The organism is Actinomadura rifamycini DSM 43936 (genome assembly GCF_000425065.1).
In the GTDB taxonomy this organism is placed as follows: domain Bacteria; phylum Actinomycetota; class Actinomycetes; order Streptosporangiales; family Streptosporangiaceae; genus Spirillospora; species Spirillospora rifamycini.
This window is the reverse complement of record NZ_AULB01000011.1, coordinates 1-111,582: the sequence shown is the minus strand read 5'-3', so window position 1 is coordinate 111,582 and position 111,582 is coordinate 1. Positions and strand designations below refer to the sequence as shown.

General features: G+C 73.9%; 114 protein-coding genes and 1 pseudogene (1 of these 115 only partly in view). 50 read left to right on the top strand and 65 right to left on the bottom strand.

Features of this window, described 5'->3' with window-relative positions:
• Together H505_RS0110860 and H505_RS0110855 are read left to right on the top strand one after the other, a co-directional pair.
• Positions 1-303 carry the 3' portion of an acyl-CoA dehydrogenase family protein gene (locus H505_RS0110860; protein ID WP_026401999.1) on the top strand. 1,023 nt of this gene lie to the left of the window's left edge, so only the last 303 of its 1,326 coding nucleotides appear in the window; its start codon lies off the left edge, out of view; the stop codon is at positions 301-303.
• Positions 300-1,358, top strand: coding sequence for a phosphotransferase family protein (locus tag H505_RS0110855; RefSeq protein WP_026401998.1), 1,059 nt, complete (start codon positions 300-302; stop codon positions 1,356-1,358). The genes H505_RS0110860 and H505_RS0110855 overlap by 4 nt, the downstream gene beginning before the upstream one ends.
• 45 nt (positions 1,359-1,403) lie before the next feature.
• On the opposite strand, the gene H505_RS47490 is transcribed toward H505_RS0110855, so the two are convergent.
• The 6 genes from H505_RS47490 to H505_RS0110825 form a co-directional block, all read right to left on the bottom strand.
• Positions 1,404-2,075: a TetR/AcrR family transcriptional regulator gene (locus H505_RS47490; protein WP_051300530.1), complete on the bottom strand. Its 672-nt coding sequence runs from the start codon at positions 2,073-2,075 to the stop codon at positions 1,404-1,406.
• Between the two features lie 174 nt (positions 2,076-2,249).
• Positions 2,250-2,795 (bottom strand): hypothetical protein, encoded by a 546-nt coding sequence (locus H505_RS41155; protein WP_051300529.1) that lies wholly within the window; start codon positions 2,793-2,795, stop codon positions 2,250-2,252.
• Between the two features lie 14 nt (positions 2,796-2,809).
• Positions 2,810-3,418 (bottom strand): TetR/AcrR family transcriptional regulator, encoded by a 609-nt coding sequence (locus H505_RS0110840; protein ID WP_026401997.1) that lies wholly within the window; start codon positions 3,416-3,418, stop codon positions 2,810-2,812.
• Between the two features lie 162 nt (positions 3,419-3,580).
• Positions 3,581-4,747, bottom strand: coding sequence for an acyl-CoA dehydrogenase family protein (locus H505_RS0110835; RefSeq protein ID WP_026401996.1), 1,167 nt, complete (start codon positions 4,745-4,747; stop codon positions 3,581-3,583).
• 7 nt (positions 4,748-4,754) lie between these two features.
• Positions 4,755-5,480, bottom strand: coding sequence for an enoyl-CoA hydratase-related protein (locus tag H505_RS0110830; protein WP_026401995.1), 726 nt, complete (start codon positions 5,478-5,480; stop codon positions 4,755-4,757).
• A gap of 120 nt (positions 5,481-5,600) precedes the next feature.
• Positions 5,601-5,927, bottom strand: a complete 327-nt coding sequence (locus H505_RS0110825; protein WP_026401994.1) for a hypothetical protein — start codon at positions 5,925-5,927, stop codon at positions 5,601-5,603.
• A gap of 234 nt (positions 5,928-6,161) precedes the next feature.
• On the opposite strand from H505_RS0110825, the gene H505_RS0110820 reads away from it, so the two are divergent.
• The 8 genes from H505_RS0110820 to H505_RS0110785 all read left to right on the top strand — a co-directional run bounded on the left by H505_RS0110820 (position 6,162) and on the right by H505_RS0110785 (position 13,124).
• On the top strand, positions 6,162-7,430 hold the full coding sequence (locus H505_RS0110820) for an aromatic ring-hydroxylating oxygenase subunit alpha (RefSeq protein ID WP_026401993.1): 1,269 nt from the start codon (positions 6,162-6,164) through the stop codon (positions 7,428-7,430).
• Positions 7,414-7,737 (top strand): hypothetical protein, encoded by a 324-nt coding sequence (locus H505_RS0110815; protein ID WP_026401992.1) that lies wholly within the window; start codon positions 7,414-7,416, stop codon positions 7,735-7,737. Before H505_RS0110820 ends, H505_RS0110815 begins: the two co-directional genes overlap by 17 nt.
• Position 7,738: 1 nt before the next feature.
• Positions 7,739-8,980, top strand: coding sequence for a metal-dependent hydrolase family protein (locus H505_RS0110810; protein ID WP_026401991.1), 1,242 nt, complete (start codon positions 7,739-7,741; stop codon positions 8,978-8,980).
• A complete protein-coding gene (locus H505_RS0110805; RefSeq protein ID WP_084550095.1) occupies positions 8,937-9,404 on the top strand; it encodes a nuclear transport factor 2 family protein in 468 nt (155 codons plus the stop codon). Before H505_RS0110810 ends, H505_RS0110805 begins: the two co-directional genes overlap by 44 nt.
• Positions 9,401-10,549: an acyl-CoA dehydrogenase family protein gene (locus H505_RS0110800; protein ID WP_051300528.1), complete on the top strand. Its 1,149-nt coding sequence runs from the start codon at positions 9,401-9,403 to the stop codon at positions 10,547-10,549. Before H505_RS0110805 ends, H505_RS0110800 begins: the two co-directional genes overlap by 4 nt.
• Positions 10,550-10,551: 2 nt before the next feature.
• Entirely contained in the window at positions 10,552-11,400 is an 849-nt protein-coding gene (locus H505_RS0110795) for an acyl-CoA dehydrogenase family protein (RefSeq protein ID WP_211238450.1), read from the top strand.
• A 130-nt stretch (positions 11,401-11,530) separates the two neighbouring features.
• Complete coding sequence (locus H505_RS0110790) at positions 11,531-12,205, top strand: TetR/AcrR family transcriptional regulator (protein WP_026401987.1); 675 nt, start codon at positions 11,531-11,533, stop codon at positions 12,203-12,205.
• A gap of 55 nt (positions 12,206-12,260) precedes the next feature.
• A complete protein-coding gene (locus H505_RS0110785) occupies positions 12,261-13,124 on the top strand; it encodes an acyl-CoA thioesterase (protein WP_211238449.1) in 864 nt (287 codons plus the stop codon).
• Between the two features lie 45 nt (positions 13,125-13,169).
• Here the strand turns inward: H505_RS0110785 and meaB are convergent, their stop codons facing one another.
• The 3 genes from meaB to H505_RS0110770 are packed head-to-tail and all read right to left on the bottom strand — an operon-like array spanning position 13,170 to position 16,766.
• Positions 13,170-14,165 (bottom strand): methylmalonyl Co-A mutase-associated GTPase MeaB, encoded by a 996-nt coding sequence (meaB, locus tag H505_RS41150; RefSeq protein WP_245592485.1) that lies wholly within the window; start codon positions 14,163-14,165, stop codon positions 13,170-13,172.
• Positions 14,162-15,325: a thiolase family protein gene (locus H505_RS0110775; RefSeq protein WP_026401985.1), complete on the bottom strand. Its 1,164-nt coding sequence runs from the start codon at positions 15,323-15,325 to the stop codon at positions 14,162-14,164. The genes meaB and H505_RS0110775 overlap by 4 nt, the downstream gene beginning before the upstream one ends.
• A complete protein-coding gene (locus tag H505_RS0110770) occupies positions 15,318-16,766 on the bottom strand; it encodes a class I adenylate-forming enzyme family protein (protein WP_026401984.1) in 1,449 nt (482 codons plus the stop codon). Before H505_RS0110770 ends, H505_RS0110775 begins: the two co-directional genes overlap by 8 nt.
• 53 nt (positions 16,767-16,819) lie before the next feature.
• Here H505_RS0110770 and H505_RS0110765 point away from each other — a divergent pair, with 53 nt between their 5' ends.
• The gene (locus tag H505_RS0110765; protein ID WP_026401983.1) at positions 16,820-17,581 is read left to right on the top strand and encodes an SDR family NAD(P)-dependent oxidoreductase; all 762 of its coding nucleotides are present in this window, start codon (positions 16,820-16,822) and stop codon (positions 17,579-17,581) included.
• A 53-nt stretch (positions 17,582-17,634) separates the two neighbouring features.
• Here H505_RS0110765 and H505_RS0110760 read toward each other — a convergent pair whose 3' ends face one another.
• The 12 genes from H505_RS0110760 to H505_RS0110705 form a co-directional block, all read right to left on the bottom strand.
• Entirely contained in the window at positions 17,635-18,402 is a 768-nt protein-coding gene (locus H505_RS0110760) for an enoyl-CoA hydratase/isomerase family protein (protein WP_026401982.1), read from the bottom strand.
• Positions 18,403-18,442: 40 nt separating this feature from the next.
• On the bottom strand, positions 18,443-19,549 hold the full coding sequence (locus H505_RS0110755) for an acyl-CoA dehydrogenase family protein (protein WP_026401981.1): 1,107 nt from the start codon (positions 19,547-19,549) through the stop codon (positions 18,443-18,445).
• Positions 19,536-20,489 carry an acyl-CoA dehydrogenase family protein gene (locus H505_RS0110750; RefSeq protein ID WP_026402140.1) on the bottom strand — a complete coding sequence of 318 codons (954 nt, stop codon included), beginning with the start codon at positions 20,487-20,489 and terminating at the stop codon, positions 19,536-19,538. The genes H505_RS0110755 and H505_RS0110750 overlap by 14 nt, the downstream gene beginning before the upstream one ends.
• Complete coding sequence (locus H505_RS0110745) at positions 20,467-21,939, bottom strand: class I adenylate-forming enzyme family protein (protein ID WP_211238448.1); 1,473 nt, start codon at positions 21,937-21,939, stop codon at positions 20,467-20,469. Before H505_RS0110745 ends, H505_RS0110750 begins: the two co-directional genes overlap by 23 nt.
• 26 nt (positions 21,940-21,965) lie before the next feature.
• Entirely contained in the window at positions 21,966-23,027 is a 1,062-nt protein-coding gene (locus tag H505_RS0110740) for a CaiB/BaiF CoA transferase family protein (RefSeq protein ID WP_026401979.1), read from the bottom strand.
• On the bottom strand, positions 23,024-23,980 hold the full coding sequence (locus H505_RS0110735) for an LLM class F420-dependent oxidoreductase (protein WP_026401978.1): 957 nt from the start codon (positions 23,978-23,980) through the stop codon (positions 23,024-23,026). The genes H505_RS0110740 and H505_RS0110735 overlap by 4 nt, the downstream gene beginning before the upstream one ends.
• Positions 23,981-24,037: 57 nt before the next feature.
• On the bottom strand, positions 24,038-24,433 hold the full coding sequence (locus H505_RS0110730) for a cobalamin-dependent protein (RefSeq protein ID WP_026401977.1): 396 nt from the start codon (positions 24,431-24,433) through the stop codon (positions 24,038-24,040).
• On the bottom strand, positions 24,433-26,010 hold the full coding sequence (locus tag H505_RS0110725) for a methylmalonyl-CoA mutase family protein (RefSeq protein WP_026401976.1): 1,578 nt from the start codon (positions 26,008-26,010) through the stop codon (positions 24,433-24,435). The genes H505_RS0110730 and H505_RS0110725 overlap by 1 nt, the downstream gene beginning before the upstream one ends.
• A gap of 326 nt (positions 26,011-26,336) precedes the next feature.
• Entirely contained in the window at positions 26,337-28,727 is a 2,391-nt protein-coding gene (locus H505_RS41145) for a sensor histidine kinase (RefSeq protein ID WP_034517528.1), read from the bottom strand.
• The gene (locus tag H505_RS0110715; RefSeq protein ID WP_026401975.1) at positions 28,724-30,151 is read right to left on the bottom strand and encodes a FadD3 family acyl-CoA ligase; all 1,428 of its coding nucleotides are present in this window, start codon (positions 30,149-30,151) and stop codon (positions 28,724-28,726) included. Before H505_RS0110715 ends, H505_RS41145 begins: the two co-directional genes overlap by 4 nt.
• A gap of 2 nt (positions 30,152-30,153) precedes the next feature.
• Positions 30,154-31,338 (bottom strand): amidohydrolase family protein, encoded by a 1,185-nt coding sequence (locus H505_RS0110710; RefSeq protein ID WP_026401974.1) that lies wholly within the window; start codon positions 31,336-31,338, stop codon positions 30,154-30,156.
• 40 nt (positions 31,339-31,378) lie between these two features.
• Positions 31,379-32,992 carry an AMP-binding protein gene (locus H505_RS0110705; RefSeq protein WP_084550094.1) on the bottom strand — a complete coding sequence of 538 codons (1,614 nt, stop codon included), beginning with the start codon at positions 32,990-32,992 and terminating at the stop codon, positions 31,379-31,381.
• A 66-nt stretch (positions 32,993-33,058) separates the two neighbouring features.
• Here H505_RS0110705 and H505_RS0110700 point away from each other — a divergent pair, with 66 nt between their 5' ends.
• The 3 genes from H505_RS0110700 to H505_RS48840 are packed head-to-tail and all read left to right on the top strand — an operon-like array spanning position 33,059 to position 35,819.
• Positions 33,059-34,129 (top strand): ferredoxin--NADP reductase, encoded by a 1,071-nt coding sequence (locus tag H505_RS0110700; RefSeq protein ID WP_026401972.1) that lies wholly within the window; start codon positions 33,059-33,061, stop codon positions 34,127-34,129.
• A gap of 30 nt (positions 34,130-34,159) precedes the next feature.
• Entirely contained in the window at positions 34,160-34,876 is a 717-nt protein-coding gene (locus H505_RS0110695) for an enoyl-CoA hydratase/isomerase family protein (protein ID WP_026401971.1), read from the top strand.
• Positions 34,866-35,819 carry an alpha/beta hydrolase fold domain-containing protein gene (locus H505_RS48840; protein ID WP_245592484.1) on the top strand — a complete coding sequence of 318 codons (954 nt, stop codon included), beginning with the start codon at positions 34,866-34,868 and terminating at the stop codon, positions 35,817-35,819. Before H505_RS0110695 ends, H505_RS48840 begins: the two co-directional genes overlap by 11 nt.
• Here the strand turns inward: H505_RS48840 and H505_RS0110685 are convergent.
• From H505_RS0110685 to H505_RS0110640, 10 genes are all read right to left on the bottom strand, one after another.
• On the bottom strand, positions 35,728-36,618 hold the full coding sequence (locus H505_RS0110685; protein ID WP_026401969.1) for an SDR family NAD(P)-dependent oxidoreductase: 891 nt from the start codon (positions 36,616-36,618) through the stop codon (positions 35,728-35,730). The genes H505_RS48840 and H505_RS0110685 overlap by 92 nt on opposite strands.
• On the bottom strand, positions 36,615-37,526 hold the full coding sequence (locus H505_RS0110680; RefSeq protein WP_026401968.1) for an LLM class F420-dependent oxidoreductase: 912 nt from the start codon (positions 37,524-37,526) through the stop codon (positions 36,615-36,617). The genes H505_RS0110685 and H505_RS0110680 overlap by 4 nt, the downstream gene beginning before the upstream one ends.
• 94 nt (positions 37,527-37,620) lie before the next feature.
• Positions 37,621-38,922 (bottom strand): amidohydrolase family protein, encoded by a 1,302-nt coding sequence (locus H505_RS0110675; protein WP_026401967.1) that lies wholly within the window; start codon positions 38,920-38,922, stop codon positions 37,621-37,623.
• Between the two features lie 14 nt (positions 38,923-38,936).
• Positions 38,937-39,380, bottom strand: a complete 444-nt coding sequence (locus tag H505_RS50975; protein ID WP_211238447.1) for a hypothetical protein — start codon at positions 39,378-39,380, stop codon at positions 38,937-38,939.
• Positions 39,377-40,138 carry an ABC transporter ATP-binding protein gene (locus tag H505_RS0110665; protein WP_084550092.1) on the bottom strand — a complete coding sequence of 254 codons (762 nt, stop codon included), beginning with the start codon at positions 40,136-40,138 and terminating at the stop codon, positions 39,377-39,379. The genes H505_RS50975 and H505_RS0110665 overlap by 4 nt, the downstream gene beginning before the upstream one ends.
• Positions 40,135-40,836: an ABC transporter ATP-binding protein gene (locus H505_RS0110660; RefSeq protein ID WP_026401965.1), complete on the bottom strand. Its 702-nt coding sequence runs from the start codon at positions 40,834-40,836 to the stop codon at positions 40,135-40,137. The genes H505_RS0110665 and H505_RS0110660 overlap by 4 nt, the downstream gene beginning before the upstream one ends.
• A complete protein-coding gene (locus tag H505_RS0110655; RefSeq protein ID WP_026401964.1) occupies positions 40,817-42,880 on the bottom strand; it encodes an ABC transporter permease subunit in 2,064 nt (687 codons plus the stop codon). The genes H505_RS0110660 and H505_RS0110655 overlap by 20 nt, the downstream gene beginning before the upstream one ends.
• A gap of 15 nt (positions 42,881-42,895) precedes the next feature.
• Complete coding sequence (locus H505_RS0110650; protein ID WP_211238446.1) at positions 42,896-44,275, bottom strand: ABC transporter substrate-binding protein; 1,380 nt, start codon at positions 44,273-44,275, stop codon at positions 42,896-42,898.
• Positions 44,276-44,311: 36 nt separating this feature from the next.
• Entirely contained in the window at positions 44,312-45,520 is a 1,209-nt protein-coding gene (locus H505_RS0110645) for a CaiB/BaiF CoA transferase family protein (protein WP_026401962.1), read from the bottom strand.
• Positions 45,517-46,953, bottom strand: coding sequence for an aldehyde dehydrogenase family protein (locus H505_RS0110640; RefSeq protein ID WP_034517526.1), 1,437 nt, complete (start codon positions 46,951-46,953; stop codon positions 45,517-45,519). The genes H505_RS0110645 and H505_RS0110640 overlap by 4 nt, the downstream gene beginning before the upstream one ends.
• A 227-nt stretch (positions 46,954-47,180) precedes the next feature.
• Here H505_RS0110640 and H505_RS0110635 point away from each other — a divergent pair, with 227 nt between their 5' ends.
• From H505_RS0110635 to H505_RS0110625, 3 genes are read left to right on the top strand one after another with little or no spacing between them, the layout of a single operon-like run.
• Complete coding sequence (locus H505_RS0110635; protein WP_026401960.1) at positions 47,181-47,987, top strand: TauD/TfdA dioxygenase family protein; 807 nt, start codon at positions 47,181-47,183, stop codon at positions 47,985-47,987.
• A complete protein-coding gene (locus H505_RS0110630) occupies positions 47,984-48,724 on the top strand; it encodes an SDR family NAD(P)-dependent oxidoreductase (RefSeq protein WP_051300526.1) in 741 nt (246 codons plus the stop codon). Before H505_RS0110635 ends, H505_RS0110630 begins: the two co-directional genes overlap by 4 nt.
• Positions 48,721-49,269 (top strand): carboxymuconolactone decarboxylase family protein, encoded by a 549-nt coding sequence (locus H505_RS0110625; protein ID WP_026401958.1) that lies wholly within the window; start codon positions 48,721-48,723, stop codon positions 49,267-49,269. The genes H505_RS0110630 and H505_RS0110625 overlap by 4 nt, the downstream gene beginning before the upstream one ends.
• A 74-nt stretch (positions 49,270-49,343) precedes the next feature.
• Here H505_RS0110625 and H505_RS0110620 read toward each other — a convergent pair whose 3' ends face one another.
• From H505_RS0110620 to H505_RS0110610, 3 genes are read right to left on the bottom strand one after another with little or no spacing between them, the layout of a single operon-like run.
• Positions 49,344-50,135, bottom strand: a complete 792-nt coding sequence (locus H505_RS0110620) for an enoyl-CoA hydratase (RefSeq protein WP_026401957.1) — start codon at positions 50,133-50,135, stop codon at positions 49,344-49,346.
• Positions 50,136-50,144: 9 nt separating this feature from the next.
• Complete coding sequence (locus H505_RS0110615; RefSeq protein WP_026401956.1) at positions 50,145-51,293, bottom strand: acyl-CoA dehydrogenase family protein; 1,149 nt, start codon at positions 51,291-51,293, stop codon at positions 50,145-50,147.
• A complete protein-coding gene (locus tag H505_RS0110610) occupies positions 51,290-52,153 on the bottom strand; it encodes an acyl-CoA dehydrogenase family protein (protein WP_026401955.1) in 864 nt (287 codons plus the stop codon). Before H505_RS0110610 ends, H505_RS0110615 begins: the two co-directional genes overlap by 4 nt.
• Positions 52,154-52,228: 75 nt before the next feature.
• Between H505_RS0110610 and H505_RS0110605 the strand changes: the two genes are divergently transcribed.
• Complete coding sequence (locus H505_RS0110605; RefSeq protein WP_034517524.1) at positions 52,229-52,885, top strand: TetR/AcrR family transcriptional regulator; 657 nt, start codon at positions 52,229-52,231, stop codon at positions 52,883-52,885.
• Between the two features lie 51 nt (positions 52,886-52,936).
• Here H505_RS0110605 and H505_RS0110600 read toward each other — a convergent pair whose 3' ends face one another.
• From H505_RS0110600 to H505_RS0110590, 3 genes are read right to left on the bottom strand one after another with little or no spacing between them, the layout of a single operon-like run.
• Positions 52,937-53,464, bottom strand: coding sequence for a DoxX family protein (locus tag H505_RS0110600; protein WP_026401953.1), 528 nt, complete (start codon positions 53,462-53,464; stop codon positions 52,937-52,939).
• Between the two features lies 1 nt (position 53,465).
• Positions 53,466-54,461, bottom strand: coding sequence for an alpha/beta hydrolase (locus tag H505_RS41135; RefSeq protein ID WP_051300525.1), 996 nt, complete (start codon positions 54,459-54,461; stop codon positions 53,466-53,468).
• A complete protein-coding gene (locus H505_RS0110590) occupies positions 54,458-56,164 on the bottom strand; it encodes a thiolase C-terminal domain-containing protein (protein WP_051300524.1) in 1,707 nt (568 codons plus the stop codon). The genes H505_RS41135 and H505_RS0110590 overlap by 4 nt, the downstream gene beginning before the upstream one ends.
• Positions 56,165-56,292: 128 nt before the next feature.
• On the opposite strand from H505_RS0110590, the gene H505_RS0110585 reads away from it, so the two are divergent.
• The gene (locus H505_RS0110585) at positions 56,293-57,468 is read left to right on the top strand and encodes an NAD(P)/FAD-dependent oxidoreductase (protein ID WP_026401951.1); all 1,176 of its coding nucleotides are present in this window, start codon (positions 56,293-56,295) and stop codon (positions 57,466-57,468) included.
• Between the two features lie 39 nt (positions 57,469-57,507).
• Here the strand turns inward: H505_RS0110585 and H505_RS41130 are convergent, their stop codons facing one another.
• Positions 57,508-58,926 carry an MFS transporter gene (locus H505_RS41130; protein WP_245592483.1) on the bottom strand — a complete coding sequence of 473 codons (1,419 nt, stop codon included), beginning with the start codon at positions 58,924-58,926 and terminating at the stop codon, positions 57,508-57,510.
• A gap of 213 nt (positions 58,927-59,139) precedes the next feature.
• Between H505_RS41130 and H505_RS0110575 the strand changes: the two genes are divergently transcribed.
• Positions 59,140-59,595, top strand: a complete 456-nt coding sequence (locus H505_RS0110575; RefSeq protein ID WP_026401950.1) for a MarR family winged helix-turn-helix transcriptional regulator — start codon at positions 59,140-59,142, stop codon at positions 59,593-59,595.
• A 102-nt stretch (positions 59,596-59,697) separates the two neighbouring features.
• On the opposite strand, the gene H505_RS0110570 is transcribed toward H505_RS0110575, so the two are convergent.
• The 5 genes and pseudogenes from H505_RS0110570 to H505_RS52675 all read right to left on the bottom strand — a co-directional run.
• A complete protein-coding gene (locus tag H505_RS0110570; protein WP_026401949.1) occupies positions 59,698-61,065 on the bottom strand; it encodes a cytochrome P450 in 1,368 nt (455 codons plus the stop codon).
• Positions 61,066-61,128: 63 nt separating this feature from the next.
• Positions 61,129-61,314 (bottom strand): ferredoxin, encoded by a 186-nt coding sequence (locus tag H505_RS0110565; protein ID WP_199747879.1) that lies wholly within the window; start codon positions 61,312-61,314, stop codon positions 61,129-61,131.
• A 42-nt stretch (positions 61,315-61,356) separates the two neighbouring features.
• Complete coding sequence (locus H505_RS0110560; protein ID WP_026401947.1) at positions 61,357-62,217, bottom strand: mycofactocin-coupled SDR family oxidoreductase; 861 nt, start codon at positions 62,215-62,217, stop codon at positions 61,357-61,359.
• Positions 62,218-62,253: 36 nt separating this feature from the next.
• Positions 62,254-62,646, bottom strand: a complete 393-nt coding sequence (locus tag H505_RS50970) for an NAD-binding protein (RefSeq protein WP_281173432.1) — start codon at positions 62,644-62,646, stop codon at positions 62,254-62,256.
• 29 nt (positions 62,647-62,675) lie between these two features.
• Positions 62,676-63,053: pseudogene (locus H505_RS52675) on the bottom strand (NAD(P)-binding domain-containing protein); the annotation flags it as partial.
• Positions 63,054-64,343: 1,290 nt separating this feature from the next.
• Here H505_RS52675 and H505_RS0110550 point away from each other — a divergent pair.
• The 5 genes from H505_RS0110550 to H505_RS0110530 all read left to right on the top strand — a co-directional run bounded on the left by H505_RS0110550 (position 64,344) and on the right by H505_RS0110530 (position 68,877).
• Complete coding sequence (locus H505_RS0110550) at positions 64,344-65,225, top strand: NAD(P)-dependent oxidoreductase (RefSeq protein ID WP_084550088.1); 882 nt, start codon at positions 64,344-64,346, stop codon at positions 65,223-65,225.
• Positions 65,226-65,491: 266 nt separating this feature from the next.
• Entirely contained in the window at positions 65,492-66,580 is a 1,089-nt protein-coding gene (locus H505_RS41120) for an NAD(P)H-dependent amine dehydrogenase family protein (RefSeq protein WP_157432961.1), read from the top strand.
• Between the two features lie 45 nt (positions 66,581-66,625).
• Positions 66,626-67,057, top strand: a complete 432-nt coding sequence (locus tag H505_RS0110540) for a carboxymuconolactone decarboxylase family protein (protein ID WP_026401945.1) — start codon at positions 66,626-66,628, stop codon at positions 67,055-67,057.
• On the top strand, positions 67,054-67,926 hold the full coding sequence (locus tag H505_RS0110535; RefSeq protein WP_026401944.1) for an NAD(P)-dependent oxidoreductase: 873 nt from the start codon (positions 67,054-67,056) through the stop codon (positions 67,924-67,926). The genes H505_RS0110540 and H505_RS0110535 overlap by 4 nt, the downstream gene beginning before the upstream one ends.
• Positions 67,927-68,025: 99 nt before the next feature.
• Complete coding sequence (locus H505_RS0110530) at positions 68,026-68,877, top strand: DUF72 domain-containing protein (protein ID WP_034517522.1); 852 nt, start codon at positions 68,026-68,028, stop codon at positions 68,875-68,877.
• Positions 68,878-68,885: 8 nt separating this feature from the next.
• Here H505_RS0110530 and H505_RS0110525 read toward each other — a convergent pair whose 3' ends face one another.
• Both H505_RS0110525 and H505_RS0110520 read right to left on the bottom strand, forming a co-directional pair.
• Positions 68,886-69,365 (bottom strand): inorganic diphosphatase, encoded by a 480-nt coding sequence (locus tag H505_RS0110525; protein WP_026401942.1) that lies wholly within the window; start codon positions 69,363-69,365, stop codon positions 68,886-68,888.
• A 69-nt stretch (positions 69,366-69,434) separates the two neighbouring features.
• A complete protein-coding gene (locus H505_RS0110520) occupies positions 69,435-70,349 on the bottom strand; it encodes a LysR family transcriptional regulator (protein WP_026401941.1) in 915 nt (304 codons plus the stop codon).
• Positions 70,350-70,454: 105 nt separating this feature from the next.
• Between H505_RS0110520 and H505_RS0110515 the strand changes: the two genes are divergently transcribed.
• From H505_RS0110515 to H505_RS0110505, 3 genes are read left to right on the top strand one after another with little or no spacing between them, the layout of a single operon-like run.
• Complete coding sequence (locus H505_RS0110515) at positions 70,455-71,429, top strand: fumarylacetoacetate hydrolase family protein (RefSeq protein WP_026401940.1); 975 nt, start codon at positions 70,455-70,457, stop codon at positions 71,427-71,429.
• Complete coding sequence (locus H505_RS0110510) at positions 71,429-72,385, top strand: cyclase family protein (protein WP_211238444.1); 957 nt, start codon at positions 71,429-71,431, stop codon at positions 72,383-72,385. The genes H505_RS0110515 and H505_RS0110510 overlap by 1 nt, the downstream gene beginning before the upstream one ends.
• Positions 72,382-73,368, top strand: a complete 987-nt coding sequence (locus H505_RS0110505) for an amidohydrolase family protein (RefSeq protein WP_026401938.1) — start codon at positions 72,382-72,384, stop codon at positions 73,366-73,368. Before H505_RS0110510 ends, H505_RS0110505 begins: the two co-directional genes overlap by 4 nt.
• Before the next feature lie 231 nt (positions 73,369-73,599).
• Here the strand turns inward: H505_RS0110505 and H505_RS0110500 are convergent, their stop codons facing one another.
• Positions 73,600-74,538, bottom strand: a complete 939-nt coding sequence (locus H505_RS0110500) for a PDR/VanB family oxidoreductase (RefSeq protein WP_026401937.1) — start codon at positions 74,536-74,538, stop codon at positions 73,600-73,602.
• A 186-nt stretch (positions 74,539-74,724) separates the two neighbouring features.
• Between H505_RS0110500 and H505_RS0110495 the strand changes: the two genes are divergently transcribed.
• Positions 74,725-75,087 carry an MmcQ/YjbR family DNA-binding protein gene (locus H505_RS0110495; RefSeq protein WP_026401936.1) on the top strand — a complete coding sequence of 121 codons (363 nt, stop codon included), beginning with the start codon at positions 74,725-74,727 and terminating at the stop codon, positions 75,085-75,087.
• A gap of 145 nt (positions 75,088-75,232) precedes the next feature.
• Here the strand turns inward: H505_RS0110495 and H505_RS0110490 are convergent, their stop codons facing one another.
• The 4 genes from H505_RS0110490 to H505_RS41110 form a co-directional block, all read right to left on the bottom strand.
• The gene (locus tag H505_RS0110490; RefSeq protein WP_026401935.1) at positions 75,233-75,733 is read right to left on the bottom strand and encodes a GNAT family N-acetyltransferase; all 501 of its coding nucleotides are present in this window, start codon (positions 75,731-75,733) and stop codon (positions 75,233-75,235) included.
• A 519-nt stretch (positions 75,734-76,252) separates the two neighbouring features.
• Positions 76,253-76,930: a hypothetical protein gene (locus H505_RS41115; protein ID WP_051300523.1), complete on the bottom strand. Its 678-nt coding sequence runs from the start codon at positions 76,928-76,930 to the stop codon at positions 76,253-76,255.
• A 30-nt stretch (positions 76,931-76,960) separates the two neighbouring features.
• Positions 76,961-77,131, bottom strand: a complete 171-nt coding sequence (locus H505_RS49770) for a hypothetical protein (protein WP_157432960.1) — start codon at positions 77,129-77,131, stop codon at positions 76,961-76,963.
• A gap of 150 nt (positions 77,132-77,281) precedes the next feature.
• Positions 77,282-78,052 (bottom strand): alpha/beta hydrolase, encoded by a 771-nt coding sequence (locus tag H505_RS41110; protein WP_245592481.1) that lies wholly within the window; start codon positions 78,050-78,052, stop codon positions 77,282-77,284.
• A gap of 108 nt (positions 78,053-78,160) precedes the next feature.
• On the opposite strand from H505_RS41110, the gene H505_RS0110465 reads away from it, so the two are divergent.
• From H505_RS0110465 to H505_RS41105, 6 genes are all read left to right on the top strand, one after another.
• Positions 78,161-78,373 carry a hypothetical protein gene (locus H505_RS0110465; RefSeq protein WP_026401934.1) on the top strand — a complete coding sequence of 71 codons (213 nt, stop codon included), beginning with the start codon at positions 78,161-78,163 and terminating at the stop codon, positions 78,371-78,373.
• Between the two features lie 17 nt (positions 78,374-78,390).
• On the top strand, positions 78,391-79,302 hold the full coding sequence (locus H505_RS0110460) for an LLM class F420-dependent oxidoreductase (RefSeq protein WP_026401933.1): 912 nt from the start codon (positions 78,391-78,393) through the stop codon (positions 79,300-79,302).
• Positions 79,303-79,620: 318 nt separating this feature from the next.
• The gene (locus H505_RS0110455) at positions 79,621-80,535 is read left to right on the top strand and encodes an ABC transporter substrate-binding protein (protein WP_026401932.1); all 915 of its coding nucleotides are present in this window, start codon (positions 79,621-79,623) and stop codon (positions 80,533-80,535) included.
• Between the two features lie 91 nt (positions 80,536-80,626).
• On the top strand, positions 80,627-81,655 hold the full coding sequence (locus tag H505_RS0110450; protein WP_026401931.1) for a FecCD family ABC transporter permease: 1,029 nt from the start codon (positions 80,627-80,629) through the stop codon (positions 81,653-81,655).
• Positions 81,652-82,422: an ABC transporter ATP-binding protein gene (locus H505_RS0110445; protein WP_026401930.1), complete on the top strand. Its 771-nt coding sequence runs from the start codon at positions 81,652-81,654 to the stop codon at positions 82,420-82,422. Before H505_RS0110450 ends, H505_RS0110445 begins: the two co-directional genes overlap by 4 nt.
• Positions 82,419-83,150 carry an adenosylcobinamide amidohydrolase gene (locus H505_RS41105; RefSeq protein WP_034517517.1) on the top strand — a complete coding sequence of 244 codons (732 nt, stop codon included), beginning with the start codon at positions 82,419-82,421 and terminating at the stop codon, positions 83,148-83,150. The genes H505_RS0110445 and H505_RS41105 overlap by 4 nt, the downstream gene beginning before the upstream one ends.
• Here the strand turns inward: H505_RS41105 and H505_RS0110435 are convergent.
• Positions 83,147-83,782: an SACE_7040 family transcriptional regulator gene (locus tag H505_RS0110435; protein WP_026401929.1), complete on the bottom strand. Its 636-nt coding sequence runs from the start codon at positions 83,780-83,782 to the stop codon at positions 83,147-83,149. The genes H505_RS41105 and H505_RS0110435 overlap by 4 nt on opposite strands.
• Positions 83,783-83,858: 76 nt before the next feature.
• Here H505_RS0110435 and H505_RS0110430 point away from each other — a divergent pair, with 76 nt between their 5' ends.
• From H505_RS0110430 to H505_RS0110415, 4 genes are read left to right on the top strand one after another with little or no spacing between them, the layout of a single operon-like run.
• Positions 83,859-85,472: a carboxyl transferase domain-containing protein gene (locus H505_RS0110430; protein ID WP_026401928.1), complete on the top strand. Its 1,614-nt coding sequence runs from the start codon at positions 83,859-83,861 to the stop codon at positions 85,470-85,472.
• Positions 85,473-85,479: 7 nt separating this feature from the next.
• Positions 85,480-87,411, top strand: coding sequence for an acetyl/propionyl/methylcrotonyl-CoA carboxylase subunit alpha (locus H505_RS0110425; protein WP_026401927.1), 1,932 nt, complete (start codon positions 85,480-85,482; stop codon positions 87,409-87,411).
• A 2-nt stretch (positions 87,412-87,413) separates the two neighbouring features.
• On the top strand, positions 87,414-88,340 hold the full coding sequence (locus H505_RS0110420; RefSeq protein ID WP_026401926.1) for a hydroxymethylglutaryl-CoA lyase: 927 nt from the start codon (positions 87,414-87,416) through the stop codon (positions 88,338-88,340).
• Positions 88,340-89,488, top strand: coding sequence for an acyl-CoA dehydrogenase family protein (locus H505_RS0110415; RefSeq protein ID WP_026401925.1), 1,149 nt, complete (start codon positions 88,340-88,342; stop codon positions 89,486-89,488). Before H505_RS0110420 ends, H505_RS0110415 begins: the two co-directional genes overlap by 1 nt.
• On the opposite strand, the gene H505_RS0110410 is transcribed toward H505_RS0110415, so the two are convergent.
• Positions 89,485-90,438 (bottom strand): helix-turn-helix transcriptional regulator, encoded by a 954-nt coding sequence (locus tag H505_RS0110410; protein WP_026401924.1) that lies wholly within the window; start codon positions 90,436-90,438, stop codon positions 89,485-89,487. The genes H505_RS0110415 and H505_RS0110410 overlap by 4 nt on opposite strands.
• Positions 90,439-90,527: 89 nt before the next feature.
• Here H505_RS0110410 and H505_RS0110405 point away from each other — a divergent pair, with 89 nt between their 5' ends.
• A complete protein-coding gene (locus tag H505_RS0110405; protein WP_026401923.1) occupies positions 90,528-91,055 on the top strand; it encodes a DinB family protein in 528 nt (175 codons plus the stop codon).
• A 55-nt stretch (positions 91,056-91,110) separates the two neighbouring features.
• Here the strand turns inward: H505_RS0110405 and H505_RS0110400 are convergent, their stop codons facing one another.
• Together H505_RS0110400 and H505_RS0110395 are read right to left on the bottom strand one after the other, a co-directional pair.
• Positions 91,111-91,401: a hypothetical protein gene (locus H505_RS0110400; RefSeq protein WP_026401922.1), complete on the bottom strand. Its 291-nt coding sequence runs from the start codon at positions 91,399-91,401 to the stop codon at positions 91,111-91,113.
• 52 nt (positions 91,402-91,453) lie between these two features.
• On the bottom strand, positions 91,454-92,494 hold the full coding sequence (locus H505_RS0110395; protein ID WP_026401921.1) for a methyltransferase: 1,041 nt from the start codon (positions 92,492-92,494) through the stop codon (positions 91,454-91,456).
• 403 nt (positions 92,495-92,897) lie between these two features.
• Here H505_RS0110395 and H505_RS0110390 point away from each other — a divergent pair, with 403 nt between their 5' ends.
• Positions 92,898-94,457 (top strand): DHA2 family efflux MFS transporter permease subunit, encoded by a 1,560-nt coding sequence (locus H505_RS0110390; protein ID WP_026401920.1) that lies wholly within the window; start codon positions 92,898-92,900, stop codon positions 94,455-94,457.
• A gap of 60 nt (positions 94,458-94,517) precedes the next feature.
• Here H505_RS0110390 and H505_RS0110385 read toward each other — a convergent pair whose 3' ends face one another.
• Positions 94,518-96,047, bottom strand: coding sequence for an acyl-CoA synthetase (locus H505_RS0110385; RefSeq protein ID WP_026401919.1), 1,530 nt, complete (start codon positions 96,045-96,047; stop codon positions 94,518-94,520).
• Positions 96,048-96,093: 46 nt separating this feature from the next.
• The gene (locus tag H505_RS0110380; RefSeq protein ID WP_125616575.1) at positions 96,094-96,342 is read right to left on the bottom strand and encodes a DUF397 domain-containing protein; all 249 of its coding nucleotides are present in this window, start codon (positions 96,340-96,342) and stop codon (positions 96,094-96,096) included.
• A 206-nt stretch (positions 96,343-96,548) separates the two neighbouring features.
• Here H505_RS0110380 and H505_RS47485 point away from each other — a divergent pair, with 206 nt between their 5' ends.
• A complete protein-coding gene (locus tag H505_RS47485; protein WP_051300522.1) occupies positions 96,549-97,268 on the top strand; it encodes an ATP-binding protein in 720 nt (239 codons plus the stop codon).
• On the opposite strand, the gene H505_RS41095 is transcribed toward H505_RS47485, so the two are convergent.
• On the bottom strand, positions 97,192-98,634 hold the full coding sequence (locus tag H505_RS41095) for an alpha,alpha-trehalose-phosphate synthase (UDP-forming) (RefSeq protein WP_051300521.1): 1,443 nt from the start codon (positions 98,632-98,634) through the stop codon (positions 97,192-97,194). The genes H505_RS47485 and H505_RS41095 overlap by 77 nt on opposite strands.
• 424 nt (positions 98,635-99,058) lie before the next feature.
• Complete coding sequence (locus tag H505_RS41090) at positions 99,059-99,523, bottom strand: DoxX family protein (RefSeq protein ID WP_051300520.1); 465 nt, start codon at positions 99,521-99,523, stop codon at positions 99,059-99,061.
• A 114-nt stretch (positions 99,524-99,637) separates the two neighbouring features.
• On the opposite strand from H505_RS41090, the gene H505_RS0110360 reads away from it, so the two are divergent.
• Both H505_RS0110360 and H505_RS41085 read left to right on the top strand, forming a co-directional pair.
• Positions 99,638-100,099 (top strand): MarR family winged helix-turn-helix transcriptional regulator, encoded by a 462-nt coding sequence (locus tag H505_RS0110360; protein WP_026401917.1) that lies wholly within the window; start codon positions 99,638-99,640, stop codon positions 100,097-100,099.
• 1 nt (position 100,100) lies between these two features.
• A complete protein-coding gene (locus H505_RS41085; RefSeq protein ID WP_051300519.1) occupies positions 100,101-101,243 on the top strand; it encodes an FAD-binding protein in 1,143 nt (380 codons plus the stop codon).
• A gap of 477 nt (positions 101,244-101,720) precedes the next feature.
• On the opposite strand, the gene H505_RS0110350 is transcribed toward H505_RS41085, so the two are convergent.
• From H505_RS0110350 to H505_RS41080, 3 genes are all read right to left on the bottom strand, one after another.
• Positions 101,721-102,365: a response regulator transcription factor gene (locus H505_RS0110350; RefSeq protein WP_026401916.1), complete on the bottom strand. Its 645-nt coding sequence runs from the start codon at positions 102,363-102,365 to the stop codon at positions 101,721-101,723.
• Entirely contained in the window at positions 102,356-103,489 is a 1,134-nt protein-coding gene (locus H505_RS0110345; RefSeq protein WP_026401915.1) for a sensor histidine kinase, read from the bottom strand. The genes H505_RS0110350 and H505_RS0110345 overlap by 10 nt, the downstream gene beginning before the upstream one ends.
• A 130-nt stretch (positions 103,490-103,619) precedes the next feature.
• Positions 103,620-104,261 (bottom strand): DedA family protein, encoded by a 642-nt coding sequence (locus H505_RS41080; RefSeq protein WP_199747894.1) that lies wholly within the window; start codon positions 104,259-104,261, stop codon positions 103,620-103,622.
• A 326-nt stretch (positions 104,262-104,587) separates the two neighbouring features.
• On the opposite strand from H505_RS41080, the gene H505_RS0110335 reads away from it, so the two are divergent.
• The 3 genes from H505_RS0110335 (at position 104,588) to H505_RS0110325 (ending at position 106,419) form a co-directional block, all read left to right on the top strand.
• Positions 104,588-105,403, top strand: a complete 816-nt coding sequence (locus H505_RS0110335) for an SAM-dependent methyltransferase (RefSeq protein ID WP_026401914.1) — start codon at positions 104,588-104,590, stop codon at positions 105,401-105,403.
• A 183-nt stretch (positions 105,404-105,586) separates the two neighbouring features.
• Positions 105,587-106,078 carry a hypothetical protein gene (locus tag H505_RS0110330; protein ID WP_026401913.1) on the top strand — a complete coding sequence of 164 codons (492 nt, stop codon included), beginning with the start codon at positions 105,587-105,589 and terminating at the stop codon, positions 106,076-106,078.
• Positions 106,079-106,206: 128 nt separating this feature from the next.
• Entirely contained in the window at positions 106,207-106,419 is a 213-nt protein-coding gene (locus H505_RS0110325) for a DUF5999 family protein (RefSeq protein WP_026401912.1), read from the top strand.
• 12 nt (positions 106,420-106,431) lie between these two features.
• Here H505_RS0110325 and H505_RS0110320 read toward each other — a convergent pair whose 3' ends face one another.
• A complete protein-coding gene (locus H505_RS0110320; RefSeq protein WP_064743593.1) occupies positions 106,432-107,082 on the bottom strand; it encodes a YdcF family protein in 651 nt (216 codons plus the stop codon).
• Between the two features lie 125 nt (positions 107,083-107,207).
• On the opposite strand from H505_RS0110320, the gene H505_RS0110315 reads away from it, so the two are divergent.
• Entirely contained in the window at positions 107,208-107,480 is a 273-nt protein-coding gene (locus tag H505_RS0110315) for a hypothetical protein (protein ID WP_026401910.1), read from the top strand.
• A 98-nt stretch (positions 107,481-107,578) separates the two neighbouring features.
• Here H505_RS0110315 and H505_RS0110310 read toward each other — a convergent pair whose 3' ends face one another.
• Positions 107,579-108,370, bottom strand: a complete 792-nt coding sequence (locus tag H505_RS0110310; protein ID WP_026401909.1) for an SAM-dependent methyltransferase — start codon at positions 108,368-108,370, stop codon at positions 107,579-107,581.
• A gap of 82 nt (positions 108,371-108,452) precedes the next feature.
• Positions 108,453-109,076, bottom strand: a complete 624-nt coding sequence (locus tag H505_RS0110305; RefSeq protein WP_026401908.1) for a PepSY domain-containing protein — start codon at positions 109,074-109,076, stop codon at positions 108,453-108,455.
• Positions 109,077-109,207: 131 nt separating this feature from the next.
• Here H505_RS0110305 and H505_RS0110300 point away from each other — a divergent pair, with 131 nt between their 5' ends.
• Complete coding sequence (locus H505_RS0110300; protein WP_026401907.1) at positions 109,208-109,888, top strand: response regulator transcription factor; 681 nt, start codon at positions 109,208-109,210, stop codon at positions 109,886-109,888.
• 1 nt (position 109,889) lies between these two features.
• Complete coding sequence (locus tag H505_RS0110295; protein ID WP_026401906.1) at positions 109,890-111,314, top strand: sensor histidine kinase; 1,425 nt, start codon at positions 109,890-109,892, stop codon at positions 111,312-111,314.
• On the opposite strand, the gene H505_RS41075 is transcribed toward H505_RS0110295, so the two are convergent.
• The coding region (locus tag H505_RS41075) for an acyl-CoA dehydrogenase family protein (protein WP_034517511.1) at positions 111,307-111,582 on the bottom strand (276 nt) is incomplete at its 5' end. The two genes, H505_RS0110295 and H505_RS41075, sit on opposite strands and share 8 nt — an antisense overlap.

Below are 111,582 nucleotides of genomic sequence, written 5' to 3'. Positions count from 1 at the left end.
TCCGCCGTCAAGGCCGCGACGCCCGGCACGCTCGTCGACGTCCTGTACCGGGCCATGCACCTGCACGGCTCGCTCGGCGTGTCCAACGAGCTGCCGCTGGCGAAGATGTGGCAGGCCGGGCCGGTGCTGGGCGTCGCCGACGGCCCCACCGAGGCGCACAAGGACGTCGTCGCCCGCCTGCTGCTCAAGGACGCCGAGCCCGCGGACGACCGGCTGTTCGGCTCCGCGCACCTGCCCGCCCGCATCGAGGCCGCGCGCGAGAAGTTCGCCGGCCGCCTCACCGGGACGGGAGCCGCCCGATGACCGGGTCGCCGGCGCCCGCCGGACCCGTCGTCGACCTGGCGCGGCTCAACGCGTGGCCGGGCCTCGCGGACGTGCCGGGCGACGGCCCCGTCGAGTCGCTGGAGCCGCTCCGGGGCGGCGCGCAGAACCTGCTGTTCACGATGCGCCGGGCGGACGGCACCGAGCTGGTGCTGCGCCGGCCCGGACGGCACGCGGGCGCCGAGGCCGCGAAGCCGTTCGCCCGGGAGAGCCGCGTGCTGACCGCGCTGGCGGGCACGCCCGTCCCGCACCCGCGGCTGCACGCGAGCACCCTGGACGCCGAGGTGATCGGCGCGCCGTTCTCCGTCCTGGAGAAGATCGAGGGGTTCATGCCGCGCGGCGAGCTGCCCGGCGCCTACGGCACCGACGCCGGGTGGCGCCGGACGCTGGCGTTCGAGCTCGTCGGCGGCGCCGCGACCCTCGCCGCCGTGGACCCCGACGCGATCGGGCTCGGCGACCTCAGCCGGACCGACGGATGGCTCGAGAAGCAGATCACCCGCTACCTGAAGATGCTGCACGGCTACCGCGCCACCGACGGCTACGCCGAGCACGAGTCGCCGCTCGTCGACGTCGTCGCGGCCTGGCTCGAGGACAACCGGCCGGACACCTGGACGCGCGGCGTCGTGCACGGCGACCTGCAGTTCGCCAACGTGATGTTCCGGCACGGCGCCCCCGAGCTCGCCGCGATCGTCGACTGGGAGATGGCGGCCGTCGGCGACCCCCTCCTCGACCTGGCGTGGATCCTCACCGCCTGGCACGAGGACGGCGACCCGCCGGGCGGCGAGCCGCAGCTGCGGCCGTGGGACGGGATGCCGCGGCGGGCCGAGCTCGTCGACCACTGGGCGTCGCTCACCGGCCGGGACGTGTCCGGCTTCCGCTGGTTCCAGGTGCTCGCGTACTTCCGGCTGGCGGCGCTGCTCGAGGGCTCGTTCGCCCGGGCGCTCGACGGGCGGATGGACCGCGCGATGGGCGAGGGCCTGCACGCCTACGCGGGGCGGCTGTGGGCGAAGGCCGAGCGGGAGACGGCCCGCGGCTGACGGCCGGTCCCGGGGCGCGGGCCCGCGCCCCGGGACCGCACGGGCTCACGCGACGGTGAAGGTCTCCCGGACGAACGTCAGGAACTCCTCGGCGCCGATGCCCGCCGGCTCGTCGCTGATCATCGGGTCCATGAGCGTGAAGCTGTCGATGAGCGCGCTGCACATCCGCGCGAGGGCGTGCGGGTCGCCGGGGCGGATCGTCCCGTCGGCCTGCCCGTCGGCGACGACGCCCGCCAGGATCCGCACCGTCTCGCGGTGGAAGTCCTTGTAGTCGGGCGGGACGTCGGCGACGTCCCGCCCCCCGACCTTGGTCATCTGGGCGTGCAGCTGCGCCCACGCCGGGTACTTGCGGCGGTGCTCCAGCTCCGCCGTGACCAGCGCGACGAAACGCTCCCCGGCGGCCCGCTCCGGGGCCGCGGCGAGCCGCTTCATCTCCTCCAGCCGCCCCGGCCCCCGCCGCATCAGCACCGCCAGGTACAGCGCCTCCTTGCTGTCGAAGAAGGAGTAGATCGAACCGACCGAGAACTCGCAGCGCTGCGCGACGTCCTTCAGGTTCGTCGCGTAGTAGCCGCGCTCGGCGAACAGCTCCTCGGCCGTCTCCAGCATCTGCTCCCGGCTCAGCTCGATCCGCTGCCGGCGGCGCACCTCCCGCGGGCTGAGCCGCTCCGGCGCGGCCGTCCCGTCCTCCGTGCCGCCGGCCGCTTCCCTCTTCGCCACCGCACCCTCCTTGCCGCCTCCCGCACCCCGAACCGGCCGTCAGCCGATTGAACCGTCGCTCAGTCTACGCCAGCGGCGTTCCGGCCCCGACGCGGCGTGCGCCGGGACCGGAACCCGCGAAGACAGGAGGAAGGCGAGGCGGGGAGGACGGGCGAGGACGAGCGGGCGGGACGGTCAGGCGATCGGGGCGCCGGACGTGCGGAGGCTCTCGGCGGACCAGAAGACCTCCGTCGCGGGGCTCGCGGCGGCGGGCGCGGGACCGGCGGGGGCGCAGTCGCCCGTGATGCAGTCCGGGGAGACGCACTGCGGGCGCGCTCCGGCGGACGCCGCGGCGGCGGCGAGGGCGTGCGCCTTGAACGCGCGGGCGGCGCTGCTCAGCCGGTGCCGCACGCAGCCGGGGACCTCGTCGGCGTACGCGGCCCGGCTGCCGCCCCACAGGCGGATCTCCATGCCGCTGTCGAGCGCGCCGTCCAGCCTGCACCGGATCCGCTCGTCGGTCTCGTAGAGCGCGGCGTCCATCGCGACCGCCCGCGGCCAGGGACCGCGCACCTGGGAGTTGAGGCCCATCTCCAGGTCGACGCCGCGGGCGCCGAGGATGCGCAGCGCCCGGGAGCCGGTGCCGTCCGCGGTGAGGACGGTGACGTCCCACCCGGCGGCGACGCGGTCGAACACCCAGCCGCCCGCGGAGCGCACCCCGCCGAGCATGGTCGGGGCGACCACGACGAGATGGTGCCTCAAGGTGTATCGGCGGCGGGTGCGAGTTGCCGGGCGAGCGACCCGGTGTACTCCTTGAACACCTCGGTCAGCGGAATCGAAGGGTCCAGCAGCCATGATGTCTCTATCCCGTTGAGGAAGGCGACGATCTCCACGGCCTTCACGTCCGCGTCCACGTCGGGGCGGTACCGGCCGGCGCGCTGGCCGCGCCGGATGCCTTCGGCGACGGTGCGCACGGAGGCCCGGTAGCGGCCGAACATGCGGTCGTGCAGCGGATCGTCGGGGTCAAGGTTCTCCATCAGGAGGACGGCGAACATGCCGACCAGGTCGGGTGCCCGGTGGAACCGCTCGGCGACTCCCTCGAGCTGCTCGATGATGTCGGCGTCCATGTCGGCGTGCGCCTCGTCGTAGGCGTCGCGCGCGTCGACGGCGGCGTGGAGCAGGGCTTCCTTGGATTCGAAGTGGTGCAGCAGGCCGGCCGGGCTCACCCCGGCCTCCCGGGCGATCCGCCCGAGCGTGATACCGCGCCATCCGTGCCGCTTCAGCAGGCGCTGCGCGGCGGTCAGGATCCGCTGTCGGCGGTCCTCCCCCTTCGCGAGGAGGGCGGCGTACGGCCGTTGTTCGGTCAACCGGAGGACTCCTTCCAGAAACCTACTGAACACACATTAGGTCGGTTGGCGCGGCTGTGACAAGGGTCACGTATCCGTAATCCGGGAGGTTTCCCGCCGGGAACGCGGAAGGCCCCCGGACGGTCGCCGTCCGGGGGCCTCGCGCGCGCCGCGCGCGGTCGCTCACCAGCCCAGGCGTCCCCCACCGGACACGAGGGCCTTCGCGATGACCAGGCGCTGGACGTCGTTCGTCCCCTCGCCGATCGCCATGAGGGGCGCGTCGCGGTACAGCCGCTCGACGACGAACTCCGCGGAGTAGCCGTAGCCGCCGTGCACGCGCATCGACTCCAGCGCGCACCGGATGGCGACTTCGGAGGCGTACATCTTCGCCATGCCCGCCTCCATGTCGACCCGGCCGCCGGTGGTCTCGGCCCGGTCGGCGGCCCAGTAGGTCAGCAGCCGCGCGGCCTGGATCTCGGTGGCCATGTCGGCCAGCTTCAGCTGGATGGCCTGGAAGTCCGAGATCGGCCGGCCGAACGCCTCCCGCTCCCGCGAGTAGCCGAGCGCCGCCTCGTAGGCGGCCTGCGCGACGCCGACGGCCCGCGCCGCGATGTTGATCCGGCCGATCTCGAGCCCGCCGAGGACCTGCTGCAGGCCGCGCCCCTCCGCCCCGCCGAGCAGGTCCGCGACCGGCACCCGCACCTCGTCGAGGACGAGCTCGCAGGTCTCGGGCCCCTTGTAGCCGAGCTTGGGCAGGTCGCGGGTGACCCGGAAGCCGGGCGAGGACGTGTCGACGAGCAGCACCGACATCCCCTCGTGGGCGCGCTCGGCCCGTCCCGTCTTGACCAGGACGGGCAGGACGCCCGCGACGCGCGCGTTGGTGATCCACGTCTTCGCGCCGGTCACCACGTAGTGGTCGCCGTCCCGCACGGCCGCGGTCGCGATGCCCTGCAGGTCGGTGCCGGCGCCGGGCTCGGTCAGGCAGATCCCCGACCGCAGCTCGCCGGTCGCCATCCGGGGCAGGTACCGCTCCTTCTGCTCGGCGGTGCCGTGCCGGGCGATCAGCACGCAGGCGACCGAGTGCGGGCCGAACAGCCCGGCCGCGCCGAGCCAGGCGCGGGCGATCTCCTCGAACGCGAGCGCGTAGGAGACGCGGTCGGCGCCGAGGCCGCCGTACTCCTCGGGCACGTTGAGCCCGAACAGCCCGAGGTCGCGGAGCCCCTCCACGATCTCGGTCGGGTACCGCCCCGTCCTCTCCCACTCGGGGGCGACCGGCGCGATCTCCTTGTCGGCGAAGTCGCGGAGCGTCTCCCGGAACAGCTTCTGCTCGTCGTTCAGCTCGAAGTCCACCGCGTGGTCACCTTCCCGTCCATTGCGGCGCGCGGCCCTCGGCGAAGGCGCGGGCCCCTTCCTTGGCGTCCGCGCTGCCGAACACCTCGTTCACCTCGTCCGGCGTGCACCAGCGGCGCTGCCGCATGAGCTTCTTGGTCATCGCGACGCCGAGCGGGCCGTTCCCGGCGATCCGGCCGGCCAGCGCGAGCGCCTCGGCGAGGACGGATCCTGCGGGGACGACCCGGTTCACCAGCCCGTACCCGCGCGCCCGCTCCGCGGTGACGGGGTCGCCGGTGAGGCCCATCTCCAGGGCGAGCGCCATCGGGATCCGCTGGGAGAGCGTCGTCCCGCCGCCGCCGGCGAACAGGCCCCGCGCGACCTCGGTCATCCCGAGCCGGGCGTCCTCGGCCGCGACGACCAGGTCGCACGCCAGCACCAGCTCGAAGCCGCCGCCGAGCGCGGAGCCGTTCAGCGCCGCGACGACCGGCGTGGCGACGCTGCGGTGGTAGAACCACACGAGTCCCTTGATGTCGCCGCCCCGGGCGAACGCCTTCATGTCGAGCCCCGCGCAGAACACCGTCCCCGCGCCCGTCAGGACGATCGCGCGCGTGCCGGGGTCGGCGTCGGCGGCGCGCAGCGCGGCCGACAGCTCCTCCATCGCGGCCGGGTCGAGGGCGTTGCGCGCCTCGGGGCGGTTCAGCGTCAGCACCCGCACGTGGCCGCGCTGCTCGATCAGGACGAGGTCGCTCACCGGGCCTCCACGGCCCGCGGGCGCCCGTGCGGGGACGGCGATCGTGGCGATGACTTCCGTCGCGGGAGCGTCCGCGGCGGCGTCTGCGATGGGGTCTGTGGCGATGGCAAGGGCGGTCCTTCAGTCGGAGGCGGGCAGCGGCTTGGCCGCCTTGATGGTCATGGGCGCGCCGTCACAGGTCAGCTCGCCCGCGCCCGAGGACACGCACAGCAGTTCGACGGTCCCGGCGTCGTCCACGTAGCGCTTGCCGACGAGCGTGGCGTTCGCGGCGCCGCCGGACGGCGCCGCCGGCTTGGCGGGGGTCCCGGAGGCCGCGGCCATCGGGCTGCCGCCGCAGGCGATCACCGGGGCGCCCTGCGCGGGGGCCCGGACGACCACCACCTTCGTCGCGCACACGGTGCTGGCGAGCTGCGCCCCGGGGCGCAGCGCCGGTTCTGGTGACGTCATGGCGGTGCTTCCTTCCTCTCGCTGCGGAAACTATCTTCTCATTTTACGAGAATCAACCGTTCAGTGGAGGGGGCGGGAGCGGGCGGCACCGGAGGCGGCCCTCCGCGGCGACCGGCTTCACCGGGTTCCGGGCCCCGGCGGATTGACGTCCGCCGCCACCCGTGAGAACCTACGATCCACAAATGAGAATGCCATTCTCGTCAGCGAGAAGGAACGGCACGAGAGGTCGGACCCTTGCCCCACTTCCCGAAACCCGCCGCCGGCAGCTGGACCGAGCACTATCCCGAACTGGGCACGGCACCCGTCGACTACAACGACTCCATCGACCCCGCGCACTACGAGGCCGAGCGCGAGGCGATCTTCAAGCGGACGTGGCTGAACGTCGGCCGCGTCGAGTCGGTGCCGAAGGTCGGCAGCTACTTCACCAAGGAACTCGCCGTCGCGGACACGTCTCTGATCATCGTCCGCGGCAAGGACAAGCAGGTCCGCGCGTTCCACAACGTGTGCCGGCACCGCGGCAACAAGCTCGTCTGGAACGACTTCCCCGGCGAGGAGGTCAAGGGCACCTGCCGCCAGTTCACCTGCAAGTACCACGCCTGGCGCTACGACCTGGCCGGAGAGCTGACCTTCATCCAGCAGGAGGAGGAGTTCTTCGACGTCGACAAGTCCGAGTACGGGCTCAAGTCCGTGCGGTGCGAGGTGTGGGAGGGGTTCGTCTTCGTCAACCTCGACCCGGACGCCGCGCCGCTCACCGACTACCTCGGCGAGATGGCCAAGGGCCTGGAGGGCTACCCCTTCCACGAGATGACCGAGGTGTACAGCTACCGGGCCGAGATCGGCAGCAACTGGAAGCTGTTCATCGACGCGTTCGCGGAGTTCTACCACGCGCCCGTCCTGCACCAGAAGCAGGCCGTCAAGGGCGAGGCGGACAAGCTGTTCAGCTACGGCTACGAGGCGCTGCACTACAAGCTCGACGGCCCGCACTCCATGATCTCGTCCTGGGGCGGCATGTCCCCGCCCAAGGACCCGAGCATGGTCAAGCCGATCGAGCGGGTGCTGCGCAGCGGGCTGTTCGGCCCCTGGGACCGGCCCGACATCGACGGGATCGACACCCTGCCGCCCGGCCTCAACCCGGCCCGCCACAAGGCGTGGGGCAGCGACTCCTTCGTCCTGTTCCCGAACTTCATGCTGCTCGTCTGGGCGCCCGGCTGGTACCTGACGTACCACTACTGGCCGACGGCCGTCGACCGGCACGTGTTCGAGACGAGCCTGTACTTCGTCCCGCCGAAGAACGCCCGCGAGCGCCTCGGCCACGAACTCGCCGCGGTGACGTTCAAGGAGTACGCGCTCCAGGACGCCAACACCCTCGAGGCCACGCAGACCATGCTCAAGGGCCGCGCCGTCACCGAGTTCCCCCTCAACGACCAGGAGATCCTCCTGCGTCACCTGCACAAAGTCGCCCGCGACCACGTCAAGGAGCACCGCGATGCCGCTGCCCGCTGAATTCGCCGACCTCGAGCCGTACGCGGGCTGGGCCCTGGCGACCGAGCCCGAGCGGTACGCCAAGCGCCTCGCCAGCTCGATGGAGGAGATGCAGGCGTTCTACGACGCCGCGTTCCCCCGCCTGGAGGACGCCATCGCCTACATCGACCGGCACCCGTGGGACGACCTGCCCGAGGACGCCCGCACCCTGATGCACCTCATGCAGGGCCTGGTCATGGTGTCGTTCCCCGTCGAGGTGTGGAAGCAGCCCCGCGTCCCCGACTCCGGCGCGGCGTACCTGGACCTCATCGTGGAGCCCGTGGTCTGACATGCTCACGCTGAGAGCGGCCGGGCTCCTCGACGTCGACGCGGGCGAGATCGTCCGGCCGGGGGTCCTGCGGATCGACGGCGACCGCATCGCCGGGGTCGGCGGCCCGCCCGAGGGCGAGGTCGTCGACCTCGGCGACGCGGTCCTGCTGCCCGGCCTGATGGACATGGAGGTCAACCTCCTGATGGGCGGGCGCGGCGAGACGCTGGAGTACTCGCCCGTCCAGGACGATCCGCCGCTGCGGATGCTGCGCGCCGTCGGCAACGCCCGCCGCACCCTGCGGGCCGGCTTCACGACCGTCCGCAACCTGGGGCTGTTCGTGAAGACGGGCGGCTACCTGCTGGACGTCGCGCTCGGCAAGGCGATCGACGCGGGCTGGATCGACGGGCCCCGGATCGTCCCGGCCGGGCACGCCATCACCCCGACCGGCGGGCACCTGGACCCGACGATGTTCGCGGCGTTCGCGCCCGGCGTCCTGCCGCTGTCGGTCGAGGAGGGCATCGCCAACGGCGTCGACGAGGTGCGCCGGGCCGTCCGGTACCAGATCAAGCACGGCGCGAAGCTGATCAAGGTGTGCGTGTCCGGCGGCGTCATGTCGCACACCGGCACGCCGGGCGCGCAGCACTACTCCGACGAGGAGCTGCGCGCGATCGTCGACGAGGCGCACCGGCGCGGCCTGCGGGTCGCGGCGCACACGCACGGCGCGGACGCGGTGCGCAACGCCGTCGAGGCGGGCATCGACTGCATCGAGCACGGGTTCCTCATCGACGACGAGACGATCGCGCTGATGGTCGAGCGCGGCACCTGGCTCGTCCCGACCACGGCCCTGGCCGACGGCATGGACGTCTCGGAGGCGGCGCCCGAGCTGAAGGCGAAGGCCGCGGAGATGTTCCCGAAGGCGCGGCGGTCGGTGCTGGCCGCCTACGAGGCCGGGGTGAAGATCGCGGTCGGCACCGACGCCCCCGCCATCCCGCACGGCCGCAACGCCTTCGAGCTGACGGCGCTGGTCGAGCGCGGCCTGGCCCCGGCGGACGTGCTGCGCGCGGCGACCGTCCGGGCCGCCGAGCTGATCGGCGCCACCGACCGGGGGCGGCTCGCCGAGGGGCTCCTCGCCGACGTCATCGCCGTGCCCGGCGATCCCCTGCAGGACATCGCCGTCACCAAGGACGTGCGGTTCGTGATGAAGGGCGGGAAGGTCTTTGTCAACAGGCAGCACGTCAACAGGCAGCACGTCAACAGGTAGCACGGCGAGGGGCGGCGTCGAGGACCACGTCGAGATCCAGCAGCTCCTCGCCCGGTACGCGGTGACCATCACCCGGGGCGACATCGACGGGCTGCTCGGGGTGTTCACCCCGGACGGCACCTACAGCGCCTTCGGCGACACCTACCGGCTGGACGAGTTCCCCGAGTTGGTCGAGGCGGCGCCCAAGGGCCTGTTCCTCACCGGGACGGCGGCGGTCGAGATCGACGGCGACACCGCGACCGGCACGCAGCCGCTCTGCTTCGTGGACCACTCCACCCACGAGATGCGCATCGGGTACTACAACGACACCTACGCGCGGACCGGCGACGGCTGGCGGCTGCGGACGCGGGCGATGACGTTCATCCGGCGCAGCGGCGCGCACGACTCCGGACGTCCGCACGCGCACCGGCGCGCGGGAGCATGAGCGGCACCGGCACCGGCGCGGACGGCGCGCACGGGCACGCCGGGGGCGCGGACGTCGCGGAGTTCCGGGCGGAGGTGCGGGCCTGGCTGGACGCGCACGACCTGTCCCCCGCGCCCGGTCTCGACTTCGACGGGCAGGTCGCGCAGCTCGGCCGCGTCCGGCGCGCCCTCTACGACGCGGGCTGGATGCGGTACGGCTGGCCCGCCGAGGCCGGCGGGCTCGGCGGGCCGGCCGTGCTGCGCGCGGTGCTGGGCGAGGAGGTCGCGACCCGCGGCCTGGCCGAACCGGGCATCTACTCGATGATCGAGGTGCTCGCCCCGACGGTGATCTCCTACGCGCCGCCCGCGCTGGCGGCCGAGATGGTGCCGCGGCTGCTGAACGGCGACGAGCAGTGGTGCCAGGGGTTCTCCGAGCCCGGGTCCGGCAGCGACCTCGCGTCGCTGTCGACCCGGGCGGAGCCCCGCGGCGGCGACTGGGTGGTCAACGGGCAGAAGGTGTGGACGAGCCTCGCCCAGTTCGCGGCGCGCTGCGTGCTGCTCACCCGCACCGCGCCCGGCCACGCCGGGATCACGGCGTTCTTCCTCGACATGGACTCCCCCGGCATCACGGTCCGGCCGCTGCGCACGATGCACGGCGTCGACGAGTTCGCCGAGGTGTTCTTCGACGACGTCGTCGTCCCCGGCGACCGGATGCTGGGCCGTCCGGGCGACGGGTGGCGGCTGGCGATGGACCTGCTGCCCCACGAGCGCTCGACCTGCTTCTGGCACCGCGTCGCGCACCTGTACTCGCGGCTGGACCGGCTCGTCGAGGAGACCGGCGAGAGCGGCGGGACCGACGACGCCGCGCTCGGCGCCGCGTACCTCGCGCTGCACACCGTCCGCTGCCGGTCGCACGCGACGCAGCGGCGGCTCGCCGGCGGGGCGCGGCTCGGCCCGGAGACCTCGGTCGACAAGGTGCTGCTGGCCGGGGCCGAGCAGCGGCTGTTCGACACCGCCCGGGACCTGCTGCCGGGGGTGCTGGAGCTGGACGGGACGCCGTGGCGCTCGGAGTACCTGTACTCGCGGGCCGCCACCATCTACGGCGGCACCGCCGAGATCCAGCGCAACATCATCGCCCGCCGTCTCCTCGACCTGGGGAAGGAATGACCATGGAGCCCCCTGCGCCGGAGTCCCCCGCGATGGACGCGGCCGAGCGGGAGATGCTCGCCGACGCGCTGTGCAAGACGATGGCGGCGGCGTCGGGCCCCCGGCTCGACGCGGCCCTCGCGGAACTCGGCTGGCCCGACCTGCTCGCCGCCGCGCCGGACGTCGCCGTCCCGCTCGTGTTCGGGCTGCTCGGCGAGACCGGGGCGCACGCGGCGGTGCTGAACGACGTGGTGCTGAACGACGTGGTGCCCGGTGCGTCCGGGCGTCCCGCCGGGGACGCCCCGCCGCCGCTGCCGTACGCGGGCGGCCGGTGGGTCGTCTGGGACCGCGGGCCCGGGGACCGCGGCGCGGACGTGCTCGACGGCGACCTGCCGCTGCGTCCCGTCCCGGACGGCGCGCCCGTCCCGCTCGCCGCGGGGCGCCGGGCGCTCGGCTGGTGGCTGGCCGGGACCGGGCGGGCGATGCTGCGCCTCGCGCGCGAGCACGCGCTCGACCGCGCGCAGTTCGGCCGTCCGATCGCCGCGTTCCAGGCCGTCCGGCACCGGCTCGCCGAGACGCTGGTCGAGCTGGAGGGCGCGGAGGCGGTGCTGACCGCCCCGCACGCCCCGGCGGACGCGGACCTGGCGGCGCTGCTCGGCAAGGCCGCGGCGGGACGGGCGGCGCTGACGGCGGCCCGGCACTGCCAGCAGGTGCTCGGCGGGATCGGGTTCACCGAGGAGCACGGACTGCACCGGCACGTGCGGCGCGCGCTCGTCCTGGACGGCCTGCTCGGCGGCTCCCGGGAGCTGACCCGGGAGGCGGGGCGGATCCTGCGCGCGGAGGGGGCGGCGCGGCGGCTCGTGGAACTGTGAGCGGCGGCGCGCCGCGGAGCGTGAGCCTATGACACTCTTGAGTTAGGAAAGTCATAGTCTCGTTACCGTGCGCGCCGTAGTGCGGTGCCGGTACCGGCGACTGTCGATACTGTGCAGTAAGGTTCTACACATGGTGCAGAAGACGGATTCGACGGCGGACACCCCGAGCCACCGGCCGGCCTGGAAGGACCGCGCGGTCGAGCGCTCGACCAAGGCGGCGCGGCTGCGCGCCGAGCAGCGGGTGGAGCGGTTCCTCGACGCGGCCCAGGCGATCATCGCGGAGAAGGGCAGCACCGACTTCACCGTGCAGGAGGTCGTGGACCGCTCCCGCCAGTCGCTGCGCAGTTTCTACCAGCACTTCGACGGCAAGCACGAGCTGCTCCTCGCCCTGTTCGAGGACGCCCTGCGCCGGTCGACCGACCAGATCCGCGCCGCCGCCGGCGGCCGGACCGACCCGATGGACCGCCTCAAGGTGGCCGTGGAGCTGCTGTTCGAGCTGTCCCGGCCCGACCCGGCGGCGCAGCGGCCGCTGTTCACCGACTTCGCCCCGCAGCTGCTGGTGTCGCACCCGGCCGAGGTGAAGTCGGCGCACGCGCCGCTGCTCGGCCTGTTCACCGAGCTGCTGGAGCAGGTGGAGGCGGCGGGCGCGCTGCGGCCGGGCGTCAAGCCGCGGCGCGCGGCGGCGCTGGTGATGCAGACGGTCATGTTCATCGCGCACGGCGCCCCGGTCGACGAGGACGCCCACCCGATCACGGCCGAGGAGCTGTGGGAGTTCTGCTCCACGGGGTTCGCCGCCGCCGCGTGAGACCCGGGCGAGAATAGCATTCTCATAGATCGGGCACGTGATTTACACTAGTGGCATGCCCACTTCCGTGACCGATCCGTGGAGCGACCTCCTCGCCTGCCTGGAACTGGACGGCCCCGGCCCCGTTCCGGGAGGCGGCTCCGGCGCCGCGGCCGCCCCCTCCCCCGCCGCCGTCCGGCTGACCGGGCGCAACCAGCGGCTGACCTACCACCGGCTGTTCGGCGGCCAGCTCCTCGCCCAGTTCGTCCGGGCGGCCGGCGCCGCCTGCCCGGGCAAGGCCGTCAAGTCCCTGCACGCGCTGTTCCCCCGCGCGGGCCGCTCGGACGAGCCCGTCCGGTACGAGGTCGAGCGCCACCACGAGGGCGGGACGTTCGCCACCGTGGCGGTCACGGCCCGGCAGGAGCCCGGCGTGATCGCCACCGCGTCGGTGTCGCTGCACGCTGGCGAGGACGGCGCCGACCGGCAGTCCGTCCCCGGGGTGCCGGCCGTCCCCGGCGCCGAGCACGAGGTGAAGCTCGACCTGCTCCCGTGGGAGACCCGCTCGACCGCGGACCTGGACGCCGCGGCCGCCGGGCCGCCCGAGTACGAGCTGTGGATGCGCACGCCGGCCGTCGGCGCGGAGCTGGCGCCGGCGCTGGCCGCCTACGCCACCGACCTCACACTCATCGGAACCGCGCTGCGCCCGCTCGACGGCGTCTCCCAGAGCGACGCGGGGACGGCGTTCACCTCGGCCGTCACCTCGCACAGCGTGTGGTTCCACCGGCCGTTCCGCACCGACGACTGGCTGCTGCTGCGCCAGCACAGCCCGGTCCTGGCGCACGGCCGCTGCTTCGGCCGCGGCGACCTGCTCGCCGCGGACGGCTCCCTCGTCGCCTCCTACGCGCAGGAGGCCCTCCTGCGTCTGAAGGACCACTCCTAAGGCGGCATGCCCGCGGGGGCGCGGCCCGGCGGCCGCGCCCGGCGGCTACCCGGGCCCCTGCTCCTCCGCCTCCCCGCCGGGCTCGCGGGACCGGCGGAGGAGCAGGTCCGCCGCCGTGTAGGCGTCGTGGCGGCCGTCGGCGACAACGGCGGCGAGCCGGGCGAGCTCCGGGTGGGCGCGCAGGCGGGTGTGGGCGAGCGAGAGGATCTGCGCGTGCGCGCGGGACGCCCGCCGCTCCGCGGTGTCGGCGCGGTGGTGGGCGTCGATCGCCTCGACCAGCTCCGGCAGGCCCGTCCCCTCGGCCGCCACGAGGGTGAGCACCGGGGCGCCCGTCTCGATCCGCAGCTCGCGGACGGTGCGCGCGGCGCCGTCCCGGTCGGCCTTGTTCACGACCAGCAGGTCGGCGACCTCCAGCAGCCCGGCCTTCGCCGCCTGGACGGCGTCGCCCGCCCCGGGCGTGAGGACGGCGACGGTGGGGTCGGCGACGGCGGCGACCTCGATCTCGGACTGCCCCACGCCGACCGTCTCCACCAGGACCAGGTCGAACGCCAGCGCGCCCAGCAGCCGGACGGCGGCGGGCACGGCGGCGGCCAGGCCGCCGAGGTGGCCGCGCGTCGCCAGCGAGCGGATGAGCACGCCGGGGTCGGTGGTGTGCGCGGCCATCCGGATGCGGTCGCCGAGCAGCGCGCCACCGCTGTACGGGGAGGACGGGTCGACCGCGAGCACCGCGACCCGCAGCCCGCGCTCCCGGTAGGCCCCGACGAGCGCGGCGGCGGTCGTCGACTTGCCCGCGCCGGGCGGCCCGGTCAGCCCGACGACCCGGGCGGTCCCCGCTCCGGAGGCGGGGGCGGGGACCGGGTCCGCGTCAAGGGCGGCGAGGACCTCGCCGCGGCGCTCCCCCTCGACGAGGCTCAGCAGCCGGCCCGCCGCCCGGGGCGAGCCGCGGCGGGCCGCGGCGAGCAGCCCGGGGACGTCCGTCCCGGGCGCCCCCGAAACCGGCGCGCCCGCCGCGGGCACGTCCGCCGCAGGCACGTCCGTCACGGGGCGGGGACCTCGATCACGGTGGCCGAGCCCATCCCGCCGCCCGCGCACATCGCGGCGACGCCGACGCCGCCGCCGCGGCGGCGCAGCTCGTGCACCAGCGTGACCAGCATCCGGGCGCCGGTCGCGGCGACCGGGTGGCCGAGCGAGCAGCCGCTGCCGTTGACGTTGACCCGGTCCGGGTCGAGCCCGAGCCGGCCGACGGTCGCGACGCACATCGCCGCGAACGCCTCGTTGATCTCGAACACGTCGACGTCCGCGGACGTCATCCCGGCGCGGGCCAGCGCCTTCGGGATCGCCTTCACCGGCGCGAGCCCGGTGATGCGCGGGTCCACGCCGACGGACGCCCACGACCGGACGGTCGCCAGCGCGGGCAGCCCGTGCCGGCGGGCGAACCGGTCGCCGGCGACGACGAGCGCGGCGGCGCCGTCGTTGGCTCCGCAGGCGTTGCCCGCGGTGATGCTGAACCCCTCGATCTCGGGGTGCAGCGGCTTCAGCGCGGCGAGCCTCTCGAGCGTGGTGTCGCGGCGCGGGTGCTCGTCGACGGCGAACGTGCCGTGCGGCGTCTCGATCGGGACGATCTCCGCGTCGAACCGTCCCTCGTCGATGGCGCGGACGGCGTTGCGGTGCGAGCGCAGCGCCCAGGCGTCCATCTCCTCCCGGGACACGCCCGCCTCGACGGCCGCGTTCCAGCCGACGGTGATCGACATGTCGCGGTTGGGGGCGTCCGGCCGGTCGGGGTGGGTGGGCGGGAACCAGTCGGTCCACTCGCCGTCCACCCGGAACGACGACTTCGGGGCGGTGGACGCCGAGTTCACGCCGCCCGCGACGACCAGGTCGTCCATCCCGGCGCGGATGCCCGCGGCGGCGCTCTGCACGGCGGCCTGCCCGGCGGCGCAGTGCCGGTTCTGGGCGAGGCCGGGGACGCCGGTGAGCCCGGCGGTCAGCGCCGCGTGCCGGGCCACGACGCCGCCCCCGTACAGGCCCTCGGCGAGGATCACGTCGTCGATGAGGTCGGGGTCCAGGCCGGACGCCGCGCGGGAGACGACGTGGTGGGCCAGGTCGAAGGCGGTGGTGTCGCGCAGGGTCCCCTTGAACGCGGTGCCGATGGGGGTGCGCAGCGCGGACACGATGACGGCTTCGGGGGCGGTCTCAGGCATGGGCGGACTCCAGGTCGGCCAGCAGGGTGCGGCGGAGGATCTTTCCGGTGTCGGTCTTCGGCAGTTCCGCGCGGAAGACGATCGCGTCGGGCGTCTTGGACGAGCGCAGCCGCTCCCTCGCCCACCGCCTGATCTCCTCGGGGTCGCCCTCGCCGACGACGACCGCGACGATCCGCTGCCCCCACTCGGGGTCGGGCGGGCCGACGACGGCGGCCTCGGTGATCCCCGGGTGGCCGAGCAGGACGTCCTCGATCTCGGCGGGGGCGATGTTCTCGCCGCCCCGGATGATGGTGTCGTCGGCGCGGCCCTCGATGAACAGGTAGCCGCCGCCGTCGAGCCGGCCCCGGTCGCGGGTGGCGAACCAGCCGTCGGCGTCCAGCACCGTGCCGCCGCCGTACTCGCCGGAGATCTGGTCGCCGCGGACGAACACCAGCCCGGTCTCGCCGGGCGCCGCGGGCGTCCCGTCGTCGCGGCGGACCTGGAACTCCACGCCCGGGACGGCCCGGCCGACCGACTCCAGCCGGGCCCGCACCGCGGGGTCGGCGGACGCGAGCGCCTTGCGGTGGTCGTTCGGCCCGAGGACCGCGACCGAGGACGCCGTCTCCGTCAGCCCGTAGGCGTTGACGAACCCGGTGCCGGAGAAGAGCCGCAGGGCCCGTTCGAGCACGGGCCGCGGTGTGCGCGCGCCCCCGTAGGCGAGGGTGCGCAGCGTCGGCGCCCCGGCGTCGTCGCCGTCGGCCTCGGCGACGATCCGGGCGAGCATCGTCGGGACGACGAGGGCGTGCGTGACGCCTTCGCGCCGGACGGTCGCGAGCCACTCGGCCGGGTCGAACCGCGCCATGTAGACGACGCGGCGGCCGGTGTAGATGTTGGTGAGCAGGTTGGCCAGCCCGGCGATGTGGTACGGCGGGACGGCGACGAGCGCCGCGTCCTCCTCCCCGGCGGACGCGAACTCGAGGGTGTTCATCACGTAGGCCAGCAGGTGCCGGTGCCGCAGGACCGCCGACTTCGGCGCCGAGGTCGTCCCGCTGGTGTAGAGCAGGACGGCGACCTCGTCGCCGTCCGGCAGCTCCCCGGGGTCCGCGCCGGCGGGCGGGTCCGCCGCGTCGAGGAGGCCGTCGAGGTCGCCGGGGCCCAGCACGAGGGCGCCGGGGTGCCGGTCGCGCAGCGCGCCGAGCTGCTCCTCGCCGAGCCGGTAGTTGAGGGGGACGAACGGGACGCCCGCGATCGCCGCGCCGAACAGCGCGACGGGGTAGGCGAGGTGGTTGGTGCCCAGGTAGAGGACCGCCGGGTACTCCCGGAACCGATGCGCCGCGGAACGGGCGAGGCGCAGGAGCTCGGAGGCGGTGCAGGAGCGGCCGCCCGCCGCCCCGTCGCCCGCCGACACGGCCACCCGATCACCCGCCGAGACCGCCATTTCGAGGATCATCGCAATGTTCATGAGAATGCTATTCTCGCTCAGGTAGATCCGTATTAGCAAGAGAGGGGACACCGATGCAGATCAGCGGGAGCTCCGCGGTCGTGGTCGGCGGGGCGGGCGGCCTCGGCGAGGCGACCGTGCGCCGGCTGCACGCGGCCGGCGCGAAGGTCGTCGTCGCCGACCTCGCCGACGAGAAGGGCAAGGCCCTGGAGGCCGAGCTGGGCGTCCGGTACGTGCGGACCGACGCCACCGAGGAGGCCGACGTCGAGGCCGCGGTCGCCGCCGCCGCGGACGCCGCCCCGCTGCGCGTCTCCGTCGACTGCCACGGCGGCCCGGCGACCGGCGGGCGGCTGGTCGGCCGCGACGGCGCGCCCCTCGACCTCGCGGGCTTCCGGAAGACCGTCGACGTGTACCTCACCGGCGTGTTCAACGTGATGCGGCTCGCCGCCGCCGCGATGGGCCGCCGGGACGACGCGGAGGGCTCGCGCGGCGTCATCGTCAACACCGCGTCGATCGCCGCGTTCGAGGGGCAGATCGGGCAGCTGCCGTACGCGGCCGCCAAGGGCGGGGTGGTCGGCATGACGCTCGTCGCCGCCCGCGACCTGTCCCCCCTCGGCATCCGCGTGGTCACCATCGCGCCCGGCACCTTCAACACCCCCGCGTACGGCAAGGCCGGCGACAAGCTCGAGGCGTACTGGGGACCGCAGGTCCCGCACCCGCGCCGCATGGGGCAGAGCCCGGAGTACGCGGCGCTCGTCGAGCACATCTGCGAGAACGACTACCTCAACGGCGAGGTCATCCGGCTCGACGGCGCCCTCCGGTTCCCCCCGAAGTGAGCCCGCCGGGAGGCCCCGGGAGCCCTGCTCCCGGGGCCTTCACCGTGCTCCCGCTAGTCCGCGCTCTTCGCGAGCCGCGCCATGCTCGCCGCGAAGTCGTCCGTCTGGAACGACTGGTCCTCGGCGTTCAGCGCGAAGTCGAGGGTCGCCAGCACGGTCCGCTCGAGCTGGATGTTCAGGATGCGCTTGGTGCTCTCCACCGCCAGCCGCGGCAGGCCGGCGATCCGCTTCGCGCACGCCAGCGCCTCGGTGAGCGGGTCCTCCACCACGTGGTTCGCGAGCCCCATCTCCAGCGCCCGCCGCGCGGGGATGCGCGCTCCGGTGATCGCGTACTCCTTGGCGAACAGCAGGCTGGTGTGCAGCGGCCACGTCAGCGGGCCGCCGTCCGCCGCGACCAGGCCGACCTGCACGTGCGGGTCGGCGAGGTGCGCCCGCTCGGCGAAGTAGACGATGTCGCTGAGCGCGACCAGGCTGCACCCGAGCCCCACGGCCGGGCCGTTGACCGCCGCGACCACCGGCACCCGGCAGCGCGCCATGCCGAGGACGATGTCGCGGCCGTCCGCGAGCGACTTGGCGCGCAGCCCGGGGTCGCCGCGCAGCTCCTCCAGGTAGGCGAAGTCGCCGCCCGCCGAGAACGCCCTGCCGCGCCCGGTCAGCACGGCCGCGCGGGCGTCGCGGTCCGCGGCGAGCCGCGGCCACAGCCGCGCCAGCCCCGCGTGCAGCGGGTCGTTGACGGCGTTGAGCGCGTCCGGGCGGTTCAGCGTGATGATCCGCACCGGGCCGTCGGCGGTGACCTCGATCTCGTCCGGCATGTCGTACATGTGGCTCCTCGGCTTCAGTCGGGCCGGCCCGGGGGGCGGGTCAGGAGGGCAGGCGCAGGATGCGCTGGGCGATGATGTTCTTCTGGATCTGCGACGTGCCGCCCATGACGCTCTGGGCGCGGCTGTACAGGTAGGCGTGCAGCATCTCGGCGTCGCGGGTGCCGGCGACGGCCAGCGCCGCGTGCCCCACCGACTGCTCGGCCCACGTCATGAGCAGCTTGTCGAGGGACCCCTCCGGGCCGTGCGAGACGCCGTCGAGCCGTTCCGACAGCCGCCGCCGGACGTGCAGCCGCAGCATCTCCGTCTGGACGGCGGCCCACGCGAGCTCGTCCCGCGCCGTGCGGTCGGGCCCCGGCCCGTCCTCCGCCCGGGACGCCAGCTCGCGGACGAGCTTGCCGTACCGGGCCGAGAAGCCGAGCTCGGCGGGCTCGCGCTCGTGCCCGACGATCGTCATCGCCAGCGCCCAGCCCTCGCCGGGCGCCCCCACCATCCGGTCCGCGGGCACCCGCGCGCCGTCGAAGACCACCTGGCCGAACTCGGTGCTGACCCCGCTCATCATCGTCAGCGGCCGCTGCTCGATGCCGGGCTGCTTCATCGACACGATGAACCCCGACAGCCCCTTGTGGCGCGGGACGTCCGGATCCGTGCGGGCCAGCAGCAGGCACCAGTCGGCGACGTCGGAGTAGCTCGTCCAGATCTTGTGCCCGTGGACGACGTACTCGTCGCCGTCCCGGGTCGCGGTGGTGGTGAGCGACGCGAGGTCGGACCCGGCGCCGGGCTCGGAGAACCCCTGGCACCACCGCTCGGTCCCGTCGATCATCCCGGGCAGGAACGCGCGCCGCAGCTCCTCGCTCCCGTGCCGGCCGAGGCCCTGCACGAGGTAGCCGAGGCTCGGCCGGGGCGGCGCGCCCGCGCGGGCGAGCTCCTCGTCGAGGATCACGTCGTAGACGGGCGGCAGCTCGTGGCCGCCGTACTCCTCCGGCCACGACAGGCCGAAGAACCCGGCAGCGTGCAGCGTCCGGTGCCATTCGCCCGCCCGCCGCCAGTACTCGTCCCCCGAGGTCGGGAACGTCCCGGCGCGTTCGGCCAGCCAGTCGCGCAGGCGGGCGCGGAACGCCGCCTCCTCCGGCGAGTCACGAAAGTCCAAGGTCGATCTCCTCCAGTCGCGCGGGGAACAGCTCGGCGGACGCCAGCGCCCGCCGCAGGTACACGTGCGCGAGGCACTCCCAGGTGTTGCCGATGCCGCCGTGCACCTGCACCGCCGTCTCGCAGACCGCCCGCGCGGCCCGCGCGCAGTACACCTTCGCGATCCGGGCGGCCCGCAGCGCCTCGTCCGCGGTCAGCTCGTCGACGGCCCAGGCCGCGTGCCGCAGGACGCTCACCGACCCCTCGATCAGCGCGCGGCCCTCGGCGAGCGGGTGCGCGACGGCCTGGTAGGAGCCGATCGCCTTCCCGTACTGCTCGCGGACCCCCGCGTACCCGACCGCGAGCGCCAGCGCGCCGCGGGCCGCCCCGACGAGGTCGGCGGACGTGACGGCGAGCGCCAGCGCGAGCCGCCGCCCGGCGGCGTCCGGGTCCAGCGCGCCCGCCGGTTCCAGCGCGCCGACCTCCGCGGCGCGCCGGGTCAGGTCGGTCCCCGGGAGCACCGCGCCGACGGGGCCGGCGAGGACGCGGCCGTCCCGGACGACGAGGGCCCGGTCGGCGCCCGCCGCGTCCACGGCCTCGACCGTCCCGGCGGCCCGGCCGGCCGCGACCGTCCCGGCGGCCCGGCCGGCCGCGACGTCCACGGCGATCGTGCAGGCGTCGCCGACCTCGGCGTGCGGCCGCAGGTCGTCGGCCAGGACGGGCCCGGCGAACGGGACGTCGACCAGCCCGCGGGCGAACTCCTCGGCGACGATCGCGACCTCGACGCCCGAGGCGCCGTCCGAGCGCAGGGTCCGCCAGCCGGTCGCGGCGACCGCCTTCTCCAGCCGGGCGGCGCGGTCGGCGTCGGCGAGGTCCTGGACGGATCCGGGGCCGAGGTCGTCGGCGAGCCGCGCGGCCGCGTCCCGCAGCTCGCGCTGTTCAGTGGTCAGTCGCGCGTCCATGACGCTCCTTGAGTACTCGGCGCAGCACCTTGCCGGAGGGCAGGCGGGGGATCTCGGGCACGACCGCGACGCGGCGCGGGCGCTTGTAGCCCGCGAGCCGCTCGCCGACGTACGCGATCAGCGCCGCGGGGTCGGGCGGCGGGCCCTGCGGGGCGACGGCCGCGACGATCGCCTCGCCGTCGGCCTCGTCGGGCACGCCGAAGACGGCGCAGTCCGCGACGCCGGGGTGGCCGTGCAGGACGGCCTCGATCTCGGCGGGCGCGACCTGGAACCCCCGCACCTTGATCATTTCCTTGGACCGGTCGGTGAGCGTCAGCCAGCCGTCCGCGTCGATGCGCCCGACGTCGCCGGTGCGGTACCAGCCGTCGGCGAAGCCCTCGGCCGTCGCCCCGTCCGGCAGGTAGCCCGCCATCAGCGACTCGGCGCGCGCCTGGATCTCGCCCACCTCGCCGGGGCCGAGGGGCTCGCCGGTCTCCAGCGACACCGTCCGCAGCGTCACGCCGGGCACGGCGCGGCCCGCGCTGTCGAGCCGCGCGCCGTCCAGCGGGTTGCAGGTGATGACGGGCAGTTCGCTGGCGCCGTAGGCGGGCACCCAGCCGACGCCGGTCCGGCGGGTGACGGTCTCGGCGACGCTCGGCGTGACCGGCGTCGCGCCCCACATGATGAACCGGAGCGAGGACAGGTCGTAGGACTCGAGGCGGGGATGGTTCGCGAGCGCCAGCGCGATGGGCGCGACGGCCATCTCGACGGTGATGCGGTCGGCCTGAATGTGGTGGAGCATCCGGTCGAGGTCGAAGCGGCGGTGCAGCCGTAGCCACGCGCCCGCGTCCAGGGCGGTGACGATGTTGAGCAGGCCGAGGATGTGCGAGGGCGGCGTCGTGATCTGGATGCGGTCCCGGGCGGTCAGCGCGAGCGCGTCCCGCCAGTGCCGGACGGCGGCGGCGAACGAGCCGTGCGTGTGCCGGACGGCCTTCGGCATGCCGGTCGTGCCGGAGCTGAACACCAGGACGGCGTCGGCGTCCGGATCGGGGTCCTTGTAGGCGGCCGCGGCGGGCCCGACGGGCTCGTCGAGGTGCAGCATCGGCATCAGCCCGGCGAGGACCGGGTGGTCGCCGACCGCGTGCGCGGGCTCGGTGATCTCCAGGGCGTGCGCGACCTCGGTGCGCTTCCACGCCGGGCTGAGCAGGACGACCGCCGCGCCGAGCTTCCACAGGGCCCGGACCGCGACGACGAACTCGGGGCGGTTGGACGACATGAGCGCCACCCGCTGCCCGGCCCGCACGCCCCGTTCCGCGAGGACGGCGGCGAGGCCGTTCGCCAGGGCGTCCAGGCGTTCCACGCTGTACTCGCGGTCGCCGCCGGACTCGGGGTCCGCGTAGACGAGCGCGATCCGCTCTCCGGTGCCCGGAGAGCGCGGGTCAGGGGACGACATCGAGAGTCTCCCGTCCATCTGAAGAGAATGTCATTCTCATGATGTTAGAGCGTCCCGTCGTGCTCGCCCAGCCGGGGCGGCGGCCGGTGCTCCGCCGCGTGGCCCGCGACCCGGACCGGGCAGCGGACGAGCCGGAAGCCGCCGGCGGTCACGACCGCCTCGGGGGTCGCGGCGAGCGCCTCCGGGAGCGTCCGCACCGCCGCCGCCGGGACGCCCAGCGGGCGCAGCCGCGCCTCCCACCCGGCGGCCGTGTCGGCCGCCAGCGCCTCGGTGACCGCCTTCAGGACCTCCTCGCGCCGCACCGCCCGCTCCCCCATCGTCGCGAAGCCCGCGACCCCGGCCTCCGCCGAGAACGACCGCCAGAACGCGTCGTGGGTGATGAACAGCGCCAGATGCCCCTCCGCCGTCGGGAACAGCTGCGCCGGGACGTAGTAGGAGTGCGCGCCGTTCGCCAGCCGCCGCGGCTCGACGCCCTCGTTGAGGTACGCCGAGGCCCGGTAGTTGAGCTGCGACAGCATCACGTCCCGCAGCGACACCTCCACCTGCCCGCCGCGCCCCGAGACGATCTGGGCGAGCAGGCCGAGCGCCGCCGCCAGCCCCGCCGAGTTGTCCGCCGAGGAGTACCCGGGCAGCGTCGGCGGCCCGTCCGGGTCGCCGGTCAGCGCCGCGATGCCGGTGGCCGCCTGGATCACGTAGTCGAACGCCGGGTCGTCCCCGGCGTCCAGGCCGAACCCGGTGACGGCGACGCAGACGATCCGCTCGTTCCACCGCCGCAGCGCCTCGTACGTCAGCCCGTACTTGTGGATCGCCGACGGCTTCAGGTTCACCAGCAGAGCGTGCGCGTCCGCGGCCAGCTCGCCCAGCCGCGCCTGCCCCGCCTCGGTGCCGAGGTCGAGCCGGACGCTCCGCTTGCCCCGGTTGAGGCTCGCGAAGTACGCGTCGCCCACCTGCCGGGAGATGTCGCCGCCCGGCGGTTCGAGCTTCACCACGTCGGCGCCGAGGTCGGCGAGCATCATCGTCGCGTACGGGCCGGCCAGCATGTGGCCGACCTCCAGAACGCGGACCCCCGCCAGCGGCCCGGCGCCGCCCCCGGAACCCGCGGTCATCGCAGGTCCGCCGCGATCCCCGCGAGCACCTCGCGGGTCCGGCGCTTGGACGCCACCAGCTGCTCGCGGCCCTCGCCGATCGGCAGCAGCCGCACCGACAGGTCGGTGACGCCCGCGTCGGCGAACCGCCGGAACCGCGCCGCGATGGCCTCCTCGTCGCCCGCCGCGCACAGGTCCCCGACGTCCTTCGCGTCGCCGTGGTCCAGGAGCCGCTGGTAGTTCGGGGAGATCTCCGCCTCCCCGAGGATGCGGTTGGCGCGCTCGCGGGCCGCGTCCACCTCGGACGGCCCGCACAGGCACACCGGGACGCCCGCGACGATCCGCGGCGCGGGCCGTCCCGCCTCCTCGGCCGCCTTGGTGATGCGGGGCGCGACGTGCTCGGCGACCGCGCGCTCGTCGGCCAGCCACAGGACGGTGCCGTCGGCGCGCTCGCCCGCGATCCGCAGCATCACCGGGCCGAGCGCCGCGAGCATGACCGGCATCCGCGCGACCGGCCCGATGCCGAGCGGGTTGTGCACGGTGAACGTGCCGTTCTCGACGTCCACGTCGCCGGGGCCGCGCAGCGCGGCGTCCAGGACGTCCAGGTAGTCGCGGGTGTACGCGGCGGGCTTCTCGTAGGGCAGCCCGAGCATGTCCTTGATGATCCAGTGGTGCGACGGGCCGACGCCGAGCGTGAGCCGGCCGCCCGCGGCGGCCTGCGCCGACAGCGCCTGCCGGGCCAGCGCGATCGGGTGCTGCGCCTGGAGCGGGACGACCGCGGTCCCCAGCTCGATCCGCCGGGTGCGGGCGCCCATCAGGGACGCCGCCACCAGGGCGTCGAAGTCCGTCGGGACCTGCGGGATCCAGGCGGTGTCCAGCCCGGCCTCCTCGGCCCACAGGACGTCGTCGATCATCCGCCCAACCTTCTTGGCCGCGTCCCCCCGCTCCGGCCCGATCATCACGCCGACCCGCACAATGCCTCCTACGTCTGTGAAATCTGCTCGTCCGGCCGAGGCGGCCGTGGACCGGTGTCAGGCCGGCGCCGCGGTCAGCGCGCGGACCTCCGCGACGATGGCGTCGAGGGCGGTGCCGGTCGGGAAGACGGCGGCCGCGCCCGCGTCGGTCAGCCTGGGGACGTCCGCCGCCGGGATCGTCCCGCCGACGATGACGGCGATGTCGGACGCGTCGGCCTCCCGCAGGGCCGCGACGGTGCGGCCGGTCAGCGCGACGTGCGCCCCGGACAGGATGCTCAGCCCGACGACGGCGACGTCCTCCTGCACGGCGATCGCGACGATGTCCTCGACGCGCTGCCGGATGCCGGTGAAGACGACCTCGAAGCCGGCGTCGCGCAGCGCCCGCGCGACGATCTTGGCGCCCCGGTCGTGGCCGTCCAGGCCGGGCTTCGCCACCAGTACTCTCGCGGGCATCAGAACACCACCGGTTGCCGGAACTCGCCCCACACCGCCTTGAGCGCGGCGACCATCTCGCCGACCGTGCAGTACGCGGCGGCGCAGTCGATCAGGGGATGCATGAGGTTGGCGTCACCCTCCGCCGCGCGGGACAGGTCGGCGAGCCGGGCGCGGACGGCCGCGTCGTCGCGGTCGGCCTTGACCTTCGCGAGCCGTTCGAGCTGCCGCTCGCGGCCCGCCCGGTCCAGTTCGTAGGTCGCGAGCTCGGGCGGGGGCTCGTCGGACACGAACCGGTTCACCCCGACGACCGGCTTCGCGCCCGCCTCGATCTCCTGGTGCAGCGCGTACGCCTCGTCGGCGATGAGCCCCTGCAGGTAGCCGTCCTCGATGGCGCGGACCATGCCGCCGTGCCGGTCGAGGTCGTCCATGATCTCGACGATCCGCGCCTCGGTCTCGTCGGTGAGCGCCTCGACGAAGTAGGAGCCGCCGAGCGGGTCGGCGACGCGGGTGACGCCGGTCTCGTGCGCGAGGATCTGCTGGGTGCGCAGCGCGAGCGTCGCCGACTCCTCGCTGGGCAGCGCGAACGGCTCGTCCCAGGCGGCGGTGAACATCGACTGGACGCCGCCCAGCACCGAGGCCATCGCCTCGTAGGCGACCCGGACGACGTTGTTGCGGGCCTGCGGCGCGTACAGCGACGCGCCGCCCGCGACGCAGCCGAAGCGGAACATCGACGCCTTGTCGGTCGTCGCGCCGTACCGCTCCCGGACGATCGTCGCCCAGCGCCGCCGTCCCGCGCGGTACTTGGCGATCTCCTCGAAGAAGTCGCCGTGCGTGTAGAAGAAGAACGAGATCTGCGGGGCGAACTTCTCGATCGACATCCGGCCGCGCTCCAGCACGGTGTCGCAGTAGGTGACCCCGTCCGCGAGCGTGAACGCCATCTCCTGGACGGCGTTCGCGCCGGCGTCGCGGAAGTGCGCGCCCGCCACCGAGATCGCGTTGAACTTCGGCACCTCGGCCGCGCAGAACTCGATGGTGTCGGCGATCAGCCGCAGCGACGGCTCGGGCGGCCAGATCCAGGTGCCGCGGGACGCGTACTCCTTGAGGATGTCGTTCTGGATCGTCCCGGTGAGCTTCTCCCGGGGCACGCCCTTGCGCTCGGCGGCGGCCACGTAGAAGGCCAGCAGGATCGCGGCGGTCCCGTTGATGGTGAAGCTGGTGCTGATCTTGTCGAGCGGGATGCCGTCGAACAGGATCTCGGCGTCGGCCAGGGTGTCGACGGCGACGCCGACCCGCCCGACCTCCTCGCTCACCTCGGGGTCGTCGGAGTCGTGGCCGCACTGCGTCGGCAGGTCGAGCGCCACCGACAGCCCGGTGCCGCCCTGGTCCAGCAGGTACCGGTAGCGGCGGTTGGACTCCTCCGCCGTCCCGAAGCCCGAGTACTGCCGGAACGTCCACAGCCGCCCGCGGTACCCGGACGGGTAGTTGCCGCGCGTGAAGGGGAACTCCCCCGGCGCCGGCGGATCGGCGGCCCGGTCCGCCGGTCCGTAGACCGGGCGGAGCGGGATGCCGGACGAGGTCTGCACGATGTCGTTCATCGACGGATACGTTACTTCCAGAAAATGAGAATGCCAATACCGTTACCGAGAATCCGATGGTCAAACGTGGCTCGCGCACGTGGGGAGCGGCACGGCGTGGCCGGGCACGCCGAACGCGTACACCCGCACGCCGCCGGAGACGTCGGTAAGGGTTTCTTCGGTGCGCAGGGGGCGCACCCTGGCCGACCGCGCCGACGAGCGTGGTCGTGCCGGCGCCGAACCCGCCCGCCACCAGGATCTTCGGCGTGTGCAGCGGGACGCCGTCCGGTTCGCCGGACGGGGCGCGCGGCGGGGCCTCGAAGGCGGGCGAGGTCACCGGCCCCGGCTCACACCCGCCCGCCGGGGCCGTCGTCGTCGGTCGGATCGTCGGGGTCGCCCGGTTCGTCCTCTTCGCGGCCGCGCATCCAGCCGGCCTGGAGGGACGCCATCAGCGCGCGGCCGGCCTCGGGATCCGGCTCGTCGTCGGCGGGCTCCCCCGCCGCTCCGGGCGCCCCCGCGCCCGCCGCGTGCCGCCCCTGCGGCCGTCCGCGCAGTTGCGGGGCCAGGTTCCGCTGCCGGACCCGCTTCGGCAGCAGCCCGGTCCGCTCGCTCGGCTCCGCCTCGCCCGGGACGGCGCCCCCGGGCGGCCGCTCCCCCGCGGGGGCTCCCAGCGGCGCCGCCTCCTGCCGGGGCGGCGCCTTTTGCCGGGGCGGTGACGCGGCGGCGGGGACGGGCGCGGCCGTGGCGGCGGGACGGTCCGGGCGGTCCAGCCGCCGCCCGGACCGGTGCGGCGCCTCCACGGGCGGCGGGCCCGCCGCCGGGACGTCCCCGGCTCCCGCGGCGAGCAGCTCGTTCGGCAGCAGCACGACCGCCGTCGTGCCCCCGTACGGGGACGGCTGCAGGACGACCTTGACGCCGTGCCGCGCGGCCAGCCGGGACACCACGAAGAGGCCGAGCCGGTCGGTGTCGTCGGCCAGGTCGAACTCGACCGCTTCGGCCAGCCGCCGGTTCAGCTCGGCCAGCTCGTCGGGGTGCAGGCCGACGCCGCGGTCGACCACCTCCACCGCCAGCCCGTTCGCGACCCGCTCGATCCTCACGGTCACCTCGGTGGCCGGCGGCGAGTACCCGGTGGCGTTCTCGATCAGCTCGGCCAGCAGGTGGATGACGTCGGCGACGACGGCGCCGCGGACCGCGCCCGACGACACGGCGGCCACCTCGACCCGCGTGTAGTCCTCGACCTCCGCGACGGCGGCGCGGGCCACGTCCTCGGCGTCCACCGGCTGGTCCCACGCCCGCACGGTCGGCGAACCGGACAGGATCACCAGGCCCTCGGCGTGCCGCCGCATGCGGGTGGTGAGGTGGTCGAGCCGGAACAGCTTCTCCAGCTCCTCCGGGCTGGACGCGCCGCGCTCCATCTCGTCGAGCAGCCGGAGCTGGCGCTGCAGCAGCGACTGGCTCCGCCACGACAGGCTGACGAAGACGCGGTTGATGTTCCGGCGCAGCTCCGCCTCCCCGACCGCGGTGCCGATCGCGGTGCGCTGCACGGCGTCGAACGCCTCGCCGACCAGCACGATCTCGGTGGTCCGCGCGGCGGCCGTCCGGGACGTCTCGGCCTCGACGTCGACCCGGTCGCCCCGGCGCAGCCGCGCGACGACGCTCGGCAGCCGCTCGTGCGCGAGCTGCTGGGCCGTCCGCTGCAGGTTCCGCAGCTCGTCGGCGATCCGGCGCGCGAACAGCAGGGACAGCGCCGCCGAGACGGCCACGGCGAGCAGCCCGAGCCCGCCGGCCAGGTAGAAGCGCAGCATGATCCGCTGCCCGGCGGGGTCGACCTCCTCGGTCTGCAGCGCCAGCCCCGCCTCCTCGGCCGCCTTCTGCCAGCCGGGCAGCGCCCCGTCGACGGCGGCGCGCCACTCGGCGGCGCGCGGGACCGCGCCCGCGCGGACCACGCCGTCCTCCAGCCCGCGGTAGCCGGTGTAGGCCGCGGAGCCGGCGAACTCCTGGACGAGCCGGGCGGGCTCGCCGTCGACGCCGGTGCGGGCGTTCTCGAACAGCAGCCGGCCCTCGGCCGCCCAGCCCGCGAACGCGGTGCGCTCGGCGCCGCCCATCCGCCCGTCCCCGGCGTGGACGGCCCGCAGGAGCGCGTCCTCGCGCAGCATGAAGTCCAGCGCCCAGTACGCCTGGAGCAGCGCGTTGCTGTGCTGGTAGATCGACACCTCGCCGATGCTCGCGAGCGCCGCGACCAGCCGCATGGCGTCGTCCACGACCGCGCTGTACCCGTCGATCACCTCCAGCGGGGTGATCGAGCCGGCCTCGATGCGGTCGCGCAGCTCCCGCAGGCCGTCGAACGAGCCGCTGATGGTTTGCAGCCGCCGGGGCAGCATCCCCTCGGACTCCCGCAGGTCGGGCGAGCGCGCCATCCTCTGGAAGGCGGCCACCGCCGCGTCGGTGGCCGCCACCCGGTCGCGGAACTCGCCCGCGCCCGCCGCGCCGTCCGCGAGGAGCCCGACCGCGGCCGACCGCTCGCCCTGCAGCGCCTGGGTCAGCAGCCCGGCGGGCTCGCCCGCCCGGTCGCGCACCGTGGCGAAGGTGAGCCGCTGCCGCGCGTCCGACAGCGTCGTCGTCGCGGCGAACGCCCACAGCGCCAGCAGCGACGCCAGGGGGACCGCGAGCAGCAGCGCGATGCGCCGCCGGATCGGCCGGGCGCGGGGCCGCGCCCGGGAACCGTGGGGGTGCGTCATTCGAGCCGGTCCTTCATGACCTTCCCGGTGGCGTTGAGCGGCAGCTCGTCGCGGAAGACGACGTGCTTCGGCACCTTGTAGCCGGCCATCCGCTCGCGGCTCCAGGCGACCAGCTCGTCCGCGGCGAGGTCGCCGCGGCGGACGACGAAGGCTTTGCCGACCTGCCCCATCCGCTCGTCGGGCACCCCGATCACGGCGGCCTGCGCGACCGCCGGATGCTCCAGCAGGAACCCCTCGATCTCGGCCGGGTAGGCGTTGAAGCCGCCGACGATGAACATGTCCTTCTTGCGGCCGACGATCCGCACGTACCCCCGGTCGTCGACCGTGCCGAGGTCGCCGGTGCGCAGCCAGCCGTCGGCGTCGATCGCCGCCGCGGTGGCCTCCGGGTCGTCGAAGTAGCCGCGCATGACGCTGTACCCGCGGACGAGCACCTCGCCGTCGTCGGCGATGCGCACCTCGACGCCGTCGCAGGGGGTGCCGACGGTCGTCGCGATGTCCTCGAACGAGTCGCCCGGCCGGGACGCGGTGGCCGTCCCCGCCTCGGTCAGCCCGTAGCCCGTCATGATCGACTGGAAGGGCAGTTCGCCGCGGACCCGGCGGATCAGCTCGACCGGGATGTCGGCGGCGCCCGTCACGGCGGCGCGCAGGGACGACAGGTCGCGGTCGCCCTTGGCCTCCAGCAGCGAGTGGTAGAGCGTGGGCGGGCCGGGCAGCATCGTCACCCGCTCGCGCTCGACCAGTTCGAGGACCCGGTCCACGTCGAACACCGGGACGGGCAGGATCGTCGCGCCGCGGATCAGCGACGCGATGCAGCCCGCCTTGTACCCGAACGTGTGGAAGAACGGGTTGACGATGAGGTAGCGGTCGCCTTCCCGCAGGTCGGCGAGGTCGCACCATTCGGCGTACAGCCGGAGCGTCTGCCCGTGGTCCATCATGACGCCCTTGGGCCGGCCGGTCGTGCCCGAGGTGTAGATGATGTCGGCGATGTCGTCGCGGCGGACGTCCTCCTCGAACGGCGACCCGCTCGCGAGGAAGTCCGACTTCAGGTCGATCACCGGCACGCCGTCCGGCGCCGTGTACTCCCGGCCGAGGAACCCCTGCTGGACGAGGACCGCCTTGGCGCCGCTCCGCCGGACGACGTCGGCGGCCTCCTCCGCCCGGAAGCGGGTGTTGACCGGGACCAGCACTCCGCCGGCGGTCACCAGGCCGAACGCCGCGATGATCCACTCGGCGGAGTTCGGCGCCCAGACCGCGACCCGGTCGCCCTTGCCGACGCCCTGCGCGCGGAACGCGCCCGCGGCCGTCCGGACGCGCTCCGCCAGCTCGGCGAACGTGAGCCGCAGCGGCCCGTCGACGACCGCCTCGGCGTCACCGAAGCGGTCGCCGGCACCGCGCACGAGCCGCGGGATGGTCTCCCACGCCATGGTCAGACCGACAGCAGGCGGGCGAGGTTGCCGCCCATGATCTTGGCCTGGTCGGCCTCCGACAGCCGGTCCTTGTCGAGCGCGTCGACGTAGGTGACCGGGTCGGCCAGGCCCTCGGGGTGGGGGTAGTCCGAGCCGAACAGCACCTTGTCGACGCCGATCAGGTCGGCGAGCTCGGCCATGTCCTCCTCCCAGAAGGGGCTGACGTGGACGTTGCGCTTGACGGCCTCGACCGGGTCCTCGGTGAACGCCTCCGGGGCCTTCTTGCGGACGTCGGCCAGGTTGTCCAGCAGCGGCTCCACCCAGGACGAGCCGTTCTCGATGACGGCGATCTTCAGCTCGGGGAACCGGGACAGCAGCCCGTGGCAGGCCATCGAGCCGACCGCGTCGGTGACCGGACGCCACTCGTTGAGCATCCGGAACGCGTTCGTCTTGAAGGGCAGCATCTCCGCGCCGTGGCCCTCCCAGTCGTTGGCGTACCGGCTGTAGCCGCTGTCGGACGAGTGCATGCCGACGAGCACGCCCTCCTCCTGCACCCGCTTCCAGAACGGGTCGAACTCCGGCAGGGCGAACGAGCGCGGCCCGCGGAAGCCGGGCACCGGCGCCGGACGGATCAGGACGGTCTTCGCGCCGCGCTCCAGGCACCAGTCCAGCTCCTCGATCGCCTTCTCGACGATCGGCAGGCTGATGACGGGCGTGGTGAAGATGCGGTCCTTGTAGTTGAACGACCAGGTCTCGTCCAGCCACCGGTTGAGCGAGTGGACGACCACGTGGATGAGCTCCGGGTCGTCGCGCATCCGCTCCTCGATGAGGCTGGCGAGCGTCGGGAACATCAGGGTGCGCTGGATGCCCAGTTCGTCCATGAGCTCCAGGCGCGGCGCCGGCTCGCGGAAGGCGGGGACGGAGCGCATCGGCTCCCCGAAGATCTCGCGCTTGCTCTTGCCCTCGGGGTTGCCGTTGCGGAAGTAGTCCTCCATCGCTCCCGGGCGCGCGACCACGTCGAACGTGGGGTTCGGGATGTAGTCGCTGATCTGGCCGCGGACGGCGATCTTGGTGCGGCCGCGCACGTCCACGTACTCGATGACGCCCTTGTAGGGCTCGGGGAGGTACTTGGTCAGCGCCTCCTTGGTCTCGTACAGGTGGTTGTCCGCGTCGAAGAGGGGATAGGGCAGCTCGCGAGACGGCATGAGAGATCCTCCTTTGCGATTGATGAGAATAGTATTCTCACTACTCATGGGTCGCAATGTCTCTGCGGAGAACGAACTTCTGGATCTTGCCGCTGGCGGTCCGCGGGAAGTCCGCGACCCCGCGCACCTCCTCCGGCCACTTCTGCCTGGCCAGCCCGGCCTTCTCCAGGTGCGCCCGGATCTCCTCCAGAGTCGGCGCGCGCTCCCCCGGACGCGGCCGGACGAACGCCGCGGCGTGCTCGCCGAGCCGCGCGTCGGGCGCGGAGACGACCGCGGCCTCGGCGACGCCCGGCATGCCGAGCAGCAGGTCCTCGATCTCGGGCGCGCTGATGTTCTCGCCGCCGCGGATGATGACGTCCGCCTTGCGGTCGGTGATCGTGAGGTAGCCGTCGGCGTCGAGCTCGCCGACGTCGCCCGTCCGGTACCAGCCCTCGTCGTCGAAGGCCGCCGCGGTGAGCTCCGGGTCGGTGTAGCCGACGCACAGGTCGGGCCCGCGGCTGAGGATCTCGCCGTCGGCGGCCAGCCGGATCTCCACGCCGGGCAGGGCGTCGCCGTCGGTGAACAGCCGCTTGGCCTCCGGCGCGGTGTGCCGGGACCCGGTGATCGACGGGTGCTCGGTGCTGCCGTAGGAGCGGAACACCGTGATGCCGAGGTCCGCGAGCCGGGTGGTGACCGCCGCCGGGACGGACGAGCCGCCGAGTCCGGCGTACCTCATGTGCGCGAGGTGGCCCGGCGTGAAGTCCGGGTGGTCGAGGAGGATCGTCACGAAGTACGTCGCGCCGCCCCCGACGGTCAGCCCGTCCTCCTTCATCAGCCGCAGCGCCTCACCGGGGTCCCACACGTCGGCGAGGTTGACCGGCGTGCCGTCCAGCACGGGGATCAGGACGGCGTTCACCATGCCGATGAAGTGGCCGACGGGCGCCGCGGTGAGCTGCCGCCCGCGGTCGGGCGGGTAGAGGTCGCCGGCGAGCTGGCGCGCCTCGCAGCCGAGCGTCCGGTGGCTGTGCACGACGCCCTTCGGGTCGCGCGTGGTGCCGGACGTGAAGGCGATCAGCGCGGGCGCGTCCGGGTCGGTGCCGCCCGCGGTCCCCGGCAGCGGGTCGGCCAGCGGCTCGGCGGCGAGCAGGTCGTCGAAGTCGCGGCCGACGACCCCGACGACCGGGACGTCCGCGCACAGGTCGTCCTGGAACTCCAGGCGCCCGAACCGCTCGGCCCCGACGAACACGCGCGGCCGGACGGAGTCGAGGATGTAGCCGACCTCCTTGCGGCCGTAGAAGTGCACGATCGGCACCACGGCGGCGCCGAGGAACGCCGACGCCCAGAAGACCGCGGCGGCCTCCATCCAGTTCGGGAGCTGGAAGGCGACCGCGTCGCCCGGTCCGACGCCGCGCGCGCGGAGCCCGCCCGCCAGCCGGCGGGCGACCAGCTCGACGTCGCGGAAGGTGCCCGACCAGGGCCGGACGGACGAGTGGATGCGGAACTCCGCGTCCGGCGCGGCGCGCAGTCCGCGCACCAGGAGGTCGCCGAGCGTGTCGCGGGTCCACCAGCCCGCGGCCTCGTAGTGCTCGACGAGCTCCTCGGGGACCGTGCGGGTCCGGAAGAGGTGGGCCAGGTCGGGGTGGGGCAGGTCGGGGCGGGGCGGGTTCTCAGGCATGGCGTCAGCTCCGGAATCTCGAACCGAGAATTGCACTCTCCCAGATTGAGAAGATAGATTCCATACATGGCACGAGACCATGGCTTCCATCCGGTCCGGATCACGCGGGTCGTCGAGGAGACGGCCGACGCGCGCACCTTCGTGCTCGACGCGCCGTGGCCGTACCGGGCAGGGCAGTTCGTCACGTTCCGGGCGTGCGGCGTCCTGCGCAGCTACTCGATGTCCAGCTCCCCCGACACCGACGGGGAGCTGATGACGACCGTGAAGCGGGTCCCGGGCGGGCTGGTGTCCAACTGGATGCTCGACAACCTGGCGGCGGGCGACGTCGTCGAGGTGACGCGCCCGGCCGGGGTCTTCTGCCTGCGGGAGACGTCCGCGCCGCTGGTCGCGTTCTGCGGGGGCAGCGGCGTCACACCGGTCCTCTCCCTGGTCAAGAGCGCGCTCGCGACGACCCGGCGGCGGGTCCGGGTGCTCCTCGCCAACCGCGACGCCGACGCGGTCATCTTCCGGTCCGCGCTCGCCGACCTGGCCGACCGGCACCCGGACCGGCTCGAGGTCCACCACCACCTGGACGTCCTGAACGGCTTCGCCACCGAGACGCAGCTCCGCAACTTCGTGAACACCGACACGCACGCCGACTTCTACGTGTGCGGCCCCGCGCCGTTCATGGACCTGGCGGAGCGCGCGCTCCGCGCCCACGGCGCGGGCGCCGACCAGATCTTCGTCGAGCGCTTCGGCTCGGCGGACGCGTCCCCGGCCGAGCAGGAGCCCGCGGCGGAGACCGCGGCGGAGCCCGCGGCGGAGACCTCGCGCGAGGAGCCCGCCGCCGGGGACGGGACGCCCGAGGACGAACCGCGCGAGGACGGGACGGTCACGATCGTCCTCAACGGCAAGAAGCACACCGTCCCGCAGCACCCGGGCGAGACGCTGCTGCAGAGCGCCCGCCGGGCGGGGCTCGCCCCGCCGTTCTCCTGCGAGGCCGGGAACTGCGCCACCTGCATCGCCCAGATCACCGCGGGCGAGGCGAAGATGCGGGTCAACAACGCCCTGGACGACGACGAGGTGGCCGAGGGCCTGATCCTCACCTGCCAGGGCGAGCCCGTGTCCGCCGACGTCACCGTCGTCTACGAGGACTGAGCCCGGACCCGGGCGGTTGGAGCACCCTGAATGGTCGATCTCGAACTGGACGAGGGGCTGGCGGTCATCACCATCGACCGCCCGGAGGCGCGCAACGCCATCGCCCCCGCCACCATGGACGAACTGGACGAGGCCATCGACGCGGCCGCGGGCGCGCGCGCCCTCGTCGTCCGCGGCGCCGGCGACCGCGTGTTCGTCTCGGGCGGCGACCTGAAGCAGCTCGCCGCGATCCGCACCGAGGCCGACGCGACCGCGATGGCGCTGCGGATGCGCGGCGTCTGCGACCGGCTCGCCGCGTTCCCCGCCCCCGTGATCGCCGCGCTGAACGGCCACGCGCTGGGCGGCGGCGCCGAATTCGCGGTCGCCGCCGACATCAGAATCGCGGCCGACGACATCACGATCGGTTTCACCCAGTCCACGCTGGCGATCATGCCTGCCTGGGGCGGTGCCGAACGGCTCGCCGCCCTGGTCGGCCGCGGCCGGGCCCTGCTGCTCGCCGGGACCGGGGAGACGCTCGGCGCGGCCGAGGCGGAACGCGCCGGCCTCGTGGACCGGGTCGTCCCGCGCGCGACGTTCGACCGCGACTGGCGCGCGCTGGCCCGGTCGCTCGCGCACGCCCCGGCCCGCGAGATCAAGCGGGTCTCCGCGGGCGTGGGCGCGGACGAGGCCGCGCGCGCGTTCGCGCGGCTGTGGGTGGCCGACGAGCACTGGCAGGCGGTGGAGAGGATGACGCGACGTGGCAGGTGACCGGCTGATCAACGGCCGTGCGGCGGACGGGCGCGCGGCCCACGACGGCGTACCCGACGACGGCGTACTGGACGACGGTGCGCTCGATGTCGGTGCACTCGACGACGGCGCGCTCGACGACGGCGCGCTCGGTGACGGCGTGCCCGACGACGGGGTGCCCGACGACGGCGGGGCGGGCGCCCCGCGGATCGAGGAGGGCCCCGCGGGGCCCGTCCTGCGTCCGCCGGGCCGCGCCGACAAGACCGTCCTCTACCTGCGCGGGGACCGGCCGCACCCGGCGGCGTCGGCGTCGGCGCTGGAGCCGTACGGACGCCTCGCGCTGCGGGCGAACGCCGCGGTGGTGCTCCCCCGCCACCGCGCCGAGTTCCCCGCCGCGCTCGACGACGTCCACCGCGCGTACGAGCGGGCGCGGGAGTCGGGCCCGGTGATGCTGGCCGGCGACCGGCTCGGCGGCGGGCTGGCCGCGGCGCTGCTGGTCCGGCTGCGCGACACGGGGGCCGCGCAGCCGGCCTGCGCGGTGCTCGTCTCGGCGCTGCTCGACCTCACGCTGGAGGCGCCGAGCCTGCTGCTCAACGCCGCCGCCGACCCGACGTTCGACCTGGACGCCCTGCGGGAGCGGGTGGCGCGGCACGCCGGGGACACCCCCCGCACCGACCCGCTGCTCAGCCCGCTGCACGCGAACCTGCACGGCTTCCCGCCGCTGCGGCTGCTCACCGCCGGGACCGACCCCCTGCTGGACGACTCGCTGTCGTTCGCCGCCCGCGCGGCCCGGTCCGGGGTGACGGTGGACCTGCGGGTGCTCCAGGACGCCGCGGACCTGCGGACCGCGTTCGTCCCGGCCGTGGCCGACTTCATGGACGTGTGGAGCCCGCGGACGGATCCGGCCGACCGGTCAGAAGGTGCGCGGGAGCGTGGTTGGCCCACCCGGAACCGGGCCAGTTGAACCAGCCCGCCGACGCGGACGTCCCGCCGTCGGGGTGCAGCGTGGCGCCGGTGACGTAGGCCGACAGGCCCGACGCCAGGAACACCACGCACCCCGACACGTCCGTGACCCGGCCCGCCCGGCCCATCGGGATGGCGGCGCGCAGGCCGGCCTCGGTCGACAGCGCCCCGTCCCCGTGGGTGAAGCGGGCCATGTTCGGCGTCGGCGTGAAGTCGGGGGCGACGTTGTTGACGCGGATGCCGTCGGGGGCGAGCTCGACGGCGAGCGTCCGCGCGAACTGCTCCACGGCCGCCTTGGCCGCCGCGTAGACGGCGAAGCCGGGCGCCGCGCGGTGCGCCTCGATCGTCGTCATGTTCACGATGCTGCCGCCGCGCCCGCCCGCCCGCATCCGCGGGATCGCGAGCGAGCAGGCGTCCAGCACGTGCAGCAGGTTGGCGCGCAGCAGCGCGTCCCAGCCCTTCGCGTTCGTGTCGGTGAACGGGGCGCGGAACGTCCCGCCCGCGACGTTGACGAGGGTGTCGAGCCGCCCCCACCGCTCGTCGGCGGCGGCGAACAGCCTCTCCAGCGCCGCGTGGTCGCGGGCGTCGCCGTGGTGGACGACCGCGTCGCGGCCCCGGTCCGCGAGCGCGGCGCGCAGCCGGTCCGCCGCTTCCGCGTCGCTGTCGAGCACGGCCGGGCGGACGCCGTTGGCCGCGAGGTCGTCGACGATCGCCTCCCCGAGCCCGCCCGCCCCGCCGGTGACCACGGCGACGGTGCCGTCCAGTCCCGCGCGGTCCTCGAACCACCCCGGGGCCGTCACCGGCCCGCCGCCAGGTACGTCGCGCCGAACGCCTCGAGCCAGTCGAGGGTGGCCCGCGCGGTGCCCGTCCGGCTCGACACCAGCAGCCAGGTGACGCCCGCCTTCTCGATCTCGGCGAACGCCTCCCGGTGCCGGTCCGCGTCGGCGTCCGGCGCCGCGAGGCCCGCGCCCTGGTAGGAGTGGAGGACGTCGATGGGTTCGTCGCGTCCGGCTTCGGCCGCGGCCGCGCGCAGTTCGGCGGCGGCGCCGGCCAGTTCGCCGAGCGTGCCGAGCGCGGGAGTGCGGGCGGTCGCGCCGAGTCGCGCGCCGCCGGACAGCGGCATCCAGCCCTGGGCGCGCAGCGCGGCCCGGCGGCGGCTCAGCTTGGAGTTGCCGCCGATCCAGATCGGGATCGGGTCCTGGACGGGGCGCGGCCGCGCGACCACGTCGCGCGCGCTGAAGTGCCGGCCCTCGTAGGAGAACGGCTCGCCGCTCCAGTGCATCGGGAGCACGTCGAGGGCCTCGTCGAACAGGGCGTTGCGCTCGTCCATGCCGACGCCGAGCGCATGGAACTCGCTCTTCTGGTAGCCGGCGCCGAGCCCGAGGATCAGCCGCCCGTCCGACAGCTTGTCGAGCGTCGCGGCGGCCTTGGCGAGCAGGAACGGGTTGCGGTAGGGCGCGACCGCCAGGTGGGTGAGCAGCCGCAGCCGGACGGTCGCCGCGGCGACGTGCCCGAGCGCGACGAACGGGTCGAGCGTCTGGTGCCCGCCCGCGTGCAGCCAGCGGGCGCCCGGCACCGGATGCTCGCTGAGGGAGAACCCGTCGAACCCGGCCTTCTCCGCCGCCGCCGCCACCTTGTGGAGCGGCCCGGCGTCCAGGACGTCGCCGTCGGGTCCGTTCGCCTCCGGGTAGTGAAAGACGAAGCGCATTCTCTGTCTCCTCACACGGCCGCCGGCGCGGTCCCGCGCGTCCCGTCCCGGCGGGGAACGGTGCGCGCGACCGGCCGGCGGCCGACGGCGGCGGTCAGGACTTCGCGGCGGCGGCCGCGGCCGCGCGGGCCCGGCTGCGGTAACCCTCCAGCTTCTCGGCCGGGTCGATGACCCGCTTGCTGCGCGACCGGATCGACACGTCGTGGTCGGCGGCCGCGGCGCGCAGCGCCCCGACCATCGCCCGCTCCTTCGGGACGTGCGCGAACGGGTCGAACGAGTACCAGCGCATGGCGTTCTCGTACGTCATCTTGTTGATGTCGTCGTCGGGCACCTGGCAGTCGGTCAGGACCTTGTGGAGCTCCTCGGGCGCGTCCGGCCACATCGAGTCGCTGTGGGGGTAGTCGGCCTCCCAGCAGATGTTGTCGATGCCGATGTCGTGCCGCAGCCGCACGCCGAGCGGGTCGCTGATGAAGCAGGTCAGGAAGTGCTCGCGGAACACCTCGCTGGGGAGCTTGCCGCCGAAGTCCTGGAGGGTCCAGGTGGCGTGCATCTCGAACGTCCGGTCGACCCGCTCCATGAAGTAGGGGATCCAGCCGGTGCCGCCCTCCGACAGCGCGATGCGGATGCCGGGGAACTCCTTGATCACGCGGGACCAGAGGAGGTCGGCGGCGGCCTGCACGATGTTCATCGGCTGCAGCGTGATCATCACGTCCGGCGGCGAGTCCACCGCGGGGATCGACAGCCGCCCGGACGAGCCGATGTGCACGTTCAGGACCGTGCCGGTGTCGACGAGCGCCCGCCACAGCGGGTCCCAGTGGTCGCTGTGGAAGCTCGGGTACCCCATCGCCGCCGGGTTCTCGCTGAACGTCAGCGAGCGGCAGCCCTTCTCGGCGACCCGCCGCACCTCGGCCGCGCACGCCTCCGGGTCCCAGATGACCGGCAGCGCCATCGGGATGAAGCGGCCCGGGTGGGCGGCGCACCACTCGTCGATGTGCCAGTCGTTGTACGCGCGCACCAGCGACAGCGAGAAGTCGGCGTCCTCGGTGGCGAACAGCCGCGCCGCGAACCCCGGGAACGACGGGAAGTTCATCGACGCGAGGATGCCGCCCGCGTTCATGTCCTTGACGCGCTCGTCCACGTCGTAGCAGCCGGGCCGGATCTCGTCGAGGCCCTGGGGTTCGAGGCCGTACTCCTCCTTGGGACGGCCCGCCACCGCGTTCAGCGCCGCGTTCGGGATCACCGTGTCGCGGAACTTCCACACGTCCGTGCCGTCCTCCCGGTGGACGAGCTGCGGCGCGTCCTTCCTGTACTTCTCCGGCAGGTGGTTCACGAACATGTCGGGCGGTTCGATGATGTGGTCGTCCACGCTGATCAGGATCAGATCGTCTTTCTTCACGGGGAGCGCTCCGTTCAGTCGTTGTCTTCTCGGGTCCGGTCGGCCGGCTCCGTCCCGCCCGGCCGCGCCTCCGCCGGTCCCGCCTCGACCGACAGGGTGAGGCGGGCGAACCAGAAGCGGAGGACGTTGGCGAGCGTGTACCGCAGGTAGAGGGCGCTGCCGACGATGCAGCCGCAGACGCCCGCGATCCCCGCGGCCTGCGCGTCCCGCTGGGCGAGCGCGTCGGTGGTGCCCCGGGACAGGAAGTAGGACGCGACGCCCGCCGCCAGCCCCGCCGCCATGAGGGCGACGCCGACCCGCAGCCAGAGCAGGGCCCGTCCCGCCGACGGGTCGGGGATCCTCATCTCGGCGAGCTGGCGGACGAACCGGTCCGCGCGGGTCTCCCCCGCCTCCGTCCGCCCGGCCGGCCCGGTCGCCTCCGCCGCGGGGGCCGCGGCCGTCGTGGATGTCTCGGTCATGTCGCACTTCCCAGGTAGAGGGCCGAGAGGTCGGCCAGGAGTTCGTCGCCGGGGGCGTCCACGCGCTCGATGCGGCCGTTCACCATCACCGCGGCCAGGTCGCAGATCCGCATCACGGTGCTGGCGAACTGCTCGACGACCAGGACGGCGACGCCGGTCCGCGCGATCTCGACGACCAGTTCGTACAGTTCGGCGACCACCAGCGGCGCGAGGCCCATGGACAGCTCGTCGATCAGCAGGACGGCCGGGTCGGTGGCCAGCCCGCGCGCCAGCGCGAGCATCTGCTGCTCGCCGCCGGACATCGTCCCCGCGGTCTGCCGCCGCCGCTCGGCCAGCTTCGGGAACCGGGTGTAGGCGGTCTCCTCCACCGCGGCGCGGTCCGCGCCGGTGAAGGTCATCATCCGCAGGTTCTCCCGCACGGTGAGGTTCGGGAAGATTCCCCGCCCCTCCGGGATGAGGCAGACGCCGCGCCGCGCCAGCTCCACCGGGTCGGCGCCCGCGACGGCCCGGCCGCCGACGCGGACGTCGCCGCGGTCGGCCAGGTGGAGTCCCGCCGCGACGTTCAGGGTCGTGGTCTTGCCGGCGCCGTTCGGGCCGAGCAGCGCCACGATCCGCCCCACGCCCACGGCCAGGTCCACGCCGTGCAGCACCGAGATGCGGCCGTAGGACGCGTGGACGCCCGACAGTTCGAGCAGGTTCGCGTGCGCGCGCGGATCGGTGGTCGGGTCGGGGGCCGGGTTCGGCGCGGGTGCGGTCATGACGGGGCTCCCAGGTACGCGTCGAGCACGGCCGCGTCGGCGCGGATCCGGTCGGGCGGGCCGCTGGCGATGAGCCTGCCGAGGTCGAGGACGTGCACGGTGTCGCACGCCTCCATCACCAGCCGCATGTCGTGCTCGACGAGGACGACCGCGAGGCCGTCCGCCGCGAGTTCGCGCAGCAGTTCGCCGAACCGCCCGGTCTCGTGCTCGTCCTGCCCGGAGGCGGGCTCGTCGAGCAGCAGGGCCTTGGGCCGGACGGCGAGCGCCCGGCCCAGTTCGACGAGGCGGGCCCGGCCGGTCGGGACCGAGTCGGCGCGGACGTCGGCGATGTCCGCCAGTCCGAGCCGGTCGAGGATCCCGTCGGCGGGCAGGCCGTCGCGGTGGAACTCGGCGGCGACCCGCAGGTTGTCCCGCACGGTCAGGTGGCCGAAGATCTCCAGCCGCTGGAAGGTGCGGCCGAGGCCGCGGCGGGCCCGCGCCGCCGGGCCGAGCCGCGTGACGTTCCGCCCGTCCAGCAGGACCCGTCCCGACCTCGGCCTGACCAGCCCGGAGACCACGTTGAACAGCGTGGTCTTCCCGGCGCCGTTGGGTCCGATCAGGCCGGTGACCCGGCCGGCCTCCGCGGTGATGTCGACCTCCGCCAGGGCGACGTTGCCGCCGAACCGGACGGTCACCGCGCTAGCTTCGAGCAAGGCCATCGAGCACCTCCTCCCGGTCCGCGGGCAGCCAGGGCCGCCGCACGCCGCGCCATTCCAGCGGGACGTCCGCCGCGCTCTCCGGCGCCCGCGGCCTGGCCAGTCCGCGCAGCGCGAGCGCCGCGGCGACCGTCCCGAACGTGAGCACCCAGCCGTTGACGACGTCCAGGAGGCGCAGCCCCCACAGCGCGCCGACGGCCGCGGCGAGCGGGACCCAGAACCGGCGCAGCGGGTCCCACGACTCCCGGAAGTGCGGGACGACGCCCTCGGGGTGGCGGCCCATGCCGATCCCCGCGAGCCCGACCAGCAGCGACGACACGTGGTGCGCGCCGGGCCACAGGGCGGTGATCGCGTGCATGATCCCGGCGAGGTTCACGCCGGTGAAGACCCCGGACCCGACCGCCGCCATCCCGCCGATGACCACCAGCAGGAAGATCGGCAGGCCGGTGACGAGGGTGAAGTGGTCCGGGGTGATGGACCGCGCCTGCATGCCGAACAGCGCGCCGCCGAGCCCCGCGATCCCCGCCGACAGCGCGAACACCGCGACCTTGGTGACCAGCAGCCGGCCGCCCAGGGTGGCGCAGGCGGCCTCGCTGTCGCGCATCGCGATGAGCCGCCGCCCGAAGAAGCCGCGCCGCAGCACCACGACCAGCAGGCACAGCACCGCGAGCACCGCCGCCGCGAACATCATCTGGACGCGCTGCCCGGCGAAGACCGGCGTCACCTCGGCGCTGCCGCCGCTGAACAGCCAGTCCACCGGCATCGTGAAGATCCAGCCGTCCAGGATCAGCGCGAACGCCGCGGTCGCGAGCGCCAGGTAGATGCCCGACAGCCGCAGCGCGGGGATCGCGATCACCGCGCCGACGACCGCCGTGACCGCCACCACGGCGAGCAGCGCGAGGGGGTTGCCGCTCGCGCCGACGCCCGCCCAGACGACCGCGCCGATTCCGGCCAGGCTGAGCTGGGCGAGCGAGATCTGCCCGGAGAAGCCGGTCAGCACGACGATGGACAGGCCGATGATCGACATCGGGAAGATCTGCCCGTAGGTGATGACGTCGGGGTCGCTGAGCGTCGTGGCGAGGATCGCCGCGAACACCATCAGGCACGCGCCGAACACCAGCGTCCCCCGGATCGTCGGGGCGGGCAGCGACCGGGTGATGCGGACGCTGCCCCGCACCCGCGGGTTCGGGAACAGCAGCAGGACGACGAACAGCAGCAGCGCGGGCGCCGCGATCCGCAGCCCCGGGAGGTACTCGTTCTGCGGGAGGTACCCGGTGAGGTAGCTCTCGGTGCAGCCGACCACCAGGGCGCCGGCGAACGCCATCGGCAGGCTGCGCAGCCGGCCGAAGATCGCCGCGGCGTACGCGCTGACGATGAGCAGGGACAGGTTGGCGGCGTCGAGGGGGATGCTGGGCGCGATGAGGATGCCGCCGAGGGCGGCGAGCACCGTGCCGAGCACCCACGCCGCCCGCGCGGCGACGACGGGGTCGCCGCCGTTGAGCCGGGCGAGCGACGGGTCGTCGACCGTCGCGCGCATCCCGACGCCGAGGCGCGAGCCGTACAGGAAGGCGTACAGCCCGAGCGCCACGGCGGCGGCGACCAGCAGCGTGACGAGCTGGTGCCACGTCATCGTCGCCGGTCCGAGCCGGATCGCCTCCCGGTCCGCGAAGAACGGCGAGAGCGGACGGGCGACGTTCGGGTCCCAGATCCACTGCGCCATCGCGATCAGCCCGGTGAGCAGGGCGATCGTCACGACCAGCCGCTCGACCTCGCCCACGCCCTGGACCGGACGCATGATCAGCCGCTCGATGAGCAGGCCGAACAGCGGGGCGAGGACGAGCAGCACCAGGGCGAGCGCGATCGGGACGGGCAGGCCCCACCCCCCGGTCAGCTGCCAGTAGGCGAACGCCGCCATCATCCCCGCCGCGCCGTGGGCGAAGTTGAAGATGCCGGTGGTCGTGTAGGTCAGGACCAGGCCGCTGCTGATGACGGCGTAGATGCCGCCGGTGCTGAGACCGACGATCCCGAAGGTGAGGAACTTGTCCATGGTCGCCGCCGGCCCCTACTGCAGATCCGCCATGCTCTTGCCGACGTCCTCGAGCTTCAGCGGTGCCGGGTAGTCGCCCGTGTACCGGTGCTCGACCTCCTCGCACCGGTAGGCGCCGTCGTCGGGCCGGAAGTCGGCGGGCTCCCAGCCGTCGGGCGTCGCCTGCACGGCGTTCCAGCACCGGGGCGGCGAGGCGGGGTCGGACAGGTCCAGCGGCGCCCGCAGGCCGCCCGCCGTCCACTCGGTCTCCTTCTCGGCGTTCTCCAGGACGCACTTGCGGGTCAGCTCGTCGCACGCGCCGGCCGACTTGGCGAACAGCAGCCAGGCGGAGAAGGACCGCAGGACCGGCAGGTTGACCTCCGCGTCGGGCGCGTACCGCTCGAACATGTCGAGGACCTGCCGCGTCGCCGGGTTGTCGTCCGCCTTCTCCAGCGGGTGCATGCCGCTGAGGTCGGCGTAGGAGGGCTGGCTCTCCAGGGCCGCGCCCGCCAGCTTCACGAACTGGGGGCCGTAGGCGTTGTTGGTGGTGTCGATCCAGTCGAGCTCATGGCCGATGTTGGTGAGCGACTGGAGCAGCTTGGCCAGCTGGTTCCAGTCGCCGAGGAACATCAGGGCCTTGACGTCCTTGTCCTTCATGGCCTGGGCGTACGGCGTCCAGTCGGACACCCCGCGCGCCGGGTACAGCCCGGTGTAGGCGACCTTGCCGCCGAGTCCCTCGATCGTCTCCGAGTGCTGGGCGACCATGATCTTGGTGACCGGCGAGTCGCCGGCGATGACGCCCACGGCGTCCTTCGACGACGGGTGCTTCTCCTTGAGCAGCCAGTTGTAGAAGCCGGCGTAGTCGTTGTAGCCGAGCGACGCGCCGTTCGCCATCGCCTGGAGGTCGGCGCCGCGCGCCTGCACCTGGCTCGACTGGGCGGGGAACTCGGGCAGCAGGCACGTCAGGCGGGTCTCGACGCCCTGGCCGTCCAGCGCCGCGGAGCCGCCGACGACCGCGAAGTCGTCCGCGCACGCCTCGGTCATCCGCTGCCGGACCTCCATCAGCTTGGCGTCGCGGACGACGGGGACGAGCTTGCGCCCGTTGACGCCGCCGGCCGCGTTGCACCACTCGGTGAACACCTTGGCGGCGTCCACCATGTCGGGCTTCTTGGTGAAGCCGACGTCGGTGAAGACGCCGACCTTGATCTCGCCGTCGGTGACGCCCCGGGCGTCGGACGGCTTCGCCTCGCCGGGCCCGCACACGTCCTTGAGCGTGCCGAAGTCGGTCTTCGGGACGGCGGCGGACGTGCCGCCGCCGTCCCGTGTCCCGCCCTCGTCGTCCGCCGCGGTGGTGCCGCCGCGGGCGGCGCACCCCGTCAGCGCGACGAGCAGCAGGCCGATGATCAAGGGTCTCAACGTTCCTCCTCGGAGCCGAACCCCCGGATGCGATGGTCAGGTGACCGCGCCCGCCGCCTTCAGGGCGAGGATGCGGTCCCAGTCGAGACCGAGTTCCATGAGGATCTCCTCGGTCTGCGCGGCGAATTCGGGAGCGGGGCCGAGCCGCGGAGCGGTGACGTCGAACTGCACCGGGTTGGCGACGAGTTCGAGCTCACCGGCCCGCACGAGGTACTCGTTGTCGCGGATCTGCGCGTCGTCGCCCACCTGCAGGGAGTCCTGCACGGGGGCCCAGGGCCCCGCGAGGGTGGCGAAACGCTCGGTCCATTCGCCCAGCGTGCGGGAGGCGAGAACCTCCCGCAGCGCCTCGACGGCCGCCGGCGTGTTCGCGGCGATCAGCTCCGCGGTGGCGAAGCGGGGATCGTCGGCCAGGTCGGGGCGGTCGATGTGCCGGCACACGTCGGCCCAGAAGCGGGCCGGCTGCAGCATGACGAAGGCCAGGTGGCGGCCGTCGGCGGTGCGGTACAGGCCGGACAGCGGGTTCGTGGGCGAGCCGTGGGCGCCGGTCGGGGGCGCCTCCAGCGGCTTGCCGAGGTGCTGGGACAGCGCGACGCCGTGGCCCATGGCCCACAGGCCGCTGCCCAGCAGGGAGACGTCCACGACGGGCGCCTCGCCCGTCCGCTCGCGGCGGAACAGCGCCGCGGCGATGCCCCCGGCGAGGTTGGTGCCGGAGACGGTGTCCCCGTAGGCGGGTGCGGGCGGGGGGATCATGCCCTCCACGCCGGGCGGGGTGATGCTGGCGGCGGTGGCGGCCCGCGCCCAGAAGGCGGTCATGTCGTAGCCGCCCTTCTCGGCCTCCCGGCCGCGCGGCCCGAGGGCGCTGCCCCGGGCGTAGACGGCGCGCGGGTTGACGGCGCGGACGTCGTCCACGTCGATGCCGAGCTTGCGGCGCGCCGCGGGCAGGAAGCTGGTCAGGAAGACGTCCGCGCGGCGGATCAGCTCGTGCAGGACCTCCTTGCCCTCGGGGTTGGCCATGTCGAGGCCGAGGCTGCGCTTGCCGCGGTTGGCGTGCTCGATGTTGGGGTTCGGGTCGCCTTCGACCTTCATCGTGCCGGTCTGCCGGAGCCCGCGCTGCGGGTCGCCGTTGACCGCGTGCTCGATCTTGACGACCTCCGCGCCCCAGTCGGCGAGCACCGCGCCCGCCGACGGGACGAACCCGTACATCGCGACCTCGACGACGCGGACGCCGTCCAGCGGCGCGCTCACGACGCCGCCACGGCGAACGTCTTGCGCTCCATGAACTCCTCGAGCCCGGCGACGCCCATCTCGCGGCCGATCCCGGACTGCTTGTAGCCGCCGAACGGCGCGTCGGGCGCGAAGTAGTTGCCGCCGTTGATGCTGAACGTCCCGCTGCGGACGCGGCGCGCGACCGCGATCGCGCGGTCCTCGTCGGCGCTCTGGACCCCGCCGGACAGCCCGTAGATGGAGTCGTTGGCGATGCGGACGGCGTCGTCGTCGCCGTCGTAGGGGATCACGACGAGGACGGGTCCGAAGATCTCCTCCTGCGCGATCTCGCTGGCCGGGTCGACGCCGGCGAGCAGCGTCGGCGTGTAGAAGAAGCCCGGGTCGACCCGCTCGCCGCCGGTGACGAGCTTCGCGCCCGCCTCGACGGCGCGCTTGACCATGCCGTCGACCTTGTCGCGCTGGGCCTCGCTGATGAGCGGGCCCATGTAGGTCTTGGGGTCGCCGGGGTCGCCGTACGCGACCCGCCCGAGGTTGGCCGCGACCTTCTCGACGATCTCGTCGTGCCGGTCGCGCGGCACCAGGAGGCGGCTGGTGAGGGCGCAGCCCTGCCCGGCGTGCGAGCAGATCATGAAGGCCGAGAACATGGCCGCGGTGTCGAAGTCGGCGTCGTCGAGCAGGATCATCGCGGACTTGCCGCCGAGTTCGAGGAAGACGCGCTTCACGGTGCGGCTCGCGGCCTCCATGACCCGGCGGCCGGTGGCGGTCGAGCCGGTGAAGGTGACGACGTCCACGTCCGGGCTGGCGGTGAGCACCTCGCCGACCGCGGCGTCGGAGGAGCTGAGGACGTTGACGACCCCGGGCGGGATGTCGGTGTGCTCGGCGATCAGCTCGCCGAGCGCCAGCGTGACGAGCGGCGTGTCCGGCGCGGCCTTGAGCACCACCGTGCAGCCGGCGGCGAGGGACGGCGCCAGCTTCGCGAACCCGATCTGGTTCGGGTAGTTGTACGGGATGATCGCGGCGACGACGCCGGCGGCCTCCTTCTCCACCCAGCGCCGGTGCCGCTGCCCGCGGGACTCGAGGTCGGGGAGCTCCTCGGTCAGCGGGTACTCGCGCAGCAGGTCGGCGTAGTAGCGGAACATCTCGATCGGCACGTCGAGCTGGTTGGCGTGGGTGAGCATGCGCGGCGCGCCGACCTCGGTGATCGTCAGTTCCCGCAGCTCCTCCCGGTGCTCGAGCAGCGCCGTGTGGAGCTGGTCGAGGCACCGGATGCGCAACTCCCGGTCGGTCGCCCAGTCCGTGGCGTCGAACGCGCGCCGCGCGGCCGCGACGGCCCGCTCGGCGTCGGCGGCCGTGGCGTCCGGGGCCCGGTCGAACTCCTCGCCGGTCGCGGGATTGACCGAGGGATAGGTCCGTTCGGTCTCGACGAGCCTTCCGTCGATGAGCAGGTTCTTCACCCTCGCCCCGCCTCCTGAAGTCGCATCCTGCCTCCTTGATGGCTGGAAACTACATTCTCGCCGCACGCAAATCAACCATCCAGTTTCGAGAACGGAGTGCCAGTACCGACTCCGCCCGACACTCCCGGCACCGCGGCCCCACGATCCGCCACCGGGACCCCGACCAGGGGGCTTTCCCGGTCTCACCGTTGGAGAGTAATGTTCTCGTATTCGGAAGGGAGATTTTCATGATCGAGACCCGGGCGCTCAGCCCGCACCTCGGCGTGCAGGTCACGGGCGTCGGCGACCTGCTCGACGACGCGCTGGTCGGCCGCTGCGACGAGGCGCTCAGGTGGCGCGGCGTGCTGCTCGTCCGCGGCCTGCACCTGGACGACGAAGCCCAGCTCGCGTTCTGCCGCAAGCTGGGACGGGTCGTGTCGCTGCGCGGCCGGGAGATCTTCACGGTGTCGCTCGACCCGTCCAGGAACCCCACCGCCGAGTACCTCAAGGGCACCTTCCACTGGCACCTGGACGGGACGACCGACCCGACCCCGGTCAGGACGACGGCGCTGACCGCCCGGCACGTGGCCATGACCGGCGGCGGCACGCAGTTCGCCAGCACCTACGCGGCCTACGAGAACCTCCCCGAGAAGCAGCGCGAACGCTACGACGGCCTGCGGGTGGTGCACAGCTTCGAGGCGGCGCAGCGGCGGGCGAACCCCGAGCCCACCGAGAAGGAGCCGGCGTCCTGGCGCCGCGTCCCCGCGCAGGAGACGCCGCTGGTCTGGAAGCGGCGGGACGGCCGCCGCTCGCTCGTGATCGGCGCGACGGCCGACCGCATCGTCGGCATCGACCCGGACGAGAGCACGGAGATCCTGGAGGAACTGCTCGACTGGTCCACCCGGGAGCGGTTCCGCTACACGCACGAGTGGGAGGTCGGCGACTTCGTCATGTGGGACAACACCGGCATGCTGCACCGCGCCCTGCCCTACGACCCGTCCTCGGAGCGGACGCTGCACCGCACCACGATCGTCGGCGACGAGGCGTTCGCGTGAGCGCCCCGGAGCAGGGCGCGGGCCGGGGCGCCGGGAGGACCGCCGTGGTCACCGGCGGCGGGTCCGGCATCGGCAAGGCCGTCTGCGAGCGGCTGGCCGCCGACGGCTACAACGTCGCCGCGCTGGACCTGAACCCGGCCACCGCCGCCTTCGGGCAGGCCGCCGACGTGACCGACCGGGCGCAGGTCGACAAGGCGCTCGCCGCCGTCCGGGAGCACTTCGGCCCGGTGACCGTGCTCGTCAACGCCGCCGGGCTGGACGGCTTCAAGCGGTTCGCCGACCTGTCGTTCGAGTCCTGGCGGCGCGTCATCGACGTGAACCTCAACGGGGTCTTCCACTGCGTGCAGGCCGTCCTGCCCGACATGACGGAGGCCGGCTGGGGGCGGATCGTCAACATCTCCTCGTCCAGCGCCCACTCCGGCCAGCAGTACATGGCGCACTACGTGTCGGCGAAGTCGGCCGTCAACGGCCTCACCAAGGCGCTCGCGCTGGAGCTGGGCCCGGCCGGGATCACCGTCAACGCGGTGCCGCCCGGCTTCATCGACACCCCGATGCTGCGCAAGGCCGAGGGCCGCGGCCTGCTCGGCGGGACCGTCGAAGAGCACATCGCGCGCACGCCCGTCCGCCGCGTCGGGCGTCCGGAGGACATCGCCGCGACCTGCGCGTTCCTCGTCTCCGAGGAGGCCGGCTACATCACCGGGCAGATCGTGGGCGTGAACGGGGGGCGGAACACGTGACGCGCCTGCCGCCGCTCCCCCGCGACATGTGGGACGCCGAGACCGTCGCGGCGTTCTCCCCGCGCGAGGGCCGGCTCCCGCCGCCCAACAACGCGCTCGACCTGCTGGCCCGGCATCCCGCGCTCGCGCGGGCGTTCATGCGGTACAACGCGTACACGCTGAACCGCTCGTCGCTGCCGGACACCGTCCGCGAGCTGGCCGTCCTGCGGATCGCGTGGCGCCGCCGCTGCCGCTACGAGTGGGCGCAGCACGTGGTGATCGCCCGGGAGGCCGGCGTCACCGAGGCGGAGATCGAGGAGGTGCGCTCCGGCGCGCCCACGCTGCTGAACCGGGTCGTGGACGAGCTGGACGAGCGGGCCGACCTCACCGACGAGACCTACCGGAAGATCGCGGCCGAGCTGGGCGACGACCGGCGGCTCATGGACCTGGTCTTCACGGTGGGCACCTACGGGCTCCTCGCCATGGTCTTCAACACCTTCCGGCTGCCGCTGGACGAGGGCATGTCCGACGAGGGCTTCGACGCGGCCTTCGGCGCGGAGACCTGACCCGGAACCGGTGAACGCGGTGGCGGCCGCCCCTCCCCGGGACGGCCGCCACCGCGTTCGCGCGCTCGGGGGTGTCACTGCGACTTGAGCTTGTCCTTCATGCCGTCGAGCTTCATCAGGACGGGGTAGCCGTCGACGCTGAGGGCGTTGCCGTGCCCGGTCTGGTGGGTGTCGAACACCGACTGGATCGCGGCGTAGAAGCCCTGCACGTCCAGGGTCTGGTTGACGGCCCGCTTCGCCTGCCGCAGCGCGAACGGGTGCATCTGCGCGATCTGCCCGGCCAGCTCCATCGCGGACGCCTCCAGCTCGCCGAGCGGCACGACCCTGTTGACCATGCCGACCTTCTCGGCCTCCGCGGCGGTGACCGCGCGGCCGGTGAACAGGATCTCCTTGGCCTTGCGCGGCCCGAGCTCCCAGGTGTGGCCGTGGTACTCCACGCCGCCGATGCCCATGTGGACGACCGGGTCGGAGAACTCGGCGTTCTCGGCCGCGACGATCAGGTCGCACGGCCAGCACAGCATCAGCCCGCCCGCGATGCACTTGCCCTGCACCGCCGCGATCGACGGCTTCGGGACGTTGCGCCAGCGCAGCGTGTACTCCAGGTACCGGCGCGACTCGACCGAGTAGATCCACTCCAGGGTGAGCTTCTCCGGGGCCCACTCGCGGTCCTTCAGGTCGTGCCCGGCGGAGAAGTGCCGCCCGTTCGCCTTCAGCACGATGACCCGGACGTCGTCGTCGGCCGCGGCCCGCGCCCACGCCGCGTCCAGGTCGTCCAGCAGCGCCCCGGTCTGCGCGTTGGCGGCCTCGGGCCGGTTCAGCGTGATGACCGCGACCTTGTCGGCGACCTCGTAGAGGATCTGGTCCATTGGCTCTCCTTACCTGGGCAGGCCGAGGACGCGCTCGGCGATGATGTTGCGCTGGATCTCGGACGTGCCGCCGGCGATCGTCCCGGCGAAGCTGCGGACGTACCGCTCGAACCAGCTGCAGGAGAACGCCTCGTTGCTCATGTGGTTGGGCGGCGACGTCCGCTCGGGATGCACGAGCCCCCCGGCGCCCCGCTCCTCCAGGGCGTGCAGGGACGCCTCCTGCACGGCCTCGGAGCCGAGCAGTTTCAGCACCGACAGCTCGGCGGGGTCGACCCTGTCGCCCAGGGCCCGGTACCCGAGCAGCCGGAGCGCCTGGAGGTCCATCTGGAGCGTGGCGTACCACTCCCGGTCGCTGGGCGCGTCCCGGACCAGGTCCTCCAGCCGCTCGGCGAAGCTGAGCCACAGCAGCGTCCGCTCGTGGCCCAGGGAGCCGTGCGCGACGCCCCAGCCCTTGTTCAGCGCGCCGATCAGGTTCTCCTTCGGCACCCGCACGTCGGTGAAGAAGACCTCGTTGAAGTCCAGGTCGGCGGGGTCGGCGATGGAGCCGAACGGCCGGCGCACCACGCCCGGCGCCCCGGTCGGGACGAGCAGGACGCTGATGCCCTTGTGCTTGGGGGCGTCCGGGTCGGTCCGGACGAACGTCAGCAGCACGTCGGCGTCGTGCGCGCCCGACGTCCACACCTTCTGCCCGTTGACGACGAACTCGTCGCCGTCGAGGACGGCGCGGGTCCGCAGGCCGGCCAGGTCCGACCCCGCGCCCGGCTCGCTCATGCCGAGCGCCGCGGTGATCTCGGCGCGCAGGATGGGCACGGCCCAGCGGCGCTTCTGCTCCTCGGTCCCGAACGTCAGGACGGACGCGGCGATGATGCCGACGCCCTGCGGGTTGAAGCTGTGGTAGATCCGCCGCCGCGACAGCTCCTCCAGGTGCGCGAGCTGCTGCGGGAGCGTCGCGTTCCGGCCGCCGAACTCGGGCGGGTTGCCCGGCAGGAGCCAGCCCGCGTCGAACAGCGTCCGCTGCCACCGCCGCGCCCACTCGGGGACGTCCGCGCTCGACTTCGACCGCGGCACGGCCTCGGCCGCCGTCGGCAGGTGCGCGTCGAGGAACGCGGAGAACTCGGCGCGGAACGCTTCGACCTCCGGATCGGAGCCCAACCTCATCGGAGCAACGCCCTCCTGTGCTCGGCCGCCGTTCCCAGCAGCAGGTCGCAGGCTTTCGCCCGCTTGAGATGGATCTGCAGCTCGTTCTCCCAGGTGAAGCCCATGGCCCCGTACAGCTGGAGGCCGTTGCGGAAGACGACCTGCTGGCATTCGCCGGCGGCGGCCTTGGCCATCGCCGCCGCACGGCCGCGGCGGGGGTCGTCCTCGGCGATCGTCAGGGCGGAGAAGTAGGCGAGCGCCCGGGCGCGCTCGATGGCGACGTGCATGTCGGCCGCCTTGTGCTTGACGGCCTGGAACGAGCCGATGGGCACGCCGAACTGGTGCCGGTCGCGGACGTGCGCGACGACCATGTCGAGGATGCGGCGGCAGCTCCCCACCGCGGTGATCGCCAGCCCCATCAGCGCGAGGTCGGGGACTCCGGCGACGAGGCGCGGCCCGTCCGGCCGGGGCGGCATGTGCGCCACGTGCAGGGTGGGGTCGAACGTGTCGACGCGCTCGGCGGCCGCGTCCGCGCCGTCCACGACGACGACGCCGTCCGCCGTCACCAGCGCGATCTCGTCCGCGCGGTCGGCGTCCAGGACGAACCGGCCGGTCCCGTCGCACACCGCCGTCCCCGTTCCCCGCGGCGGCCGCCCGGCGAGCGGGAGGAACCAGGTGGCGGTGGCGAGGAAGGGCGTCGGGTCGGCGGCGTACCCGAGTTCCTCCAGCACGATCGCCAGCTCTACCGGCGGGGCGTCCAGCCAGCCCAGCTCGCGGTGGGCCGCCCACAGCTCGTCTTCGGGACGCGACCGCGACTTGGCGACCGTTTCGCGGACCGTCTGCCGGAGCAGCCGCTGGTCCTCATCCAACTCGAACTCCATGCGCGCGAGAATAGCATTCTCGTTCTTTGTAAGTAAGAGTCTCATATTTCGCTTTACGCGAGTATCATCAGCGAGATGTCCGAGGTCGTGGAAGAACCCGCCTGGCGCCGACGCGCGGTCGAGCGCTCCACCCGAGCCGCCAAGCTGCGCGCCGAGCAGCGCGTGCAGCGCTTCCTCGACGCCGCGCAGGAGCTGATGGCGGAGAAGGGGACGACCGACTTCACGGTGCAGGAGGTCGTGGACCGCTCCCGGCAGTCGCTGCGCAGCTTCTACCAGCACTTCGACGGCAAGCACGAGCTGCTGCTGGCGCTGTTCGAGGACGCCCTCGCCGCCGGGGCGGCCGAGGTCCGGGAGGCCGCGGAGCGCCGGTGCGAGCCCCTGCCGCGGCTGCGGGCCGCGGTCGAGACCCTCTACGGGCAGTGCCGCCCGACGCCCGGGGAGAGCCGCCCGCTGTTCAGCGACTTCGCCCTGCGGCTCCTCGTCTCGCACCCGCCCCAGGTGGCGGCCGCGCACCGCCCGATGCTGGACGTCTTCACCGAGCTCGTCGAGGAGGCCGCCGCGGCGGGCGCCGTCCGTCCGGGCCGGCCGCGCCGCCAGGCGGCCCTGGTCATGCAGACGGTCATCTTCACCGCGCACAGCAGCGGCGGCGGCGACGGCTCCGCCGTCCCGATGACCGCACCGGAGATCTGGCAGTTCTGCCTGCGCGGCATCACGGCCCCCGCCGCGGACTAGCCGGGCCCGCCGCGACGGCGGCGGGCCCGGCACGGTCCGCGGGGGGTGCGGTCAGGCGGCTTGCTCCTCCGGCTGCGCCGCGGGCTCGCGCTCCGGACGCCAGAACGCGGCGAGCAGTCCCGCGGTCGCGGCGACCCCCACGCCGAGCGCGATGCCGCCGCCCGCCCAGCCGGTGACCTCGATGTCCGCGGCGGCGTCCACCGAGACCGTCCCGGGGCCGAGCGCCGCGAGCGCGACGCAGACGACGGCCAGGACCAGGACGTACTCGTAGCCGTCCTTGAACACGAAGAACCCGTTCGACCGGTGCGCGAGCAGCCCGGCGACGAGCATCACCGACACGATCGCCGCGCAGGCCAGCGGCGTCAGCAGGCCCAGGATCAGCAGCGCGCCCGCACCGATCTCGGTGAGCACGCTCAGCCACGCCTGGAGCGTCCCGCGGCGCAGCCCGAGGCCGCTGAACCAGCCCGCGGTGCCCGCGATGCGGCCGCCGCCGCGCCAGTGGTTGTACCCGTGGACGATCATCGTGGCGCCCACGACCAGCCGCACGGCCAGCAGGGCCGCGGCCTCGGCTTCCGGCATCTCATTCTCCCGTCGGGTCGGTGTCGGCTCCGGTCCCGGTTCCGGGGCCGTCGTCGGCGTCGGCGCGGAGTCGGGTGCGCGCCGACGCGCACTCCTCGGCGTACGCCAGCGCCTTCCAGTGGTAGGCGGCGGCGGCGTACCCGAGGCTCAGATTGTGGCCCCCGCCGGCCTGCTCGTCGACGGCGACGCGGGGCGATCCGCCGAACAGCCCCGCGACCTCGTCCAGCGCCGCCCGTCCGGGACGCCAGACGGTCTCGTGCTCGGCGAGGGTGTAGCGCACGGGGACCCGCACCCGGGCGGCCAGCCCGGGCAGGCGGGACGGCCAGGGAGGCACCACGTCCCCCTCGTAGGCGGGCGACCTGGCCTGCAGGTCCGGGTGGCCGATGACGTCGGGCGGGTACAGTTCGTCCGGTCCCCAGATGAGCCCGCGGATGCTCCGCGCCGCCGGGAGCCGCTTCCCGTCGCCGGGGGCGAGGATCCCGGCGGCCCGGTCGTGGTGCCGGACGCCGGTGCCGGAGAGCTCCAGCCCCAGCAGCGCGTCGCCCCGCTCGCAGGCGGCCATCCGCACGGCCAGCTCGCAACCGACCGAGTGCGCCAGCACGAACAGGCCCGCGCCGCGCGGGCGCGGCCCCAGCAGGGCGTCCACGGCCCGGTACGCGAGGTCGACCCGCCGCTCGGCGGGCGCCACCCGCTCCGCGTGCGGGGCGGACGCGCCGTAGCCGGGCCGGTCGAGCGCGATGACGGTGAAGCCGAGCGCGGCGCCCGTCCGCAGCAGCGACAGCCGGGGATGCCCGGGCGCGTCGAAGTAGGCGGTGCTCACCGCCCCGCCGTGCAGGGCGAGGACGGTCGCGCGCGGGTGCGGCACCGCCGCGATCCGCGCCGACATCGGCACGCCGCCGACGTCGGCGACGCGCGCCTCCACCGTGCCGCCGGTGCGGGCGCCGCCGTCGCGGGTGTCCGTGCGGGCGTCCGTGCGGGCCCGTTCGCCGAGCGTCATGCGTCCGTCCTGAGGAGCATCGCGCCGCCGGGGGTGAGGCCGCCGCTGCTCACCACGGCGACCCGGGCGCCCGGCACCTGCCGCTCGCCGCCGTCGCCGCGGAGCTGGACGACCGCCTCGTGGACCAGCCCCATCCCGTGCGTCCGGCCGTGCGAGAGCTGCCCGCCGTGCGTGTTCAGCGGGAGGACGCCGTCCCGGGCGATGTTCTTGCCGCCGTCGAGGAAGTCCTTCGCCTCGCCGATGCCGCAGAACCCCAGCGCCTCGATCCAGGAGAGGCAGTTGATCGTGAACCCGTCGTAGAGCTGCGCGACGTCCACGTCGGACGGCCGCAGCGTCGTGCGCGTCCACAGGTGGGCGGCGGGGCCGAGCACCTGCGGCTCGTGCGTGAGGGTGCTCTGGTCCCAGTCGATCCGCTCGGTGATCTGCGTGCCGACCGCCTCGACCAGGACGGGCGGCCGGGCGAGGTCCCGCGCGGCGTCCGCGGCCGACACGATCACGGCGACGGCGCCGTCGCAGGGCACGTCGCAGTCGTAGAGGCCGAACGGCGTCGTGATCGGCCGCGCCTCCAGGTAGTCGTCCATCGTCATCGGGGACCGGTAGATCGCCGTCGGGGTGAGGGCGGCGTTCGCGCGCTGGTTCAGCGCGATCCAGCCGAGGGTCTCGCGGGTCGTGCCGTACCGGTGGAAGTGCCGCTGGGCGTTCTGCGCGAGGGTGTGCGCCGCCGACGTCGCCCCGAACGGCGTCCGCCAGCTCGCGGCCCCCTCGACGCGGCCGCCGCCCGCGCCCGCGCCGCCGCGCCGCGCCAGCTCCCCGTGCGTGGTCTCCCACAGCGTCCGGAAGCACAGGACGTGCCGGGCGAGCCCGCCCGCGACCGCCAGCATCGCCGCGATCAGCGACCCGCCGGGACCGAACGTCTCGGCGCCGCCGTTGTACCAGGTCGGCCGCAGGCCCAGCGCGGCCTCCAGGGCGGTCACGCCGCCCTCGCCGAACCCGCCGAACGGGCCCGCGCCGGGGTAGGTGGCCAGGCCGTCGATGTCGTCCAGGGTCAGGCCCGCGTCGGCGACGGCGCGCTCGCACGCCTGCACGGTGAGGGACAGCGGGTCCGCCAGGAGCCGGCGGCCGAGTTCGGACGCGCCGATGCCGGTGAGGGCGGCCCTGTCCTCGAACTTGTCGGTGGTGAGCATCGGGCGGACGAGCGTCGCCATCCGCTCGGGCGGGACCTCGTCGGCGGGGAGGCCGACCGGCGGCCCCTGCTCGGCGGCGGGCCGGAAGAGCGGCAGCCACACGTCCTCGACGTGCTCGAACACGACCTCCATCCGCATGCCGAGGACCAGGTCGCCGGGGTCGCACCCGACGGCGTTGGTGGTGAGCCGCACGCGGGGGTCGTCCTCGAGCGCCACCTGCGCCACGACGTACGGCGCCGGGAGGCCCGGCAGGCCGAACCGGTGGTTGACGGTGAACCCGATGAGGGCGGCGCGGCCGGAGACCTCCCGCACGCCCAGCGCCGTCCCGCGGCAGTACCGGCACACCGGTTGCGGCGGGTGGATCAGCGCCGAGCACGCCTCGCACTCCTGCACGCGCAGGCGCCCGTCCGCGCCGGACGTCCAGAAGAACTCGTTCTCCGGGGTGAGCCGGGGCAGCGGGCGCCCCGCCCCGGCGGCCGCCTCTCCCCCGGTCGCGCTGCCGGTCGCGCTGCCGCCCACCGTGCCTCCTCACTCCATGGCGTCCGACGTCATGGGCTTCAGATGGATTGAATTATGGTTCATTTTCTTGGATCATCGTTGATCCTACTGATGGGAGGCTCATCTGTGAACAGCGAGGTGCGTGCGCCGTGAGGCGGCCGCGGAGCGTCGTCGTGGCGGGCGCGGGGGCGGCGGGCGTCGCCGCCGCCGAGACGCTGCGCCGCGAGGGCTTCGAGGGTCCGCTCGTCCTGCTCGGCGACGAGCCTGCGCCGCCCTACGACCGGCCCCCGCTGTCCAAGCAGGTGCTGACCGGCGCCTGGGAACCCGAGCGCACCGACCTGCGCGACGCGGACCACTTCGCCGGCCTGGACGTCCGGCTGGTGCGCGGCCGCGCGACGGGCCTCGACGTCGGGCGCGCGCTCGTCCGGGTCGAGGGCGCGCCCGACCTGCCGTACGACGGGCTGGTGATCGCCACCGGCCTGCGCCCGCGCCGCCTTCCGGAGTGCCGCGACCTGGCGGGCGTGCACGTCCTGCGGGACCGTTCGGACGCGCTTGCACTGCGGGCGGCGCTGCGGGACGCCCTGCGGGACGGGCGGCGGGCCGTCGTGGTCGGCGCCGGCTTCCTCGGCCTGGAGGTGGCGGCCGCGGCGCGCGGCATGGGCCTGGAGGTGACCGTCGCCGACCCGCTCCCGGTGCCGATGACGCGCCAGGTGGGGCCGCGCGTCGGCGCCGCCGTCGCCGCCCTGCACCGCGACCGCGGCGTGGACCTGCGGATGGGCGCGGGCGTCGAGGAGGCGGTGGCCGAGGACGGCCGGGTCGCGGCCGTGCGGCTGTCGGACGGGACGACCGTGCGGGCGGGCGTCGTGGTCGTCGCCGTCGGGGCGGAGCCCGCGGTGGGGTGGCTGCGCGGGTCCGGGCTGCCGCTCGGGGACGGCGTCGAGTGCGACGAGCACTGCCGCGCGGCGCCCGGGATCTACGCGGCGGGCGACGTCGCCTCGTGGCTCAACCCGAGGTACGGGCGCCGCATGCGCGTCGAGCACCGGACGAACGCCACCGACCAGGGCGCCGCGGCGGCGCACAACCTGCTGCACGGCGACGTGAAGCCGTTCGCCCCGCTCCCCTACTTCTGGAGCGACCAGTACGACGTGAAGATCCAGGCGCACGGCGTCTTCCCGGAGGGGAGCGACGTGACGATCGAGGAGGGGGCGGTGGAGGACGGGAGGTTCGTCGCGCTGTACCGGTCCGGCGGCGCGCTCACCGGCGTCCTCGGCTGGAACCTCCCCGCCCGCGTCATGCCCTACCGGAAGCGGCTGCTGGAGCGGTGACCGCGCCGGCGGGGCACGGCGGCGGGGAGGTCCGGGGCGTCAGCCCTTCGCGGCGGCCCCGGTCCCGGCGGGCGCGGCGCTCTCGGCGGCCCGCCCGCCGGCGGCACCGGGCTCCGCGCGGCGGCCCGGGATCGTCAGCGCGATCAGCGCGGAGACCAGCGCCGCGCCGCAGCCGATCAGCAGGCCGACGCGGAAGCCGTTCTCCGACGGCAGCGCGTGCCCGCCCAGGGAGACGGTCATCTCGGCCAGGACGACGCCGACGACCGCCGCCGCGACCGAGGTGCCGATGGACCGCATCAGCGTGTTGAAGCTGTTGGCCGAGGCGGTCTCCGAGTGCGGCACCGCGCCCATGATCAGCGCGGGCATGGCCCCGTAGGCGAACCCGACGCCGATGCTGATGATGCACGTGAACGCCACCACGCCCCAGGGCGAGCCCGTCATCAGCACCGAGCTGCCGTAGCCGGCGGCGATCACCAGCGCACCGGCGCAGAGGGTGACCTTGGGGCCGCGCGCGGCCGACAGCCGGGCGCCCAGCGGGGAGACCAGCATCATCATCAGGCCCGCGGGCGCCATCCACAGGCCGGCGGCCAGCATCGACTGGCCGAGCCCGTACCCGGTCGCCTCCGGGATCTGCAGCAGCTGCGGCCCGATCAGCGCCTGCGCGTACATCGCGAAGCCGATCATGACCGAGGCCAGGTTCGTCAGGAGCACCGGGCGGCGCGCGGTGACCCGCAGGTCGACGAGCGGGTCGCGGGTCCGCAGCTCCCAGGCGCCCCACAGCAGGAACAGGACGACCGCGGCCGCGAGGAGCCCGACGGTGGTGCCGCTCGTCCAGCCCCAGTCGCCGCCCTTGGAGACGCCGAGCAGGAAGCACACCAGCCCGGCGCCGAGGCCCACCGCGCCGACGGCGTCGATGCGCCCGCCGCCCCGCGCGGGGACGTCCGGGACGAGGAACCAGATCGTCACGGCCACCAGGAGGCTCAGCGCGGCCGAGCCCCAGAAGAGCGCGCGCCAGCTCGTGTTCTCGATCACCGCGGCGGAGAGCGGCAGCCCGAAGGCGCCGCCGATGCCCATCGACGAGCTCATCAGCGCGATCGCCGACCCCAGCCGCTCGGGCGGCAGCAGGTCGCGCAGCGCGCTGATGCCGAGCGGGATCATGCCCATGCCGACGCCCTGCAGCCCCCGCCCGACGATCATCGGGACCACGGAGCCGGACACCGCGCAGACGACCGACCCGGCGATGAGCGGGATCATCAGGATCAGCAGCATCCGCCGCTTGCCGTACAGGTCGCCGAGCTTCCCCGTCACCGGCATGGCGACCGCGCTGGCGAGCAGCGTCGCGGTGACCACCCAGGCCGCGTTGGACGCGGTCGTGCCGAGCAGCCGCGGCAGCTCCCCGATGAGCGGTACGACGAGCGTCTGCATCAGCGACGCGACGATGCCGGCCACGGCCAGCACGCCGACTATTCCCCCGGAGCGCCCCCGGGCCGTGGAGTCCTCCACGTTGCACACCCCATTTCCACACGATTCAGCGTGTGCAACCTACATACGATGTGCCCTATGCACAACTTGTGCATCATGCATATCGCTGTGGTAAGCATGCTGGCGTGCGGGAACGGCGCGGCGGGCACGGATTCCCGGCGAGCGCGCAGTGAGCGAGAGAAGGACGGCGTGGACAAGCCGACGGAACGGGTCGAGTTCGAGACGATGCTGCTCACGCGGCACACCCTCACGACGGTCCGGCGCGCCGGCCAGGAGACGGGCGGCCTCGAACGCAGCGCCTACATCCTGCTCAGCCGCATCCGGCTGGAGGGGCCGATGTCCATCCGGGAACTCAGCGAGGTCTTCCGGCTCGACCAGTCGACCCTGAACCGGCAGACGTCCGCCATGCTGCGCGCCGGGCTCGTGGAGCGCATCGCCGATCCCGGCGCCGGGATCGCGCGCAAGTTCCGCATCACCGACGAGGGCGCCCGCCGGCTCGACGACGAGCGCGACCGGATCGTCCGGGGCCTGGAGAAGGTGCTGCACGACTGGACGGCCGAGGAGGTCGAGGCGTTCGCCGGGTACCTCGAACGCTTCAACACCGACATCGAGCGCCTGTCCGGACGGACCTGGCCCCGCCCCTGACCCGTCCCCCGGGCACGCCGGAGGCCGGTGCGGCCGCCGCGCCGACGGTCGCACCGGCCCCGGTGCCCCGCTCCCGGAGGGGCCGCCGGGAGCGGACGGACATCAGTCGATCTTCGCCTGGGCCTTCCGGACGGTCACCGGCTCGGCGAGCCGCTGCTCGTCGCAGATGCGCTGCATCCGCTCGATCGTCTCGTCCAGCCCCGCCCCCAGCCGCTCGCCGGGAGTGAAGGTCGCGGGGAGCTTCCGCATCCCGTTGATGACGCCGATCGTGTCGTAGTGCACCGCGCCCTCGGGGTCGCACCGGTAGTCGGGCATCCGGTCGAGCACCTGGACCAGCATCCGCTTGAACACCGTGCGCGCGACGTTCGAGCCGATGCACCGGTGGATGCCGATCCCGAAGCTGCTGTGCCGGTTGTTCTTGCGGGAGAGGTCGATCGTGTTCGGCTCCGGGAACACCGCGGCGTCCCGGTTCGCCATGGCCCACGACAGCCAGAGCCGCTCGCCCTCCTTGAAGGAGGTCCCGGCGATCTCGCAGTCGGCGGAGATCGTGCGCCCGTCGCCCGGCGCGGGCGTGTAGTAGCGCAGGAACTCCTCGGTCGCCGAGTTGAGCAGCGTGTCGCGCTCGCGGCTGAGCCGCGCGCGCTCCTCCGGGTTCTCCGAGAGCCACTCCAGCGCGTGCGCGGTGAGCGCGGTCGTCGTGTCGAACCCCCCGCCGATGATCAGCCCGAGCGCCCCGACCTGGTCCTCGAACGGCGGGGCTTCCCCGTCGATCTCGATGCGGGCGATCTCGTCGATCAGCCCCGGCCGCGGATTCTGCTGGATCTCGAAGAACTGGCCGACGAGATGGCGCCCCATCTCCTTGTGCATCTCGGCGACCCGCTCCGCCTCCGGCGTGTTCGGCCGCGTGTAGACGGCGGCGTGCACCGGCTCGTTGTAGACGACCCAGTCCTTCATCGGGATGCCCATCATCCCCAGCGTGAGGACCGCCGGGACGACGTTGGCGAGATCGTCGACGAAGTCGATGCGGCCGCTCTCGATCCGCTCGTCGAGGCAGGCCCGCACCAGCTCGTCGATCACCGGGATCCACCGGTTGATCGCGGCCGGGGACAGGTACGGGTTCAGCGCCTGCCGGTAGTACCGCTGCGCGGGCGGGTCCATCTCCAGGAAGCCGCCGGTGCTGCCCCTCCCCCGTTCGGGCGGCGGGATGGAGATGCCCTGGTAGCCGCGCCGCTCGCCCTTGATGTCGTGGTCGTTCGACACGCGGTCGGCCGACCGGGCGAGTTCGAACACCTCGCGGTTGCCCGCGGCGACCCAGTGGCCCCCGTAGGTCTCCGTCCAGGCGATCGGGCACTTCTCGTGCATTTCCTCGGTGATCGCCTCGAACCGCCCGCGGTACTCCGGCGCGTGCCGGTCGAAATGGTACCGGTTCTGTTTACGGTCGTCGCCCGTGACGACGTCATCCGCACCCATATTGCCCTTCTCCAAAGTCACTCGAGGTCGGGGTCATCGCGGTGGGAGCCGGACACGGCGCCGTCAGTCGACGGAGATCGCACGCTCGGGGCACGAGTTGACGGCCTCGATGACCTGCGCCTCCTGGTCCGCCGGCACGTCCTCCCGCACGACGCACGAATGGCCGTCGACGTCGCGGAGTTCGAAGATCTCCGGGGCGATCATCGCGCAGAGCGTGTGGCCCTGGCACCGTTCCGAATCGACGCGCACCTTCACGCTCTTTCCTCCTGCCTTTCGTCCGGCCGTCGCTTATCAGACGTGGTAGTCGTGCCACTTCAGGTAGCCGCCCGCGTCCACCCGCATCTGCATCCCGGTCACGAACTTGGACTCGTCCGACGCGAGGAACAGGACCGTGTCGCTGATGTCGCCCGGCTCCACGTAGGAGACGGGGAACGCCTGCTGCACCGCGAACGCCGGCTCGGCGTCCGCGCGGGTCGGGTTCTCCAGGTCGGGGCGGAACGAGCGGTACATCGGTTCGCTCTGCAGCATCGGCGTGTTGCAGTTCGTCGGATGGATCACGTTGATGCGGATCTTGTGCGGCGCGAGGTTGCGCGCCAGCTCGTGCGCGTACTCCGACAGCGCCCGCTTCGTGAACGCGTAGCCCGCCCCGCCGGGGTTCGACCCGGGCGTCTGGACGATGCCGTGGTTCATCATCGCCGCCGCCGACCCGGTCGCGATGATCGACGCGCCCTCGCCGAGGTGCGGCAGCGCCACCTGGATCGCGTTGATCGTGCCGACCAGGTTCACGTTGACGACGTCCGTCCACGCCTGCAGCGGCGGGTTCCCGTGCAGCGGCGCGATGCCGGCCTGGGCGACGACGACGTCGAGCCGGCCCAGCTCGCGCACGCCCCGCTCCACCGCGTCCGCGAGCTGCGCGGCGTCCCGCACGTCCGCCTGCACCGCGACGGCGCGGCGGCCCGCGGCCTCGATCAGCCGCACCGTCTCCTTGAGGTCGTCCGGTCCGGCCAGCTTGTAGCCGACCGTCTCGATGTCCCGGCAGATGTCGACCGCGATGACGTCGGCGCCCTCTTCGGCCAGCCGGACGGCGTGGCTGCGTCCCTGCCCGCGCGCCGCGCCCGTGACGAACGCGACCTTCCCCTCGACACGTCCCATTGGTGTCGTCCCTTTCCTGCTCTGCCGCCCGTTCCGTCAACCGGCGGTGGAAGTTCCCGTCCGCTCGCCCGCGGCGGCGTCCAGCGCTCCGGCCAGCGCGTCCAGCCCCCCGCCCAGCGCGCCGAGATCCGCGCCGTGCCCGGCGGAGACCCGCCGGACGACGTCCATGTCCTTGCCGAGGAACCCGCCCACCGCCGCCGCGAACCGCGCGACCGACCCGCGGGCCGCGACGCCGGTGAGCGCCCGGCTCGACGCGCTGCCGTGCCCGAGCGCCTCGAGCAGCACGGACTCCTCGACGCCGAACGCCGCGCCGAGCCGGACCGCCTCGGCCAGCAGCCCGATCTGCGCGGCGAACAGCGCGTTGTTGAGCACTTCACCCGCTGGCCCGCGCCCAGCGCCCCGACGTGCAGGACCGGGTCGCCGTAGCAGCGCAGCGCGGGCCGGACCCGCGCCACGGCGTCGTCGTCGCCGCCCGCGAACACCGCGAGCCGCCCGGCCGCGATGTCGTGCGGGCCGCCGCTGACCGGCGCGTCCACGACCCGGACGCCGCGCGCGGCGGCGCGCCGGGCGACGGCCGCGGCCGTGTCCGGATCGCCGGTGGTGTGCAGGACGACGACCGATCCGCGCGGCATCCGGTCCGTCAGCGGCCCGCCGACGCACACTTCCCTGACCTGGTCGTCGTCGAAGACGCACACCAGGACGGCGGCCGCGCCCTCCCCGGCGGAGGCGGCGTCGGCTACGGGCTCGGCGCCGTCCGCGGCGAGCGCCGCGCGCGCCTCGGCCGTCCGGCCCAGCACGCGGACCTCGTGGCCGGCCCGGACGAGGCGGCCCACCATCGGGCGGCCCATCCGGCCGGCTCCGACGAATCCGAGGCGCATCGGCCGCTCCTGTTCGCGCGTGGTCGCCGCACGGGACGCGGCACGGCGGCCGGTCCGGACGACGTCGATCCCCGGCGGGGGTCTCAGGTGACCGCGACACTAGCCAGGCTCAACGGTTTGAGCAATAGGTCACCCTGATGAACAGTGATTCAAAGTCCTGACCCGGCTTGCATGAACGCCTCCCGGCGGCACGGTCCACAACCGGCACGGAAACCGCGTTGCAGCTGATCAGGGCACATTCTCGATCGCTACGAAAAGCGTTGGGCCACCGCTCCTCCGGGGTCGCCGGAAGGCACTGCGAGCGACCTCCGAGCACCCCGGCGGTGCCGTCCGGCACTGTTGACGGCCCGTCGGACGACTGCTTTCCTTCGCCGTGAGCGACCGCTCGTCCCAAGGCCCGCCTCCGACCCACCACAAGCCCGCACCCGCCAGCCGCACGCCCCCCCGGACGAGCGGCCACCGGACGAGCGGCCACCGGGCGACGGACGGCCGGCGTGCTACGGACGGCGGGTTACGGACGGCGGGCTACGGACGACGGACGGCGGGCTACGGACGACGGACGACGGGACGGACGACGGGCTACGGACTAGGAACCGCGGACGACGGACCCTGGGCCGCGGACCGCGGGCGACAGACCGCGGGCGGCGGGCAACAGGCGACGAGCGACAGGCGACGAGCGACAGGCGACGAGCGACAGGCGACGAGCGATGGGCACCGGGCGACAGGCGATGGGCGACAACCCGAGTCTGCAGTCGCAGCCCCCGTTCGTCCGAACGGACGGCGGCGCTCAGCAGGAGGTACGCACGCCAGCGGCCTCACGGCCAGCGCCGGGGAGCCGCCCCCGCACCACGTCCGAGAGAACGCCCGTCCGAGACACCACCGCCCGTAAGAAACACCGTCCGACGCACCGCTCGAAACACCACCGGCGCGAAAAACCACCATCCAAAACACCACCACCCCGGCAGAAGACCGCCACCCAAAACACGACCACCCGAACAGCACCACCCGAAACGCGGCCCCCCGAAACGCGGCCACCCGAGACACCACGACCCGAGACACCGCCGCCCGAAAACGCCGTCCGAGACACCACCACCCAGACACCACCACCCACCACCACCCACCACCACCCAAGACACCACCACCCGAAGCACTACCGCCCGAAAGACCACCGCCCGAAAGACCACCGCCCGAGAGAACGTCGTCTGAGAGAACGTCGTCTGAGAGAACGTCGTTTGAGGAGGAGCGCCGATGAGCGGACCGACAGTGACCCCACCGCCCGGGACATCGTCCGGGAGCGCGCCCGCGGCGAAGGCGCGCGTCGGCTTCGTCGGGCTGGGCAGCCAGGGCGCGCCCATGGCCCGCCGGATCGTCGAGGCCGGGCATCCGACCACGCTGTGGGCGCGCCGCCCGGACTCCCTCGCCCCGTTCGCGGACACCGCCGCGGCGACCGCCGCCTCCCCCGCGGCGATGGCGGCCGACTGCGACGTCGCCTGCGTCTGCGTGGTCGACGACGCGGGCGTTGAGGAGGTCGTCGCCGGTGCGGACGGGATCCTGGCCGGGCTCGCCGAAGGCGGAGTGATCGTCGTGCACAGCACGGTGCATCCCGACACCTGCCGGCGCCTCGCCGACCTCGCCGCCGCTCGGCGCGTCGCCGTGGTGGACGCGCCGGTCAGCGGGGGCGGGCCCGCGGCGGCCGAGGGGCGGCTGCTGGTGATGGCGGGGGGCGACGACGACGCCGTCGAGCGGTGCCGCCCGGTGTTCGCGACGTACGCCGACCCGATCGTCCACCTCGGCCCGCTCGGGTCCGGGCAGCTCACCAAGCTGCTGAACAACGTGCTGTTCACCGCGAACCTCGCGACCGCCGCGGGCGCGCTCTCGCTGGGGCGGTCGCTGGGCGTCGACCCGGCCCGCCTCGCGGAGGTCGTCGCGCACGGCAGCGGGGCCAGCTTCGCACTGGAACGGGTCGCGGCGGCGGGCGGCACGCTCGACCCGCTGGCGACCCGCGCGGGCGCGCTGCTGCAGAAGGACGCGCGGCTGCTGGCGGCCGTCGCGGAGGCGGCGGACGTTCCCGCGGGCCCGGTCCTGCGGGCGGCGGACGACGCGCTCGACCTGATGGACCACCGCAGGTGAGCGCCCTCCCGGGTGCCCTTCGGCCGTCCGCCGGGGCCTGGTCGCCGGCGTCTGCGCGGGCGCGTTCGCCCACGGCCAAGCGCGCGGTCCACGCCGCCGGGGCGCGTGGCGTCCCTGTGCACCGGCGCGTTCGCGCTCGCCGCCGCCGGCCTGGATCTTCTCCGAGACGGTCCGCACGAGGGTGTTGACGTTGACGCGAGTCCGGTATTGACCATCTCTGCTAGCGAGATTAACGTTCTCGCTAGCAGAGAGTGAGGTGGCCGCACATGCCGGAGACGCCGCAGGACGGACCGGGCGTCCCGCCCGCGGACGGGCGGGACGAGCGAGCCCGGTACCGGGTCGTCCAGTGGGCCACCGGGAACATCGGCACGCGAGCGCTGCGGGCGGTGATCGAGCATCCGACCCTGTCCCTGGCCGGAGCGTACGTGCACTCCCCGGCCAAGGCGGGGAAGGACGCCGGGGAGCTGTGCGGCGCCGGCCCGACCGGCGTCACCGCCACCCGCGACGTCGGCGAGGTCCTGGCCCTGCGCCCCGACTGCGTCCTCTACATGCCGGCCGCCTGCGATATCGACACCGTCTGCCGGCTGCTGGAGGCGGGCGCGAACATCGTCACGACGCGCGGCGAGTTCCACCGCCCGGACGGCATGGACCCCGACGTCCGCAAGCGGGTCGAGGCGGCGTGCGAGCGGGGCGGCGCCTCGATCCACAGCACCGGCAGCAGCCCCGGGTTCATCACCGAGGCCGTGCCGCTGGTGCTCACGTCGATCCAGCGGCGGCTCGACCGGCTCACGATCAGCGAGTTCGCCGACCTCTCCCGGCGCGACTCCCCCGGGCTGCTGTTCGACGTGATGGGCTTCGGCCGCCCGCCCGCCGACCTGGACGAGCGCCGCCTGAACCACGGCCGCGTCAGCTTCGGCCCGTCCCTGGCGCTCGTCGCCGACGCGCTCGGGCTGCCGCTGGACTCGATCGAGGCGTCCGGCGAGGTCGCGACCGCGCCGCGCACGGTCCGCATCGCCGCGGGCGAGATCGCGGCCGGGACCGTCGCCGCGCAGCGCATCACGGTCTCCGGCATCCGCGGCGGGCGCGCCCTGCTGCGCTTCCGCGCGACCTGGTACTGCACCGCCGAACTCGACGCGGACTGGGACGTCCGCGCCACCGGCTGGCACGTCGCGGTGGAGGGCGACGCGCCGCTGGACGTCGACCTGCGGTTCCCCGTCCCCCTCGACCGGATGGCCGCGACCACCCCCGGCTACACCGCCCACCGCGCGGTCAACGCGGTCCCGTTCGTCTGCGCCGCCGAGCCCGGCATCCGCACCACCGCCGACCTGCCGCAGATCGTCGCCGCGCTCGGCTGAGCGCGTCCGTCCCCCGTCCGGCCAGCGAGCACGAGGAGCGAGCCGTTGAGCGTCACCGACGCGAACCCGTCCCTTTTCGACCGGGGTCTGGCGACCCGCCGGGAGGTGCTCGGCGCCGAGCACGTGGAGCGCTCCATGGACGGGGCGAGCGAGTTCTCCCGGCCCGTCCAGGAACTGGTCACCGAATTCTGCTGGGGCGCGGTGTGGACCCGCGACGGCCTCGACCGGCGCACCCGCAGCCTCATCAACCTCGGGACGCTGACGGCGCTGGGCCGCGACCACGAACTCGCCGTGCACGTCCGCGCGGCGGTCACCAACGGCTGCACGGTCGCCGAGATACGCGAGGCGCTGCTCCAGACGACGGTGTACTGCGGCGTCCCGGCGGCGACGAACGCGTTCCGCATCGCCGAGCGGGTGCTCCGGGAACTGGGCGAACTCCCGGACGGGCCCGCCGGCGCGGGGACGGCGGAGCGATGAGCGGGCGCGCGCCGATCCGGACGGTCGGGTTCGTCGGCCTCGGCAACATGGGGCGGCCGATGTCCCGGCGGCTGGCGGAGGCCGGGCTGCGGGTCCGGGCCCACGACCCCGTGCCGCCCGGCGGGGACCTCCCGGACGGCCTCGTGCTCGCGGCGTCGCCCGCCGACGCGGCGCGCGGCGCCGACGCCGTCGTGCTCATGCTGCCGAACAGCGACATCGTCGAGGGCGTCGCGGACGGCCTGCTCGACACGCTCGAGCCCGGCGCGGCGCTGGTCGACATGGGGTCGAGCCGCCCCCTGTCCACGCAGAAGCTCGCGGCCCGCGCGGCCGAGCGCGGCGTCGGGTTCGTGGACGCCCCCGTGTCCGGCGGGGTGAAGGGCGCCGAGGGCGGGACGCTCACCGTCATGGCCGGGGGCGCCGCCGCCGACGTCGCACGCGTCCGCCCGGTCCTGGACGTGCTGGGCCGCGCCGTCGTCCACGCCGGGGACGTCGGGGCCGGGCACGCGCTGAAGGCGTTCAACAACCTGCTGTCGGCCTCCCACCTGCTGGCGACCGCCGAGATCATGCGGGCGGGCGGCCGCTTCGGGCTGGACCCGGCGGTCATGATCGAGGCGATCAACGCGTCGAGCGGCCGCTGCGCCTCCACCGAGGTCAAGTGGCCGGAGTTCGTGCTCACCGACCGCTACGACTCCGGGTTCGGGCTGTCGCTGATGCTCAAGGACATGCGGATCGCGGCCGAGCTGGCGGAGGCGCAGGGCGAGCCGCTGGCGCTGGGGCGGGCCGCCGTGGACCTGTGGGCGGCGGCCGCCGAGGACCTCGGCCCGGACGCCGACCAGACCGACATCGCCCGGTGGCGGGGCCGCGGCTGACCGCCGGGCCGACACGGCGGGCGTCCGCGGGCGGGACCGCACCACCGGGACGGCGCGACCGGGATCCCACGATCGGGATCGCACGATAACGTCGGGGCCGTGCGGCTTCATGTGGGATGCGCGATGTGGAACCTCGCCCCGTGGCAGGGGCGCTACGTGCCCCGCTCGCTGCCCGCCGACGAGCGCCTGCGCGCGTACGCGTCGTGGTGCAACGCGGTCGAGGGCAACACGACGTTCTACGCGACCCCGTCGCGGGACGCGGTCGAGTCGTGGGCGCGGCAGACGTCCCCCGACTTCCGGTTCGTGGTGAAGCTGCCCAAACCCGTCACCCACGGGAGCCGCCTGGCGGGCGCCGACGACGAGCTGCGCGCGTTCCTGCACGCGATCGAACCGCTCGGGCCGCGCGCCCACGCGCTGTGGGTGCAGCTCCCCGGCTCGTTCGGGCCCGGCGACGTCGGGACGCTCGTCCGGTTCCTGCGGCGGCTGCCCTCCTCGCACCGGTACGCGGTCGAGGTGCGGCACCGCGCGTTCTTCGAGGAGCCCCGGGCGGCGGCCCTCCTGGAGCGCGCGCTCGCCGAGACGGGCGCCGAATGGGTCCCGTTCGACACCACCACGCTGTTCCGGAGCCCGCCGACCAGCGACGCCGAACGGGACGCGTGGCTGAAGAAGCCGCGGATGCCCCGGCGCGCCGCGGCGCTCACCGGGCGCCCGATCGTCCGCTACCTCGGCCGCGACGACGCCGACCGCACCGTCGAGGGGTGGCAGGGCTGGGTCGCGACGGTCGCCGGCTGGCTCCGCGAGGGCCGCACGCCGACCGTGTTCGTCCACACGCCGGACAACGCCGAGGCGCCCGAACTCGCCCGCCGCTTCCACGACGACGTGCGGGCGCGGGTGCCCGAGCTCGAGCCGCTGCCGGAACCGGAGCCCGTCGGGCCGCCGACCCTCTTCTGAGCCGCCGGTCAGCCGCGGGCGCGCGCGAGGGAGTCGGCGATCTCCTTGTCGGCGACCTCCCGGTCCTGCCAGCCGCGGACGTCGGAACTCTTGCCCGGTTCGAGGCTCTTGTAGATGTCGAAGAAGTGGCCGATCTCGTCGAGGGTGTGCGCGTGCACGTCCCGCAGGTCGCGGATGCCCTCGTAGCGGACGTCCCGGGCCGGGACGCCGAGGATCTTCGCGTCCGGCCCCTTCTCGTCCAGCATCCAGAAGACGCCGATGCTGCGGACGGTCACCTGGCAACCGGGGAAGGTCGGCTCCTCCAGCAGCACCATGATGTCGAGGGGGTCGCCGTCCTTCGCCACCGTGCCGGGGATGTAGCCGTAGTCCACCGGGTACTGCGTGGAGGTGAACAGCATGCGGTCCAACCGGATCCGCCCGAGCCGGTGATCCATCTCGTACTTGTTCCGCGACCCCCGCGGAATCTCGACGATCATCTCGGTCTCCATCGGTTCCCCCTCGCGACGCGCGTCCCTCTCCGGGGGTTCGCCGCTGAGAACGTCCCGAAACCGGTTCGGTCACGCCGATCCGCCGGTGAACGCGGCGGCCGTCCGGGCGGCGAGACCGCGCAGCCAGACGTGCGCGGCGTCGTGCGTGTGCACGGGGTGCCACCACAGCGCCTCCTGGACGGGCACCGCCTCGAACGGGCACGGCAGCGCGCGGACGGCGGCGACCGGCGCGAGGAGCTCGGCGAGCCGGCGCTGGATCAGCGCGAGCCGGCGGGTCCCCGCGACGAGCGACGGCATCAGCTGGAAGCTCTGCACCGACACCTCCACCCGCGGTTCCAGGCCGAGCATGCCGAGCTGCCGCGCCGCCGGCGCGTCGTGGGGGCGCTGGTACACGACCCACGGCAGGCGCGCGAGGTCGTCCAGGGTCAGCTCGTCGCCGATCTCGGGATGGTCGGCGGCGACGAGGCACACCCACTCGTCCCGGTACAGCTCGACGGTGGGGAAACCGCTGATCACGCCGTGCGGCATGAGCACGCCGTCCACCGCGCTGAGCAGCGCGTCGGTGTTGTCGCCGATCTCCGGGCCGACCTGCCGGAACGTCAGCCGCACCCCGGGCGCCGCGGCGTGCACGGCGCGCGCCAGCGCGGCACCGAACACCGCCACCGCGTAGTCGGACGCCATGATCGTGAACTCCCGGCGCTCGGACGCGGGATCGAACTCGGCGCGGCTGGTGAACAGCCGCTCCAGCAGCACGCACGCGTTGGCCGCGGGCGCCTCCAGGGCCGCGCCGAGCGGCGTCGGGTCGTAGCCGTTGCCGTTCCGGACCAGCAGCTCGTCGCCGAAGTGGCGGCGCAGCCGGGCGAGCGCGGCGCTGGTCGCGGGCTGGCTCAGCCCGATGCGCCGCCCCGCCCGGGTGACGTTGCGCTCCTCCAGGAGGGCGCGCAGCGCCACCAGCAGATTCAGGTCGAGGCTGGCCAGGTTCACGGCGGGACGCCTCCATTCACTCCATGGATGCCGGGCATCTGGGGAATCGATTTCCCAGATCTCCCCTGGTGCTCCAAGGTTAATGGCATCGCTAGGAGGGACGCCGTGGAAAGCACACTCGCCGAAAAGTGGCCCGCCGGCCGGTTCGCGGTCGGCTCGTTCTCCGCCGGGGACGGCCCCGTGTTCCCGGGGCTGGTCACCGGCGACGGGGTCGTCGACCTGCGCACCGTCCCCGGGCTCGCCGCCCACGGGACCGTCCGGGACCTGCTGGACCGCTGGGACGACGCGCTGCCGCTGCTGCGCGCCGCCGACGGCGACCGCCTGCCGCTGGACGGCCTGCGCGTCCACGCGCCCGTCGAACCCCGGCAGATCGTCCAGTCGGGCGCGAACTACCGCACGCACGTCATCGACCTCGCCGTCGCGCACGAACCGGAGGGCGGGCGCCCCGCCGAGCGGGTCCGCGCCGAGACCGCCGCGATGATGGACCGGCGCGCCGCCGAGGACGAGCCGTACGCGTTCATCGGCCTGCCGTCGTCCGTCACCGGTCCCTACGACGACGTGGTGATCCCGTCCTGGTGCGCCGAACCCGACTGGGAACTCGAACTCGCCGCCGTCATCGGCCGCCCCGCCTACCGGGTGCCCGCGTCCGAGGCGCTCGCGCACGTCGCCGGGTACACGATCGCGAACGACGTGACGGCCCGCGAGCTCGTCTTCCGCCGCGACATGCCCGAGATCGGCACCGACTGGCTCCGCGCGAAGAACGCCCCGACGTTCACGCCCCTCGGTCCGTACCTCGTCCCCGCCGAGTTCGTCGACCCCGCCGACCTCCGGGTGACGCTCCGCCTGAACGGCGACGTCATGCAGGACGAGTCGACCGCCGACATGATCTTCGATGTGGCCCGGCTGGTGGCGCACGCGTCCGAGACCGCCCGGCTGCTGCCCGGCGACCTCGTCCTCACCGGCAGCCCCGCCGGGAACGGCAAGCACTGGGGCCGGCTGCTGCGCCCCGGCGACGTCATGGAAGGAACGATCACCGGGCTGGGCGCCCAGCGCAACCGCTGCGTCGCCGAGGAGGCGTGATGCTCGACCGCACCGACCCCGAGGGCGCCATCGCCGCGGCCGCCGCCGCCTGCTCCAACTGGGGACGCTGGGGCGACGACGACGTGCTCGGCACCGTCAACTTCATCGACGAGGCCAAGCGCCGCGAAGGCGCCGCGCTCGTCCGCCGCGGCGCGTCGTTCTCCCTCTCCCAGCGGTTCGACATGAACGGCCCGCAGAAGGGCTGGCGGCGCCGCACCAACCCGGTGCACACCATGCTCGACACCGGCACCGACGCCGCCCTCGGCAACCAGGGCTTCCCGCACGGAATCGGCGGCGCCGACGACGTCGTGTCGATGCCGCTGCAGTGCTCCACCCAGTGGGACGGACTCGGCCACATCTTCGACCACGGCCGCGCCTGGAACGGCCGCCCCGCCGAGAAGGTCGTCACCTCCGAAGGCGACCTGGTCACCGGCATCGAGCACATGGCCGCGCCCGTCGCCGGACGCGGCGTCCTGCTCGACGTCGGCCGCGTCGTCGGCGGCGGCGAGCTCCCCGACGGCTTCGCCATCACCGAGGAGCACCTCCGCGCCACGATCGACGCGCACGGCGTCGCCGTCGGGCGCGGCGACATCGTCTGCGTCCGCACCGGCCACCTCACCCGCGCGCGCCGCGACGGCTGGGGCGACTACGCGGGCGGCCCCGCGCCCGGCCTGTCGTTCACCACCGCGTCCTGGCTGCACCGGACCGAGATCGCCGCGATCGCCACCGACACCTGGGGCTTCGAGGTGCGCCCCAACGAATTCGACGACGCGTTCCAGCCGCTGCACCAGGTCGCCATCCCCAACATGGGCCTCCTCATCGGCGAACTCTGGGACCTCGACGCGCTCGCCGCCGACTGCGCGTCCGACGGCGTCCACGAGTTCTGGCTCACCGCCGGGCCCATCCCCGTCACCGGCGCCGTCGGCGCCCCCGTCAACCCGATCGCGGTCAAATGAACATCGACGTCCACGCCCATGTCCTCCTTCCCGCCGTCGACGCGGCGGTCGCCGACCGGCCCGGCCACGCCGAGCACCGGGCCCTGGACGCCCGCCGCAACGGCCCCGCGTCCCTGCGGGCGAGCGGCGCCATGATCGGCGAACGCCTCCACCGCCTCACCCGGGTCGACGCGCGCCTCGCGGACATGGACGCCGCCGGCGTCGACGTCCAGATCGTCAGCCCGTCCCCGTCCCACTACCACTACTGGGCCGACCGCGACCTCGCCCGCGAGGTCTACCGCCTCGCCAACGAGGGCACCGCCGCGCACTGCGCCGCCTCCGACCGCCTCCACGGCCTCGGCCTCGTCCCCCTGCAGCACCCGGGCCTGGCCGTCGAAGCCCTCGACCACGCGGCGGCGCTCGGCCTCAAAGGCGTCGAGATCTCCTCGCACGCCCCGGGCCGCGAACTCTCCGACCCCGCGCTCGCACCGTTCTGGTCCCGCGCCGAAGCGCACGGCGCCGTCGTCTTCGTCCACCCCTTCGGCTGCACCCTCGACGAACGCCTCGACCGCTTCTACCTGTCGAACATTGTCGGGCAACCCGTCGAGAACGCCGTCGCCCTCTCGCACCTGGTCTTCTCCGGCGTCCTCGACCGCCACCCCGCGCTGAAGGTCCTCGCCGCCCACGGCGGCGGCTACCTGCCCACCTACCTGGGCCGCGCCGACCATGGCCACGCGGTGCGCCCCGAGGCCCGCGAGTGCGCCGACCCACCGAGCACCTACCTGCGCCGCATGTGGTTCGACTCCCTGGTCTACGAACCGTCCGCGCTGCGCGCCCTCATCGACGCCGTCGGCGCCTCCCAGGTCGTCATGGGCTCCGACCACCCGTTCGACATGGGCGTCGACGACCCCGTGGCCCGGATCCGCGCCGCCCTCCCCGAGGTCCCCGCCCGCGACGCCGTCCTGGGCGCCAACGCCACCGCCCTCTTCGCCCTCCCCACCTGACCCCCGTCCCCCCCGACCCACGACCCGACGGCCCGAGACCGCCGACCATCGGCGGAAAGCGAGCCGACGAACCGACAACGCGGGGCCAACAGACGGCGGCGTCCGGAACAGGGGCGGCGGCGCCACGAGGGCACAGGTAGCGGTTACGGGGCGACATGCCCGTTCCGGCGGATGAGGCCCAAGACGGGGCTCGAGTCGGTGGGGTGAGCGGGTGCGGGGTACGGGCGCGGGTCAGAGGTCGAGGACGAGGCGCGGGCCTCGGGAACGGGACACGCAGATCATCATGAAGCCGCCGTCCGCGCGCTCCGCATCGGTCAGGACGGAGTCGCGGTGGTCGGGCTCCCCCTCCAGGACGACCGTCTCGCAGGTGCCGCAGGTCCCTTCGCGGCACGAGGAGAGGACGCCGACACCCGCCTTCTCGACGGCTTCGAGGATGGAGCATCCCGCCGGAATCTCGACCGTCTTGCCGCTCTGGGCGAGCTCGACCTCGAACGCCTCCCGGCGACCGGTGTCGGGGCGGGCGGCGAACCGCTCGGTGCGCAGGGCGCCGGGCGCCCGCTCCCCGCAGCGCTCCTCCACGGCCGCGACCATCGGCTCCGGGCCGCAGCAGTACACGAGCGTCCCCGGTTCGACCGTGGCGAGGGCGGCGTCCAGGTCGGGCAGCCCGGACTCGTCCTGCGGCCGCAGCTCGACGCGGTCCCCGTAGCGGGCCAGCTCGTCGCGGAACGCCATCGCGGAGAGCCTGCGCCCGCCGTACACCAGCCGCCAGTCCGCGCCCGCCGCCTCGGCCGCCGCGACCATCGGCAGGATCGGCGTGATGCCGATACCGCCCGCGAGGAAGAGGTACCGCGGCGCGTCCTCGAGCGCGAAGTTGTTGCGCGGCCCGCGCGTCCGCAGCCGGTCTCCGGGCCGGACGCGTTCGTGCACGAACGTCGAGCCGGGCCCCTCCTTGAAGACGCCCAACCGCCACGTCCCGGCCGCCGGGTCGCCGCACAGCGAGTACTGCCGCACGAGGTCGCCCTCGAGCAGCACGTCGATGTGGGCACCGGGGCGCCACGGCGGCAGCGCTCCCCCGTCCGCGGCCCGCAGGGTCAGCCCCACGATGCCGTCGGCCAGGTCCGTCCTCTCGACGACGACGACCTCGGTCTCGATGGCGTTGTCCGCGGCCACTCGGCCCCTCCGGCGTTCTACGGCGTTCGGTCACGACGACCATGTCGGGAGCCGACCGCGCACGTCAGCCGAGGTTCCGTCAAACGGAAGAACTCTTTCCGAGCGGGCAGCGGGCGCGCCGGGAACGGTTTGTCGTACCCGCGCCGTACGATTCCCTCCGCGCGACCACTGGGGAAGGACGGAGCCATGGACACGTTCGAGCGCCTGCGGGAGATCTGCCTGTCGCTGCCGGAGGCGGTCGAGAAGCCCTTCGGCGATCACACAGCGCCCTCCTTCCGAGTGCGGGACAAACTCTTCGTGATGACGTTCGAGGACGAACTCTCCATCACGTTCAAGGCCGCTCCGGGCGTCCAGGAGGCGCTCATCGCCGAGAACCCCGAACGCTTCTACCGGCCTCCCTACGTCGGCGCCAAGGGCTGGGTGGGCGCACGCCTGGACGTCGACCAGGACTGGGACGAGCTGGCCGAGCTGATCGAAGACAGCTACAGCCTGATCGCCCCCAAACGCCTCTCCGCCCAACTCGACCACCGCTCAGCATCGGAGCGATGACCTCACCCGGTCCGAGCCGCACCGGGTACGCCCTTCGATACACGTGAGGCGGGCCCGAACTCCGGTCCCGAGCCGGCCTTGCGGCGGCGCGGCGCCGGACGTCGACACTTGACGCGATACCCGACGCCCAGGGGTACGGCTTGGGTCAGCGGAGCGAACGCGGGTCGATCATCCAGTGGTTCGAGCGGATGGTCTTGCCGGCGAAGAGGACGTCCCGCTCCCCTACCAGGGTGAAGCCGAGCGAGCGGCAGATGCCGTTCGAAGGGGCGTTCGTCACGCCGGGGAACGCGTGCACGAGGCCCCAGCGGTCCTCGTCCCGCTCCTGTTCGAGCAGCATGCGGACGGCCCGCCGGCCCAGCCCGCGGCCCTGGAACTCCGGCAGCACCATCCAGCCGATCTCGGACAGCCGCTCACCGTCCTTCTCGTGCGACCACAGCGACACGGTCCCGGCCACGGCACCGGAACCGTCCGGGACGATCATTTTGATCCGGGCCGCATCCGACGCCGCGTCTTGCACGTCTCTGCGGACCTTCTCCTCGATGCCCTCGCGCGCGAGCGGGCCGCCGAGTTCGGCCATCATCACCGGGTCGCACCGCATCCGGACGTACGCGTCGACATCACCCGGCTCGACATCACGAAGACGCATGTGAAACTCCGCTCCTCGGTCCGACGCCGGCCCCAACGGCCCCGACGGCCCCGACGGCCGAATACTACGGAGCATCTCGGACGAGCCTTGTGAGCGCTGCACGTCCCTTCGCACACGCGCGGCGACCGGGAATCTCCACGATGGCCGGGTTCGTCGGCTACGGCACCGGCGGCGGCATCCGTGCGGTGGAGCAACTGCGCCGGATCATGGGAGAGCTGAAGATCGCCGACGTGCCCGCCCGGTCGCACTGTCGATGTTCACCGACTTCACCGTCACGGAACCGGCCGACCCGACCGACCCGGGCGCCTGCGCCTCCGCCCCCGCACCACGCCGCCCCCTCACCCGGATGCTGGAGGAGATCGTCACCTAGTCCGCGGCGCTGGCGCCGCTGCGCGCGGAGCGTCGGCCGGCGAACCTCCTGAGCCGCGGAACCCGGTTCCTGTCGGCGGCTCACCAGCGGTGGTTGTTCGTCCGGTTGCCTGCCTTTGGACGTCGTCGGCGAGGCAGGGTGGAACGGGGTCAGCAGCGGCGGGGGCGGGAGAGGGAGCGCAGGCGTTCGGTGATGCGGGTCAAAGTGGCGTCGTCCGGGGTCCAACCGCGGTGCAGGAGTGCGGTCAGGAGCGCCTCCAAATAGGGGGCCGGACGGGACAGGAAATCGCGGGTGACGGGAATCAGTTCCCACTTCATCTCCTCTGCGAGCCATTTGCGGCGTCGGCGGTCGCGGGTGCGCGCGGCCGCGCCGGTGTGGTGCCGTTCGCCGTCGTATTCGAGGCCGACGCGGAAATCCGCGTAGCCGAGGTCCACGTAGAGCATGCGGTCGTTGGGGCCCATGACCGGGACCTGGCAGGCCGGGCGGGGGAATCCGGCGTCGACGACGGCGACCTTGGTCCAGCTCTCGCCGGGTGACGCGGATCCGCGGTCGCCGAGGCGGAGGACCTCGCCGAGCCGGGTGTTGCCCCGGTAGCCCGGGAGGGTGCGGGCCATCTTCCTGAGCTCGGCGGCCTCGACGCCGCGCCTGAGGAACTGGTCGAGGCCGGCGACGGCCTCACAGCGGGGCAGCCAGCGGGCGCAGTCGAGGGCGGTGCGGGCCGGTGAGGTGAGCCGTACATGTTCTCTCTCCACGGTGTGCTCGGCGGGCATGGGCGTCTCGGGGTCGGACGGGTCGACGAGGTCGACGGGCCAGTCGGCCTCGCGCACGCCCGGGGGTAAGACGTCGAGGCTCCAGAGTTAGGCGGCCGTGCGGCGGGCGATCAGGACCTCGTCGGGGAGGAGGCTGCTGAGCATGGCGGCCCGCGTCTCGAGCGACGCTCCCTTGACGGGGACGTAGTAGACGTCCCGGCCGATGGGGGTGACGAGGTTTCCGGGGCCGCGTTTCCAGGTGAGTGTGAAGCCGTTCATGGAGACGATGCTGCCCGCCCGGCGATGGGGCGTGGAAGGGCTCGCGAAATTGTGGATAACTTCGATTCGGCGCCCATTTTCGCCCCGGTATGTCGCATATGGAGGCGTTCTTGGCTCCGCCCGTTCACGGTATGGCGAGCGGGCGCGGCGTCAGTGTGCCGGTTCGGCCGTCACCGGACCGGGGCGGACGTCCACGGCCCACCGGGCGATGCGGGTGATCAGGTCGGGGGTGGCGGCGACCTCGGCGTGCCCGAAGGACGGCTCGACCCACAGTTCGCGCGGCTCCCGGGCGGCCCCGTAGAGCTGGTGGGCGTGCTCCAGCGGGAAAAAGGCGTCCGCGTCGCCGTGGACGACCAGGAGCGGGACGGGCGCGATGCGGCCGGCGAGCTCGTGCGGGGCCTCGGGAACGGGGTCCCAGCCCCTGGGGGCGATGCGGGTGCCGCGGGCGAGCCGGACGGCGAGCCGGCCGCTGCGGCGCTCGACGGCCCAGTGGACCCGCCGCATCGGGACGGTGCCGCGGTAGTACCAGCGGGCGGGGGCGCTGACGGAGACGACGGCGTCGACGCCGCCGTGCAGGGCGGCGTGCCGGACCGCGATGGCGCCGCCCATGGAGAACCCGGTGACGACGATGCGCCCGTAGCCGCGGCGGCGGGCGGCGCCGACGGCCGCCTCGAGGTCGAAGACCTCGCGGTCGCCCACGGTGGAGCGGCCCCCGGACGCGCCGTGGCCGCGGAAGTCGAGGCCGACGACGCCCCCGAAGCGGTTCAGGACCCCGGCGATGCGCCGCAGCGCGGGCTGCCGCCACGAGCAGGTGAACCCGTGCGCGAGCACGAAGCAGAGGCCGTCCGGGCCCCGGAAGTGCCCGGCGTCGATGCGGACGCGGTCGGCGGTGTAGAGGGTGAGCGGTTCGGGAGTCGGCACGCCTCCGATGATCGCGCAGCGGAATGCGGGCTGAACAGCCGGGTCGCGGGGTAGGTAGGCGATCGTGTCGGGAGGGCTGGTCGGTCGGGCGGCGACCATGCGACGAGGATGAAGGCGCGGCCGCAGCGGCGGGAGGGAACGTCGCCGGACGGCGTCATCGCGTCGTCTGCGCGCGCGCACGAGCGTGCCGCGATACTGCTGGAACGGATGGCCGCGGCGCACCCGGAAGAGGCCGAACTGCACTTGGAGGCCGCCCTGCGGCACCGCCGGTGGGCCGAACGGGACCGGGAGACCGCGGAGCGGTACGCGCCCGGCGGTTGAACTGATCAGGAGGATGCATGCGCATCGGTGTTTCGCTCGGCGAACGGAGCGGGCCGGACGCCCTCGCCAGGTTGGGGGACGACGTCCGCAGGGCCGCGGACGACGGGTTCGCGTCGGCGTGGATGTCGAACATCTTCGGGATGGACGCGCTGACGGCGCTCGCCGTCGCGGGGAGCGGCGTCCCGGGGATCGAGCTCGGGACGGCGGTCGTCCCGTCGTATCCGCGGCATCCGGCGGCGATGGCGCAGCAGGCGCGGACGGTGGCGCTCGCGCTGGACGGACGGCTGACGCTCGGCATCGGCCTGTCGCACAAGGTCGTCATTGAGGACATGTACGGGTTCGACTTCGGACGTCCGCTGCGGCACATGGACGAGTACCTGTCGGTGCTGCTGCCGCTGCTGAACGACGAGACGGCGGTGTTCGACGGCGACACGGTGCGCGGGCACATCTCGCTCAGCGTGCCGAACGAGGGGCGGGTGCCCGTGCTGCTCGCCGCGCTGGGCCCGAAGATGCTGAAGCTGGCGGCGGACCGGACGGACGGGACGGTGCTGTGGATGACGGGGCCCGCGACCGTGCGCGACCACATCGCGCCGACGATCACGGACGCCGCCGAGGCCGCGGGCAGGCCCGCCCCGCGGATCGTCTGCGTGCTCCCCGTCTGCGTCACGGACGACGCGGAGCGCGCGCGGGAACGCGCGGCGATGGCGTTCGAGGTGTACGGGACGCTGCCCTCCTACCGGGCGATGATGGACCGGGAGGGGGCGAAGGGCCCGGAGGACCTCGCGATCATCGGGGACGAGGACGCGGTCGGCGCCCGGCTGGAGGAGCTGGACGCCGCGGGCGTCACCGACTTCGTGGCCGGGGAGTTCATGCCGGGCGAGGACCGGGCTCGGACGCGCGGGTTCCTGAAGTCGCTCACGGCGCGGTGATTCCGTAGAGGCTGCCGCCGGGGTCGGCGAAGCAGCCGGAGCGCGCGAGGCGGGCCTCGCGCGCTCCGTCATGCCGGCCGCCTGGCGGGTGCTCACACCGATACGCGGCGCGGAGCGCCGATTTACCTGCTGATAACCTTGCGGTCCAAGCGTGCCCGGAGCGAAGTCCGGTGCGAACCCGGCGCTGTCCCGCAACTGTGGTGCCTCCCCCGAGAAGGCCGAGCCAGGTCGCCTCCGCGCGCGCCGACGACCATCGACCTCGTGGAAGGGCGATCCGTCCTGCGCGGGCCGCGGCTTCCCTGCATCCAGGAGGCTCCTGTGAGACCCGTACGCGCGCTCGGCGCGGCCATCGTGTTCGGCGTCGTGACGCTCGCCTCGGCGTGCGGCGGCGGAGGCGGCGAGAAGGAGGCCGCCGCGGGCGGCGCCGTCACCGTCCAGGCGGCCAACGGCGCGGTCCAGATCCCGGAGAAGCCCGGGAAGATCGTGTCGCTGTCCCCCACGCACACCGAGACGCTGTACGCGATCGGCGCCGGCCCCCAGGTGGTCGCGGTGGACGAGTACTCCACGCACCCCGAGAACGCGCCGCGCACGAAGCTGTCGGGCTTCAAGCCGAACGCGGAGGCGATCATCGGGTACGAGCCCGACCTGGTCGTCCTGTCCGACGACATGAACGGCATCGTCAAGGCCCTGGAGAAGGTGGGCGTCCCGGTCCTGCTGGAGCCGGCCGCGACGAACCTCGACGAGGCGTACGACGAGATCGCCGACCTCGGGAAGGCCACCGGGCACGAGGCCGAGGCGACCGAGCTCGTCAAGACGATGCGCGCGGACATCGAGCGGAGCGTCGCCGCGGCGGGCGGCTCCGGCGACCTGACGTACTACCACGAGCTGGACGACCAGCTGCACACCGTGACGTCCAAGACGTTCATCGGCCAGGTGTACGGGCTGTTCGGCCTGAAGAACATCGCGGACGCGGCCGAGGGCGCCAGCGGCGGCTACCCGCAGCTGTCCCGCGAGTACCTGCTCGAGCAGGACCCCGACCTCGTGTTCCTCGCCGACACCCGGTGCTGCGGGCAGAACGCCGGGACGGTCGCCGAGCGCCCCGGGTGGGGCGACCTGAAGGCCGTCGCGGACGGCGGCGTGGTGGAGCTCGACGACGACGTCGCGTCCCGCTGGGGCCCGCGCCTGCCGGAGTTCGTGAAGTCGATCGGTGACGCCGTCCAGAAGGTCCGGTGACGACCGGGACGGAGGGCGCTCGGCCGTGAAGGTCCGGATCCCCCGGTCCGACGCCCGGACCGCCCCCCGGACGGAACCGGACGCCGGCCGCGTGCAGGCGCGGCTGCGGCCGGTGCCGCTCGGCGCGGCGACCGCCCTGCTGGCGGCCGTCCTGCTGACCGGCCTGTTCGCGGGCGCCGCGGACCTTCCGCTCGGCGGGGTGCTCGCGGCGCTCGCCGACCGGCTGCCGTTCGTGCGCCTCGACTCCGGCCTGTCGGTGATCGAGGAGAACGTGCTGTTCGAGCTGCGGCTCCCCCGGGTGCTGATGGCGGCGCTGGTCGGCGGGATGCTCGCCATGGCCGGGGCCGGCTACCAGGGCGTGTTCCGCAACCCGCTCGCCGACCCGTACCTCCTCGGCGCCGCCTCGGGGGCGGGCGTCGGGGCGACGCTGGTGATCGTGCTGCTGCACGGCGACCTCGGGTACGGGGTGCCGCTCGCCGCGTTCGCCGGGGCCCTGTTCGGCGTGGTCCTCGCGTACGCGCTGGGCCGGACGGCGAACGCGGCGGGCGGCGCGGCGACGCTCGTCCTGTCCGGGGTGGCGGTGTCGTCGTTCCTCGCGGCCGTGCAGACGTTCCTGCAGCAGCTCGGGTCGGAGGAGCTGAACCGGATCTACGCGTGGATCCTCGGCGGGGTCGGCGGCGCCGACTGGGCGCAGCTCGCCCTCATCGGCCCGTACGCGCTGGTCTCGACGATCGTCCTGCTCGCGCACGGCCGCCTGCTGGACGTGCTGAGCGTCGGCGACGAGGAGGCCGCGTCGCTCGGGCTGTCGGCGCAGCGGGTGCGGCTGACGGTGCTGGTCGCGGCGTCGCTGGCGACGGCGTGCGCGGTCGCGGTCAGCGGGCTGATCGGGTTCGTCGGCATCGTGGTGCCGCACGTGGTGCGGCGGCTGGCCGGCGGCTCCTACCGGGTGGTGCTGCCGCTGTCGCTGCTCGGCGGCGCGGCGTTCCTGGCGGTCGCCGACCTGATCGCGCGGACCGTCGTCGCGCCCGGCGAGTTGCCGCTGGGCGTGGTGACGGCGTTCGTCGGCGGGCCGTTCTTCGTCGCGGTGCTGCGCGCGAGCCGCAGGCAGGTGGACACGTGACGGTCGGTGTGCGGGGGCTCGGCGTGGAGCTGGGCGGACGGCCGGTGCTGGCCGGGGTGTCGCTGGACGTCCCGGCCGGTTCGTGGACGGCGGTGATCGGGCCGAACGGGGCGGGCAAGTCGACGCTGCTGCGCTCGGTCCTCGGGCTGCTGCCGGTCGAGGGCGAGGTGCGGGTCGCGGGCGAGGACCTGCGGGCCCTCAAGCCGCGGCAGCGGGCCCGGGTGGTCGCGTACGCGCCGCAGGCGCCGAACCTTCCGCTCGGGATGACGGTCTTCGACTACACGCTGCTGGGCCGCTCCCCCTATATCCCTCACCTCGGCCGAGAGAGCGCGCGGGACCGGGCGATAGTGAGCGAGGTGCTCGACCGCCTCGACCTCACGGCCTTCGCAGGGCGCGCTCTGGACCACCTCTCGGGCGGTGAGCGCCAGCGTGTGGTCCTGGCGCGCGCGCTCGCGCAGCAGACGTCCGTCCTGCTCCTGGACGAACCGACGTCCGCGCTCGACATCGGCCACCAGCAGCAGGTGATGGAGCTGATCGACCGGCTGCGGCTGTCGGACGGGCTGACCGTGGTGACGACCATCCACGACCTGACGCTGGCCGGACAGTACGCCGACGCGCTCGTCCTGCTGTCGGGCGGCCGGGTCGCGGCGGCCGGGACGCCCGCCGAGGTCCTGACCCGGGACGCGATCGAGGAGCACTTCGACGCGCGCGTCCACGTCGCCGAGGGCCCCGGCGGGCGGCCCGTCCTCTCCCTGGAGCGCCCATGAGCGAAGCGTCGCCGATTCTCGAGCGGACCTGGCGGACGGAGGACGGCGCCCGGCTCGCCTCGACCGTGTGGCGCGCGGGCGGCGGGTGCCGCGCGATCTCGTCGGCGATGGTCGGCGGCGGGATCGGGCCGATCCGCTGGGTGCTGAACGCGCAGGTCCCGGGCGGCTACTCGCGCACCGACCCGGTCGCGCACCTGCACGAGCTCGCCGCGTCCCACGGCCTGGACGGCCCGGGCGTCGGGATGCTGACGGCCGCCGCCGTCGACCGGACGGTCCGCGGCGCGGACGGCGGCGTCGGCGTCGCGGCGACCGTCGGGCTGCGGGTCCCGACGTGGGCGGCGGCCCCGGCGGGCGCGCCCGACCCCGAGCTGGCGCCGATGCGGCTCGACGGCCCTCCGCCCCCGCGCGGCGGGCCGCCCGCGGCCGTGCCGCCGCGGCCCGGAACGATCAACATCCTCGCCGTGCTGCCGGTCCCGCTGACCGACGCGGCGCTGGTGAACGCGGTGGTCACGGCGACGGAGGCGAAGACGCAGGCGCTTCTGGAGGCCGGGTTCCCGTGCACGGGCACCGCGTCGGACGCCGTGTGCGTCGTCGTCCCGGAGGCGGGGACGCCCGAGCCGTTCGCGGGACCGCGCTCGATGTGGGGCGCGCGGCTCGCGCGGGCCGTCCACGGGGCCGTGCGCGCGGGCGCGCTCGACTACGCCGCGCTGCTGGCAGAGCGCCGCTAGGCCCGTCCGGGTCCGGCACCGTCCAGAGCCACACCGTCCAGCGCCGAGCGGGCCATGGCGTGCAGGAGGTCGGCCATCGCGGCGCGGTCCAGGCCGGCCGCGCTGCGCGGGGTGGAGTTGAGGAGCCCGAAGCAGGCGTGGACGGCCGCGCGGGTGCGGTCGTCGGGCGGCGCGGGCGTCCGGCGGCGCAGGACGCCGACCCACTCCTCCACGTACGCGCGCTGCAGCCGGCGGACGCGGTGCCGCTGCTCCTCGGGGACGTTGTCGAGTTCGCGCTCGTGCACGGTGATCAGCGCGGGGTTGTCCAGCGCGAACGCGATGTGCCAGCGCAGCAGCCCGTCCAGCGCGCGGGAGGGGTCGGGGTCGGCGGCGCGGCGGGCCCCCTCGGCGAGCAGGCGTTCGCTGATGTCCAGCAGCATCTCGGCGAGGACCGCCTCCTTCCCGCGGAAGTGCCGGTAGAGGGCGGGGCCGGTGAGCCCGACGGCGCGGCCGACGTCGCCGATGGACGTGCCGTGGTAGCCGCGGCGCGCGAACAGTTCGGCGGCGGCGGCGAGGAGCTCCGCCCGGCGCGGGTTCGGCGGCGCCGCGGGTCCGGGCGCGTCCGGGGCCGCCCCGGCGGGTCGGGAGGTCATGCGGCAAGTGTAGACGAACGCAGTTAATGAGCATTAACATCGGAGTTGTTAACGAGCATTAACAGGGAAGGGCACCATGACCGGACCCGAGATCGGCACGCGCGCCGACGTCGCGGGCGAGGCGTTCAAGGCCAACGCCGCGCACAACGAGGCGCTGGTCGCGGAGCTGCGCGAGCACGTGGACCGCGCCGGGCGCGGCGGTCCCGAACGGGCCCGCGAACGGCACGTCGCGCGCGGCAAGCTGCTGCCCCGCGACCGCGTCGACACGCTCCTCGACCCCGGCTCGCCGTTCCTCGAACTGTCGCCGCTGGCCGCGGCCGGCATGTACGGCGACGAGGCGCCCGGCGCCGGGATCATCACCGGGGTCGGCCGCGTCTCCGGCCGCGAGTGCGTGGTCGTCGCCAACGACGCGACCGTGAAGGGCGGCACCTACTACCCGGTCACGGTCAAGAAGCACCTGCGGGCGCAGGAGGTGGCGCTCCACAACCGCCTCCCCTGCGTCTACCTGGTCGACTCCGGCGGCGCGTTCCTGCCCCGCCAGGACGAGGTTTTCCCCGACCGCGAGCACTTCGGCCGCATCTTCTTCAACCAGGCCACGATGTCGGAGCGCGGCATCCCGCAGATCGCGGCCGTCATGGGCTCCTGCACCGCGGGCGGCGCGTACGTGCCGGCGATGAGCGACGAGGCCGTGATCGTCCGCGGCCAGGGCACGATCTTCCTCGGCGGCCCGCCGCTGGTGAAGGCCGCGACGGGCGAGGTCGTGACGGCCGAGGAGCTGGGCGGCGGCGAGCTGCACTCCCGCACGTCCGGCGTCACCGACCACCTCGCCGAGGACGACGCGCACGCGCTGCGGATCGTCCGCGACATCGTCGGGACGCTCGGGCCGCGCGCGCCCCGCCCCTGGGACGTCGCGCCGTCCGAGGAGCCCGCCGTCGACCCGTCCGAGCTGTACGGGGTCGTCCCGCCGGACGCCCGCACGCCGTACGACGTCCGCGAGGTCATCGCCCGGATCGTGGACGGCAGCCGGTTCCAGGAGTTCAAGAAGGAGTACGGGACGACGCTCGTCACCGGCTTCGCGCGCATCCACGGGCACCCGGTCGGGATCGTCGCCAACAACGGCATCCTGTTCGGCGAGTCGGCGCAGAAGGGCGCGCACTTCATCGAGCTGTGCGACCGCCGCAGCGTCCCGCTGGTGTTCCTGCAGAACATCACCGGGTTCATGGTGGGGCGCGAGTACGAGGCGAGCGGCATCGCCAAGCACGGCGCGAAGATGGTGACGGCCGTGGCGTGCGCGCGCGTCCCCAAGTTCACCGTCGTGATCGGCGGCTCGTTCGGCGCGGGGAACTACGCCATGTGCGGCCGGGCGTACTCCCCCCGGTTCCTGTGGATGTGGCCGAACGCCCGCATCTCGGTCATGGGCGGCGAGCAGGCCGCGAGCGTCCTGGCGACCGTCCGGCGCGACCAGATGGAGGCGCGCGGCGAGGACTGGCCCGCCGAGGACGAGGAGAGGTTCAAGGCGCCGATCCGCGAGCAGTACGAGGACCAGGGGAATCCGTACTACTCCACGGCGCGGCTGTGGGACGACGGGGTGATCGACCCGCGCGACACCCGGCGGGTGCTCGGGCTCGGGCTGTCGGTCGCGGCGAACGCACCGCTGGAGCCGGTCGGCTACGGCGTCTTCCGGATGTGAGGGTCTGATGTTCGACAGCGTCCTGGTCGCCAACCGGGGTGAGATCGCCGTCCGCGTGTTCCGCACGCTGCGGCGGCTCGGCGTGCGGTCGGTGGCCGTCCACACCGCGGCCGACGCGGGGGCCCGGCACGTGCGCGAAGCGGACGAAGCGCTGCTCGTCCCGTCCTATCTGGACGTCGAGGCGGTGATCGGCGCGGCCCGCGCGGCGGGCGCGCGGGCCGTCCACCCCGGGTACGGGTTCCTCGCGGAGAACACGGCGTTCGCGCGGGCCTGCGGCGACGCGGGCCTGGTGTTCATCGGCCCGCCCGCCGAGGCCATCGAGGCGATGGGCGACAAGATCCGCGCGAAGCGGACGGTCGCCGCGGCCGGCGTCCCGGTCGTCCCCGGACGGGACGAGGCGGGCCTGTCCGACGAGGAGCTGCGGGCCGCCGCGCTGGAGATCGGCCTGCCGGTGCTGCTCAAGCCGTCGGCGGGCGGCGGCGGCAAGGGCATGCGGCTGGTGCGGGACCCGGCCGACCTGCCGGACGCGGTCGCGTCCGCCCGGCGCGAGGCGCGCGGCTCGTTCGGCGACGACACCCTCCTCGTCGAGCGGTTCGTGGAGAATCCCCGGCACATCGAGATCCAGGTGTTCGCGGACGCGCACGGCAACGCCGTCCACCTGGGCGAGCGCGAGTGCAGCCTCCAGCGGCGGCATCAGAAGATCGTCGAGGAGGCGCCGTCGCCGCTGCTGGACGCGGCGGCCCGCGAGCGGATGGGCGCCGCCGCCGTCGCCGCCGCGCTGGCCGTCGGGTACACCGGCGCGGGGACGGTCGAGTACATCGTGTCGGCCGACCGGCCCGACGAGTTCTTCTTCATGGAGATGAACACCCGGCTCCAGGTCGAGCACCCGGTGACCGAACTCGTCACCGGCCTCGACCTGGTCGAACTCCAGCTCCGCGTGGCGGCCGGGCGGCCGCTGCCGTTCGCGCAGGACGGCGTCCGCCTCGACGGGCACGCGATCGAGGCCCGCGTCTACGCCGAGGACCCGGCGCGCGGCTTCCTGCCGGCCGGCGGGCGCGTCCTCGCCCTGGACGAACCGGACGTGCGGGTCGACTCGGGGCTCGACGTCGGCACCGAGGTCGGCGGCTCCTACGACCCGATGCTCGCGAAGGTGATCGTCCACGGCGCGGACCGCGCCGAGGCCCTGCACCGGCTCGACCGGGCGCTGGCCGGGTACACGCTGCTCGGCGTCCCGACGAACGTCGCGTTCCTGCGGTCGCTGCTGCGGCACCCGGACGTCGTGTCCGGCGACGTCGACACCGGCCTGGTCGAGCGCGCCCTCGACGACCTCGTCGGCGACGGGTCCGTCCCGCCGGAGGCGCTCGCCGCCGCCGCGCTGGAGCGGATGCACGCCCTCGAGTCCGGCGACGACCCGTGGACGATCCCCGACGGCTGGCGGCCCGGCGAGCACGCCTGGGCGCGCTGGATCATCACGCCCGCGGGCGGGGAGCCGGTCGAGGTGCGGGTGCAGGGCCGCGCGTCGGCCGCGCGGGTCCGCGTCGGCGACGGCGAGCCCGTCGAGGCGTCCCTGCGCGGCACGACCCTCACCTACGCCGGACGGACGATCGCGTTCGCCGCCGCCCGCGACGGCGACACGCTGTGGCTCGGCCGCGAGGGGCGCGCGTGGGCGCTCGGCGAGCACGTCGCCGCCGAGGGCGGCGCGGCGGCGGCCGGCGCGGGCGACGGCGTGCTGCGCAGCCCGATGCCCGGGACCGTCCTGGCCGTCAAGGCGGCCGAGGGCGACCGCGTCGCGGAGGGGCAGCCGCTGGTGGTCGTCGAGGCGATGAAGATGGAGCACACCGTCACCGCGCCCGTCGCGGGCGTCGTGGCGAAGCTGCCGGTCCGCGCCGGCGTCCAGGTCGCCCTGGACGCGGTGCTGGCCGTGATCGAGGAGGCATGACGATGCGCACACCGCTGCCGGGCCTGCCCGAGCGGGTCACGATCTACGAGGTCGGGCCCCGGGACGGCCTGCAGAACGAGAAGGCGATCGTGCCGGCGTCCGTCAAGGCCGAGTTCGTCACCCGGCTCGCGGACGCGGGGCTGCGCACGATCGAGACGACCAGCTTCGTCCACCCCGAGTGGGTGCCCCAGCTCGCGGACGCCGAGGATCTGCTGGCCGTCCTGCCCCGCTCGCCCGACCTGCGGTACCCGGTCCTCGTCCCGAACGCCCGCGGCCTGGACCGGGCGCTCGCCAACGGCGTCACCGAGATCGCCGTGTTCGGCAGCGCGACCGAGTCGTTCGCGCGGCGCAACCTCAACCGGACGGTGGACGAGTCCATCGGGATGTTCGCGCCGGTCGTCGAGCGGGCGCGCGCGCAGGGCCTGTGGGTGCGGGCCTACGTGTCGATGGCGTTCGGCGACCCGTGGGAGGGCGACGTCCCGATCGAGCAGGTCGTGTCCGTCGCGTCCCGGCTGATGGAGCTCGGCTGCTCGCAGCTCAGCATCGGCGACACCATCGGCGTCGGCACCGCCGGGCACGTCACCGCGCTGATCGAGGCGCTCGGCGCCGCCGGGATCGGCCCCGAGCGGCTCGCCGTCCACTTCCACGACACCTACGGGCAGGCCCTCGCCAACACGCTCGCCGCGCTCCGCGCCGGCGTCGCGGTCGTCGACGCGTCCGCCGGCGGCATCGGCGGCTGCCCGTACGCCGAGAGCGCCACCGGCAACCTCGCCACCGAGGACCTCGTGTGGATGCTGCACGGCCTCGGCATCGACACCGGCATCGACCTCGGCGGACTCGCGGCGACCAGCCGGTGGATGGCCGAGCGGCTCGGCCGTCCGAGCCCGTCCCGCGTCGTGCAGGCCCTGTCCCCCGAAACGGAGCAATGATGATCGACTTCAACCTGAGCGCCGAGCAGGAGGAACTGCGGAGCACCGTCGAGCGGTTCGCCCGCGAGACGGTCGCCCCGGTGATCGGCGACCTGTACGAGCGCGGCGAGTTCCCCTACGACATCGTCGCCGCGATGGGGAAGATGGGCCTGTTCGGCCTGCCGTTCCCCGAGGAGCACGGCGGCATGGGCGGCGACTACTTCGCGCTCTGCCTCGCCCTCGAGGAGCTCGCGCGCGTCGACTCGTCCGTCGCGATCACCCTGGAGGCCGGGGTGTCGCTGGGCGCGATGCCGATCTACCGGTTCGGCTCGCCCGAGCAGAAGGCCGCCTGGCTGCCGATGCTGACGTCGGGCGAGCGGCTCGCCGCATTCGGCCTGACCGAGCCGGGCGGCGGCTCGGACGTCCCGGGCGGCATGCGCACCACGGCCCGGCTCGACGGCGACTCGTGGGTGATCAACGGGTCGAAGTCGTTCATCACGAACTCGGGCACGGACATCACCGCGTTCGTCACCGTGACGGCCTTCACCGGCGACGGCGAGATCTCCACGATCATCGTCCCGAACGGCACGCCGGGCTTCACCGTCGGGCGCAAGTACTCGAAGGTCGGCTGGTCGGCGTCCGACACGCGCGAGCTGTCCTTCGACGACGTCCGCGTCCCCGCGGAGAACCTCGTCGGCGAGCGCGGCCGCGGCTACGCGCAGTTCCTCCGCATCCTGGACGAGGGCCGCATCGCGATCGCCGCGCTGTCGGTCGGCCTCGCGCAGGGCTGCGTGGACGAGTGCCTGCGCTACGTCCGCGAGCGCGAGGCTTTCGGCAAGGAGATCGGGCGCTACCAGGCCGTCCAGTTCAAGATCGCCGACATGGAGACGCGGGCCCACACCGCCCGGCTGGCCTACTACGCGGCCGCCGCCCGGCTGCTGGCGGGCGAGCCGTTCAAGAAGGAGGCGGCGATCGCCAAGCTCGTCGCGTCGAACGCCGCCATGGACAACGCCCGCGACGCCACGCAGATCTTCGGCGGCTACGGCTTCATGAACGAGTACGCCGTCGGCCGCTTCTACCGGGACGCGAAGATCCTCGAGGTCGGCGAGGGCACGTCCGAGGTCCAGCGCATGCTGATCGCCCGCGCCCTGGGCCTGCCCCCGGCCTAAGCCCGGAGGAACCGCGTCCCCCACTCGCGGAGGTGCTCGCGCAGCTCCGGCGGGTGGAGGACGCGGAAGTCGGCGCCGACCGAGCCGAGCGCCATCGCCGCCCAGTCCAGCGAGCCGGCGGTGATGCGCACCCGGCAGCGGCCGACGTCCGCCTCCTCGACCGTGCTCCAGCGGCCGATCAGGTCGCGCACCGCCGCGGCGGGCGCGTCCACCAGCGCCTCCACCGCGTGCGGGCGGGGCAGCTCGTCCAGTCCGGCGCGGACGAACGCGGCGGCGTCGTCCGCCGGCAGGTCGCGCGGCCGGTACCTGGCGCCCGTTCCGCGCAGCCCGGTGAGCCGGTCGACGCGGAAGCTGCGCCAGTCGCTCCGGTCGAGGTCGTAGGCGACCAGGTACCACCGGCGCCCCAGCCTGACGAGCCGGTGCGGCTCGACGTGCCGGTCGGTGCGGCGCCCGCCGTCCGCGGTGTAGGCGAACCGGACCCGTTCGGCGTCCCGGCACGCCACCGCGGCCTCGGTGAGCGTCCCCGGGTCGACGGCCGCCCGGTCGGCGCCGCCCCACGCGGCGGGCACCGTCATCGCGCTCAGCGCCTCGACCCGGCGCCGCAGCCGCGCCGGCATCACCCGCACGACCTTCGCCAGCGCCCGCACCGACGGTTCGGCGATGCCCTCCACGGCGCCCTGCGCGGCGGCCTGCAGCCCGACGACCAGGGCCACCGCCTCCTCGTCGTCGATCACCAGCGGCGGCAGCGCGGCGCCCGCCGCGAGCTGGTAGCCGCCGTCGACCCCGCGCCGCGCCTCCACCGGGTAGCCCAGCTCGCGCAGCCGGTCGACGTCCCGGCGCAGCGTGCGCGGCGAGACGCCCAGCCGCTCGGCGAGTTCGTCCCCCGGCCAGTACCGGTGGCTCTGCAGCAGGGACAGCAGCCGGAGCGTCCGCGAGCTCGTGTTCGCCATACCCGAATACTGCCGCATTGCGGTCAAAAACTGACCGTTGTGCCTCGTAGCGTGAGTCTTGTCGAACGGAACAACGGAAGGCGAGGCCCATGACCGACACCATCACCCTCTCCGGTGAGCGCGCCGACCTGCTGGCGATGCTGGGCAAGCACCGGCACTTCCTGCGCTTCACCGTCCGCGGCCTCACCGACGAGCAGGCCCGGACGCGGAGCACCGAAAGCGACCTGACCCTGGGCGGCCTGATCAAGCACGTGTCCGCCGTCGAGCGCGGCTGGGCGGACTTCATCGTGGAGGGCCCGGCCGCGATGGGCGACTTCGACACCATGACCGAGGAGGACTTCGTCCGCCGGAACGACGAGTTCCGGCTGCTCCCCGAGGAGACCCTCGCCGGCGTCCTCGCCGGCTACGACGAGGTCGCGCGCCGCACCGACGCGCTCGTCGCAGAGCTCCCCGACCTGGACGCCGCCCAGCCGCTCCCCCGCGCCCCGTGGTTCGAGCCCGGCGCGTCCTGGAGCGCCCGCCGGGTGCTGATGCACATCGTCGCCGAGACCGCGCAGCACGCCGGCCACGCCGACATCATCCGCGAGGCCCTGGACGGCGCCAAGAGCATGGGCTGAGGCCGCGGCCCGGTGGCGCCCCGCGTCGCCGGGCCCGGCCGGGCACGGTGCCGTTTCACAGCCCTCGCAGCGCCTCGTACAGGTCGTCGCCGTAGGAGGCCCAGCACAGCACCGAGCCGTCGTCGTCGACGCCGCCCATGAGCCACTCCCCCTCGGCGCGCACGAGGCAGAGCCCGTCGAAGGTCAGCACCAGATCGATCGTGTGCGGGGCGACGGGCGCCTCGGCGCGGCCGTCGACCTCCCGGACGTCGAGGGCGGCGGCGGCCTCGGCGGTGAGGACCGCGGCGCGGGCGCAGCCCGACACCGCGCGGACCCGCTCGAGCGTCCATCCGGTGGGAAGGGACATGAGGCGAGGTCAGACGTCGGGCCGGCGCCGCGGCGCGGGACCGTCGCGGCGCTCAGTCCTCGACCGGGCGGTCCGCGGGGCGGGCCTCCAGGACGGCGAAGGCGGCGCCCCGGGCCGGGACGCCGGTCAGCCGCAGGCCCGCGCGGTCGAGGAGGCGCTCGTACTCCGGCCGGGTCCGCTGGCGGCCGCCGTCGGTCATGACGAGCATCTCGAGGTCGATCCAGGGGGCCGGGGTCGGCCGGTCGGAGCGGTCGGCCTCGCCGACGGGCACCGCCTCGCCGATGAGGACGCGCCCGCCGGGGTTCATCGCGCGGCGGCAGTTGCCGAGGACGCGGGCCGCGCGGTCGTCGTCCCAGTCGAGGAGGACGTTGCAGAGCAGGTAGGTGTCGCCCCCTTCCGGCACGGACCGGAAGAAGTCGCCGGAGACGAGGCGGCACCGGCCGGCGAGCCCGGCGGGCGCGGCGGCGATGACCTGCGGCATGTCGAAGAGCACGCCCCGCACCCCGGGGTGGGCGTCCAGCACCGCGGCGACGACCGCGCCGCGGCCGCCGCCGACGTCGACGACCGTGCTCGCGGGCGCGAAGTCGCAGGCGGCGACGGCCGGGGCGAGGAAGCGCCCGGTCACCGACACCATGGCGGCGCCGAACACGGCGCGGTCGGACGGCCGGTCGCGCAGGTGGTCGTAGAGGCCGCGGCCGTGGGCGCGGGGGAAGGCGGGCTCACCGGTGCGGACGCTCGTCTCGAGGGCGCTCCAGGCCGACCGGTGGAACGCGGAGCCGAGCATCTCCGCCCACCCGCGCAGCGACCCGGGCGCCTCGGTGCGGAGCAGGTCGCCGAGCGGGGTGAGCGCGAACCGGCCGTCGCCGTCGTCCTTCAGGAGGCCGACGTCGGCGAGCGCGCGGAGCAGGCGGTGCAGGGCGGGCGGGTCTGCGTCCAGGGAGGCGGCGGCGTCCGCGGCGGTGCGCGGCCCGCGGGCCAGGGCGTCGGCGACGCCCAGGCGGGCGGCGACGCCGATGGCCTGCGACACCCAGGTGCCGGTCGTCAGCGCGAGGAGCGCCTCGCCGAGCGGGTCGTCGGGCATCCGGACGGTCATCGCGCCTCCCAGATCTCGTTCACCGTGCGTCGCACGTCATCACCGAGGGTATCCGACGGGCGGCGACCGAAGATCGAGTCGGCCGCGGCGGTGAGTTCCGGAGACGCGGCGAGTCTGTGTCGGGGCACGGTCGGTTCGAGGTGAACGCGGAGGTGAGGGATAGGATGTCGCGTCCGTCACATTCGGTTGACCTCAAGGTCGGTCGAGGTCGGAGGCTGGAGCGCGGAGAGCAGCGTAGACCCGGCCAGATTGTCCGACCCGCACGGAATACTCCCGAAGTCCTGCGGGTTTAACCGTTCGCGAAAGTGTCAGTCTCTGCAGTATTTTGCTGCGTATCCCCGTGTGAACCATCCCCGGCCCCAGCGTGCCCGCGTGCGCGGGCCTCGAACGATTGGAACGTAAGTTGACCGCTCCCGCGTCTCCCAAGGCGGCGGACGGACCCCAGGAGGCACCGGAACCCGGAGGTCTCGACCGCGGCGTGTTCGCGGTGGCCGGGGTCGTGGTCCTCGGCGCGATCATGTCCATCCTGGACGTGACCGTCGTCAACGTCGCCCTCAACGCGCTCACCGCCGAGTTCAACACCTCCCTCGCCACCATCCAGTGGGTCGCGACGGGGTACACCCTCGCCCTGGCCACCGTGATCCCGATCACGGGCTGGGCGTCGGCGAGGTTCGGCACGAAGCGCCTGTACATGATCTCGATCGCGCTGTTCGTGATCGGTTCGATGCTGGCGGGCCTCGCGTGGTCGGCCGAGTCGCTGATCGCCTTCCGGATCCTGCAGGGCCTCGGGGGCGGCATGATCATGCCCGCGGGCATGACGATCATGACCCAGGCGGCGGGCCCGCAGCGGGTCGGGCAGGTGATGAGCATCGTCGGCATCCCGATGCTGCTCGGCCCGATCGCCGGCCCCATCCTGGGCGGCTACCTCGTCGACGACGTGTCCTGGCGCTGGATCTTCTTCATCAACCTGCCGATCGGCATCATCTCGCTGTTCCTGGCCGCCAGGATCCTCAAGCCCGACACCCCGAAGCCGGCCGAGCGGCTGGACCTCATCGGCCTGCTGCTGCTGTCCCCCGGTCTCGCCCTGCTGATCTACGGCCTGGCGAAGGGCGGCGAGCTGAGCGACTTCCTCGCCGCCGAGGCGCTGCCGTTCACGCTGGCCGGCGCGGTGCTGGTGCTCGGGTTCGTCGCCCGCGCGCTGACCGCCGCGAACCCGCTGATCGACCTGCGGCTGCTCAAGCGCCGCTCGGTCGCCGCCGCGTCCGGGACGATGGTGCTGTTCGCCGTCGCGTTCATGGGCGCCATGCTGCTGATGCCGCTGTACTACCAGGTGGTGCGCGGTGAGGCCGCCATGGCCTCGGGCCTGCTGCTGGCGCCGCAGGGCCTCGGCGCGATGGTCACGATGCCGATCGGCGGGCGGCTCACCGACAAGATCGGCCCCGGGCGGGTCGTGCTGGGCGGTCTCAGCATCGTGATCCTGTCGCTCGGCGGCTTCGCCTTCCAAGTCCAGGAGGACACCTCCTACTGGGCGCTCGGCGCCACGCTGTTCGCGATGGGGCTCGGCATGGGCATGACGATGATGCCGACCATGGCCGCGGCCATCCAGCCGCTCGTGCACGACGAGGTGCCGCGCGCGAGCACGATGCTGAACATCATCCAGCAGGTGGCGGCGTCCATCGGCACGGCGATGATGTCGGTGCTGCTGGCCCGCCAGTTCGCCTCGCAGCTGCCGGCCACGCCGGGCGGCGAGGCCGGTTCGGGCGGAGAGGCCGGGCTGGCCGCGATGAGCGAGATGCCCGCGGAGGTCATGGCGAAGATCGTCGGGCCGATGGCGGACGCGTTCCAGAACACCTTCTGGTACGCGACGGGCCTGCTGCTGCTGGCCTTCCTGCCGGCGCTGGTGCTGCCCCGGCGCAAGCCGGACAACCCCGCGGCCGCCGACGCGCCGATGCCGATGCACTGATCGGCCGCCGCACGGCCGCGAGCCCCGGTCCGGGACGTCCGGACCGGGGCTCGTCCCGTCTCAGGACGCCGCCGCGTCCTTCCAGTACTCGTCCTTCAGCAGGCGCTTGTAGAGCTTGCCGGTGGGGTGGCGGGGCAGTTCGGCGCGGAAGTCGACCGAACGCGGGCACTTGTAGTGGGCGAGCCGGTCGCGGCAGTAGGCGATCAGCTCGGCCTCCAGCTCGGGGCCCGCGTCGTCCATGCCGAGGGGCTGGACGACCGCCTTGACGGCCTCGCCCATCTCCGGGTCCGGGACGCCGAGGACGGCGACGTCGGCGACCTTCGGATGCACGGCGAGGACGTTCTCTGCCTCCTGCGGGTAGATGTTCACGCCGCCGCTGATGATCATGTAGGCGCGGCGGTCGGTGAGGTAGATGAAGCCGTCCTCGTCGACGTAGCCGACGTCGCCGAGGGTGCTCCAGCCGCGCCCCTTCGGGTCGCGGGACGCCGCGGTCTTGTCCTCGTCGCCGTGGTACTCGAACTCGGGCCCCTCGCCGAAGTACAGCGTCCCGGGGGTGCCGGGCGGGACCTCTTCGCCGTTCTCGTCGCACACGTGCACCTGCCCGAGGACGGGGCGTCCGACGGTGCCCTTGTGGGTCAGCCAGTCCTCGGAGTCGGTGTAGACGAAGCAGTTGCCCTCGGTGCCCGCGTAGTACTCGTGGAGGATCGGCCCCCACCAGTCGATCATCTGCTCCTTGACCGGGACGGGGCAGGGCGCCGCGGCGTGCACGGCGGCGCGCAGGCTCGACACGTCGTACCGGGCGCGGGTCTCCTCCGGGAGCTTCAGCATCCGGATGAACATGGTCGGGACCCACTGGCTGTGCGTGACGCCGTACTTCTCGATGGCGGCGAGCGCGCCCTCGGGATCGAACTTCTCCATCACCACGACGGTGGCGCCGAAGCGCTGGAAGGTGATGCAGTAGCGCAGCGGCGCCGCGTGGTAGAGCGGCGCCGGGGACAGGTACACCGAGTCGCCGTCGGGCTGGAACAGCAGCGAGATCAGCTGGGTCAGGGGCCCGGGCGTGCCCATGGGCGCCTTGCTGAGGGCGGGCTTCACCCCCTTGGGCCGGCCCGTCGTCCCGGACGAGTAGAGCATGTCGACGCCCTCGCACTCGTCCTCGATGGACGTGGCGGGGTGCGCGGCGACGCGGTCCTCGTAGGACTCGTAGCCGGGGGCCGTGCCGCCGAGCATGAGGCGCAGCGGCACGTCCGGCGGGTTCTGCGCGACGGCCGGGATCGACGCGTCGGCGATGAACACCTTGGCCTCGCAGTTGCCCACGATGTAGGCGACCTCGTCGGCGCCGAGCCGTGAGCTCACGGCCGTGTAGTAGAGCCCGGACCGCTGGGCGGCCCAGGCGATGGCCAGGTAGAGCGGGTGGTTCTCGAGCATGAACGCGATGTGGTCCCCCGGGCGCAGCCCCTCCGCGCGGAGCAGCTGCGCGAGCCGGTTGGACTCCTCGTTCAGTTCCCGGTAAGTGACGGTGCGGCCCGAGCCCGCCATGATCACGGCGGGCTTGTCGGGCGTCTGTGCGGCGATCTGCCCCAGGTGCATAGCCGCACGTTAGCGGGCCGGAACCCCGAATGGAATGGGATTCGGTTTATTCGGCCGCGCAGACCAGCATGTGGTCGAAGTCACCGTCCTTGGCCCCGCCCACGAACGCCTCCACCTCCTCGCGCGTGTAGACGAGGACGGCCCCCTCGGGATCCCGGGAGTTGCGCACGGCGATGTCTCCGCTGGGGAGTTCGGCGAGCTCGACGCAGTTGCCGCTCGGATTGCTCCGCCGGCTCTTCTGCCAGACGAGTCCGTTGCGGCTAGCGCCGCCGGGCGGCTTCTGGTGGCCGTTCATCATTGCCCCCTCTAGGCGTGTCCGCCTCCCCGCAGGGAGGCCGCGATCTCGCCCCACCCCACACCATGGTACGAGATGCACGTGCATTCGGTCTTGCATTCGTTCTTGCACCCGTTCGTGCAGACGGTCTTGCATCTGCACGACTTGGGGAGCAAGATAGCGAACGCTCGCCGGTGACCAACCCGCTCGCCTCTGAGGTTCACACCATGACCGTTGACCAGGCAGACGACGTCGCGGCGCACGCCGCCAGGCACGGCGCCCTCCGCGGCGCCGGGGACGCCCTACGGCCGCGGGACGCCGCGGCAGGGCACGCGCCCTGGCCGGACGCGCACGCGCCGGCCCCCGCGCACGCGGACGCGCCCATGGACGGCCCCGCCGTCCCCGCGGCCCCGGTGCCGGACCCCGGCCTGGCCGGGCGCTGGCCGACGCCGCACGAGGGCGCTCCGCGCACGGCGCGGCACGTCCTGCCGGCCGAGATCACCGCGCCCCGCGCGGCGCGCGAGTTCGCCGAGGCCACGCTCCGCGAGTGGGGCCTGGCGGACGACGCCGCGGACATCGTCGTCACGGTCTCGGAACTGGTCACCAACGCCCTGCGGCACGGCCTGGAGGGTCTCCCCCAGCCGCTGCCCCGGCGCCCGATCCAGCTCGTCCTGATCGGCCACCGGCGGCGGCTCGTCGTGGCGGTGACCGACCCGAGCGGGCGCGCGCCCGAGCCCGCGACGGTGGACCCCGACCGCTTCGTCGAGGGCGGCCGGGGCCTGCTGGTGGTCGGCGCGGTCAGCGACGCCTGGGGCTGGGCGCCGCTGGCGACCGGAGGGAAGTCGGTGTGGGCGGCCTTCGCCCGCCGGGTCAGCCCTCCGGCACCGGAAGGATCTGAGGCCGCACGTCGTCCTGACGCTCCCGCTCCGGACGCTCCAGCTCACTGAGGAACGCGTGGGCCCAGCGGTCCACGTCGTGCTCCAGCACGCGCCGGCGCATCGAGCGCATCCGCCGCGCCAGCTCGGCGGGCTCGGCGCCGAGCGCGTCCAGGAGCCGCTCCTTCAGGCCGTCGATGTCGTAGGGGTTGACAAGGAAGGCGCCGCGCTTGAGCTCGTCCGCGGCGCCGGTGAACTCGCTCAGCACCAGCGCGCCGCGCAGGTCCGCGCGGCACGCGACGTACTCCTTGGCCACCAGGTTCATGCCGTCCCGCAGCGGGGTGACCACCATGACGTCCGCGGCGAGGTAGAGCGCGGCCAGCTCGGCACGGTCGTACGACGTGTGCATATAGTGCACAACCGGAAAACCGATCTCGCCGTACTCGCCGTTGATGCGGCCGACCTCCTGCTCGATCTCCTCGCGCAGCAGCTGGTACTGCTCGACGCGCTCGCGGCTCGGCGTCGCGATCTGCACGAACGCGGCCTCGCCCGGCTTGAGGTGGCCGTCCTCGAACAGCTCGCCGAACGCCTGCAGCCGCTGCCGGATGCCCTTGGTGTAGTCGAGCCGGTCGACCCCCAGCAGCAGCGTGCAGTCGCCGAGGTCGCTGCGGATCTCGGCGGCGCGCTCCCGCACCTCCGGCCGGGCCACGAGCTCGTCCAGCTCGCCGACGTCCACCGAGATCGGGAACGCGCGGGCGCGGACGACGCGGCCGTCCCACAGGACGTCCTGCTTGACGTTGCGGGTGTCGAGCAGCCGCTTGCACAGGCGCACGAAGTTGGCCGCGGCGCCGGGGAGCTGGAAGCCGACGAGGTCGGCGCCGAGCAGCCCCTCCAGGATCCGGCGCCGCCACGGGAGCTGCCAGAACAGCTCCACGGGCGGGAACGGGATGTGCAGGAAGAACCCGATGCGCAGGTCGGGGCGCAGGTCGCGCAGCATCGCCGGGACGAGCTGGAGCTGGTAGTCCTGCACCCAGACGATGCCGCCCTCGGAGGCGACCTCCGCCGCCGCCTCCGCGAACCGCCGGTTGACGCGCACGTAGGCGTCCCACATCGCGCGGTCGTACACGGGGGGTGCCACCACATCGTGGTACAGCGGCCACAGCGTGGCGTTCGAGAAACCCTCGTAGTAAAGCTCGACGTCCTCGGCCGACTGGGAGATCGGGACGAGCGCCATGCCGTCCTCCTCGAACGGCTCCAGGCTCTCGTCCGGCGCCCCGGTCCAGCCGATCCACGTGCCGTTCCGGCGCCGCATGACCGGCGCGATCGCACTGACCAGCCCGCCGGGGCTCCGCCGCCAGCGCGGAGCGCCGTCCTCTCCGACGATCCGGTCGACCGGAAGCCGGTTGGCCACCACCACGAACTCACTACCGCGCGACACCTGCGACCCGCCTCTCCAGGAACCTCAGTGATCACCATGCCCAGAAACGGTCATCGGGAACATCTTGTCACTTCGACGCAAAGAGATCGTTACGTGAAAAGGGCGCTGTCAGGAACGCGGGGCCGCCGCTGAGGGGGATTGGAGCGGGCCACATCCCTTTCGCGCCAGGTGACCGATGTTTACCGGGACGTCACCTTTGCTGGCCGCTCCTTGCCAAAAAGTGATCCAGATCACACCAGGGGCCGGCGGCGAGGATCACCGGCGCACGGGCCGCAGGGGCGCGGTCGGCCGGGTCGCGGGCGCAGCGCACCTCCGGCGCCGTCGTCCATGGCTTCATGGTGGCACCCGGAGGACGGCCGGAACGCGCGGAGCAGACGAAAGCGGGCCCCGCGCGAGACGCGCAGGGCCCGCAGGGCGGGGCGGGTCAGGCCGCCGCGCCCTCGCGTTCCGGGGCGTCCGCCGCGCGGTGCCGCCCGCCCCAGAGGACGGCGTCCAGCGAGAACCGGCCCGTTCCGGTGAGCGCGAGCAGCAGGGCGACGGCGCCGAGGACGAGGACGAACTCGTAACCGCCGTCGCCCGCGAAGAACCCGGCGTCCTTGTGGACGTACCAGAACGCGCCGGCCATGTTCGCGGCGAGCAGCACACCGACCAGCGGGACGAGGACGCCGACGATCAGCGCGGCGCCGCCGAGCAGTTCCAGCCAGGTCGCGAACGTCGCGGCGGCGCCGGGCAGCGGGATGCCGAGGCCGTCGAACATCGCGGTGACGCCGGCGTGCCCGGTGTCGTTGAGCTTCTGCCAGCCGTGCGCGACGAACACCGCGCCGAGGACCAGTCGGCCGATGAGCAGCCCGGCGTGGAGCAGGTCGGGGTGTCGGCGAGACGGGAGCATGCCTCTCCTCCGGTTGAAGGTTCAAATATGAACTAACGGAACGCTACCAGAGGTCGTTCAATTTCAGACCACCTAGAAACTTCAGGTCGGATCCAGGCCAACTAGAATCACCGCATGAGCGATGCGGGGGAGCCGCTCGACGACGCGGAGATGCGCGCCTGGATGGCGTTCCTCGCCGCCGGGCACCTCATGGACCACGAGGTCGAGCGGCAGCTGAAGAGCGACGGCGGGCTCTCGCACCCGGAGTTCGAGGTCCTGGTGCGGCTGAGATGGGCCGACGGCGGACGGCTGCGGATGTCCGACCTCGCCCGCCAGGTGATGATCTCCAAGAGCCGGCTGACCTACCAGGTCACGCAGCTCGAACGGGCCGGGCTCGTGCGGCGCACCGGATGCGAGACCGACCGGCGGTCGGTGTGGGCGGAGCTGACCGACGAGGGCGCCGCCGCGCTCGAACGCGTCCGCCCCGGGCACCGCCGCGTCGTCCGGGAGTCGCTGATCGACGTGCTGTCGCGCGAGGAGATCGAGCTGCTCGGCAACGCTCTGGGCCGCGTCGCCGACCGCCTGCGGGAGCGGTAGCGTGCGCGACTTCGGCGGGATCGTCGAGCGCTCCCCCGCGCGGGTCGTCCGCCCCGGGTCGGCCGCGGAAGTCGCCGCCGCGCTCCGCGACGCCGCCGCGGCGGGCCTGGCCGCCGTCCCGCGCGGCCTCGGGCACTCCACGTTCGGGCAGTCGCTGACCGAGGGCGTCTCGCTCGACATGCGCGGGCTCGCCGGCGTCCGCGCGGTCCGGACGGACGGGCCGCGGGGCGCGCACGCGATCGCGGACGCCGGGACCACCTGGCGGGAGGTCCTCGACGCGACGCTGCCGCACGGCCTCGCCCCGCCCGTCCTGACCGACCACCTCGACGTCACCGTCGGCGGGACGCTGTCGGCGGGCGGCGTCGGCGGCGCTTCGCACCGGCACGGCCTGCAGGCCGCGAACGTCCTGGCGCTCGACGTCGTCCGGTACGGGCGGGACGCGGCGCACGGCGCGGTGACGTGCTCCCCCGAAACCCGGCCGGACCTGTTCGACGCGGTGCGGGCCGGGCTGGGGCGGCACGGCGTCATCACCCGGGCCGTGCTGCGGCTGGTCCCCGTGCCCGAGCGGGTGCTGTGCTGCACGATCCCGTGCCGCGACGCCGCCGGGCTGCTGCGCGTGCAGCGCGAGACGGCGGCCGAGCACCTGTCGGGGCAGGCCAAGCCGGCGGACGGCGGCGGGTGGCGGTACGAGGCCAAGGCGGTGCTGCACGGCGGCGCGCCGCCGCCCGGCACCGCCGAAGCCGAGGAACTGCCCTACCTCGACTTCGCCGACCGGCTCCGCCCGGACGTGGCGGAGCTCGTCGCGCTCGGCGAGTGGACGCGCCCGCACCCGTGGGGCATGGTGTTCCTGCCCGGGGACCGCGCCGCCGCCCTCATCGAGGCGGAGCTCGCGGCGACGGACCCGGCCGGCGTGGGCCTCAGCGGCGTCGTCCTGATCAAGGCGCTGCGCACCGGGCGCGTACCCGGGCTCGCCGTCCCGCGCGACCCCGTCCTGCTCGGGATGCTGCGGACGGCGTCGCCGGGCTGCGCGTCCGTCCCGGCGATGCTCGCCGCCAACCGGGCGCTCCTCGACCGCGCCCGCACCGCCGGCGGCACCCGCTACCCCGTCGACTCCGTCGCCGACAAAACTCCCACCCCCCGATAACCCCGCCCGGCCAACGCACGGCCACGGCCGCCCAGCCACCGCCGCCCAGCCACCGCCGCCGAGCCACCGCCGCCGGGCCATGGCCGACCGGTCACGGGCGCCGGACCACGGCCGCCGGGTCACGGCCAACCGGTCACGGGCGCCGGACCACAGCCGCCGGGCCACGGGCGCCGGGCCACGGCTGCCGGGTCACGGGCGCCAAGCCACAAGCGTCCAGCCATGAACGCCTAGCCACGACCACCCGGTCACGAGCGCCAAGCCACAAGCGCCAAGCCACAGCCGTCCGGCCACGGGCGTCGAGTCACGGGGGCCGTCACGGGCCGGGTCACGGGCGCCGGACCATGAGGGCCGGGCACCGCCGTCCGGCCACGGGCATCCGGCCACGGGGGCCGGGCCACGGGCGCCGGACCATGTGGGCCAGGCACCGCCGTCCGGCCACGAACGCCCGGCCGCGGACGCCCGGTCACAGGCGGCGGGTCACGACTGCAGGTAGCGGAGGACGGCCAGTACGCGGCGGCTGTATCCGGTGGTGGCCGACAGGTCGAGCTTGTCGAAGATCGCGTTGACGTGCTTCTCCACGGCGCTCTGCGAGATGTGCAGGTGCGCGGCGATCGAACCGTTGGTATGTCCCTGCGCCATGTGGTCGATGACGTCCCGTTCGCGGGGCGTCAGCCGGGCCAGCGGATCGGCGTGCGCGCTGTGCGCCAGCAGCCGCCGCACCACCTCGGGGTCGAACGCGGCGCCGCCCGCGGCGATCCGGTCGAGGGCGTCGAGGAACTCGTCGACCTGCGCGACCCGGTCCTTGAGCAGGTAGCCGACACCGGCGGTGTCCGCGGTGATCAGCTCGGCGGCGTACCGCTTCTCCACGTACTGCGACAGGACGAGCACCCCCACGCCGGGCCACCGGCGGCGGATCTCCAGCGCGGCGCGCAGCCCCTCGTCGGTGTGCGTCGGCGGCATCCGCACGTCCACGACGACGACGTCGGGCTGCGCCTCCGCCACGGCGGCGAGCAGCGCGTCGCCGTCGCCGACCGCCGCGGCGATCTCGTGGCCCTCCTCCGCCAGCAGCCGCACCAGCCCCTCGCGCAGCAGCGTCGAGTCCTCGGCGAGCATCAACCGCACGGCAGCTCCGCGGTGATCACGGTGGGCCCGCCGGGCGGGCTGTCCACGGCGAACGCGCCGTCCAGTGCGGCGACCCGGCGGGCCAGCCCCGCCAGCCCGCCGCCGCGGGGGTCGGCTCCCCCGGTCCCGTCGTCCTCGACGCGCACGCCGATCCTCCCGTCCCGCTCCGCGACGTCGACGCGAACCCGGCCCGCGCCCGAGTGCTTGTTGGCGTTGGTGACGGCCTCGCAGACAACGAAGTAGGCGGCGGTCTCCACCGGGTGCGGGGGCCGCGCGGGCACGTCGAAGCCGATCGCCACCGGGACCGCCGACCGCTCCGCGACCGTCTCCAGCGCCGCCCGCAGGCCCTCCCCGTCGAGCGCCGCCGGGAACACGCGCCAGCTCACCTCGCGCAGGTCGTCCAGGGCGCGCCGCGACTCCTCGTGCGCCTGCCGCAGCAGCTCGGCGGCCCGCTCCGGGTCGGCGCCGCCCGCGCGGCGGGCCCGTCCGATCAGCATGCCGAGCGCGACGAGCCGCTGCTGGACGCCGTCGTGCAGGTCGCGCTCGATGCGGCGGCGCTCGTCGTCGACGGCGTCCACGACCTGGGCGCGCGTCACCCGCAGCTCGGCGATGCGGCGACGGTAGGCGTCCAGCGGGCTCGGGCCGAGGCGGCGGCGGGCGGTCGCCCGCTCCAGTGCGACGACCCCGGCCAGGCCCTGCACGGCGAGGAACAGCAGCACCGCGCCCGCGAGGAACGTGTAGACGACGATCCAGGGGTGCGGCGGGATGCCGTCCATGTAGTCGCCGGTGATCCACCAGCTCGCCGTCAGGCCGACGCCCAGGTACGCCCCGTAGGCGATCAGGCCCAGGACCGTCCCGCCGAGAAGACCGACCGGGGCGCGCAGCGCCAGGTAGGCGAGCGCGCGGCCCGGGCCGTCCGCGGCCGCGGTCTCCTCCGCGAAGAGCCCCGCGAGCCTGCGCCGCTCCAGCTCCGTGAGCCCGCGGGCCGCGGCGGCGACGGCGTCCGGGACCGGACGCTCGCCGCGCGAGGCGGCCAGCGAGAAAGGCATCAGCACCACCGCGACCAGCAGGAACGCCAGTTCGGTGAGGGACGTCAGGACGCCGAGCGCGAGCCCGGCGGACACCCGCGCCGCCCTCCGCGGGACGCTTCGGCCGGCGGCGGAACCGGCACCGGCCGCACGCTGACCGGGAACGTTCCGTTCGGCGAGGCCGCGGTGGAGGCCGTCCCGCTCGGCGCCGGAGGCGGCGACGTCGTCAGAAGGCGCTGTGATCACGCTCGGCGTCTCTCGGACCGGCGCGGTGCGCCCCGCCGCCCCCGTTCCCGTCCTTGCGCGACTTGACGACGCGGAAGGCGATGAACGCCACGAGGGCCACGGCCACCACGGCGATGACCCCCTTGGAGTAGATGCCGACGTACTCCTCGACCTTGTGCCACTGGTCGCCGAGCCCGTACCCGGCCATCACGAAGATCGTGTTCCAGATCGCGCTGCCGAGGGTGGTGTACAGCAGGAACTTGCTCAGCGGCATCCGCTCCACCCCGGCCGGGATGGAGATGAGGCTGCGGAAGATGGGGATCATGCGGCCGAAGAAGACGGCCTTGGCGCCGTGCTTGGCGAACCACGCCTCGGTGCGGTCGAGGTCCTCGATCTTGATGAGCGGGAGCCGGGCGACGAGCCGGCGGATCCGGTCCCGGCCGATGACCGCCCCGATGCCGTACAGGGCGAGCGCGCCGACGACCGCGCCGACGGTCGTCCAGATCAGGGCGGCGATGAGGTTCATCTTGCCCTGCGACGCGGTGAACCCGGCGAGCGGCAGGATGATCTCGCTGGGCAGCGGCGGGAACAGATTTTCCAGCGCGATGGCGATCCCCGCGCCCGGCGCGCCCATCTGCTCCATCAGGTCGGTGGCCCAGCCGGCGATGCCGCCCACCGGCTCGCCCTCGGTCGCCGCCAAAAACGTCATTGTGATCATGCCTCGCCACACTAGAGATCCGCCGATACCGCCACCATGGAGCGCACCGCCGACCTTACCGGCCGCACGCCGCATCCCTGCCCTGCGGAAAACCGCACCCCGCCGCCTCCGCCGCGCGCCGCACCGGACGGCGGCCGAGGGGGCGGTGATCGTGGAAAGGCCCACATGGCCGGGCGGTTCAGCCTAATGTGGAAGTCCCCACCGTATAAGGCTTTCAAGACCGCCGCACCGATCAGCGAGGAGCCGCGCACGTGGCCGACGACCTCCCCGAGAACGCCCCGCCCGGGATCGATCCCACCACTCCGACGTTCGCCCGGGTGTACGACTACTTCCTCGGCGGCAAGGACAACTTCGCCGCCGACCGCGAGGTCGCGGACATGGTGATGCAGCTCGTCCCGGAGGCGCCCGTCGTCGCGCAGGGCAACCGCGTCGCGATCGAGCGGGCCGTGACCTACCTCGCCGGGGACCTCGGCATCGACCAGTTCGTGGACATCGGGTCCGGGCTGCCCACGTCGTCCAACGTGCACCAGTTCGCCAAGGCCGCCGCCCCCGGCGCCCGCGTCGTCTACGTCGACAACGACCCGATCGTCCTCGCGCACGGCCGGGCGCTGCTCACCGAGACCGGCGTCGCGACGTTCATCCAGGGCGACCTCCACGAACCGGGGAAGATCTTCGCCGATCCGGCGCTGACCGCGCTGATCGACCTCGACCGCCCGGTCGGGGTGATCCTGGCCGCGATCATCCACCACGTGCCCGACGACCGGGACCCGGCGGGCGTCGTCCGCGCGCTGCACGAGTTCCTGCCGTCCGGCAGCCACGTCATGCTCACGCACCTGCACGACGCGGGGGACGACCCGCGCGTCGAGGAGGCGAGGAAGATCCTGCAGTCGGGGCTCGGCGGGTCCTACTTCCGGCCGGCCTCCGAGATCGAGCGGTTCATGGGCGGGCTGACGATCCTGGAGCCGGGCGTCGAGCTCGTGACCGCGTGGCGGCCGAACGGGCCGGCGGGGCCGCTGGAGCACCCGCTGCACAGCCAGATGGCGGCGGTGCTCGGCCGCAAGGACTGACCGCAGAGGCTCGTGACCGGAACGCCGCCGGGGGGTTTCGGTCACGGGCTTCGCCATTTTCGGTCGCGCTTCACCGGAGATCCGGACAAAGGATCTTTCTGATCGACTTTTCGGTCAGGAAGCCTTCTTGTAGCGTTCGCAGGGTTTTGTGAAGCGCTTTCATGATCCAAAGGACCCCCCGCGATGCCCTTGGCGACTGGCCTGGCCGCCGTGCTGCTCGGCCTGCTGATCCTGCTGGCCGCGACCCGGCGCCCGCCCGTTTCGGCGTCCGGGCACCCCGAGTCGCTGACGGCCGTGCTGGAGCCGGGCGAGGAGGAGTACCTCGCGTGGCTCGCCGACCACCTCTGGCCCGGCGACGAGTACCTGGAGATCGACCGGGACCTGCGCGACGAACTGGGCCTCGACCTCCACGACGGCGCCCCGGCGGACGGACCGTTCGAAGCGCCGCTGTGCCCGCGCTGCGCGCTGCGCCGCGAGGACGTGTGGCCGTGCCCGGCGTGCGGCCGGCTGCTCCACTCGTCCTGCGGCCACGGGATGCGCCGCCGACGCGTCGCCCATCCCTACCGCACCCGCGGCGCCGAATTCGAAGCGGTGATCGCGGAATGGGTGTGCACGGGCTGCGCGTCGGTCGTCGGCCTGGACGTGGATCACGGCGACGAACCGGATCGGCGCTGACGATTGCCCGGCACCCCGGACCTTTACACGCTTGTAACGTAAAGAATTCCTCATCTACTTGCATATTTCGGACGCACGGCGGCAGGGTGAACTATGTCCTTAATCACAGGGACAGCTGGAGGAATCCCGTGACCGCCCATCCCGACCCGGCGAACTGCGCGCACAAGCCGTGCTGCCCCGCCGCCGACGCCCACGACCGGGACGCCGCGCGCACCGTCGCGCACCACCCCGAGCAGGGCTGGAGCCTGCTGTGCAACGGCATCGTCGTCTTCGACGACACCGGAGAGCTGCTCCCCGACGGCCGGGTCGTCGACCCGCACCGCCCCACCGCGGCCGCCTGACGGCCGCCGCCGTCACCTGATCACGTGACGGTCGTAGCCGAGCCGCACCAGTTCCTCGTAGGCCGCCCACGCCGCCGCCGGAACGGGCATCGGCACCTGGAACCCGCGCTCGGCGTAGACAACCATCCGCTGCAGGTCGCCCACCATCAGCTCGATGAACCGCCGCTCGTCGTCGCCGTACGCGTCGAACCCGATCTCGGGCGCGGTGACCGTCCACGCCGCCTCGGCCCACTGGCGCCGCGCCGTCGCAAGCGACCGGCGCGTCATGTAGGGCTTGGCGACCAGGATCCCGCTGCGCACGACGATGCCCCGCCCGTCCAGCAGGCGGCGCGTCGCGGTGATGTTCTCGCCCGTGTTCGCGGCGGTCTCCTCCAGCACGAGCGCCTCCTCTGGAACGCCGTGCTGGCGCGCCACCCGCGCGAAGACCCGCGCCTCCGTCTCCGCCCACCCGGACGTGATCTTGCCGCGACCGCCCGAGACGACGAGCAGCGGCGCCCGTCCCTCATGCCAAAGCCGGGCGGCATGGACCGCCACCCGCGTGTCGTGGCACCCCAGAGCCAGGATCACGTCAGCCTTGGAGAGAGGGTCGGCCAGCACCAGGTGGTCCCACAGGATCCGGGCCAGCTCGCGCGCCCGCGCGTCCACGGGATCGTGAGTCTCCATGCGCCCATTGTCCCCGGCGGACAGCATGTCGGACTCCCATCCGAACGGTCGTCCCGGTAGCGTTCAACTGTTTCGCTACTTACGCAAGGTTCATGTGGAACCCGACCGCGAAAGGACGGGGTGGTGTGATCACAGTCCTGGTCCTCGTCGCACTGGTCGCCGTGCTCGGCCTGTGCGTCTCCAACCTGCTCCGCCCCTTCGCCCCCGCGGCGCCCGCGGAGCCGCGCCCCGGGCCGCCCGGCGTCCACCCGGAGTCCATGACCGCCGAACTGGACCCCGCGGACGAGGAGTACCTCGCCTGCCTCGCCGACACGTTGTGGCCGAACGACGAGTACCTCGAACCCGAGCACACCACCGACGGCGAAGAGGAGCCCGGCGGCAGCGGCATGCGCCGCTGACCCGCCCACCGCGCCCGTAAACCCGCGACGCGACCGGGCCGTCGCACGACCGAGACGCCGGAGGCGGTGGAGTTTCGGGCCGGTGGGGGGCGGGAGGGTCAGAGTTTGCGGCCGACGCCGCCGTAGGCGTCGACGTCGTCGGCGGGGTGCTCGGGGCGCCAGCGGGTGATGGGGACGATGCCGGGCCGGAGGATCTCGAGCCCCTCGAAGAACCGGGCGATGCGCTCGGGGGTGCGCAGGACGAGGGGCGAGTCGCCGGACGCGTTCCACACTTCGACGATCTTGTCCGAGTCCGCGCCGTGCACCACGTTCGTCCCGTCGTACATGGCGAGGTAGCTGCCCGGGGCGAGGGCGTCCATGAGCCGCCGGACGATCGCGTACGCCTCGTCGTCGTCGGTGATGAACTCGAGGACGCCCATCAGCGTCAGCGCGACCGGCTCGTCGAGGTCGAGCGTCTCGGCGGCCGCCTCGAGGATGCGTCCGGGGTCGCGCAGGTCGGCGTGGACGTACGCGGTGCTGCCCTCGGGGGTGCTGGTGAGCAGCGCTCTCGCATGGGCCAGCACCATCGGGTCGTTGTCGATGTAGACGATGCGCGATTCGGGCGCGGCGCGCTGCGCCACCTCGTGGGTGTTGTCGACGGTGGGCAGGCCGGTGCCGACGTCGACGAACTGGCGGACGCCCGCCTCGGCGGTGAGGAACCACACGACGCGGTTGAGGTAGTGGCGGGACGCGCGGGCGAGGCGCGCGACGTCCGGGAGCATGCGGAGGATCTGGTCGCCGACCCGGCGGTCCACGGGGTAGTTGTCCTTGCCGCCGAGCCAGTAGTTCCAGATGCGCGCCACCTGCGGGACGGTCGTGTCGACGCCGGGCGCCGGTGCCTGGTCGCTCATAGCCCCCCTCTCGTCCCGCCGTGATCGGTGTCTTCCCGGCGGCGGCGCCCCCCATTCACGGGCGGGGGACGCCGCGGAGGCGTCAGTCGTCGTCCCGGTCGTCGTCCCTGTCGTCGTCCCGGTCGTCGTCGTCGCGGTCGTCGGCCTGGTTCTGGAGCACCTTGCCGGAGGCTGCGTCCACGGTGACCTCGCGCTCGGTGCCGTCCGAGCCCGCGATTTCGACCTCCCAGGAGGGAGCGGTCCCGGTCTGGAAGTCGACGGACGTGACGGTGCCGGGCGCGGCCCGCAGGGCGGCGTTCGCGGCGGCGACGGCGGTCGTCTTCGCGCCGCCCAGCGCCTTCGTCTCGCGGCGGTCGTCGTCGTCATCGTCGTCGTCCCGGTCGGCCCGGTTGCGGACGACCTCGCCCGAGCCGGCGTCGACGTCCACGGTGCGGACGCCGCCGGACGCGGCGACGTCGACCTCCCAGACGGGAGTGTCGCCGTCGTCGTCGAGGTCGATGTCCTCGACCGTGCCGGGGGCCGCCTTCAGCGCGGCCTGCGCGGCCTGGACGGCGGTGACGCGGGTGCCCGCGGGGACCGCCTCGTCGCCGTCGTCGGCCGCGGCGACGGCCGCGGTGGCGGCTCCGCCGCCGGCGACGGCCGCCGCGGCGAGCGCCGTGACCAGCAGCCTGCGGCCGGTGAGGATGCGGCGCGCGTCGATGCCCATGTGGTTCCACCTCCGGTGTCGGTGTGTCGTGGCCGGTCGGCCCGTACGTCACCGACGATGTCGGACGTTCCTGTAGCGCACCTGAAGCGACCTGAAGCTTTCTTCAGGAACGGTTTGGCAGGCTGTCCTCCATGCGCCTGCTCATCGTCGAGGACGAGAAACGCCTCGCCACGTCCCTGGCCCGCGGCCTGACCGCCGAGGGGTTCACGGTGGACGTCGTCCATGACGGCGCCACCGGGTACGAGCGGGCGTCCGGCGGCGGCTACGACCTGGTCGTCCTCGACATCATGCTCCCCGGGATGAACGGCTACCGGGTGTGCGCGGCGCTGCGGGCGGCGGGGGACGAGACCCCGATCCTGATGCTGACCGCCAAGGACGGCGAGTACGACGAGGCCGAGGGCCTGGACACCGGCGCGGACGACTACCTGACGAAGCCGTTCTCGTACGTGGTGCTGGTGGCCCGGGTCCGCGCGCTGCTGCGGCGGCGCACGCGGGGCGCGGCGCCGTCGATCGTCCTGGGCGACCTCACCGTGGACCCCGCCGCCCGCCGGGTGTTCCGCGGCGACGAGGAGGTCGAGCTGACGGCCAAGGAGTTCGCGGTGCTGGAGCACCTGGCGGTGAACGCGGGCCGGGTCGTGTCGAAGGCGCAGATCATCGAGGCCGTGTGGGACCTCGCCTACGACGGCGACCCCAACATCGTCGAGGTGTACGTGAGCGCGCTGCGCCGCAAGCTGGACGTGCCGTTCGGCCGCAGGTCGATCGCGACGGTGCGGGGCGCCGGCTACCGGCTGGCGCGGGACGGGGGCGCCTGAGATGTCCCCCGGGCGCCGGTTCGGATCCGTCCGGGCGCGGACGACGCTGGGCGCGACGGCCGTCGTGGCCGCCGCGCTGATCGCCGCGGGGCTCGCGGTCGTCCTGCTGCTGCGCGCCGAGCTGGGCGGGCAGACGGACCTGCGGTCGGAGGTCGCGGCGCGGGAGGTGGCGTCGCAGCTCGCGGCGGGCACCCCGTTCGGGTCGCTGGAGCTTCCCGACGACGACGAGCATCCCGTGCAGGTCGTGGACGGGACGGGGCGGGTGCGCGCGGCGAGCGAGGACCTGACCGGGATCGCGGGGGCGGCGTCGGCCCCGGCCGTCCCGCCGGCGGACGCCGGGGACGACGACGCCGACGACGATGACGACGACGCTCCGCGCCGCGGCGAGGTCTCCGGCGACGACCCGTCCTTCACCACCGGCGCCGCGACCGTCGACGGCCGGACGGAGGACTACCGGTTCGCGGCGGTCGAGGTGACGACGCCCGCGGGCGAGACCGTCACCGTGCACGCGGGCACCGAGCTGGACGCGTCCCGCAGCACCGTCGGGACGGTGACGCGCTCGATGCTCGCCGGGCTGCCGCCGCTGCTCGCCGTGGTGGCGGGCGTGACGTGGCTGGTGACGCGGCGGGCGCTGCGGCCGGTGGAGGCGGTCCGCGCGGAACTCGCGGAGATCACCGTGTCGGGCGACCTGTCGCGGCGGGTGCCCGTGCCGGAGGCGCGGGACGAGGTCGGCCGGCTCGCCGCCACGACGAACGCGACCCTCGCCGCGCTGGAGGACTCGGTGGCGAAGCAGCGCGCGTTCGTCGCGGACGCGTCGCACGAGCTGCGCAGCCCGATCGCGTCGCTGCGCACGCAGCTGGAGGTGGCGGCCGCGCATCCGGAGCTGCTGGACGTGCCGGGCGCGGTGGACGACGTCGTCCGGTTGCAGCACCTGGCGGCCGACCTGCTGCTCCTCGCGCGGATCGACGCGGGCGAGCGCCCCCCGCCGCGTCCCGTCCGGGTCGCGGAGCTGGTGCGGGACGAGCTCGACCGGCGGGCCGCCGGGGACCGCGTCCCCGTGCGGGCGTCCGTGGACGGCGACCCGCGGGTGACGGGCGTGCCGGGACGGCTGGCGCGGGTGCTCGGCAACCTGCTGGACAACGCCGAGCGGCACGCCGACCGGGTCGTCCGCCTCACCGCCGGCCGGGAGGGGCGGGACGTCGTGCTGCGGGTCGCCGACGACGGCCCCGGGGTCCCGGCGGCCGACCGCGAGCGCGTCTTCGAGCGGTTCGTGCGGCTGGACGACGCGCGCAGCCGGGACGAGGGCGGCGCGGGGCTCGGTCTCGCGATCGCCCGCGACCTGGTGGCGGCGCACGGCGGCACCCTGACGGTCCGGGACGCGCCGGAGGGCGGCGCCCTGTTCGAGGTGCGGCTGCCCGCTACTTGAGGAGCTGGCGGGCCATGACCATCCGCTGGATCTGGTTGGTCCCCTCGTAGATCTGCGTGATCTTGGCGTCGCGCATCATCCGCTCCACCGGGAAGTCCCGCGTGTACCCGTACCCGCCCAGCAGCTGCACCGCATCGGTCGTGACGTCCATCGCCACATCCGACGCCAGCGCCTTGCACGCCGACGACACGAACGTCAGATCCGCGACCTTCTCACCCCGCATCGCACGCTCGGACTTCACCGCCGCGTGATACGTCAGCTGACGCGC

Coding starts and splice junctions, on each gene's coding strand:
- H505_RS41105 (WP_034517517.1), top strand. CDS start 82,419: ATGAGCGAAGCGTCGCCGATTCTCGAGCGGACCTGGCGGACGGAGGAC.
- H505_RS0110420 (WP_026401926.1), top strand. CDS start 87,414: ATGCGCACACCGCTGCCGGGCCTGCCCGAGCGGGTCACGATCTACGAG.
- H505_RS0110695 (WP_026401971.1), top strand. CDS start 34,160: ATGGTCGATCTCGAACTGGACGAGGGGCTGGCGGTCATCACCATCGAC.
- H505_RS0110380 (WP_125616575.1), bottom strand. CDS start 96,342: ATGAACGGCCACCAGAAGCCGCCCGGCGGCGCTAGCCGCAACGGACTC.
- H505_RS0110360 (WP_026401917.1), top strand. CDS start 99,638: ATGAGCGATGCGGGGGAGCCGCTCGACGACGCGGAGATGCGCGCCTGG.
- H505_RS0110715 (WP_026401975.1), bottom strand. CDS start 30,151: ATGGCGTGGGAGACCATCCCGCGGCTCGTGCGCGGTGCCGGCGACCGC.
- H505_RS0110710 (WP_026401974.1), bottom strand. CDS start 31,338: ATGCCGTCTCGCGAGCTGCCCTATCCCCTCTTCGACGCGGACAACCAC.
- H505_RS0110550 (WP_084550088.1), top strand. CDS start 64,344: ATGAGCGGACCGACAGTGACCCCACCGCCCGGGACATCGTCCGGGAGC.
- H505_RS0110635 (WP_026401960.1), top strand. CDS start 47,181: ATGATCGAGACCCGGGCGCTCAGCCCGCACCTCGGCGTGCAGGTCACG.
- H505_RS0110725 (WP_026401976.1), bottom strand. CDS start 26,010: ATGAACGACATCGTGCAGACCTCGTCCGGCATCCCGCTCCGCCCGGTC.
- H505_RS0110435 (WP_026401929.1), bottom strand. CDS start 83,782: ATGACCTCCCGACCCGCCGGGGCGGCCCCGGACGCGCCCGGACCCGCG.
- H505_RS0110410 (WP_026401924.1), bottom strand. CDS start 90,438: ATGGCGAACACGAGCTCGCGGACGCTCCGGCTGCTGTCCCTGCTGCAG.
- H505_RS49770 (WP_157432960.1), bottom strand. CDS start 77,131: ATGAACGGCTTCACACTCACCTGGAAACGCGGCCCCGGAAACCTCGTC.
- H505_RS0110655 (WP_026401964.1), bottom strand. CDS start 42,880: ATGGACAAGTTCCTCACCTTCGGGATCGTCGGTCTCAGCACCGGCGGC.
- H505_RS0110745 (WP_211238448.1), bottom strand. CDS start 21,939: ATGGACGGGAGACTCTCGATGTCGTCCCCTGACCCGCGCTCTCCGGGC.
- H505_RS0110790 (WP_026401987.1), top strand. CDS start 11,531: ATGGTGCAGAAGACGGATTCGACGGCGGACACCCCGAGCCACCGGCCG.
- H505_RS41145 (WP_034517528.1), bottom strand. CDS start 28,727: ATGACGCACCCCCACGGTTCCCGGGCGCGGCCCCGCGCCCGGCCGATC.
- H505_RS0110600 (WP_026401953.1), bottom strand. CDS start 53,464: ATGCCGGAAGCCGAGGCCGCGGCCCTGCTGGCCGTGCGGCTGGTCGTG.
- H505_RS0110680 (WP_026401968.1), bottom strand. CDS start 37,526: ATGCGCTTCGTCTTTCACTACCCGGAGGCGAACGGACCCGACGGCGAC.
- H505_RS0110660 (WP_026401965.1), bottom strand. CDS start 40,836: ATGGCCTTGCTCGAAGCTAGCGCGGTGACCGTCCGGTTCGGCGGCAAC.
- H505_RS0110430 (WP_026401928.1), top strand. CDS start 83,859: ATGACCGGACCCGAGATCGGCACGCGCGCCGACGTCGCGGGCGAGGCG.
- H505_RS0110700 (WP_026401972.1), top strand. CDS start 33,059: ATGGCACGAGACCATGGCTTCCATCCGGTCCGGATCACGCGGGTCGTC.
- H505_RS0110405 (WP_026401923.1), top strand. CDS start 90,528: ATGACCGACACCATCACCCTCTCCGGTGAGCGCGCCGACCTGCTGGCG.
- H505_RS0110305 (WP_026401908.1), bottom strand. CDS start 109,076: ATGGGCATCGACGCGCGCCGCATCCTCACCGGCCGCAGGCTGCTGGTC.
- H505_RS0110300 (WP_026401907.1), top strand. CDS start 109,208: ATGCGCCTGCTCATCGTCGAGGACGAGAAACGCCTCGCCACGTCCCTG.
- H505_RS0110310 (WP_026401909.1), bottom strand. CDS start 108,370: ATGAGCGACCAGGCACCGGCGCCCGGCGTCGACACGACCGTCCCGCAG.
- H505_RS0110785 (WP_211238449.1), top strand. CDS start 12,261: ATGCCCACTTCCGTGACCGATCCGTGGAGCGACCTCCTCGCCTGCCTG.
- H505_RS0110615 (WP_026401956.1), bottom strand. CDS start 51,293: ATGAGGTTGGGCTCCGATCCGGAGGTCGAAGCGTTCCGCGCCGAGTTC.
- H505_RS0110495 (WP_026401936.1), top strand. CDS start 74,725: ATGGACACGTTCGAGCGCCTGCGGGAGATCTGCCTGTCGCTGCCGGAG.
- H505_RS0110760 (WP_026401982.1), bottom strand. CDS start 18,402: ATGTACGACATGCCGGACGAGATCGAGGTCACCGCCGACGGCCCGGTG.
- H505_RS41135 (WP_051300525.1), bottom strand. CDS start 54,461: ATGACGCTCGGCGAACGGGCCCGCACGGACGCCCGCACGGACACCCGC.
- H505_RS0110855 (WP_026401998.1), top strand. CDS start 300: ATGACCGGGTCGCCGGCGCCCGCCGGACCCGTCGTCGACCTGGCGCGG.
- H505_RS0110815 (WP_026401992.1), top strand. CDS start 7,414: ATGCCGCTGCCCGCTGAATTCGCCGACCTCGAGCCGTACGCGGGCTGG.
- H505_RS50975 (WP_211238447.1), bottom strand. CDS start 39,380: ATGACCGAGACATCCACGACGGCCGCGGCCCCCGCGGCGGAGGCGACC.
- H505_RS0110320 (WP_064743593.1), bottom strand. CDS start 107,082: ATGGAGACTCACGATCCCGTGGACGCGCGGGCGCGCGAGCTGGCCCGG.
- H505_RS0110770 (WP_026401984.1), bottom strand. CDS start 16,766: ATGAACATTGCGATGATCCTCGAAATGGCGGTCTCGGCGGGTGATCGG.
- H505_RS0110415 (WP_026401925.1), top strand. CDS start 88,340: ATGATCGACTTCAACCTGAGCGCCGAGCAGGAGGAACTGCGGAGCACC.
- H505_RS0110610 (WP_026401955.1), bottom strand. CDS start 52,153: ATGGAGTTCGAGTTGGATGAGGACCAGCGGCTGCTCCGGCAGACGGTC.
- H505_RS0110400 (WP_026401922.1), bottom strand. CDS start 91,401: ATGTCCCTTCCCACCGGATGGACGCTCGAGCGGGTCCGCGCGGTGTCG.
- H505_RS0110605 (WP_034517524.1), top strand. CDS start 52,229: ATGTCCGAGGTCGTGGAAGAACCCGCCTGGCGCCGACGCGCGGTCGAG.
- H505_RS0110750 (WP_026402140.1), bottom strand. CDS start 20,489: ATGGACGCGCGACTGACCACTGAACAGCGCGAGCTGCGGGACGCGGCC.
- H505_RS0110525 (WP_026401942.1), bottom strand. CDS start 69,365: ATGGAGACCGAGATGATCGTCGAGATTCCGCGGGGGTCGCGGAACAAG.
- H505_RS0110460 (WP_026401933.1), top strand. CDS start 78,391: ATGCGCATCGGTGTTTCGCTCGGCGAACGGAGCGGGCCGGACGCCCTC.
- H505_RS0110465 (WP_026401934.1), top strand. CDS start 78,161: ATGAAGGCGCGGCCGCAGCGGCGGGAGGGAACGTCGCCGGACGGCGTC.
- H505_RS0110505 (WP_026401938.1), top strand. CDS start 72,382: ATGAACATCGACGTCCACGCCCATGTCCTCCTTCCCGCCGTCGACGCG.
- H505_RS0110810 (WP_026401991.1), top strand. CDS start 7,739: ATGCTCACGCTGAGAGCGGCCGGGCTCCTCGACGTCGACGCGGGCGAG.
- H505_RS0110795 (WP_211238450.1), top strand. CDS start 10,552: ATGGAGCCCCCTGCGCCGGAGTCCCCCGCGATGGACGCGGCCGAGCGG.
- H505_RS0110665 (WP_084550092.1), bottom strand. CDS start 40,138: ATGACCGCACCCGCGCCGAACCCGGCCCCCGACCCGACCACCGATCCG.
- H505_RS0110425 (WP_026401927.1), top strand. CDS start 85,480: ATGTTCGACAGCGTCCTGGTCGCCAACCGGGGTGAGATCGCCGTCCGC.
- H505_RS41080 (WP_199747894.1), bottom strand. CDS start 104,261: ATGGAGCAGATGGGCGCGCCGGGCGCGGGGATCGCCATCGCGCTGGAA.
- H505_RS47485 (WP_051300522.1), top strand. CDS start 96,549: ATGACCGTTGACCAGGCAGACGACGTCGCGGCGCACGCCGCCAGGCAC.
- H505_RS0110730 (WP_026401977.1), bottom strand. CDS start 24,433: ATGCCCGCGAGAGTACTGGTGGCGAAGCCCGGCCTGGACGGCCACGAC.
- H505_RS0110295 (WP_026401906.1), top strand. CDS start 109,890: ATGTCCCCCGGGCGCCGGTTCGGATCCGTCCGGGCGCGGACGACGCTG.
- H505_RS0110560 (WP_026401947.1), bottom strand. CDS start 62,217: ATGGGACGTGTCGAGGGGAAGGTCGCGTTCGTCACGGGCGCGGCGCGC.
- H505_RS0110490 (WP_026401935.1), bottom strand. CDS start 75,733: ATGCGTCTTCGTGATGTCGAGCCGGGTGATGTCGACGCGTACGTCCGG.
- H505_RS0110330 (WP_026401913.1), top strand. CDS start 105,587: ATGCCCTTGGCGACTGGCCTGGCCGCCGTGCTGCTCGGCCTGCTGATC.
- H505_RS0110765 (WP_026401983.1), top strand. CDS start 16,820: ATGCAGATCAGCGGGAGCTCCGCGGTCGTGGTCGGCGGGGCGGGCGGC.
- H505_RS0110385 (WP_026401919.1), bottom strand. CDS start 96,047: ATGCACCTGGGGCAGATCGCCGCACAGACGCCCGACAAGCCCGCCGTG.
- H505_RS41090 (WP_051300520.1), bottom strand. CDS start 99,523: ATGCTCCCGTCTCGCCGACACCCCGACCTGCTCCACGCCGGGCTGCTC.
- H505_RS0110510 (WP_211238444.1), top strand. CDS start 71,429: ATGCTCGACCGCACCGACCCCGAGGGCGCCATCGCCGCGGCCGCCGCC.
- H505_RS0110570 (WP_026401949.1), bottom strand. CDS start 61,065: ATGGGTGCGGATGACGTCGTCACGGGCGACGACCGTAAACAGAACCGG.
- H505_RS41120 (WP_157432961.1), top strand. CDS start 65,492: ATGCCGGAGACGCCGCAGGACGGACCGGGCGTCCCGCCCGCGGACGGG.
- H505_RS0110705 (WP_084550094.1), bottom strand. CDS start 32,992: ATGCCTGAGAACCCGCCCCGCCCCGACCTGCCCCACCCCGACCTGGCC.
- H505_RS0110620 (WP_026401957.1), bottom strand. CDS start 50,135: ATGGACCAGATCCTCTACGAGGTCGCCGACAAGGTCGCGGTCATCACG.
- H505_RS0110395 (WP_026401921.1), bottom strand. CDS start 92,494: ATGACCGTCCGGATGCCCGACGACCCGCTCGGCGAGGCGCTCCTCGCG.
- H505_RS0110775 (WP_026401985.1), bottom strand. CDS start 15,325: ATGCCTGAGACCGCCCCCGAAGCCGTCATCGTGTCCGCGCTGCGCACC.
- H505_RS0110740 (WP_026401979.1), bottom strand. CDS start 23,027: ATGACCGCGGGTTCCGGGGGCGGCGCCGGGCCGCTGGCGGGGGTCCGC.
- H505_RS0110825 (WP_026401994.1), bottom strand. CDS start 5,927: ATGACGTCACCAGAACCGGCGCTGCGCCCCGGGGCGCAGCTCGCCAGC.
- H505_RS0110800 (WP_051300528.1), top strand. CDS start 9,401: ATGAGCGGCACCGGCACCGGCGCGGACGGCGCGCACGGGCACGCCGGG.
- H505_RS0110535 (WP_026401944.1), top strand. CDS start 67,054: ATGAGCGGGCGCGCGCCGATCCGGACGGTCGGGTTCGTCGGCCTCGGC.